The sequence below is a fragment of the Nitrosomonas sp. genome (genome assembly GCF_019752095.1).
Lineage (GTDB): Bacteria > Pseudomonadota > Gammaproteobacteria > Burkholderiales > Nitrosomonadaceae > Nitrosomonas.
Genome location: NZ_JAIEMO010000013.1, coordinates 1 through 91,399, shown reverse-complemented (window position 1 = coordinate 91,399; position 91,399 = coordinate 1). Strand labels below are relative to the sequence as shown.

Here is a 91,399-nt window from a genome sequence, read left to right as displayed (position 1 = left end):
TTACCTTTTATGGACGACCACCTTTTGAAGCTGCTGTTCCAAGATAGCGATTGACGGGAATTTTTCAGGGTCGACTACTTATATTTCTCTAGTGAGGCACTGACTTCCCGGAAGGTTTCAGGGCTATCTTTAATTTTTTTGTTTGAGGTATCTATAAGAGATGTTATTTTTTGTTGCTCATGCTTCAAGCGAGTGAAATATCTTACAATAATGATGATATAGTTTTGTAATCTCACATCTTCAAGAGATTGTGACTTCATTATCGAAAATACTTGGCTCAGGGTCTTTTCGTTCAAAGAGCCATCATTGAATCGTAGTGACAACCTATCCAGATAGATCGAAAAAAGCAGCGATATCAGTTGATTATCTGATTCTTCTAATATCGAGTACCTAAAGTAACTATCCGTTAACAAGGAGAAGTCAAATTTCTCCTCATATAGTGAACTTACTGCATAAATAAAGGATGGCAAAGTGCTTTTAATTTCTGATAATTCTACATCATTCATTGCTATTACGGTTTTAGCATATCTTTTCGCCGTCTTATAATCATTCGAAAAAAAATATAATAATGGCAATTGTATGTCGTCAAAGCAATTTGGACGGATGACTGCCTGAATTAAGAGACGGTTTAGCTCACCAGGTTTGAATTATTTAATGGGTTAGCGTAATACATTTGTCGTCGTGTGGCTAATGATCACCGTTTTATTTTCTCTCGTTCATCCAAAATAGATTGACCGCGGCCGTAAAAAACATCGGCGGGTGTCAGATTATTCAGAGATTCATGATAACGCTCATGATTGTAATAATCGACAAACTGTCGAATACGGTATTCCAATTCACCGGGAAGATAATAGTTTTCCAGCAAGATCTGGTTTTTCAATGAACGATGCCAGCGCTCGATTTTACCCTGAGTCTGCGGATGATAAGGTTTGCCGCGTGTATGGCTCATATTCTGATCTTCAAGGTAATGTGCTAACTCACTTGAAATATAACACGGGCTATTGTCACTCAATAATCGGGGTTTATGTTTGACTTTGACTTGGTCGAATCCTGTAAAAAGCAGCGCATCATCCAGCGTGTCTGACACATCATGGTGGCACAAAGCCGCCAGACGATAATGAATCGCGAGAAATCATCCAATACAGTCGATAAGTAATACCAGCCCCAGCCGGTTATTTTGAAATAGGTAAAATCGGTCTGCCACATTTCATTGACCCGCATCGCTGGATGCTGGAATTTGTCTTTTTCCTGTATGAGAATATAGGCTGGACTGGTGATCAGATCATGGGCTTTCAGTAGCCGATAGACTGTTGATTCCGACACAAAGCTGGATTGTTCAACTAGGCGGATGATCTCGAGTTTCTCGGATGCAGAATACCTCATATACCGTTCTCCCCATCCCCGATCATACTTTTTTTAAGCAGGCGGTTTTCCATTAACAGTTCCGCCAAGGTTTCTTTCAATGCGCGGGCCTCAGTACGCAGATTTCTGACTTCATCCGTGGTCGCTTGACGAACAATATCTCCCGCTAACCGTTTCTTCCTGGCTTCCAGAAATTCCTTCGACCAGCGGTAATATATATTCGTATTGACACCTTCCCGGCGACATAACTCCCCTATGCTGTCCTCGCCACGAAGACCTTCCAGCACTATGCGTACCTTTTCTTCAGCTGAATAATTACGGCGGGTTGCACGACGAATATCTCGTACAGTTTTCTCAGTACTGCGGTTCTGATTATCCTTCTTTGTCATCGTCGTTCCTCTTTCTTTAGGGTAACGATGAACTAAAAATGTCTCTTAAGCAATCACGCTATTTTGTCCAACTTGGGTTGACGGTATACAATTCCAGCTTATAAGCAGTTTGTGGCTTTAGCAGGATAACTGTGCCCGCAGATAAGTGTGACTTTGCACTTTTGCGACAAAATCTTACACAATCCATCTGCACAGTTTCTTAATGGCAATGCAACTTGGCAAAGGCCTCACGCCTTACGAATACATCTGCAAAATATGGACAAATGAACCGGAACGATTTATCGTTAACCCATTCCAGCACACCGTGGGACTAAACACCTAATTATTGTGAAATTTGTGATAAAAACCACAGCGAAGTAAATGGACATCATGTAATCTAACGCAGAGTATCCTAAATGATTAAAATCTTCATCTATGATGATGATTATTATTTAAAGTTTCTTCGGTAGGTATTGGATTGGCAAAATCTCAATGAATTAGCGATGTAAATTTGTTTGGTTGAATATGAAAAGCCCAAATTGCAAATTGCCAAACCCTGCTACTCTTTATGAGTACATCACTGATGGACGAATTCCTGAGTACATTCAGAAGGCGGGTGATCTGCTGGTAGCAGGAGAAGCCAAATCATGTATTGATCACCTCAATAAGACTAATGTGAAGAATGTTGAATCACCCTGGGGCTGGATTATCGCAGCAACGGCACATTGCCAACTTGGAAATTTTAAAACGGCAATTGAAGTTTCGACGCGAGGTTTGCAACATACCGGAGAGAATTCATATTTGTTAGATTGTCTGGGTGTGGCCCATGCCGGTCTTGGCGGTTCAAGCAATGCAAAGATTCTTTTTCAGAAAGCCGGAAAGAAAAATCCCAAGAATGTTAACAGTATAGTTAATCTTGTTAATATCCATCTACTTCACCATGAAATTGATCTGGCATTTGCTGTACTAGCTCATGGTCTGGAAGACAATCCAGATGCTATTGAAATCAGGCATTTATATATTCAGTTGCATCCTATATGGGTACTCTCTATTGAGAATGAAAGAATTCGATTGAGAGTTCGCACACCGCTTGATCATCAATTTGTGAAGGATTGTTATGCCAATGAATCTTTCATGAATAACTATAATCGCTATCTATCAAATTCATTCCGGCAATCCAAATCGCAACAGAAAGCTCGCCATCCCGACCGTTTAATTGTATATAAAAATAAAAGTATTCAATGGATCATTGAAAAAATTGATCCTTTGAATACCGGGGAAATCCAATATACTCCAATAGGTCTTGCTTCATTAACAGAAATTCATTGGGTGCATCGCCGCGCAGAAATTTTGATTGGTTTTCCCAATGCAACAAAATTCAACGGCACCCGCATACCCCTAACGGCAATGCTCATGATATTAGATTTTGCATTTAATAAGATTGGATTCAATAAACTAACAAGTGTGGTTTATGCTGAAAATTCTTATGCGCAAAGATCTACATTAGCGCTCGGCTTCAAGCAGGAAGGTTTTCTAAAAAATCATCTTTTTGACCAGAAACTAAATCGCTGGATAAGTATTTATCATAATTCGATGTTGATTGAGGAATTTGGAGAAAATACCCAGCTTGTGAACTTCTCCAAACGACTGTTGGGATACGAACTGCATCTCAATCAGTCGAGTCTTTTTCACAAGCTTAAAAATTTTTAAAAGGACTGTCTTATGTTGATCAATGGCACATCAGTGAATGATAAATTATTCGGTACTTCTAGAGATGATTCCCTATATGGCTTCTTAGGGAATGATGAACTTCACGGAGGTGAAGGTAATGATTTTTTGGAAGGGGGAGAAGGTAATGATGCGCTCGATGGTGGAGACAATAGTAGTGGTAAAGGGGGAGATACTGCCAATTTTTCAAAAGCGACAGATGCTGTCATTGTGAACCTCGCCCTTGGCACCGCAACCGGAGGTGCCGGAGAGGATACCCTCACCAATGTTGAGAATATCATAGGAAGTGCATTTTCAGATACATTAATAGGTGATGATAACTTTAATGTAAATGAACTGTACGGCGGTAAAGGTGATGACACTTTGCTAAGTGGTGGTGGCGACGACATATTGACTGGAGGGCCAGGTAATGATTTTCTGGATGGCGGTAAAGGTGCTGATACCGCCAGTTATTCGGATGCAGCAGGGGCGGTAACTGTAAATCTTGTAACCGGATTGGCAACAGGTGGTGCTGGAAGGGATACCTTGTTTGATCTTGAAAATATATTTGGTAGTTCATATGCGGATACGTTAACGGGTAACGCAAATGATAACCAGCTAGATGGTGGTGCAGGTAATGATTTACTCAGTGGCGGCAGAGGTTTTGATTGGCTTAATGGAGGAATAGGTAACGATACGCTCAATGGTGGTGGAGATATTGGTTTTGACTTTGATACTGCTGATTATTCGAGTGCAACCAGTAGCGTTAGTGTGAATCTTTTAACCGGAATCGCAGCAGGTGGCTTAGGAAATGATACGTTGCTGAACATTGAAAATGTTCAAGGCAGCTTTAGTGCAAGCAATACGCTAACAGGCCACACAGGCTCAAATCAGCTGTGGGGGGGGATAAACAACGATACACTATCAGGCGGTGATGGAGATGATACGCTCCGTGGTGATGCTGGCAATGATAGTCTAAGTGGCGGAGATGGTATTGATTGGCTGGATGGGGGAGATGGCAACGATATGCTCAATGGTGGAGCAGGCGCCTTTGATACCGCTGATTATTCAAATGAGTTCATTAGTGACGTTACTATAAATCTTTTAACCGGTATCGCAGCGGTTGGGTCTGGTAAGGATACTTTGCTTAGCATTGAAAATGTTCAGGGTAGTTTTAATGTAAGTAATACACTAACAGGCAACGCAAGCTCAAATCAGCTGATGGGTGGTTTCAGGAATGATATATTATCAGGCGGTGCGGGAGATGATACGCTGCGGGGGGATAGTGGCAACGATATCCTCAATGGAGGCGCAGGGGCCGATAATATGCACGGTGGATTTGGTAATGACAGCTATATTGTTGATAGTATAGATGATATTGTTCTTGAGTCTTCACTGGAAGGGCTTGATAAGATCAGCAGCAGCGTAACTTATACGTTACCCACCGAGGTGGAAAATCTTACATTGACCGGTGCATCGGCGATTAACGGCACAGGCAATGGCAAGGCTAACGTTATCACTGGAAATGCTGCCAACAATCATTTAAATAGCAGGGCGGGTAACGATACGCTTGATGGTGGAGCGGGTAATAATGTATTGACCGGTGGATCAGGTAATGATGTCTTTAAATTTACCACAGCTGGACATATAGACAAAATTACTGACTATAACGTCGCCAATGACACAATTCAGCTAGAAAATAGCGTGTTCAGCTTGTTAACTGCAACCGGTACATTAGATTCTGGTCAATTTGTGATTGGTGCGAAGGCGATGGATAGCAATGACTTTGTTATTTACAACGATGCAACGGGTTCATTGTTGTACGATGCGGATGGTAATGGCGCCGGGGTAGCAATAGAAATTGCCGGTGTTGGTGTTGGGTTAGCAATGACAAATGCCGATATTGTGGTGATATAAAAGTCAGAATTAAACTTAATGCTTGCTAGGTCATTGAATCTGAATTAATATCTATGGCAAGAGTTAAGGATACTAATGTCAACCGGCGAGAAACTTGTACTGAAGACAATAACTAGTTTTCTCGCCGGTCTTGAGGTGAAAAATCAGCCCAATTTGACTTAATTTGGGATTGCCTATTCGTGTGGCCTGCGTTTGCCACGTACTTAAGCCCCTTTGCGTCGGCGAATAACCGCGAGAGTAGCCAAGCCGAAGCCGAAGAGAGGGAGAGATTTCGGTTCTGGTATTGGAGAGGCAAGAAAGCCATGGGCTGTGGTGGAGTCCTGGAAGTTTCCCACGATCTGGCCGGTGTTATTGATTCCTTGGGCTGATGTATAGGAAGCGCCAGGGACGTCCAAGCTAGTGTGCTAGTGTAGGTGTAAGTGGTTGTAGCCCAAGCGCTAGATATTGCCACGAAAGCCGACACGGAAGCCAGAAGAAACTGTGTTCCTACGAAGGACACTAAAGTGAATGAAAATCTCAAATTGCCTCCTTATTAATAAAAGAATTTTAGCTCAGACTGTAGCATATAATGCAGAAGTAAGTGTATGAAAGAAGCCAATATTATATCGTAATATATAGAGTGAGCCGGATTTGGTAACACTAAGGTAATTTCTAGAGTATGGTGCTGCCAAGTTAACTTTATCTGACCAATAATGGTGGAATGATGAATTTAGTGACCCTATATGCCATCACTACTGTCCCGTTAACTTTTACACCAAGTACATCTGATAATTGTTAGTATTTTTATCGACGAGTGGATCCCCACGCAATAAAGCCATTAGGTCACGTTTTTCAAACAAATTGAGCTGCAATAATCGCAGAATTTGTTGCATGCTTTTGCTCATTTTTGACTGAAATTTGATGAATGCTAATAGCAAATATACGCATACAGCGATCCAAACCTGAGTCATGACTGCATTTTTACTTGTCCCAACAAAAGTCTTGATTTTCAGATTCTGTTTAATCCATTTGAAGAGCAACTCTACCTGCCAGCGTGCCTTATAGATATCAGCAATGGTTTTGGCTGATAGCTTGAAATTATTGGTTAGAAACACATAATGTTTGCCGGTTTCTTTGTCTCGGTAACCGATACGCCGCAGCTGAGCTGGGCATTCTTTTGCTGACTTCAAACCAGTGAACTTGATGATTTGATCACTGCTCAATCCTTTGTACTTCAAGACCGGCTCACGACTGACAACCTTGAATTTAGTGTTGGATTTGAGGCGAGTAATAAAGAATATCTTTTTCTCTGTCAATTGGTTGTACCAACCGTAATCGCAGTACCCCCTGTCAACAGCTACAATGCTACCTTGGGGAAATTGCAGTGTACGGCCAATTTCAATATCACTGGTCTTGCCTTCCGTAATGGCGACAAACTCAGGAAGATAGCCGCTATGATTCAATCCGACATGAAGCTTAATGGCGCTTTTTGTCGTGCGAAAATTTGCCCACGGAAAGACCGACAAACAAAGGTCTATGGTAGAAGCATCCAATGAATAGAGTGGGTTCTTGAAACGAAAATTGTGGCCTGGTGTCATTGCCTGGCAACGACTTAATAACTTCCCTGCCAGGGATTCATGCAACGTATAAGGTTTATCTTCGTTGATGCGAGACAAGTTGGAACGCGTCAACTTCATACTACCCAGATGATAGAGACGATGCGCCTGGACTGAGATATTTTCAACAATATCTCGCAAGCTCTTCCGTCCTGCCAATTGTGCCATCGCCAAGGTCACAAACTGCGACCATCTAGATGCAGTGCGGAATGAACGACCTGAATGATGTTCTTTTGCCAAAGTCTCAAACTCATGTCTCGGTACAAATTTTAGTATTTGTGAAAAGATCGTATTATAATGTGACATGGCCTGATTTCCTATTGTATGTCGTCAAACCAATTTGGACAGATGGCAACCTAAATTAAGAGACGCTTTAGCTCATCAGGTTTAAAGATTTTGCTTGGTTATCGTAATACATTTGCCGTCGCATCGCTAATGTTCGACATTTAATTTTCTTTCGCTCATCCAGAATAGATTGCATAAAAGACATCAGCGGGTGTCAGATTATTCAATGACTCATGGTAGCGTTCGTGATTGTAGTAATCGACAAACTGGCGAATGCGATCTTCCAATTCACCGGGGAAGTAATAGTTCTCCAGCAGGATCTGGTTCTTCAGTGAACGATGCCAACGCTCGATTTTACCCTGAGTTTGGGGATGGTAGGGTTTGCCACGTGTGTGAGTCATATTCTGACTCTCAAGATAATGTGCCAGTTCACTTGAAATATAACACGGACCATTGTCACTCAATAATCGTGGCTTATGTTTAATGTTGACCTGGTCAAGTCTTGTAAAACGCAATGCATCATCCAGCGTGTCTGATACATCATGGGTACTCATGGTAGTGCAAAGCCGCCAGGCAATAATAAACCGCGAGAAGTCGTCCAGTACAGTCGATAAGTAATACCAGCCCCAGCCAGTTATTTTGAAATAGGTAAAATCGGTCTGCCACATTTCATTAATTCGCGTCGTTGGGTGCTGAAACTTATCCCTCGCTTGCATCAGGATGTAAGCTGAGCTAGTGATCAGGTCATGGGCTTTCAATAGCCGGTAGACTGTTGATTCCGATACAAAACTGGATTGTTCATCGGTATACATGACTGCCAGTTCCCGCGGTGACAGTTCGGGCTTATCCAGTGCAAGCTCAATAATTGCAGCCTGCTGGTCTTGCGGAAGTTTATTCCATACCCATCGAGGAGAGGGCTTTCGATCTTCCAATCCATCTATACCGCCTTTCTGGTAGCGCTTCAGCCAATCGTAGAAAGTGGATCTGCAGATACAAAGCCGCAACAGTGTCTGCCCAACTGATAAACTGGATTGCTCAACCAGCCGAATGATCTCAAATTTCTCGGATGCGGAATATCTCATATACCGTCCTCCCCATCCCCGATCATATTTCTTTTAAGCAGGCGGTTTTCCATTAACAGATCTGCCAGGGTTTCTTTCAGTGCACGCGCCTCAGTACGCAGGTTTCTGACTTCATCCGTGCTTGCCTGACGAACAATATCTCCCGCTAACCGTTTCTTCCCGGCTTCCAGAAATTCCTTCGACCAGCGGTAATATATATTCGTATTGATACCTTCCCGGCGACATAACTCCGCTATGCTGTCCTCGCCACGAATACCTTCCAGCACTATGCGTACCTTTTCTTCAGCTGAATAATTTCGGCGGGTTGCACGACGAATATCTCGTACAGTTTTCTCAACACTGCGTTCGGGGTGATCTTTCTTTGTCATCATCGTTCCTCTTTCTTTAGGGTAACGATGAACCAAAAATGTCTCTTAAGCAATTAGGCTATTTTGTCCAACTTTTGCTGACGGGATACAGTTCAGGTATGTCAACACGGGATAGAAACACAGTATTAGGAGCAGGCGTCGGTGCTGTCGGAGGTGCGGTCCTTACTAATGGCAGCACTCTTGGAACCGTTGGAGGTGCAGCGGTAGGTGGTGTTATTGGTAACCAGATGGGTAATGGTAAGCACAAAAAATAACGACTTCAATTATTATTTGTAAGTTTGTATGATATGTGCTGTTTGAAATGAAGCCCCTGTTTGCAAGGCAACGATTAGATTAGCGTATATTTCATTCTCTTAACCTTGTCTGATTGTGAGAATGCTCAGCAGCGTGTTTCGTCCCCATATTCTCTGGGACTGATATCTCAATTTTCTGCCATATTACAGACATAGGTCGCCAGTTCGATCCTGGCACGACCTACCAAATATAAAACAAGGGGTTAGTTAACGCTAATCCCTTTTTTATTTTCGAACATAGCAAAATGTTTTTTGTCATGAAGTTATCTATAGACGGCACCTTGATATTTCCCGAAAAATAAGCAAAATAATTCGATTGTCGTCTCTGGATCGAACTTATGCAGAGCTTTAATTCAGAGTTAATTTTATACGTTATAACTAAATATATTCCGATAATTAGTCGAAATTTCCAAACCTGATGACCAACAGCGTCTCTAAATTCTGGCTATCTTTGTCCAAATTCCTTTGACGACATACAACCTGAACAACCACCCAAGATGACTATCATCGTTAAGAATGTCGCACTGACTATTATTTTCATAGAAACCCTAATTGTCAAATCTCAAATATCGGCAGATTGCTAAACTTACTTAAGTAAAACAACAAATCATGTGGAAAAATGCAAAGAAAGTATTGGCAAACATTGAAGTAGGGTGGTAGGACAGGACTTCTAAGAATTTATTCCCTGAGAATCTTGACGCGATTGTTGGCGTAATATCGGCAAAAACTCGAGAAACTAATCGATGATAGAGCCACAGCGGAATGTTGTGTGGTTTTGGATGGAAATTGATGGCATTTTTGTAGAATCGCTGAATTATTCATTATGCCAATATCACGCAGGTACAGTTAATTTATTGGTACCATCATCTGTTCTGCATGTAAATATGAGCGGTTCTTTTCTATGGCTGAAATGCATGAATTCTTTAAGTTAGTCCTTGATGCAATTACAGAACATATCGCTGTAATTGATCGCGAAGGTAATATTGTTTTCGTAAATCGAGCATGGAAAATATTTTCTCACGATAATAACGGTTTAATTAATAATGATTGGAAAGGAGTTAACTATCTTAAGATATGCAACAACTCTGCAGTCACGGGAGATGAATCCGGACTAAAGGCTGCAGCCGGTATAAAAAAAGTAATAAACAGTGAGCAATCATCATTTTATTTTGAATATCCTTGCCACAGCTCAGATGAAAAACGCTGGTTTATAATGCAGGTTACGCCATTTGTATTTAATGCCACCTCTTATTTTGTTGTATCACATAAAAATATAACTGAGAGAAAACTTGCTGAGGAAGAGGTGTTATACCTGTCACGTACGGATTGGCTTACTAATATTCCAAATCGTAGATGTTTAGATGAATTCTTAAAAAATGAACATCGGCGTTGCAAACGATTCAATTTGCCAATCTCTCTTGCAATTATCGATATTGATCATTTCAAGCTATTAAATGATACCTATGGACACCAGGCAGGCGATGAATGTCTAATTCAAATTGGTGCGGTTCTTATTGCCTATACCAAAAGGCCAAGCGATATCTGCGGCCGATATGGCGGTGAAGAATTTTTGATAGTACTCGGCAATACTACTATTGAGCAATCCTTAGATGTCGTGAATAAACTTCTCAAAGCTATACGTGAACTAAAAATACCAAATAAAAATTCACCAACCATGGCAACTGTTTCTGCCAGTATCGGCTTGGTGTCAACTAATCTCGTTAGGGATATTAACGAAAAAGAATTGATAAAATTTGCCGATGCTTTACTCTACTCAGCAAAAGAAATGGGTAGAAATCAGATCGTCTATAAATACGTCAAATAGGTACTGCCTAGTTAACTTCAGCCGAGCGATAGTTCAAGATACCGAAATGAACCTAGGAAAACCGTCACTAATAAGTTAAAAAATTATGGCGTCGCCTACCGAGATCTTGTCTCCACTACGATTCACGACAATTCTCGATATGCCCACAATCGTACCGAACTTTTACACAAGCCAATTCGTTTGACAGAACGAGGCATGCGCTGGTTCAAGTCTATGGTGCAGGCACAACGATTCTGGAATGTCTAAGCTGCGTGTGCAATCTATTTAATCTTGACCGTCATTAGCCATTGCCGAAATCAGAGACAAGGTGCTTTTGCGTATTGGAATAAGATAACGGTAGCTTAAGGCCAGTAAATTTAGTGTTTTGGCAGACCTGCGAGAGTTAGCTTGGCAATACCCACCGTGGCGAGTCAATGCTTTCATGATACGCTTGATGGTCTGGTCAAGCAGGTTCCGCAGTTGCTCTGTCGCCGGTGTGCGTACACTGCAGAAATCCGGCGTGCCATTCTGGATATGATAGACCCTATCGATTATCAGGCAATAATGGTTGCAACGTCTTTTTCTACTTACGAACAATTAGTGTTAAACGCCTTAGATAAAAACGCCTCTAAAGTTGGCGCAGCTTCAGGCCATGATATTCGCTTGGCTTTGCAGGCTGAGGGTTTAGGTAAGCGTGAGATTGGCGTCATTATGGGCGCATTGGTAGAAAAAGGCGTGTTAGAACGGTTAAAAGTGATTGACGCCGATGGCTTATTTTATATGGCTTGTCGGCGGGTAACGCTTGGCAAATAACCTATTGTTTAGTTAGTAATGGTATTAGAAAAGCCCGTGCATGGCGAATTACTAATTCTCGCCAAAAATTAATCCCGTTACCAGTCTTGTAATTATCTCGGACACATGTAATATCGAAGTTGATAAGAATTTTCCTTTATTTGACATGCATATTCTTACCACACTCGCGAAAATGGTGAGGCCGGGTGGTGCACGGGCCATCGTAGCAGACAGCCTACTCATTAAGCATCAACCAATCCCGGCAAAGGGCTCTAACCTAACTGTTCTCGATCGATTCCTGTTTACCTTTCGTCAATGGCATGCCAATCTGAGAATACTGGAGATCGACGAAATCAAGACGGTCCCGCAAGTTCCAATTCGTCGAAAGGCTAATCGGAACTCTCAGGCGCGAGTATCTTGATCAGGTTCTGCTTTGGAATGCACACGATTTAAAAAAGAAACTCGATGCCTTCAAAGACTATTATAACGGTTACCGCGTTCACGCTGTATTGGATGGTAAGCCTCAGCGGAAATGATGTACTGGGCAAGGCGAATATCAACGAGTGCCGGTGGAAATCACATTGCCGAGATTTATTTCATACACCGATGGCAGTGTGAATTGTAATTCGCCACCTATAGGCATGCCAGTTATCTGTTTCAAGCCGCTTGTTTTGAGTAAAATGTTAGGAAAGGTCCAAATGTTACGTTGGTAATTTTCTCTTCCTGATCTTTACCCAAAGTTATTTTGGATTAGTTGATTACTTCTGAATTAATTCAAGAATTTGATTATTTTAATAAATATGGAGAAATAAATTATGGGTATTGAAGTAAGTGGCCTTTCTGGTCTTATTTTATTAGTCCTTAATGTATGGGCGATTGTTAAGGTTGTACAAAGTTCAGCGGGCACAGGAAACAAAGTGCTATGGATAGTACTAATATTGCTTCTGCCTATAGTTGGTCTGATCCTGTGGTATTTTTTAGGTCCTAGATAGAGAAGTGGCCTCGCAAATTCGGACAGTCCGTTAAGTGGTATTCATGCTCAACCCAAACCGTGTAATAGACGGCAAAAAAGAGCGAGAGTATGAGAAGGACGAGGAGGAATCACGCAGCGGGATTCAAGGCCAAGGTGGCCATAGCTGCGATCAAGGGTGACAAGACACTTGCTGAGTTAGCTGAACAATTTGATGTGCATCCGAATCAGATTTCGGAATGGAAGCTGCAGTTACAGGAATCTGCAATCGATGTGTTCGGGAGTAATTCAAGGGTAAAGGCCGCCGAGCCTGATTTCAAGATCTTCCACTGGGCAATTCACGCTGGAGATTGATATTTTTAGAAGGAGTGCGCTACTTGAGGCGGGATTGAGCAGCGCATGAAAATACGGGTGTTCACGGATTTTCGTACGTATACGCAAGGTGATCGTTCTGCTGATCGGGGTGGATGTGACGACGAATTTTGTTTAATGGCGCGCCCGGCAGGATTCGAACCCACGACCACTTGGTTCGAAGCCAAGTACTCTATCCAACTGAGCTACGGGCGCTCTAACTATATCTTACATAGTTATACTGACATGTGCTGTCAAATATCAGTTTGTCGATTACTATAATCATGAACGTTATCATGAATCACTGAATAATTTGACACCCGCCGATGTTTATTACGGCCGCGGTCAATCTATTTTGGATGAACGAGAGAAAATAAAATGGCGATCATTAGCTACACGACGCCAAATGTATTACGCGAACCAATTAAATAATTCAAACTTGATGAGCTAAACCGTCTCTTAATTCAGGCAATCATCCGTCTAAATTGGTTTGGCGACATACACTTGCTATCTTTCAATCATTATTCCGAAAAGGGTAAGCCAAAACATTATCTTCTTTGAATTCGAATGTTCCACTATGAGTGTTATTGACACTATAAGTGTAAATTCCTGCTTTTAAACCAAACACCTTTAATGGATAAGCTATTAATACAGTTGTGCCTTCCTTACATTCAATAGTAGGATCAATTTGAATTATGTTTCTGTAAGGTGCGTCAAAAACTATTTCAAAATTATTAAGCATTTGCTTTTGATAAACGGTGGTTACATCGTTACTAAGAGACGCATATGCGCAACTATCAGAATTTGTTTCTATATTAGTTTTAATAATTAGAAAAACTTGTATAGGTAAATTTTCAGTAACAATTACTTTAACTTCATTCACTAAGTCAGTATCTAATAATGAGGTATCGACCCTAACTAACTTCCAAGCGTCCAAATTTTCATCATAGTTTAGTACTGCACTTCTGTACTTACCTACCTCGTCATTAGTGTCGACTCGTGGAATTTGTAGATTGTGAGAATCAAATAGAATCGCACTATCATATAAGGAATCGCTTTTCGAAATACTTATTATATTCGAATCATCATTTTCCGTTGCTTTATCAATTGCATGAGATTGATCATTAAACAGAAATATTATGATTGCAAATATATAACCTATCATATGATTTGTTCTATTATTCATTGATTTATTCCCATTATTTAAAAGTTTAGTCTTATAGATTAAATCCTATTTTTGTTAATTTCACCTTACTAATAGACGGGTAAATATTCCCTTTATACCTTTAGATCATATATTAACTATTTTTGAAAAAATAATTTTTTAGATTCTATGTTTTCAAAACTAAATAAATTTTATTGGCATATCCGCTACACGCGAATCAAAGCCGCTAAGCGTAAATACTATCGGCATATTGCTAAAGAAAAAAACGCCTGATTGATTCTGGCGTGGTTCTGTCGCAAATATTCGTAAAGTGCAAATGCCACACTTATTTGCGAGCACAGTTATCCTGATAAAGCCATAAACTGCTTATAAGCGGGTATATTTTCAAGGGACAGTTGTCCCTTTCGGATCATGTGTGCGGTTTCAATGCCATCGATGGTTGCCTGCGCTGAATGAAAGGCTTTGAATCCCATCATGGGGTTCGGATTTTCTTGATAAAACGGTGGTCCTGCACGATGATATTGTTCAAATACTTCACCTGGCATATTTCAATAGAACTCAACAAACCTGCCAACATTAGCAACCTATTAATGCTCTCCAAACCAGCATAGTTGGCACCGCTTTTATCCATGACAACTTTGTTAGGAAATCCGCTAGTATCGATTGCTTGTTTAAAGAAGGCGCTGGCCGCTGCTTTATTACGGTGCTTGGAGAGCATAAAATCAATAGTATCGCCAAATTTATCAACAACGCGATATAAATAAATCCATTTACCCTTAACTTTGATATAGGTTTCATCCATTCGCCAGGACGTGGCAACAGCGCGTTTAATTTTTTTAGCCGTCAAAGCCAAGGAAGATGAGTAATTGATAACCCATCGATTGAGCGTGGAATGATCAACTTTAACGCCTCTTTCTTCCATAATTGCTTCAATGTCACGGTAAGAAACACTATACCTGACATAGAAAAAAACAGCGTAGAGAATGACATCTTTTGGAAAGTGAGCGCCTTTAAAACTGATCATTGGATTCTTCAATTACTAAAATTAGCCAAGTATCACCCAAACTGACAAACTTTGCGACAGAACCCCTTGCTTATTATTCTCAAGCAAGAAGAAATAGCGCTGGCTGTTGATGTAGAAAAAGAATTTAAAGTGGGCATGCAAAATTTTGCACAAGCTAATTTTTTTGGAGAAACCAGAGAGACCCTAACGAGTCCCCCCTAGTGCCTTTCATAAAGCGGGATAATATGCACTTGTTATATCGGCAGGTTAAAGAATAACTTTAGTGAAAATAGAAATATTTTTATAACTGGTTGCTTTGTAGTGTTTTTTTTGGTTAATTAGTCGACCCTGAAAAATTCCCGTCAATCGCTATCTTGGAACAGCAGCTTCAAAAGGTGGTCGTCCATAAAAGGTAAATTGGGGTAATTTGATTTTTTCCATCAAAGAATTCGCGAAACCTGCAGTTTTCTCCACAGGAAAAAGAGCCAAAAAATGGCCAATAGCCATTGTTTCAAATTCCAGGCAACAGCGGCCAGTAGCAGATTGATGTGGTCACCGAGTGCGCCTTTCAAATAGTTTCTCGCCATGCGGTAATCCGACTTCAGGTGGCCAATAATGGGTTCAATGGCCGCGCGCCTTCTGCATTGTTTTCGCTTTTTGTCTTTCTGGTACCGGCTGTCCTTCTTTAATGCCTTTCCAGGAAGAATGATCTGGGTTCCATTGACTTCGCGCTTACCACGGTAGCCGCGATCACACACAGCTTGCTTGGCCGGTTTGCCGCGTGAGGCTTCAACATGACGCAGAATCTCGGGTAATGTGTTGCTGTCATGCAGGTTTTGTTCGTGACTGACAACTCCGACAATTAGATTGCCTTTCGCTGTACTGGCGATCGATGCCTTGCTGCCATATTCAAATTGTTTATGGTCTTTCCCCTTGGCTATACAGTACACCTGTGGTTCATGTAGAGAATAGATTTTAGGCGTGTCTTTGGTTTTTTGCTTCAGAACACGTTCATACAGTAGAAAATCCTGTTGGTAGCACTCAAACAGACAATGTTGCGGTAATTCTCTCCTTAGCTCTCGTATCAAAATCCCCGCAATTGTTCTGAGTCGCTTTAGCGCTCGTTTGGCCTTGGCTCTTTTCTTCACGTGCCGGTAGTGTCGAATATCCAGACGCAGCGATTTTACTTGCCTAACGAAAGTCCGTCGTTGCAAAATGCCATGGGCTTTGGCAATCTTATAAATACAAAGTATTTATACCTAACATCAATTGCTTGCGGTTATTTCAGGATCGACTAAGTACCTTTTAAGCGATTTGAGTTTGGTAATTATAAAAATCATTAGGCTAGATCTAGATACCGATAGCAAAATTCAAGTAGAAAAGTTTCTTGATCTCTTAAAAAAATATTCAAATGATAGAAAAAGGCTTACGTCGCTTATTGATGAATTTAAAAATTATCAAGAATTCTTGCAGCATGATATTTCCTTAGATAAGGAAAATAATATTGAATCCAAGAGTAGCAATTCAAATATCAATATCATCCTTTTAATGTTGTTACTCATATTTATGGGTATCTTTTTTTTAAAAAACGCCCCAGATAAATGTCTCTGCCGGCGGCCAGAGGTGGCTTCACTGGATCTGTCGCATTAGCTGTAAAAATACATATTTCAGGTGAGCAGAGAAGTCGGCTTCTGTCGCTAGACGGTTTTATTCTGCCAGCGCATAAAATTGCTCAGCAAAAGACATTTTGTCAACTCCCTCCATCATTTCTTCCAGGTGTCGACAACTTAATGGATACGCCGCGTACCAGCGGATACAGACCAGAATCACTTCAATCGGAAACCGCATTCCTTTTGCAGCCAGCATGTAGCCTCACCATTTCTTCAATGTCAGCAGTCTACACAAGATTGAATCAATGACCTCGCTAATGCGACAGAACCAGATTAAGCTCGTATCTCATTTCTTGATTTTAAGATTAGCTAGATCATTAGCCATAAATTCTTGATGATATTGCTCTTCCAATGAGTGCAATAATTCTATTCTTTTTTCAGGTGACATTCTTTTGATTGCATCATTTCCTTCAGTTTCTTCGGCATCTCTCATCGCAAGCCCTGACACTAATTCCGCCCAGAATGTTGCATTATCATAGTTCTCAATGATTTCGTTAACTTCACTGGTGTCCTCATACTCTCTTGTTTCATAATATTTATTTGATTCTTTATCAGCTTCTATCAAATTTCCATAACCCATTTCTTCAGCATATGAGTAAAATTTCTGGACTACATCTTGATACTTCTCCTTTTCTGGCAATTCCTCCTGGTCATGTGCAGATAACATCCAGTCTCCAAGATAGAGAACATCAAGTAACAATCTATATTCTTTTTTGGTAATGTTTATTTTCATATTCAATCTTTCCTAAAAAAACCTCTGTGGACAATTGAAACCAAGCAATAACCTAAGAATGGTTCACAACTAGTAAATAACTTTTGATACTGTCAGGGTAACCAACAAGAAATATGCGCTAAGTAATTGAAGTGAAAAATACCCTCTCATCAGAGTTTTATTAGAATTCGAAGCATCAATCAGATATTTCAAAAGGGAATCAGCGTATGCATCACCAAGGAGTGCTTCACTCTGCCAGCCGTGCGAGGAGCAAAAAGTTCTGGATAGCTTGATGACTTTGTACGAGGAGCAGCTTTTACTGCCATGATTACCACGCGTAACTGGTTTTTAGTCATAAACATTTTTTGTTGTGGTGGGTGCTAAAATAATAAATAATAACTCCTAACGTCATTGATGTGCATGTAATGAGCGATAAAGTTTCCTTGCTTCTTCTTCCTTCAGTGTGTCATTGATTTCACGCAAGACACCTTGAATGCTAACGGGTTTCTCAATACACTCGAAGTAGCCGGTCAAAACACTTTTTGGATGCAGTTGTCCGCTTTGGTAGAGTGACCATATCTCCATACCATAATTGGTTGCTAACAATTCAGGCGCAAATTGACCGAAGTAAATAGCCAGGTTCTCGACATCACGTAGCAGCATTATACAGGCTTGGTTATTGGCAGCCGCATCAATAGCTTGCGGCAAGTCAATGATAACTGGCCCTGTGCTATCGACTAGCACGTTATATTCAGACAAATCACCGTGAATAATCCCGGCACAAAGCATGCGCACCACCTGCGAAACAAGCATGCGGTGGTATTCACGAGATAATTCTACCGTCAGAGCCAGATCGTTGAGTCGCGGAGCCGCGTTGCCATGGTCGTCAGTCACCAGATCCATCAGCAGTACACCTTCATGGAAATTATACGGTTTGGGAACACGCACGCCAGCAGCAGCAAGTCGATACAAGGCATCTACCTCAGCATTCTGCCAGGATTCTTCCTGCGCTTTGCGTCCATATCGAGAGCCTTTTGCCATGGCACGTGCTCGACGGCTATTTTTTTCTTTACGGCCTTCGGTGTAATCCGTACTTTGGCGAAAACTACGCTTGTTGGCTTCTTTATATACTTTAGCGCAGCGAATATCTTCTCCACATCGAACTACATAAACCGAAGCTTCCTTGCCACTCATTAATTGACGGATAACTTCATCGATAAAACCATCTTGGATCAGTGGTTCAAGTCTTTTTGGTGTTTTCATCAACGAAATCCATAATTTATATCATGATGCTCATAACTTAGAAACAATTTGTAACACCTATATGCGGAAATAAAGCGGAAAACAGGATTTGAATTAAGCCATCCAAAGTGTTTTAGATTATTGGGTAACGATTTGCCATTAATTCAAAAGTGATTTTTATATTCTAGCAGTTGTGTTGTCGCACTCGAAGGGGAGTCAATAGCGATGAGAGGCCATTGTGATCCAATTCATGCATCAATGCCAATAGCTTCCCGATTTCGCCAGGCGGGAATCCTTTTCGAGCAAGCCAGTTAAGATAATTTCCTGGTAAATCAGCGATCAATCGTCCTTTGTACTTACCATAAGGCATGGCTTGGGTCACTAATAGCTGCAAGTGTTTTGAATTCATCGCAACTGATTTTTAAGTTTTAGAGATAATGTTTTTGTGACCAGAGTTTTCCACAATACACGTCAATGCCTATGTGGACAGGCTGTGGGTAAGTGGATAATTATACATTGTGACAGCTAGATAAAATGTTTGCTAAATAGTTAATCACTTCTAACTGGATAGAGAACGATCGCTCTCCTGTATTGATTTCATCAATAAACGCATGTAGAGCAGCCGTGCTGTGCATATCTGCATCTATATTTCGTCGTCGACCCACAAGTTGGACAGAAGACAGCCTGAATTAAGAGATGATTTAGCTCAGTAGATTAAAAAAACCTTTTGATTTTTTGCCGCAATACATTTAGTTACAACGCAGAAGCTTAATCATCCAGCTGAAGTTCCAAATAAATTCGATGCAGCACCGACAATGGAATTATTTTGCTTAATTTGCGGGAAATATCGAAGTGCTGTCTTTAGATAACAGCATGATTTATTAGACTTGCTGTGTTCGAAAATAAAAAAGGGACTGGCGTTTAATGGCACCTCTAAAAATTACATATTTTGCAAGAAAATCACCTGTAACTATCTAATTCCTTTTGGTTGTTATTGACAAAAACTGTATTTCTAGAGGTGTCCTTATGAAAGTTTGCATTAACCGGGGACGGGTAAAATCTTTGCAGCTTTTGCTGTCAAGTATCGCGCTTAGCTCAAATTATTGCATTTGCACAATTCAGGAAAATCAGTTTCTTATGACGGCAAGGCCAAGCTGCGAATGAAATTCGATTAACTCGACTCCCAAAAATGGGAACCAATGAGGCAAAACCACCCCTAATAAATTATAAATCGACTCTCCTTTAGTTTGGTTTAGCCGCATCAACCAGTGCAGATAAAAAGTTTGCATAGTCGGATGGTTGTACTTATTCATTCGCCTGTGCTTTTTGGGTACTGGTTTTTTATTATCAGGGTCTCGAAATCCTGAATCCACTCAGATCATTCGGTAAAAACCTTGAATGTTTCTCCTGATTAAATCCGCGCCGCCAATAAAGAAATTGAGAGTGCCCTGCTGAGCGTATTTTTTAGATAAAGAACTGAGCCGGAAATGTCGTAAAAGCCTTATTCAAGTAAGGAACTGTAATGATTAATAACATTGTAAATATAGACGCATTTATCACAGAGAAAGAAATGATTCTCCAAGCGGAAGAAAGATCTTTGGCAGAGAAGATCGCGTTAATGAAAGAGCTAGTAGTTCGCGAAATTGAAATAATGATTAAGAGTATTAATGCGAAATAAAAAATAAATCGTCACAAGTAATTCAATTTAAGATTAAGTAACAAGATTGATTTGTAACAACAAACTAAATCTTCCCGACTTTTCCGGAGATTTTTTAGTTTGAGTCAGGCTGCATCAGCTGGCTCTTCTAATTGGCGATAAGATGCCATTTCTGTATGTAGTCAAAGCAATTTGGACGAATGATTGCCTGAATTACAAGATGCTATTTCCCATAAGGTTTAATTTTTTGATTGTTTATCGTAATGCATTTGCCGTCGCCGTCGCTAAGAAAATATACGCAGCTTTATTGATTATTTAACCTGCATACCTGCGAAGTTTATGATTTTTATAATCTTGCAAGCATATTACCGAACCTTTATTGCCTCCAGTTTTATCGTATTCTGTAATGAGCGTTTTGCCATCAGTTACATGTAAATCAATTATATGATTCCTTTGATTAAAAAGTTGAATGAAATAATCACAGCGGTCGCCTAACATTTCATTTTCTAGCGCATTTTCCCAAATATAGTCAAAAATACCTGTTGGAGAAAGATTTGATTCCTTTATATTTTCTAGATCAATTTTGGAGCTATAGACTTGCAAATTCGTTTTACGATCAATAATCGAAATAATTGTTTGCATTATTATTCTCACTCCAAGATAAGATTCCGTTGCCTAGCAAATTATCATGAAATGTATACATTGAAAGTGAATGAAACGAGTCACTTTACCTTGTTATTAAAAGATTCTATTTAATGTGAATAAGCCGAATATTATATTGAGCCAACAATCGAATTATTTTGCTTAATCCTTGGGAAATATCGAAGGCTGTCTTCAGATAAAACTATGTTCTAAGACATATGCTGTGTTCGAAAATAAAAAAGGGATTAGCGTTAAAGCTAACCCCTATTTAGCCACTAGGATGAATCCTAAGCGTTTAATCTATCAGCCAGCTTACGCAATCTTTATTCGTTGCGTGTAAGGTGGCATAGAATCGTTAGAAGAAATGAAATAAAAATGTATGTCTCGCATAAAATCACAAACTCTAGCAAATCACGAAGATTAAGTTTTTCAAATCTCATTATTTTATGTGTGGACTAAATAAAATATTTCACGTGGATATGTATACTACCGCACAGATAAAGTCGAAACTACCAGGCATTATTAATATGTACCATTAGGTATGACTTAAAGAAAAATTAAGAATTATGGAGATATAATAAAATGAAATTATTTAATGTGGCATTGATGGTAGTTGTATGTATGTTTTTTTCTTCAACGACAATATCTGCTTCTGAGCCAGACTCAGACTTTCAACTTGAAAAAAATCGTGAAATTGGAAATGTAAAAGAAAGATTATAAATAATAGAAGGGCGGCTAAATTGTATGCAAAAAACAAATAATTTTGAATCTTTGAAAACATGCAATCAAGCAGCAGATAAAAAAATGGATGCTTTAGAAGCTAAAATTAATTCACAAGAGCGCAATAAAAAACAAGCTGATACCAAGACTAAACAACTTAATAACAAACAACCCGATAAAGCACATCCAGATAACAAACATCCAGATACTAAAAACAAGACCAATTAATTAGATTGAAAATATAAAGGATAAGGCCAGCATCATTTTGATGTTGGCTTTTTTATTTTAAGCATGTCGAAATCCGAAAGCCTTTAAGATTGGATAATTTAGATTTATAACAGACTGTTTAAAATGTAAGAAACCAGAGAGACTCTAACGAGTCCCCCTAGTGCCTCTCATAAAGCGGGATAATATGCACTTGTTATATCGGCAGGTTAAAAAATAACTTTAGTGAAAATAAAAATATTTTTATAACTGTCCGTTTTATAGTGGTTTTTTATTGATTTGTATTGAAGGAATGCGGTTACAAAACGGTTACATTTCTTTGGTAAATAAAAAGCACTTAGGATTTTATTCTCTAAGTGCTTGTTTTATTTGGTAGGTCGTGCCAGGATCGAACTGGCGACCAACGGATTAAAAGGTCTTTTAACTGACTGTATTTTATATGTATTTAACTCGTCAGTGCTCGCCAATACACGCGAATAATCGGCAAATTTGTCACGTTTCCTATTTGAAAAACGTTTTTCACTTACTAACCGTCATAACAGTCTGGCATAGCCAGTCTGTCCTAATGACATATACAAGAGCGAAGCTGTTGTATCTAATTCCTAGTTAGGAATCAAAAATTCCTGCCGTATTAATCATTTAATTTAACTCTTAATGCCACTAAAAGTAGAAACTTTTACACATTAATTTTTAACCGTAATTGAAGTGCCTCACTTTAAAAAAAATCTGTATCTAATTATGAATTAACACAAATTTATGAAATTTACATTACTGTTTCTACTGTTAATTTCAACGGCATCATTTGCTGAAAATTTTTTAACTAATAGCAATAAGTTATTCAACTTCGCCGAACAATCTTTTCCTGAGTTTTTTAGTCCTACTGGAGTGGCAACGAGTCACTTAGATAATTATTTAGTGCGCTACTATCCAGAAACCAATAACTATATTGGAACCAAGGGCGAAGACGTCTATGTTTATGGGGACGTTTTTAATGGATTGTTAAGAGTAGGGGTGCTTACAGATTATATTGAATTAGAACTTAATGGAGATGACTTATTGGCTCAATTGTTTGCTGATGCCCAAAGTAATGTGCAGGTTTATGGAACCGGAATTGTGATTTCCATTCTATCGGATGATCTTAATGGGAGTCGCCATCAGAGATTTATCATTGAATTAAAATCAAAACAAACACTACTCATTGCCCACAATATCGATTTAGCACCAAGAATTGATAAACTGGTTTTAAACGATCAGATTGAATTTTTTGGTGAATACGAGTGGAATGATAAGGGCGGTGTGGTTCATTGGACACATCATGATCCTGAAGAGATTCATTTGAACGGTTGGATCTTGCATAATAATGTTATCTATCAGTAACTATAAACCAGAAGTATCTCTTAAGCAATCAAGCTATTTTGTCCAACTTTCGCTGACGTGATACAATTACAGAAGAATTTATACAATTGCAAATAATTCTCATTGTTGTTCTCAATTATGGTCTTAACAAATTCATCCTTCGGGTCACAGAGCTTAATTTTGGTACCGACAAGTTAATTTTCATAGTGCACCCAACGTCGAAATTCTCGCCTTATGCCAACGTAACTTCAAAAGCCCATTGTCTCAGATTCCGTTGAAACCAAATCCCGCTAAGATTTAATTTGAAGAAAAATTACCACGAATTGGTTAATGCGACAGAACCCAATATGCGATTGATTATCGTAATCTATGAAAATGACCGGAATTATGACCATGACTCACTCCTCTTCTTCCGGCTGACGCTGGCAGCAATATAACAATAGCAGCCACTACTGCCACAGTCACAATAGTCATTATTACTTTGTGCCAATCAATTTCTGTTTTGTAGAATTGGTGATTTTCCTTCCAGCTAGCATGCTGCCAAATTTCGCTTGGCGCTACTTGGCGAGGGTGATTGATAGCATCATGGGTAATAATAATTTTTTGTTCTTCTTTGACGTCAATGGATTGCATTTCATTTTTTCGCAGCATCACCTTTATCATGCCACTAATTACTATGATTTTTGTTTGATGTTCAGAAACATGAATATGAAGAATAGCGTTTTGGGCTTTTATAGCCGAATGAGTTGTTTCAATATAATGTTTGCAATCGGATGTGTCAGTGTAGGCATTGCCGAAATTAAATTCATCGACGCGTATTAAACAAGTTGAGTCAGATGCTTTGAACTCTATGCGGGCACTGCTGTAAGGACCAGTATCCACGAATGAATTATTCTTCATCTTCGAAGAATTTTCTACTTGAGTGCCATTGAGTAAAATATCCTTACCCGATACGTATAATAACCCAATGGTTTTATCATCAGCGATGGAATTATGTTGAAAGCGAGCACTTGTATTTTTGTCTTGTTCCCAGAAACCTATTTCGTCAGAAAAACTTCTGTCTTGGATGGGGACTGTCTTACAGCCACCGAGTATAAAAAAGGCTACTAGAATCGGCATCAGCAATGCTTTATTGTTAGGCAAATTTAAAGCAGAAGATACTAGCAATTTATATATTTTTGGAAAAACTTCACTTGTCCTCCAGAGGGTTAATTTAGTTGTTACAGTGTCCATTCTGTTTTTCCTTTCAGTTCTTCGTTCCGAAGTGGAGCATTGATGGCATCAATGTATACCGGCCGACATGAATAAGGGCTGAATGCAGAAATGAGTAATCGATTTGTTGTTCGGAGTGTGAACTGGACAAGTAGTTAAGCCGCTGCTGATATTGGGTATGTGGCGAATTACGGGTAGGATTGATCTTAATTGGAATCAAAGCCGGTTCTTTTGAGGTTACCTGGCAGCAGAAATCCAGAGGATGGCCTCGACATTTTTGCCTAAAATCAGACAATGACGAATTAATATCAGGAAAAAAGAACCCAGTACATTAAAAAGGAGGAGAAGAAAATGTACTGGGTGAGGATGCGTGAGGGCTTATTTTCACGCAAGGAAGAACAAAAATGAAATTTGCAATCATCTGGCTACGATAGTAAATGCGCTGACTGCTACGGTATGACAATAGTCAATTGATGACAGTTAATATATTACAGAAGAATTTATACGATTGCAAATAATTCTCATTATCGTTCTCAATTATAGTCTTAACAAACTCATCCTTCGGGTCACTGAGCTTAATTTTGGTACCGACAAGTTAACTTTCATAGTGCACCCAACGTCGAAATTCTCGCCTTATGCCAACGTAACTTCAATGACCCCTTTTCACTGATTCCGGCAGATACCAGATGAATGCCAAGATTGAATAGAGCAGTGATACCCGAGAATCGCTGAGATTGTTTCATCGAATTGTCACTGCGCAGACTTCGTTACATTTCCCGAGTTGGCCGGTGTGAAAGCTCGGCGCGAGTTGTTGGCGTATTTTAGGCAAAAACTCAAAAAACTAATCGCTGATAAAGCCACAGCGAAATGTTGTATGATTTCGGATGGAAATCGATGGAGTTTTTGTGGGGTCGCTGAAATTATTCATTATGCCAATATCGATAAGGTACTATTTAGCGGGCAATACCTATTCAAAGCATGCAAAACTTAAGAATCAAACCCCTGCGGATTTCGCTAAAACTTGCATGGAAAAACCAGTGAGAAATGTTGCATTATCGCAATACTTACCCATCCACTAAATCGGATCTAGCTCAGTAATATCGTTCAGCTCTCTTTGGGTCAGTTACCTCAACTAAGAAAATAATAAAAGGTAGTCAATGGATTGGAATGAATACACGCGGATGTTTGTCGGTTTGTTTGCCATCGTTAGTCCGATAAGCGTAGTACCGCTTTACCTTAGTTTCACGGAAAATATTAAACATCGGCGCCAAGCAGTAGCACGCACCACTGCGTTTTCGGTTGCCTGTATTTTCATCGTAACTATGTTGTTAGGCCAATCAATTTTGGCCTTCTTCAGTATCAGTGTCGATGCTTTCAGAGTAGCAGGGGGCATACTGCTTATGTCTATTGCCTTTGGAATGCTGCAGGTGAAAAACAATCGAACGGGACATACTCCTGAAGAAGACCAAGAGGCTGTCGATAGCGCATCGGTTGCGGTTGTTCCACTTGCGATGCCTTTACTCGCAGGGCCCGGTTCGATGAGTACCGTTATCTTATTTAGCAATCAGACAGAAGGAACAATTGACCAACTGGCTTTTTTTATTATCTGTCTGCTAGTGGCGCTTATTATTTGGGGTATATTGCATTTCGCTCCGCAAATTGGGGATCGTATGAGCCAAACCGCAATGAATGTAACAACGCGTGTCATGGGACTGATGCTGGCAGCCATGTCCGTAGAATTTATTGTGGGTGGGTTACGCAATCTTTTGCCGGGGTTAGCTTGACAAAAACCTCATTTCCTAATTTTATAAGTTACTTTCTTTGACTTTCTTATTGAGTTTGATCGACTGAATGACACTGTAAGCCTTCAAACCGATTTTGTACAGCAACACAGTCTAAATTAAGAGATGATATAGCTCGGTACTCCCAGATACTTTTATAAGAAACCCAACGCTGGAAATCTCTCCTATATGCTAACGTGAAATCAAAAGACTCCTTGTCTGAGATTCCGTTGATTCATGAGACAGCCAAGATTGAATAAAGCAGTGACACCCGAAAATCGCTGATAGAGCCACCCCGAACATTGTATGATTTCGGAAGGAAATCGATGGCGATTATATAGGGTTATATCTATTTCTTTTTTTGAGGCATTGTCATGGCAATCCGCTTTGCTTCCTAAAGCGCAGAAGCTTAATCATCAATCAAAATTCAGAATAAATTAAATTCAGAGCTGACAATCGAATTATTTCGCTTAATTTCCGGGAAATATCGAAGTACTACAGTATGATTTATCACATATGCTGAGTTCTAAAATAAGAAAGGGATTAGCGTTTAAGCTAACCCCTATTCTATTTGGTAGGTCGTGCCAGGATCGAACTGGCGACCAACGGATTAAAAGTCCGCTGCTCTACCGGCTGAGCTAACGACCCAAAGGGCAGCATTATACCTGATTAGACTGCCGATATAAATGGCTTTGTCGGGTTGAAAACAGATTTAGTGATTGTTTGCATCTCTTACTAATTGATATAACGATAAATTATATTTTTTTAATCTCTTCCGGGTTTAATTCCTCGCCCCTTGGGGCGAAGGCTGGTTGAAAACCAGCAGTCTGAAGAGCGCTTTTAGTACCTCGCTGCTTGCGGCGGGGTGCTTTATTCTTGGTTTTCATGATTTTGTCACAGAAGCATTTTCCACCAAGTGCACGCTGTGGTGATAATTTTCTTCTAGGATATTTCCCCCTTGCCACCAGCAAATTGCATCGTCAGTGCAATTCGCTTTCGTTTCTCATCAATATCTAATACTCTGACTGTAACAACCTGACCCACCTTTACAACTGTATGCGGATTCTTGACAAATTTGTCTGACAGCGCCGAGATGTGTACTAAACCGTCCTGATGTACACCGATATCGACAAATGCACCGAACGCAGCAACATTGGTAACAACGCCTTCGAGCACCATGCCGGTTTGTAAGTCTCTCATCGACTCAATGCCTTCCTTAAAAGTGGCGGTTTTGAAAGTGGAGCGCGGGTCTCGGCCGGGCTTTTCGAGTTCTTGCAGGATGTCTTTGACGGTCAGTAGACCAAATTGTGCGTTGGAGTATTTCTCCACACGGATAGCTTTCAAAACAGTTTGATTGCCGATCAGTGCGGAAACATTCAGCTTTACGTCATTGAGTATTTGCTCGACCAGCGGGTATGATTCCGGGTGAACAGCGGAAGCATCAAGCGGATTTGTACCAGTGGGAATGCGCAAGAATCCGGCGGCTTGTTCAAAAGTTTTTGTGCCTAAGCCCGTGACTTTCATTAAATCGGTACGTATGGCAAACATGCCCTTGGCGTTGCGGTATGCGGTGATGTTGTGTGCAATTTTACTGTTGAGTCCGGCAACGTAACGCAGCAGGGCAGGAGAGGCGGTATTGACATCAACGCCGACAGCATTGACGCTGTCTTCCACTACGGCATCGAGTGTGTGCGCTAATTGGCTTTGATTGACGTCATGCTGGTATTGGCCGACACCAATAGATTTTGGGTCGATCTTGACCAACTCGGCCAAAGGATCTTGCAATCGCCGTGCAATTGAGACTGCCCCGCGCAGCGATACATCAAGATTAGGCAATTCTTCCGAGGCAAGCTCAGATGCGGAATACACCGAAGCTCCGGCTTCGGACACCATGATTGATGTAAGTTTGAGTTGTGGATACTGTTTGATTAAATCTTTGGCCAGATGATCGGTTTCCCGTGATGCGGTACCGTTGCCAATCGCGACCAGAGAAGCGTGATGCTTTTGTGCCAATTGCTTTAAAGTCTGGATTGCACCATCCCAATCATTTTTAGGCGGATGCGGATAAATCGTTGCCGTGTCGAGTACTTTTCCGGTGGTATCGACGATTGCAACTTTCACTCCAGTGCGTAATCCGGGATCCAGTCCGATGGTGACGCGCGCACCGGCAGGTGGGGCGAGCAACAGGGCTTTGAGGTTTTGTGCGAATACCCGGATGGCTTCAGTTTCGGCGCGTTCTTGCAAGTTGCTCATCAGCTCGGTTTCCAGATGTACGAAGATTTTGTTGCGCCAAGCTGAACGCACGGTATCAATCAACCAACTATCTGCTGCGTGTTTTTGGTCACGTATGTTAAATTGTTGCGCGATTCGTTGTTCGCATGAGTTGGGTGCCAAATTTCGACTCTTTTCTTCCAGTTCGGAATCCAATCGCAGTTTTAGTTTCAAGAATCCTTCGCGCTCGCCGCGCAGCAGCGCCAATGCACGATGCGAAGGAATTTTACTGATCGCTTCATGGTAATCATGATAATCGGTAAATTTAATGTCGCTGTCTTGTTTGTCCTTGACGGCCTTGGCAGTCAGAATGCCATGCAAGCGTAAGTATTCGCGTAGTGTTTGCAGCAGCGGTGCATGTTCGGTGAAACGCTCCATTAGGATGTGTTGTGCGCCTTCCAATGCTTGTTCGACATCCGCCACCCCTGGATTATCGCCTTCCTCGGTGGTGAACGGGTCTTTCAGGTATTTCGTCGCTTCAATTTTCGGATCAAGCCGTGAATCATTTAACAGCGCATCTGCCAGCGCTTGCAAGCTAGCTTCCAAGGCGATTTGCGCTTTGGTGCGGCGTTTCTTGCGGTAGGGCAGGTACAAATCCTCCAGATGTGTCTTGTCTTGCGCATGGGTGATCGCATCCAGCAGTGTCGGGGTCATCTTATTCTGCCTTTCAATTGCATTGATGATTGTCGCGCGTCGTTTCTCCAGCTCACGCAAGTTGTGCAAGCGTTCTGCTAATTGGCGCAATTGCACATCATCCAATCCTCCAGTGGCTTCCTTGCGGTAGCGGGCAATAAAGGGAACAGTGGAGCCGTCATCCAGTAACTGGATAGTGGCTTGGATCTGTGCCAGTTTAACCGCGAGTTCTGCGGCAAGGCGTTGTTCAATCGATGGCAACATAAGCATTATCTGATTTAATGTTGGAGAAAGCATGAAGTGATGGATAAGTATTCATCACTTTTTGATGTTATTGTTTATTCGGTAATCTTGGTTTGGTACAGGATAATCTCTAAGCCAGAACCGCATTTCCAACAGAGCTGGAAATTAGCTGGATTTTCTTCATTACAAGCAGGACAGCGTATGATGCCGGTTGCTGTCGGTGTTTTCTCGTAGGTTTCAACGACACGCTTGCCGCGCTCGAAATCTTCTTCGCGTATGATCCATACTTCCGGATATGCGTGTGTGAAAGGAATTTCTCCGACGCAGCCTTGCGCATGCTGATTAAAAATTCTCGCCGGGATATAGGCGTGTTCGAGCAGATCAAGTACTATCTGCGCTTCCAACAAATTGCCAGCAGAGTAAATTTTTTTCATGCAGTGATGATGGCAAAGACAATCAACAAGTTAATAGAGTAAAACTATGTGGTTCAGAAATTTACAAGCTTATCGTATTAGTAGTGGAAATATAACATTGAATAGCCTTGAAGAGGCGCTTTCTCAACATGCCTTGCAAGTATGCATGCAAATGGAGATGCAAAGCCGTGGCTGGGTACCGCCGCGCGATGAGCAGGAGAATTTTATCCATGCTTATGGCCAACAATGGCTGATTGCCTTGGGTGTGGAGAAGAAATTATTGCCAGCTGGCGTGATTAATCAGCATGCCAAGAACCGTATTACGCAAATTGAGAAAATGCAAGGCTATAAGCCAGGTAAGAAACAAGTTAGAGATATCAAGGAAGCCACGATAATTGAGTTATTGCCGCGTGCTTTTACACAACGTCACAAAACTTATGCCTGGATTGATGCGGTTAAAAGTCGTTTGATAATTGATACGACGAGCACCCAGAAAGCTGATGAATTGGTTGAAGTATTGGTTAAATCGATGCACGGTTTGACGCTAGCGCCGCTGGAAACGCAGGTTTCGCCTTCTTCAGCGATGACACGTTGGTTGTCCGGCGATGATTTGCCTTCTATATTTAGCATCGATCGTGACTGTGAGCTGCAAGGCATGAGCGATGAGAGAGCAACTGTCAAATATACCCACCATGCGCTGGAGACCGAAGAGACTGTGCGTCATATCCGTGCAGGGAAAAAAGTGATCAGGCTGGCAATGACGTGGGATAGTAAAATTTCATTTGTATTGCATGATAATTTGCAGCTGCGGCGGATTGCGCCACAGGATATTCTGAAAGAGTCGACTGAGAGTGCTGAAGAATTGTTTGTCAGCGATTTTGCTATTATGACCGGCGAACTTAGTCAACTGATTACCGCAATGGTTGATGCGTTAGGCGGCGAAGATTTAAGTTAGGATATCGTTAGCCCTACCTTTTAAGTTACGTGGAGCTAACGACTCGTTTAATCGATCGAATTCAACAATAGTTTTATTTGGATTTATCTTTGATTCCCGATAGCACGCCTTGAGTGATTTTACCAACAAATTCGGCTGTTTTTTGCGCGAGGGTGGCGCCGGTTTCTAGCTGAGATTGTCCGACTGATGCAATTTGTTGCGCGAGAATGGCCAAAGTTTCTTGTAACTGCGAACCTACTGTGGTTCCGGTATTTTTTGCATGATGACTCAAGTCGAGCAGAATCTCTGAAATCACGCCTTGCGCTGCTGTACCGGTACGATGCAGGGTGTCGACGAATAAACTTTCCAGGCTTTCCAGATCAGAGCGAGTGCGCTTTAATTCGGTCTCAGAGAATTTCCTGGCCTGACTGGTTGCTTCTTGAACGGCTAGTTTGGAGGCTTCGGCAAATCCAGCCAATGCAGAATCGAGTCCTGTAACAGCTTCAGTAATTTGTGATTTTGCTGCTTGCGTTTGATTGGCTGCATGTTGTAGCTGGTGCGTTGCGCCGTCGTGCACGCCATCCATCACCGCGGTGATAATTCGCTGTAAGGATTCCAGATCGATATGTTTTGCATTCATGGCTTCCAGAGTTAGCCGGCGCACGGTTTCCTGGATATGCGTGCCGCTGGCAATCGCTTCGCGCACCTCAGCTTCGAGTGTTTTGAGCTTGCTGTCGTTGTCAGATGTATGGTTGGGTTGATCGGTGTGTTCATTCTGCATGATGAGGCTTCCTATAAGAAGAGTGAATCGTTGTGTTTGGTTTTCATTTTGCGCCGCTACTCTCGAGTTGGTCAAGGCCATTCATATAGGAGCGCAAAACTTCGGGTATCGTGATGCTGCCATCCGCATTCTGGTAGTTTTCCAACACGGCCACTAGCGTTCGCCCGACGGCCAGACCAGAGCCGTTTAATGTGTGTAGTAACGCCGGTTTGCCATTTTCGCTACGAAAGCGTGCTTGCATGCGGCGGGCTTGGAACGCTTCGCAATTGCTGCAGGAGGAAATCTCCCGATAGGTGTTTTGCGCGGGCAACCAAACCTCAATATCATAAGTTTTTGCTGCCGAAAAACCCATATCGCCGGTGCATAAAGCCATGACTCGGTATGGCAGCGCTAGTTTCTGCAAAATCTTTTCCGCATGTCCGACCAGCTGTTCCAGTGCTTCGTAGGATTGATCCGGGTGAACGATATGTACCAGCTCTACTTTATCAAATTGGTGTTGACGAATCAGCCCGCGCGTATCCCGGCCATAACTACCGGCCTCAGAACGGAAGCAGGGCGTATGTGAGACATATTTGAGCGGCAGCGATTGCAGCGGCACGATTTCATCGCGCACCATGTTGGTAATGGGTACTTCCGCAGTGGGGATGAGATGATATTCAGGCGTATTTTCTGTAGAGGAAGATTCCACGCCACCGGCGGTCACGGCAAATAAATCTTGTTCGAATTTGGGAAGTTGTCCCGTGCCGCGTAGGCTATCCCGACTTACCAGATAGGGTACATAGGTTTCGATGTAACCATGTTCCAGCGTATGTATATCCAGCATAAATTGAGCCAGCGCCCGATGCAGACGAGCAAGGCCGCCTTTCATCAAGCTGAAGCGTGCCCCACTGAGTTTGGCAGCGGTTTCAAAATCCAACAATCCGAGGCCTTCTCCGATGCTGACATGGTCTTTGATATCAAAATCAAATTGTCGTGGTTCGCCCCACTGTCGAATTCGCACATTGCTTGTTTCATCTTTGCCTTCGGGTACGCTGATATGCGGAAGGTTGGGAACCTCGAGCAGAATTTTTTGCAAATGATGTTGAATGTGCTCCAGCTGATTTTCCGTTTGTTTCAATGCATCGCCTAGATGCGCTACTTCAGCCATAATCGCCGAAGTATCCTCTCCCTTGCTTTTAGATTGGCCGATTTTCTTCGATGCTGTGTTGCGTTGTGCCTGAAGTTCTTGTGTTTGGGTTTGGATTATTTTGCGTTCTGCTTCCAAAGCATTAAATGCTTCGGCAGGAAAAGTGTAGCCTCTTTTGGCGAGTTGCTGGGTAATGTTGTTCAGATCAGTGCGTAGTTGTTGAATTTCTAACATGCAAAAACTCCAAAATAACTGGTATTAATTGAATTTTATAGTTTACGTTTTGCTTGTTTATCTAAATTTCGTAAATGAGCCAATTTTTCTTGAATTTTTTGTTCCAGTCCGAAAGCAGTTGGTTGATAAAAATTCACTTCAGGCATTTCATCCGGAAAATAATTTTCATCCGCTGCGTAGGCCTCCGGGCAATCATGCGCGTAGCGGTAAGTGTTTCCATAGCCGATATCTTGCATCAGTTTGGTGGGTGCATTTCGCAGGTGCAATGGGACGCGGCGTGATTTATCCTGGGCAACTAAGGAGCGTGCTTTCTTGTAAGCTAGATAGGCGGCGTTACTTTTCGGCGCGCAGGCCAGATACAAGGTAGCTTGTGCCAACGCCAATTCGCCTTCCGGACTGCCTAGTCGCTCATAAGTCTCACAGGCATCCAATGTTAAGCGTAGAGCACGTGGATCTGCCAGGCCGATGTCTTCAGCTGCCATCCGAATCAATCTTCGTCCGATATACAGCGCATCGGCGCCGCCATCCAACATGCGACACAGCCAATAGAGCGCTGCATCAGGTGAAGATCCGCGAACAGATTTATGTAGTGCGGATATCTGATCATAAAATTCATCGCCGCCTTTATCAAAGCTGCGTGCATTGCGTGATAACGTGTTGAGGACAATATCTTTACTGATTTGCGTGATGGATTCAGTTCTGACTGCAGTATGAATTTGTTCTAGCAGATTTAGTAAACGTCTGGCATCACCGTCAGCGAATTCGATTAGTAAATTCCTTGCCTCATCAGAAAATTGCATTTTATCCAGAATTAAATTTTGAGCACGCTCAAATAATCTGGATAATTCCTGTTCTGATAAGGCGTTGAGTATATACACTTGAACGCGCGATAACAGTGCGTTGTTAATTTCAAATGATGGGTTTTCCGTGGTGGCACCGATGAAAGTGATTAAGCCCTGTTCTACGTACGGTAAAAAAGCATCTTGCTGTGATTTGTTAAAGCGATGCACTTCGTCAACAAAAAGAATGGTATGCCGACCGGATTGTTGCAGGACTAACTGAGCCTGCTCAATCGCATTGCGAATGTCTTTGACGCCCGACAGCACGGCAGATAGGGCAATGAACTCGCAATCAAATTCAGTTGACATGAGACGAGCTAGTGTAGTTTTCCCGGTTCCTGGCGGGCCCCATAAAATCATCGAATGCGGTTTGCCTGACTCAAATGCCAACCGCAGTGGTTTTCCTGCGCCAAGCAGATGATTTTGTCCAATGACGTCGCTTGGTTGTCTGGGGCGCAGTAGTTCTGCCAATGGTGCTTTGGGTGCATTAATCGAAAAAAGGTCCAAATCACTCACTGATGACGTCTGCATTGTCCGGAGGAATAAATGTGAATAAATCAGCAGGTAGGGTGGGGTTTTTATCCAGTTCAGAGAACGACAATAATGTTGTTTGTCCGAAATTATCCCGCAATGCCATAACCTTGAGCGTACCGTCCGGAGAAAACCCCATCTGGATGAACTCAAAGTTGCTTTCTTTGTTTTTGGGAATTGCTTCGAGCCATTCCATTTCGTTTTGTACACCTAGCTCAACCAATTCAAAATTGTCTTCAATCGTGCTGCTGCCGGCGAGTAATGCGGCTGGACTACTGCCGATAGCGAGGTTGAATTGGCGCACAGTTACTTGGTTGAGGTCATGATCATAAAACCAGACTTGCGTGCCGTTGCCAACAATCAGTTGCTCGTATGGTTTTTCATAAGCCCAGCGGAATTTTTCAGGACGCTCGAACTGCATGGTGCCGGTTGATTCTTGGATGGCACGGGAATTTTTATCGTACAGTGTTTGTGAGAAGTTTGCTCGAACTGTGCGGGTTTCCTGAATGAAGGTTTTAAGACTGTTGATAGCAGTTGCTTCAGCCAGGGCTGGTATCAGACTGAGCAGCAGCAAGCAGAAAGTGGAACAGCTTAAACGGACCATAGGTTCCTTTAATGAAATGGGTGTGTAGAGCAAAGTATAGCAGCTGGAAATTGGATTATTCGTTACGTGCCGGAGCTAGTACTTCCCGATTACCGTTACTTTGCATTGAAGAAACCAAGCCGGCTCGTTCCATATCTTCTACAAGACGGGCGGCACGATTATAGCCGATTCGCAAATTTCTTTGCACGAGAGAGATAGAGGCCCGGCGAGTTTTGATTACGATGGCAACGGCTTCGTCATAGAGCGGGTCGGTCTCACCTTCGGATGGCTTTTTAAAATCGAGTGAATTGCCGGCATCACTGTCTTCTTCATCGATCTTAAGAATTTCTTCGATGTAGTTGGGTTCTCCATGTTCTTTAAGATATTCAACCACCTTATGCACTTCATGATCGGCGACAAAAGCACCATGAATACGTTGCGGATAGCCGCTGCCGGGCGGTAAGTACAGCATGTCACCTTGACCCAGTAAGGCTTCGGCTCCCATTTGATCGAGGATGGTACGTGAATCAATCTTGCTCGATACTTGAAAAGCAATTCGGGTTGGAATATTTGCTTTAATCAGACCGGTTATCACATCAACGGATGGGCGTTGGGTTGCCAATAACAGATGAATGCCAGATGCACGTGCTTTTTGCGCAAGCCGAGCAATTAATTGTTCAACTTTCTTGCCGGCGACCATCATCAAATCGGCTAACTCATCAATGACCACGACAATCAGTGGCAATTCTTCTAGATATTCTTGTTCTTCCTCAGGTAGCGTCAGCGGATCAACTACGGGTTCTTCATTTTTAATCGCTTCTTGTATTTTCTGATTGTAACCACCGAGATTGCGCACACCTAATGCAGACATCAGCTTATAACGACGCTCCATTTCGGCGACACACCAGCGTAATGCACTAGCAGCTTCGCGCATATCGGTGACAACCGGCGTCAGTAAATGCGGAATGCCTTCATATACCGATAGTTCCAGCATTTTTGGATCAATCAGGATCAAGCGGGTTTGATCGGGTGTGGTTTTATAAATAAGGCTTAGAATCACTGCATTGATCGCAACCGATTTGCCTGAACCGGTGGTTCCAGCTACCAGCGCATGAGGCATTTTAGCTAAATCCGATACAATCGGACGCCCGCTGATATCTTTACCTAATGCAATGGTCAATGGTGAAACGGAATCGGCATACACCTGAGAACTGAGAATCTCCTGGAGTCGGACAATTTGGCGCTTAGGATTGGGAATTTCCAGTCCCATGGTGGTTTTTCCTGGAATAGTTTCGACTACCCGGATACTGGCAACCGATAATGCGCGTGCCAGATCTTTTACCAGATTAATGACTTGATTGCCCTTGACGCCAATAGCCGGCTCAATTTCATAGCGGGTGATGACAGGCCCGGGGAAGGCTGCAACAACTTTAACATCGACACCAAATTCCTTGAGTTTCCGTTCAATCAGGCGAGAGGTGAATTCAAGGGTTTCTTTGGATAATATTTCAAAATCTTTATCCGGTTCATCTAGAAGACGCAATGGCGGTAGTGGTGAGTCAGGCAAATCCGAAAATAAGGAAGGCTGTTTCTCTTTGATAATGCGCTGAGATTTAATAATACTGGTTGTCGGTGGTTCGATATGCAGAATCGGATTATTTTCTATGCGTTTTTTCTCGCTCTCAACGGCTTTTCCTCGGACATGAGATGCAACGATACCTGCAAATTTGTCTTGTCTTGTTTCCCATGCATTTTTGAGTAGTAATAATAGATTTTCAACACTTTCACCAAGCATTTCTACAAATCGAACCCATGACAAGCCGGTAAATTGACTAAAGCCGACAGCGATAAGTATTAATAATGTCAGAGTTGCGCCCGTAAATCCCAGTATTTGCGAGAGATAATGACTAATTGTGTTGCCTAGCATTCCGCCCGGTAGTAAAGGGAGTGAAATGTTGATGGAGTAAAATCTGAGCGATTCCAGACCGCTGCTGGCTGATAACAACAGTAAAAAACCGCCAAGAGAAAGTAACGCGGAATGCCGATCAAAGATACCGACTGTATCTATTCGGCGATAGCTCCACGCAATTGCAGACAGAAAGAAAGGAACCCACCACCATGCAGATGCACCAAATAAATACAGCAATAAGTCAGCTAGCCATGCGCCGGCATGTCCCCCTGCATTTTGGATCTGATTAAAGTCACCGCTATGCGACCAGCCGGCATCACTACGGTCATAGCTAGTAAAAATCAATATTAGATAAAGTGCGGCACCCATCAATATCAATAGCCCGGATTCACGTAATAATCGGGCTACTCTGGGTGAGAAGGAATGGCCGCTTGATTTTTTGGCCATCGGCTTGTTCAATAAACTCATGGGTGTCTCAGAAACGTAAGGTTTTGTCTGATGGATACCCTGGATTATATAAGAGAATTTGAAGTAATTTCTTCAATGCATCGATAAATGCATTTTTTCTGTAGCTAAAAAGAATTGATGTATTTGTGCAGAGGATGCTTGATTTGTGTCAATAAAATGGAATCAATCAGATCTCGAGCGTGACAAAATGGCGGCGACAGTGGTTTTTTCTTTGTTGGCGATCGTAGGCAAGGTGGAAACCTGATGTCCTCCATTTTGTTTTGAAATAAAGAGTGCATTTTCTGCGCGTTTGCAGAGATTGATTTTGTTATCTGTTTCTTCAAGCATCGCGATACCGATGCTTATCATGATTTTGTTATCAGCGTTCTTATCTATGACGGAAGAGATTTTCTTGCGTATAGCTTCACATACTTTTTTAGTTTCGATCAAATCTGTCTCAGAAAATACTATGGCAAATACATTGATATCAATACGATAAAGAAAATCGGTTATTCTGATGTTAGTTTTAATTTCTTGGGAAATTCTTTTAATGGAATCGTTTTTGCTTTTATAGTCATAGTTGTCACTGAATAATTTCAAAAGATCAATATCGATAATCGCGATGGATAAACTCCGTTGATATCGTTTGCTACGCACTATTTCTGTATCGAGTTCGGTTTCAAAAGCTTGGCGGTTTTTGTATCCCGTGACAGGATCGATCAATATCTGATTCATTAACGTAGTGATATCCACATTTGCTCTTTTGATTTTAATCACCATGTATGCGGAGCAAATGATCAGTAATAAAGTGATCCCCCGATTAAACAATACAATATCTAACGGGACAACCATGTACGATGATAGAAAGTATCCCGCAATGGTTAGAGTAAATCCGAGCGTGGTAATTAGATAGGTAAATTGAACTCCACTGACCCATAGACTAGCGAATATTACCAGTGCATAAGGGACGCCAGCGGCAACACCCAAGGGGAGACTTAAATCAGTGACGAAAATGGCTATTGTTGCGGCAAAGATAACAAAGCAGTTAGCTTGGATGGGGAGTTCTCTAAGATGGAGTTTCAAGCTAGTGATTGCTGAGAAAATTTGGCTACGCATTATTTAAATGATCGCTAATGTAGATGTGAGGTTGTTATATTAACGGATTATTGAAACCATTCTTTAAATTCTTAATTATTTACGTAGTGGAAATCATAACAATCCGTTTAGTATACACTTTTTTATAACTTAGTCTAAAAATGCGCATGTAAGTTTTTATAAAAGAAACAAAGTAATGAGTCGACTATCGTAAAAGGATTAGTTGATTTTTATTGAGCCTTAGCCTGCCAATAAAATGATACGAGTCCCTGCTATACGATCATGGAGAAATTGGTGATCACGGTCAAAAAACGCCCAGATGATTCCGCACCCAAAAAGAAAAATACCTGTTATTGCGAGCAGGTAACGAATGATGGCTTGTTTCTTTGTTAAACTGTCGCCATCTGCAGTCACAACACGCATCTTCCAAGTTTGCATGGCCAAAGTCTGTCCGCCATGTGTCCAAAACCAGGTGAAGTAATATCCCATAACTAAGAGTAGATAAAATTGAAATAATGGCCGGAAATAAAAAGCTTGCGTGTCTTTAAAGATAAGATGAAAAATAAATCCCGCAAATAGCAAAACGGCCAATAGAAGCAGAAACTCATAAATCAGACAAATAATGCGACGCCAGAAACCGGGTGTGGTGTAAGTCATGTTTGAATTAGATCGGATGTGATCGCACTATATTACTATCTGTCAGCCTATGCAGTGGAAAAGAATTTTTGTGCATGAAAAGACTTTCTGTATCGTTTTGACAAATTATCACCACATTAAGCTTAATCTACTGATTGATAATTATTATCGTTTGCGTTATCATGAAATGCTGGCCAGCTTAGTTTCTGGTCAGTATATTTAGAGCAGTGCATTGGTTGGTGTAGCGTTCATATACATACATGTTATTTGTCAAATCAGCGCATTAGCTTGCAGTATTTTCAAGTCAATAATAAGTATATTTTTCTGGATTTGTTATTCTGTAATGCAATCATTCTCTTGGAGAAATAGTGAATATCTTGAGCAGCAACAACGCCTTATCTCGTTGCCGGGGTTGTTGTTTGTACTGGTAGTGCACGCTGCATTATTTTATGTGTTATGGAATCAGCGCTTAATTACAGCTCCTGATCAGATGGTTACATTGTTTGCTGAGCTAATTACTCCGTCAATACCGCGTGCCGCTCCTGAAGCATTGCCGAAACCTGTGCCTGTTAGGCTTCAGCCAGCCAAAAAGCCTGTGTTCAAGCCCAAACAAGAGCGTCTTGTTGCTAGAGCTCCCGCAATTCCTAAACAAGAGAATGTCGAGCCTGTGCCAGAGCCATTGCCGGCACTGGTTCGGGAGCAAACGAGGGAATCCATATCTTTACCGGATGCTGCACCAGCACAAATGCCAACGGGACCTATGACGTTGGCTTCGGAATTATCCGTTTCTTGCCCAAAATTATCTCCGCCAGCGTATCCTGCCATTTCGCGACGCATGGGTGAAGAGGGTAAATTGGTGTTGCGTGTAGAGCTGGATGAGAGTGGGCGTATTGATGATGCAAAAGTTCTTAATAGCAGTGGCTATGATCGTCTTGATACTGCGGCATTGGCTGCAGTGAAGAGCTGGCACTGTAATCCGTCGTTGCGTAACGGCCAGCCCGTTCGAGCGATAGCCTTACAGCCTTTTAATTTTGTACTGCAAGGAAATTAATTCATGGAACAAGGACTCGGCTTTTCTCATTTTCTCGATCAGATTGATGGAGTGGGCATCAGTGTACTTGTATTACTATCATCACTATCGATTGCGAGCTGGTATCTGATTATCACAAAAAGTATTGCAAATATAATTGCTAAACGCCGTGCTGAGGCTTTTTTGAAGCATTTTTGGAGTTTTGATTCACTACAAACGGCCCATATTGAGTTAAGAAACGCTGTACCAAATAATGCATTCTCAGAGCTTGCTAAGCTGGGTATTGATGCGGCAGCTGATTCTAAATTACACAGCATGCATAAATTAGCTGCTGCAGGGGGGACAAGTGAGTTTCTAACGCGTACTTTACGCAATGGTATTGATCAGGAAGCTACTCGAGTTGAGAATGGCCTGACGTTAATCGCAACAGCAGGTTCGGCAGCACCCTATATTGGTTTATTTGGCACGGTGTGGGGTATTTATCATGCGCTGATACAAATTGGACTTTCGGGGCAGGGCACTCTAGATAAGGTCGCTGGCCCTGTTGGCGAAGCATTAATCATGACAGCGTTAGGGCTGGCGGTAGCCATTCCAGCAGTGCTTGCCTATAACGCTTTTGTACGTCGTAATCGTATCTGGCTTGCGCGTTTGGAAGCTTTTGCACATGATCTGTTTATACTGATAACGGTTGGAGATAACAATGATACTCCATTCTCTGCGCCACATTTGCAGCGCGAAATAAGCACAAGCGCAATTGATGTTGCGATGGAAAGGGGGCAATAATGGCGTTTGGAAGTATGCAAGATAGCGGGCGCCAGGCCCCTATGTCAGAAATTAATGTGGTGCCGCTGGTTGATGTGATGCTGGTATTGTTAATCATTTTTATTATTACAGCACCACTTCTTACTCATTCCGTCAAGATTGATCTGCCAAAAGCAGAGAATGTTCCAAATATCACACAAACTGAGCATGTTGAATTGGCTATACGTGCGGATGGTAGCCTATTCTGGAATGGAGAGCCCGAAGTATTGGAGCAATTAGCATCGCGTTTTGCTGCAAAAATAAGCCAGGAACCTGAAGCTGAATTACATCTTCATGCAGATAAATTGGCGCACTATGAACATATTGCACGGGTAATGAGCATTGCGGCTAAAGCAGGCATGACAAGAATCGGCTTTATTACAGATCCTTCGGAAAGATGAGTGTAAAACTTGTAGGATTTCTGCGGTGAATAGTTAACTCTGCGCTTATCTGTTCACTTAACAATTGAACGAGTTGTAGACCTAGTGTAGGCGTATTTTCAATGTCAAAATCATCTGATATACCAATTCCATTATCACTAATACGTATCAACAACTGGTTTGAATTATGATGTTTTAGGTTAATCTGAATCGTTCCCGAACGATTTCCTGGAAAAGCATACTTTATTGCGTTTGTGCATAATTCGTTTAGAAGGAGACCTAAAGGGATACTGATATTGATTGGGATGAGAATTTCATCTGTTTCAATTTTGGTTTTTATCTTAGAAGTTTCTGGTGTGTAAGAAACTAAAAGATTATTTACTAAAGAATCGATAAAGCTGGAAAAATCTACTCGTGAGAAATCTTGCGACTGATATAAGATTTGATGAATTAATGCCATCGATTTAACTCTATTCTGACTTTCTGTCAAAACGGTGATTGCAGTGCTGTCATATACAGTTTCGGATTGCATTCCTAAAAGGCTGTCGATAATTTGCAGGTTGTTCTTAACTCTGTGATGAATTTCCGATAATAATAAATCTTTTTCTTTCAGAGCGGCCATAAGTTGTTCTTCTTGGTGTTTGCGCGTGGTGATATCGATAATAGAAGCTAACACTAAAGTTCCTTCAGTTGTTTGAATAGGATTCAAGCCAACTTCAACCGGAAATTCTTTGCCGCTCTTATGTAAACCATAAAGATCGCGCCCATGCCCCATGCCGCGTTTGCTGGAGTGTTCCAAGAAACTCCTCCTTAATTCAGGATGTTGAGTTCTATGTGATATTGGTATGAGTATTTCTATGGGTTCTCCTATCATTTCCTGGCGTTGATAGCCGAATAATTCTTCGGTGGTAGAATTGACCATTATGATTTTTCCTTGATGATCAGTCATTACCATGCCGTTGGGTGATGCTTCTACAGCTAGATGAATCATTTTCTCGGCCTGTTTGCGATCAGAAACGTCGACGATAACAGCTAGTACGAAGGTGCCGTCACTTTTAGTTTCAACGGGATTAAGGCCAACTTCAACCGGAAATTTTTTACCATTCCTGTGTAGTCCATATAGGTCCCTGCCATGACCCATTGGACGAGATTTTGATTCCTTAATGTAAGTAAGCCGTAATTCTGGATGATGTATACGAAATTCCTCTGGAATTAGAATTTCTATAGATTTTCCAATGAGCTCTTGTCGAGAGTAACCGAAAAGTTTCTCCGAAGCTGAATTAACCATGACAATTTCACCATCACTATTAGTCATCACCATGCCATTGGGAGAAGCCTCAACAGCAAGATATACCATTTCTTCAGGGTTGCTGAATTTCTTATACCGATTAGATGTCATGTTTTACTTTTATTTAGTCATGAGTCAAAGTAGCTAGGAAAATAACAATTAAAATTCTAAGTTAGTTAATTTTTCTGGGAATTCTCGTATTAGACTGGGTATTTGGCTGGGAGAAACGGGTTTGCTGAAAAAATAACCCTGTAATTCAAAGCAACCATGACTGATTAAAAAAGTAGCCTGGTCCCGTGTTTCGATACCTTCAGCTGTTACCTGAAGATTAAGCTTCTGTGAGAGTGCCAGAATCGCTGCTGCAATCGCACAATCATTTTTATCCAACGGGATTCCTTTAATAAAGCTTTGGTCGATTTTTAAACGATGTATGGGGAGATTTTTTAACGAACTCAAGCAAGAATAACCTGTGCCAAAATCATCTATGGAGATGAGTATTCCAAGCTTCTTTAATTGCTCCAAACAGGTGATATAAATTAATTCGTTTTGTAGACAGGATTCTGTGATTTCCAGTTCGAGTAAATGTGCTGGAAGAGAGTACTGGTGCAATAAACTGGCAATATATTTTTGCAGGTCTTTATCTGCGAGCTGACGTATTGAAACATTTACAGACATACGCAAATTATCTAAGCCCTCAATTCGCCATTGATGTAATTGCCTGCATGCTTCCATCAGAACCCAATTGCCAATATCGATGATGAGTCGACTTGATTCGGCAATAGGAATAATTTCTGCGGGAGATAACAATCCTTGCTTGGGGTGCATCCAACGAATTAACGCTTCGACTCCGGTTATTTTTCTATTATCTAAAGAAAATTGTGGTTGAAAATGAAGTAAAAATTCATTGTTGATTAGCGCTTGACGTAATTCTCTTTCTCGCGTGAGTTGATGAATGGCTATTTGTGTCAAACCAGGATGATAGAAAGCGTAATTATTGCGCCCGTTATTTTTGGCCTCATACATGGCAGTGTCTGCCATTTGAATTAAATGATCTGAATGATCGGAATGGCTTGGATATACGCTGATGCCAATACTGCACGACGGAATTATTTCCATACTATCGATGTATACCGGTTCCGAGACGCAATCCAGAATTTTCTTGGCGATTTTTATCAGGGCATCATGGGATTCAATATTTGTAGCAATAGCAATAAATTCGTCACCACTCAACCTTCCTAACGTATCACTTTGGCGTAATACGGATAGCATTTTTTTCGAAAGAAGGCATAGCAGAGAGTCACCTTGTTTATGTCCAAAAGTATCGTTGATACGTTTGAAGTTATCCAGATCAATGAATAATACGCCTAACATGAATGAGTCTCGAGTTGCTAACGCTATTGCCTGATTAAGTCGATCTTTGGTTAACATACGATTAGGCAAGTTTGTAAGGTTATCGTAGTATGCAAAATGTGATAATTGCTTCTGCGTTTCACGAATTTTTGTGATATCCGATATCATCACGACAAATTGTCTTCCCCTATTTGCCTCGACGGGAATGAGTCCGATTGTAAGCCAGATATACATGGCCTCTTTGTTTTTTTTATATACTTTGATTTCACCACGCCAATGGCCGTGCTTCTCAACACTTTGCCACAACTCTTCATAGATGACTGCGCCCAGAGATTGATGGGTAAGAAAAGGTAATTCTTTGTTCTTTATATTTTGTTCCCGGTACTTGGTTATGGAATGAAAGGCATCATTGGCGCAATCAACTAGCCTATTCTTGTTAAGAATAATAATGCCTTCTGTGGAGCATCTAAATACGGTGGCTGCCTGCGCCAAACGGTCTCTGGCCAGCCGATTTTCAGTGGTCTCCTGTAAGATGCCGACGACTTGGTGCTTGCCAGCATCACCATTCGTAAATGATTTGCCGTATAACTTGTACCATATGCTTTTTTCTGTATGAGTATTTACACTAAATTCTATTTCTGCTGAAAATCCTTCTTTACTGCATAATTTGTCAATAAAATTGAGAATTCTCTGTTTGTCGTTTTCATTAATTGTAAGAAAGAAGCTTTCCCAATCAGTTATGGGTTCAAGAGTACCTTTGGGACTTTTGCCCATAAATATGTTATGTGAAGCCCTTGCCACCTCCCAAGTACCCATGTGTGCTGCCTCTAACGCAAGGCGTAAGTGCTGCTCACTTTTTTTTAATAAAGTATCGCTTTCATAGCGTTCTATACTGACTTGGATAATAATGTTTAATTCTCTGTCTGAGAATGGTTTTAATAAATATCCGTATGGCTTGGTAGCTTTTGCACGAATTAGGGTTTGTTCTTCGGAATAAGCAGTGAGATAGATAATTGGAATACTATGCGTTTTCTGCAATATACTGGCTACTTCAATGCCATCCATGTTTCCTTGAATATGGATATCCATCAAAATAATATTGGGGGGAGCTTGGCTTATTAACGCCAGCGCTTTTTGACCGTTGGCAGCCATACCTGTTATTTCGTAGCCTAATTTGGACAGGCGTCTTTTTAGATCTAGCGCAACTATTTTCTCGTCTTCGATAATCAGTATTTTTAAGCGCTCATTCATATTCCGTAACCACGTATGAAATAATCAATATTGAGTCTATTTATAATTCGAGGAAAGACTTGTTGACTGTGGTTCAAGTAATTGAAGAGTGTAATGAATACCTTTCTGCAAGTCTTGGCGTAATTCAATATCATAGGTATTCTAAATTTTTTACACTTAAAAATTAAAAGCTAAAGAACAGCTCCGCCAAACTTACTGTAAAGGTAACATAAAGAATGAATTAATTAATATCAGAAATATCCTACGGAGCGTAAGTGATAGGTATTAGATGGTTAAAGAATAATTGCTTGGTTAGGTATATTTTTCGGAACCGAACTCATTTGTCGTTCTGTTTTCATTTTGCATCGCGAATTTACCCGTAAATCTGATATCGTTGTCCGCTGGCGAGTTGCTAGTAGCACCTCATTTTTTAATTTGATATAAATGTTCAGAGAGTTATCTACTAAAGCGGCGCGCTACTGCGTGATATTATATAAATCTTGAATTTAACCTTCTGAATCCATTCTGAATTTTGATTTAACTCGTTATAAAATATAACGAACAGTCTCATTGCCATTAACAGGAGAAATAGTGTTATGACAGAGCCAACGATAACCTGTCCAAATTGTAAAACTGAAATTAAACTTACCGAATCATTGGCAGCTCCCCTGATTGAATCAACGCGCAAACAGTTTGAACAACAGTTGGCGAAAAAAAACAATGAAATTATTCAACGCGAACAGGCGATGCGCGATAGAGAAAAGCAATTAATTGAGGACAAACGTAAGCTAGAAGATCTAGTGGCTAGTCAAGTGGCAGAGCAATTGAAAACAGAGCGTACGCGCGTGATTGCAGAAGAATCTCGCAAGGCTAAATTGGCCAGTGCCGCCGAACTGGAAAGCAAGGCGCGAGAATTAATCGAATTACAAGAAGTGTTGAAGATCCGCGATGAAAAACTCGCGCAAGCACAACAGGTGCAAGCCGAACTGATCAAGAAACAGCGTGAACTCGATGACGCTAAGCGCGAACTGGAGCTCACGGTTGCCAAAAGAGTGCAGGATGGATTGATCGAAGTTCGTTCACTCGCCAAGAAAGAAGCCGAAGAAGAACAGAAATTCAAGGTGATGGAGAAGAAACAAACCATTGCCGCGATGCAAAAACAGATCGAAGATCTCAAACGCAGGGCTGAGCAGGGCTCGCAACAACTGCAAGGAGAAGTGCAGGAACTCGAACTGGAAAACCTGTTACGCATAAAATTTCCTTATGATGCGATTGAACCGGTTCCCAAAGGTGAATATGGCGGGGATGTGTTGCATCGTGTTGTCGGCGCAGGCGGTCAACCATGCGGCGTCATTTTATGGGAATTCAAACGGACCAAGAATTGGAGCGATGCTTGGTTGGTGAAGCTACGCGATGATCAACGCGCTGCGAAAGCAGAAATTGCTATTATTGTGAGCCATAGTCTGCCAAAAGGCATTGAAACGTTTGAATTGATTGAAGGTGTCTGGGTTGCTCACCCGCGTGCTGCACTGCCGGTAGCGATGATTTTACGTCAATCCTTGTTGGAAGTTGCGCTCGCGCGCCAGTCGTCAGAAGGTCAGCAAACCAAAACCGAGATGGTTTACCAATACCTTACCGGTCCGCGTTTCCGTCAGCGCGTGGAAGCGATTGTCGAGGGGTTTTCTACCCTGCAGGAAGACCTGGAAAGGGAGCGCAAAGTGATTATGAAACAATGGGCTAAACGTGAGGAACAGATTGAGCGCGTGATGACGGCAACAGTGGGCATGTATGGCGATTTGCAGGGGATTGCGGGCAAATCATTGCAAGAAATTGAGGGACTGGAACTGACTGCACTTGAAGTCAGAGACACTGACTGACGATGCCAAGCAGCAAAATCCCCTAAGATTAAGTTGAGATCAGATTCTAAGACGCTCAACAATATTTCCTTTAAGCAAGTGTTCATCAATAATTTCATCAATGTCTTCTTGATCGATATAAGTGTACCAAGTTTCCTCGGGATAAACCACAATAACCGGACCTTCACTGCAGCGATCAAGGCACCCAGCATTATTCACACGGATTTTTTTCTTACCATCGAGTTTTAATGATTTGATGCGCTGTTTGGCATAATCGCGCAATTCCTGGGCGCAGAAATTATTGCAACATTTGGCACCACCTTCACGTTGATTGGTGCAGAAAAAGACATGGTATTGATAATAGCTCATGAAGATGATATTGAAGTTAGCAAAAATGAATTGTTAGTTTAACGTAATTTTCTTGTTCAAATTTGATTGGTGATGCGATGTGTAGTATTTCTAATATTAATCAAGAATTGCTTTCACGAGAAGAATATTTTTTCTGTGGAAAAATTCATGATTGAAGCGAGTCAGTGGAGTATTTGCCAAGCCAGTAATCCAGCCAGCAAGACTGCAATAAGTAACAGCAGTCGATTTTGTCGTTTCTCTTCGATGACCAAGTCGGTCATTCTTTTTTCTAAATCATGATTGCGGTTTTCCGCAAAAGCTTGGTGTATCAGGCGAGGAAATTCCGGCAGGATAATTGCCCAATTCGGGGCTTCTTTTTGTATACGGCTGGCAAGTCCGCGCAGGCCAATTTGCTCAGCCATCCAATGTTCTAAGAACGGTTTGGCGGTTTTCCAGAGATCCAAATTTGGATCCAGATCACGGCCAAGGCCTTCGATATTGAGTAGTGTTTTTTGCAGTAATACTAATTGAGGCTGGATTTCGACATTAAATTGCCGAGAGGCCTGAAACAGTTGGAACAGAACTCGCCCAAATGATATTTCTTTTAGCGGTTTGTCGAATATGGGTTCGCAAACTGCGCGTATGGCAGATTCAAAATCATCTATGCGAGTATTTTTTGGCGCCCAGCCGGCTTCAACGTGAGCTTGCGCAACGCGCCCGTAGTCGCGACGAAAGAAAGCCAGAAAGTTTTGTGCCAAATAGTTTTTATCTTGATCACTGAGTGTTCCCATAATGCCGAAATCAACCGCAATATATCGACTATCCTGACCGACAAAGATGTTTCCCGGATGCATATCGGCGTGAAAATAGCCGTCGCGAAATACCTGGGTAAAAAATATTTCCACTCCAACACGCGCCAATTGGGGGATATCTACCCCTTGTGTCGTTAATTCTTCAACATGACTGATAGGGGTGCCTTTGACGCGTTCCATCACCATTACGCCGTTGCGACAATAGTCCCAGTAGACTTCTGGCACCAGCAGCAATGGAGAATTCAGAAAATTTCTGCGTAATTGGCTGCAGTTAGCTGCTTCGCGCATCAGATCAAGCTCATCATCCAAATGGCGAGCGAACTCCGAGACCACTTGCCTCAGTTTTAGGCGTTTGCCATCTGACCAGAGTGTCTCTGCCAGCCAAGCGCCTGTATCCATCAATGCAACATCATGTGTGATAATAGGTTCTAGATTAGGACGTAATATTTTTACCGCCACTTCGGTTCCATCGTGCAAGACCGCAAAATGAACTTGCGCAACGGAGGCGCTAGCTATTGGTGTTTCATTAAATTTGAAAAATACTTCATTGATTTTCCGACCATATTCTTTTTCTAACGTTGATAATACGAGTTGCAAAGAAAATGGGGGAACCTGATCCTGCAATTTCGCCAGTTCATCAGCGATATCGTGAGGTAAGAGATCGCGGCGAGTGGATAGCATCTGGCCAAATTTGACAAAAATAGGGCCTAATTTTTCTAAAGCCAACCGTAATCTCTCTCCGCGCGGTTTATCCAGTTTCCGCCAGAAAGTTAATGTTCTCACAATGATTCGTAACACCCGCAAACGACTATGGTTTAAGACAAATTCATCCAATCCGAATTGGAAGGCGACGTATTGTATTTTTAGAAGTCGGAATAGGCGCATGAGTGAATCAATATTTGATAAGTAAGAATGGTGCTAAAAAAATTAATTAGAATGCCTCAGGTATTTGGTATTCGGGTTTGATTTTACAGTCATCTGCGCATTGCCATTCGATAAGAAGTACCTGCTTCATGGAACTGTCTATTCATTTGCTAAAGTACTCTGTTTCGCCAATTTATTTATCCGCTGTTCTAGTTGTTCAATATTGAGTTTTATGTTATTGATTTCTTGTGAAAATAGATAGATTGCGTCGGGTTTGACTAAAAAAACATTTTCTTCAGTCAAATATTCGATCAATGTTTGAACGAAGCGATCAATATTTTTTATCTGCCATTGCATCAGATGCTCGCCCGTTTGGACGATTCGGTGCGCTGGTATGTCCCCGATCGCATTACTAAGATCGTGTTCAAAGATTCCTTTGAAGTCGATTTGCTTACCGATATTAATCAATTCTTCAACCAAAGCTGGATTGCCAGCGGTTTTTATTTGCGCGAATGCATTTAATTCCCGGGCCAGTAATCTTGGCAGTATTAGCGGGGATAATGTCAGTGTTGCATCTGCATTCATAGATTCATCAATTTTCTGTAATTCACCCGCTGTGTCGATAAGCATTTTAAGATTAATTAATGGAGAAATCTGGACGCAGATTGTTTTACCAGAAAAAGATTGCAATCGCTTCGATGCCCAACTTGCGCTACGTAAAACATGATTAATCGGAGTGGTTACAACGGTTGTCAGCATTCTATGTAATTTTGTAAATTGTAATAGCAGGAACAGAAGAAATAGCTGTAATTTTTTTGCTTAGTTTTTTCATGCAAAATTTAACCATATTTTAGAAATTGATCAGCTTTCTCCTCAAGCTTACAATGGCTTTGCGAGTATAGCATTTTAATTTGAATTGATTATAGGTTCTCAATATGCCTTAATGTTTTACTCTGACTGTTGGATCGACTAGCTTATCAATGGTATCGTCATTGCAGGATTGAAGCTTGGAATTATAATTTCAGCGAAAGGTTAGCTTTAAGATAATTTTATTGCTGCTAGGGAGCATGCAGGATGCTGAATGATTTAACAAATCGTTTAATAATAATTGGTTGTTAATATGCAAGAAAAATCAAATACACGCAATATATTCATTGTCTTGTGCGCGCTTGTGAATGGTTTTTTATTGTCGTTCCTTGGTTTTGGATTACTTTGGAGTGGCATTTCCTGGTATATGCAATTAGTTATGGCATTACCATTTCTGTTGCTATCCTACGCAGTGTATCGTTGGAGCAAAGGAGCGCTGGGAATCTGTGCTTTTATATTGTTGGGTGCAGCACCACTTGGGATATTAATAACTCGATTCCGCGATACCAACGATTCACATCTAATGCCCACACTTGTTGTTCTCAGTTGGATTTTAGGAATGCTGGCAGGTTGTTATTTAGGCTATTTACGGAGTACGCAAATGGAGTCAACTAAGCGTGTTACTGTTTCCAAGTAAAGAAGTAAGGCGTTAGATTTTATTTTTGCTAGCGGCAAAAACTATTTTCCATTTTTTCTATGAGATCGCTTTTATCTCAATTCAATCCACACCGGTTGATGATCCGAAGCTTTTGTTTCAGCATCAATGCCGTGCGTTTTCAGGTGTTTTACTAATCCACTGGTAATCAACACAAAATCATAGCATTCCGGACGGTCGACAAAATCTACCGGGTGGATGCCGACAGTTGGTGCATGTGGCATGCCGGGATTCAATATCGACCAGGCATCGTGAAAGCTCGATGTGCCATCATTGAAAGGCGCGAGAATTTGCGCGTGTTCGGGCGCTGTGGCTGGGAAGTTGAGATCGCCGCACAAGATTGCTTCTGCCGGTCTGGGAAAGACTTCGAAAGTTTTGCCTCGTTCCTCAGCTAGAAATTTTCGTTGCGACATTGCGCAAGCCTCTTGATGCAAGTGCCGAATGACGTCGATCTGGATTTCGCGCTGGTGCTGTGAATAGTATTCGAGGTGTGTGGTCATGATGCGCAGCGGACCAATATCTGTTGTCACGACGGCCTCCACCAGTACGCGCTGCATACTGGGTGTGGCTAATTCCGCTTGCCATGGCAGTAAGTGCCGCCATACCTGGCCGACGGGAAGGCGGGTAAAAATGGCGTTGCCGAACAGACTGCGACCGCCATGGCGGTTTGGGATATCGGTGGCTGCGCCGTAGATTACAGTGTAACCAGGCAATTGTGCTGAAAGCTCGGCAACCTGATTCTCGCCTCGGCTACCAGGTAAGTCGGGAAAATTGACTGCGACTTCCTGCAGGCAGATGACATCAAATTCACCCAGTTGGTGGATCGTTCGAATGATACGCGCAGGATCGACTTGTCCGTCCATTCCGCGTCCCCATTGAATGTTCCAGCTCAATAGCTGCATGATTTTCATCCTAAACTTGCTGGTGCCCTCGGGTTCTCAAAAATCAAAGCGATTTATAGGTTCTGATAAAATTCGCGCTTAACTCGATTAACGTAGTCGCTCAAATTCTTTCTTGCTAATCCATAATCTTTAAGCGGCGACTCGATCGGGCAACCGATGATATTGATGAGGAGTCCGAATGCAGATGTATCGAGCGCTGTTGGTTGATCACCCAGGAAGTATCTTTTGCTCTCTAGCGTTGCAGATAGCGCATCGAGATCTTGCTTGCCCAGTGCAAAGATTTCTTCCGCTTGGTGTCTGCCGGTGCCATGACCATAAATTTGCTGTTGGATTTTGCGGCGTGTTCGATTGGCAACGATATCCCTGATAACGGGCGGTAATCTTCCAAAAATCGCTTTCTTGTTTATTTTCCAGTTTTCGTCCGTGTATTGCCATCGCGAATAGAGTACGGTCCAAAACAAATGTTCTTCGAGTAAGCGCTGCATGGCAATCGATATTGCCAGTTCAGCATCGTTCAGATCTTTATCCAAATCCTTATACGAAGACTTTAAATAAGTCACAATGAAACGCGAATCCCCGATAATTCTACCGTTATCTTCAATGTAGGGTAGTTTTCCTTTGGGGGCACCGATAGGTAATACAGGCACAATTTCATAGTCAATGCCAGCCATTCGCAAGTAAGTTTCTATTTTGCAGCAGAAAGGACTTAAGTTTGGAATATTCCAGGTACGTTCAAATTGATAAAGCTTTAGCATGTCTGCAATCCTGACAGTGATTAATTGAGCGCATACTTGTATAATGCAAGTCACTGTATCGCATAAGCTTGCCAATGGCAAGTGACAGTAGCGATATTACAGGGGATTCACTTTTTAGATATAGAGATTAATGGATAATGGTTGATTATGACGAACGAAACCACGAGCGATCTTGCTGCCCGATAGCTTGTGCGTTGGATCATTTGGGAGATAAATGGACTTTGTTGATTATCCGGGATTTGTTGTTGGGTAAAAAACGCTATCAAGAATTCCTGGAATCACCGGAACAAATTGCTACTAATATATTGGCGAACCGGCTTAAAAAGCTAGAGGCTGTCGGTATCTTAACGCAGCAGATTTATCAGAAAAAACCGATACGATACGAATATGTGTTAACAGCAAAAGGGGAAGATCTGCGGCTAGTATTGCAGACTCTAGCGGAATGGGGAAAGACCTATTATCCAGGCACAAAAGTTTTTATGACGCATGTGTGAAATTGTAGTCACCCATTCTGTATCCAAAAGCACCCCGTAACAAACTCCGGGGTGCTATACAGGATAATTATGCAGTGGGATTCGGTTTCTCACCAGCGTCACGGTTTTGCGTTGCAGCAATATTGTTTTCTAACGTCATAACTCGAGATTCCAATCTTGCAATCAATGCCTTGGTTTCAGGAGATTCCATTGGAAATTGCGGTTTAGCTGCAGAGGAGTGAATTTCCAGAGCTTCGACACGTGTTTGTAGTTGTTCGGGAAGTTTCTCTGTCTCGGGGCCTGCAAGGTGCGTAAACTCTACGCTATCTTCATAGGGTTCACGTGTGGTGCCCGTTGCCTTGATAATGGCACCTGCGATTAAGCCGCCAACAATTGCGATGATAAGCGTTATCATTATGCCATTAAACTGTGCAATTGCGATCCCGGGAACTATCAGGAAAGCACTGAGACCGCCTAGTAACCCGGGCATTCCGTGTAAATTATGCACGCCACAGGTATCCACGATTTTAAATTTTGACTCCAGTAACGGTTGCAAAAATACATATCCTAAGACGGAAAGTGCGCCAGCGAGCAAGCCGATACCGAAAGCTCCGGTAGGAGACACTACATCGCAGACGGAACCGATGGCTACACCACCGGCCAATGCAGCATTGGCCATATCCACCATGGATGTTTTGCCGTTATGCAGTTTAGAACTTAGGAAATAAGTGGCGATAGTTGCACCTGATAATGCTAACAAGGTGTTGACTACGGTTTGTGGCATGTTCTCTAGTGGCACGAGTGCAGTGGCAAAACTGGGCCAGAACAACCACAGCACCATGGATCCCAACATGGCAAAACGATCCGACGTATGATCTGATTCAATCAGTTTGCTGCGTTGGTACTCGGTCGTTAAAACAATTGACATACTCAACCCAAAATAGGCGCCGAAAGCATGGATGACAACCGAGCCGGCGGTATCTTGGAACCCTGTGGTATAGCCGAATGCATCATCAAGCACAATCCATTCGTTCAATAGATAAAGCGGAACAACTAACAATGCCAGCAAAGCATACTGAAACACGCGTAAACGGCCCAATACTGCACCCATGGCGATAAGGGCTGTGGCAACGGATAGCTCGGCGAATAACAGAGAATCAAGCGTATGAGGTGATAATTGATGTCCAAAAATACCGTTTGCACGTAACAGAATGTAGAGAGGAAGTCCTACCGCAACAACCAGATAGGTGCCGGTTACCGCACCAAAGCCATAGCGGCGTACAAATACCATTAGAAAACCAAAGCCGATCAACAGCATGGCTAAGATATGAATAATATAATTATACTGCGCGACAACACGCGCTTCACTTAAAACGGGCGTTTCTGCACTGACTAAGCCGCTGAAACTCAGGAGAAGCATGCCGATTGCTCCTGATAGTATCGGATTAAAGCTTTTATTCATGTGATTTTCCTTATTTTAGTGATTTCTCGGGTTAATCCTCGACGAAATTCAGAGGAAGGGGCGTAGGATATTAAAATTATAAAAACCCCATCGGGAGTGTGAACTTTAATTACCTTAAAGACAATAGGGATTAGAGAAATAATTATGAAGCGGATAGACTCCTGGAGGGGGTTGTCATCGTATTTTTCAGGATGACAGCCAGAGAACCATGGATTATTGTTAATTCATAGCACTTAATAAAAACGGGAACCTAAGCCCCCGTTCTTAATTAAGTCTAAATTACACCGCTGAATCTTTTCTCCTACGTGCCATGAATCCGATCAACCCTAGACCAGCTAATAACATGACATAGGTTTCGGGTTCCGGGACAGCCGTAACGTTGACGTAATCATAGCGAGTCGTTGATTCCCAGATCGAACCCAGCGCTATTCCGCCGGTGAGAATAGGATTGTCATCATGGAAATGTGCGGCAGTTGTTCCATTGATTGTGATATCGAAGTTGCTACCCACCGCGAGAATATCGACCGTGTTATCGGTGCTGTTCAGAATCCCTTGATCTAAGATACGAGTGACATTAAATATAGTAATGTCATCTACTATCTTGCTGAATACTATGGAGTCTGATGGAAATCCGGGGTTTGCATTTGGCGTATATATTTGCAGTCTATAATACGTCCCTTCCGTCCATGCATGCATATCTTGTACCCGAAATTGTATTTGACCGTTGTACCAATCATCGCCGCCACCCAACGGGTTGAAACGAGTCGTTAACTGATAATTCGACCAAGTGGAATCTCCTTCATGCGTCATAATAAAAGCATCTCAGCTTCCGGGTGTAGAACCCTGCGTTCTGACCCACCCATCATCCATGGTGGCATAGCCTCTTTGAACATCCCATGTAGGCCCCAGACTGGTGCCGCTAAAATCATCGCTGAATAGCGTAACTGCATGAGCGGAATTAACGCTCACAAAAATCAAACCACCAAATATGATATTGATAATATTGGCTTTATAAGTCTTCATAATTCTTCTCCTAAAAACAAACTAACTTCATAACTAAATAAACAAAGCAATCATGTTGTGTGAATTCTTGATTTGGAAATAACCTAAGGGTAATCCAAGGGTAATTTTGGTTCTTCTAGATTATCTTCTATGCTCTTTTATACTTGGCGGATTCAACTTTTCTCTGTATTACAATAGTTCATTATCTTATGGTCACTGTAAACCAATTTGATGTAAATCAACATAAGGTGGATTGGCAATTAGACAAATGATTAATCGCTGGGTTGATAAAATTGAAAGTGTCGAGTAATGGCTTTTTAGTTTTTTGTTGATACTTGCTATTTCAAGATCACGCGAGGGGTGATAGATCGCGAATTTAGAATATTATTGATGAATCATATTGTTGCTTTGTTGTCACTGTTCGTGATTCTATGGAAGAATTTAATTCGAGCCGAGCATAGCGATATATGTATAGCTCTGCTTATTAGCGGTAAATAGTACGATGTATCCCGGCTTTTAAAGCTTGAATAGCATCTTCCGTGCTGGTTACGATTTGACGATGCGGACAAAAGATATTTTTAGCCAGTTCACGTTGCGCGTTAAATTGCTGCACCAATTCAATTTTTTGCCATTCCGGTGTACGAGGTTGTATCCAGGTTTTATCATCTCTTCCGAGTGCATACAGTTTTCGTTCGCTGGTAGCGCAACGGATGCCCTCGTAGCTGACATTGAGAGCGCCTGTCGATGATTTGACGACTAAAGTAAAGCGGATTACGCCATCTTCACCAATATTAATGGAAGTTGTATCAATCAAATAATGATTACTGGAGACAACACCCGCATCGAATTCCATCAAGTTTGTGGTATCTGGATAAGCGGGAAGTTGTGTTAATTGCTCAATCCATGGCTTGTCGCTTTCGAATTGATCCTTGAAAGGTGGTTTGGCGCAGGCAAACAACAAAATACAGAGTAAAACGCAAATTCGTTTCATGCGCCGGATAAGTCTTGCAACAATGAGGTGCGGATATTGCTGTCGACGGCATCAATCGTTGCTTGATAAGCGGGATGATCAACACCGATACTTAATGCTGCACCTTCCTGAAGTTCTTGAATCATATCAAGGGTGAGCTCAAAGCGAAGAAAATGAACCGCTGAAGTTTTTTCGCTATTTTCCCGTTCCAGATCTTCGTCAGCAATAGCATATACGGGTGTATGCCCTGCGATTCTGACCCATACTTTATCTTCAATGCCGATCAAACCGGCCAGTTTAACGGCGCGTATCGCAGGATCCGGGTATTCAATCAACATCGTAGCCTTCCAGTTATGTCCATCGGGAATCAACGGTGTATATGTTTCCAGTTCGTGCATGATTTCATCTTCGTGAAAGATGCGCTCGACGTACAACATTTCCTGAATTTGATAACGAACGGTGACAGCGTCTTCGAAGATAAGCGTGATATTTTGTCCCAGGGGGATTTTGCGCGTTTTCTTATGTGCCATCACTTGGGTGCGAAAATCCTTGCGGATTTTGGCATAGGCTTCCAGTGTTAACAAATCATCACGAGTAATTTTAACCATGTGTTTCTCATTATAAATGGACTTAGGTAATTGGTTTAACGTCGTCAATCGGTTGATGCTCGGCGTCAAAATCGTACGCCATGCGCAATAGAGTAAGTGGATGCAGCTTTTGCGCCTTACTTGCACCGATACCTTGCTCAATATGCCGCGCAGCAATGGCGCAGTCTGAGCTGATGTAATCCGGGTCAGAAGCGGCCATTTGTTTGAAAACGGGACGACCTATTTTCATGGAATCCGCAAAGTGTTCGCTTTTCACGCCCCAGGTTCCGTCATGACCTGAGCAGCGCTCGACAGTATTGATGGTTGTTTCTGGAATAAGCTGCAGTATATCGCGTGTTTTTTTTCCAATGTTTTGTACACGTTGATGACAAGGTATATGATAAGCCACAGTGCCAAGGGGTTTCTTGAAATCTGTTTTAAGTAATTTATCCTGATTTCTTAATACCAAGTATTCAAATGGATCAAACATCGCAGCAGCGACGGCTTGAACTGCTTTATCCTGTGGAAATAATAGTGGCAATTCCTTCTTGTACATTAACGTACAAGAAGGCACCGCGGTGAGAATGGCATATCCCTCTTGGGCTAATTTTAGTAAATGCGGGATATTCTCGTTTTTAAGTTTTTCTACCGCCTCCAAATCACCCAATTCCAGTTTGGGCATTCCGCAACAAGCTTCTTTTTCTGCCAGGCAAGTCGGGATTTCATTATGCTGCAAGATTTTTAATAAATCGTGTCCAATGCCAGGCTCATTATAGTTGATGTAACAAGTTGCGTAGATAGCAACTTGTCCAGGCGTACGCGCACCGTTAATAACGGGGAAAGCGTTGCTGGGTTCAGCATTTGAGCGGAATGTCTGGGTTGCATATTCGGGCAATTTTCTATCAGCATGAATGCCCAACATGCCATCCATTAACTTGCGAGTAATGGGTGTCTTGTTTACTGCATTAACGGTTTGAACCACGACAGGAATGGTGGCCAACTTACCTATCAAATCGGTATTTGAGAGCAATTTGTCACGAAATCCTGCACCTTTGTATTTATATTTGACTGTTTTTGCACGCAGCATTAAATGAGGGAAATCAATGTTCCATTCATGTGGCGGCACATAAGGACATTTGGTCATAAAACACATGTCGCAAAGATAACAGCGCTCAACCACTTCCCAGAACTGGTTTTTATTGACGCTATCCAATTCGCCTGTGGTGCTTTCATCAATTAGATCAAACAGGCGTGGAAAGGCTGTGCATAAATTAACGCAGCGCCGACATCCGTGGCAAATATCGAAAACCCGCTCCAATTCCTGGTTCAAGCTGGCTTCATTATAAAAATCGGGATTCTTCCAATCGATTGGATGACGCTTGGGTGCTTCGAGACTTCCTTCGCTGATGGTCATGATGAATTTTACGTATCAAAAAATTCGAATAAAGCAATACAGGGGCTTATCCAGATAGACTTTGATTAAACCCCTGTTGATTCAAACTAAAGCACCGAATTAGTCAGCTAAACTATCTAATGCGCGTTGAAAGCGATTCGCATGAGAACGCTCGGCCTTGGCTAGTGTTTCAAACCAGTCGGCGACTTCATCAAATCCTTCATCGCGTGCTGTTTTGGCCATGCCGGGATACATGTCCGTGTATTCATGTGTTTCACCTGCAATGGCCGTTTTCAGATTGTCACGAGAAGCGCCGAATGGCATGCCAGTAGCTGGATCACCGCAATTTTCCAGATATTCCAAATGACCATGGGCATGGCCGGTTTCACCTTCCGCAGTAGAACGAAATACAGCAGCCACATCATTTTGCCCTTCTACATCCGCTTTAGCTGCGAAATATAAGTAGCGGCGATTGGCTTGAGATTCTCCGGCAAAAGCGGCTTTCAGATTGCCTTCAGTTTTAGATCCTTTAAGTTCCATCATTTTCTCCTTTTTAAATTAACATGTAGTTATATTTGATCTCGATGAAAAGAATGTATTTATGTAATGCACAAAACCGAGACTAGTTGATAAAGGAAGGTATGAGGTAATAATTGTGGCACCCTGTCAACACTTCTTTCAATTTATTCAGAACATGGTGAGTGTGCATAAATACAAAATCCGATCCGTTCACGGAGACTATCGAAGGGTTTGTGGATTGTCAACTATCTACCAATAGATCGGTTGCAAACAAATAAATTATCCAGCTGACTCTTGATTCAAATTTATGTTACGCATAATTTACGTTTTTTTGAGTAAAGCGTTGCAACAAATTTTGCTGAAATTTTTTGCAGGTCTGCATTGTTGTGGGATCATTTAAAATTAATTGCAGCATCTTATTTAGCTGCTATCCTTTGGTTCAGTGAGTTTCATATTTTCACTTTTGCCGACAATCCCTTGTTTAATCATTGCATCAATTAATCTAAAGTATGCCATCACTTCCTTATTGGCGCCTTTCCGGCTTTTATTTTTTCTATTTTGCTTTTATTGGTGCTTTTGCGCCGTATTGGAGTTTGTATCTCCAGTCACTGTCATTTAGCGCATTGCAAATTGGTATTTTGATGTCCTTATTGTTAGTTACGCGTATTTTTTCTCCAACTGTCTGGGGGTGGTTGGCGGATCATACCGGTAAGCGAGTTTGGGTTGTGCAGATCGCAGCAATAAGCGGTTTTGTGAGTTTCTGCGGTTTTTTTGCTGGAGAATCATTTGCTTGGATTTTTGTTGTCATGCTGATGATGAGTTTCTTTTGGAGTGCTTCATTGCCGTTGATGGAAGCGATTACATTGTCTCATTTGGGAGATTATACCGATAAGTATGGACGGATTCGTTCCTGGGGATCGGTTGGGTTCGTTGTGGCGGTGATTGGCATTGGTTATCTATTGGAAGTAATGGAAATTATCTGGCTACTTTGGATTCTGTTGGGACTTAAACTGGGCATTGTGATTTTTTCTTATCAAATTCCTGAAAAAGAAATTATGCATTATGCTACAGGGTTGCTTTCGATACGGCAGATATGTCTGCGCCCGGAGGTTATGGCATTTTTGTTATCCAGTTTATTGATGCTGTTTGCGCATGGCGCTTACTATACGTTTTTCTCCATTTATCTCGTCGAGCATGGCTATGACAAAGGATTTGTCGGATGGTTATGGGCGATTGGCGTGATTTGTGAAATTGGAATTTTTTTTATCATGCCGTGGTTGATGCAACGGTTTCGATTGAAGCATATCCTGATTTTCAGTTTTGCTTGTGCCATCCTGCGTTTTGTATTGATAGGTCAATATGTCGAATGGCCAGTGATTATTGTCATAGCGCAGATTTTACATGCAGCGACCTATGGAACGCATCATGTTGCAGCCATGATGGTGATCCATCAATTTTTTCGGGGGCGTCATCAAGCGAAAGGTCAAGCGATTTATACCAGTGTCGCCTACGGAGTGGGTGGGGCTTTGGGGGCGGTATTTAGCGGTTATACCTGGGATTGGTTGGGTGCGGGTAACACTTTCTTTATGAGTGCAGCAGCAGCGCTTGCGGGCTTGATGCTAATTGCATGGAAAATGAAGTCATTTAATCATTAATAAGCGATAGTGTGGTTAGTTTGTTGAATTGGTAAACTTTATGGGATAATTGCACGTTACGTTCGATTTTATTTTTTACTGATGCAAACATTATACGACAAGCTTTGGAATCAACATCTGGTGCATACTGAATCTGATGATCCGGGTAGTATGGCATTGATTTATATTGATCGTCATTTAGTGCATGAAGTGACTAGCCCGCAAGCGTTTGAAAGTCTGAAACTGGCTGGGCGGAAGCCTTGGCGCCTTAATTCTATACTCGCGGTTGCAGATCACAATGTTCCGACTACCGACCGCAGTCAAGGTATTCAAGATCCCATTTCTCGCTTACAAGTCGATACACTAGATCAGAATTGCGATGAACTGGGAATTACTGAGTTCAAGATGAATGACTTGCGTCAGGGCATTGTGCATGTGATTGGTCCTGAGCAAGGCGCTACGTTGCCTGGTATGACAGTAGTATGTGGCGACTCGCATACCAGTACGCACGGCGCATTTGGATGCTTGGCTTTTGGGATTGGTACCTCGGAGGTTGAGCATGTATTAGCCACGCAATGTCTATTGATGAAGAAGTCTAAAACCATGCGCATCTCGGTGGAAGGCAATTTGGGGCTAGGGATTACTGCCAAAGATATTGCTTTAGCGATTATCGGTGAGATTGGCACTGCGGGTGGAACTGGTTATGCAATTGAATTTACTGGCAGTGCTATCCGTGCGTTATCAATGGAAGGGAGGATGACGCTGTGCAATATGGCGATTGAAGCCGGTGCGCGTGCGGGGATGGTGGCTGTGGATGATACCACCATTGATTATATTAAAGGGCGGCCGTTTGCTCCCAAAAACGAATTATGGAATAGCGCTGTTGCATTCTGGCGCACACTGCGTAGTGATGCCGATGCTGTATTTGATCGAACAGTGACATTAGACGCGACGCAGATCAAACCTCAGGTAACTTGGGGCACATCTCCCGAAATGGTGACAACAATAGATGGAATCGTGCCTGATCCTGCGTGTGTTCCTGATGAAGTAAAGCGCCATGATATGCAACAAGCGTTGAACTACATGGGGCTAAGCGCCAATACTCCGATCCAGAAAATTAACCTGGATAAGATTTTCATCGGTTCCTGCACCAATTCACGTATTGAAGATCTGCGCGCGGCGGCACAGATTGTCAAAGGGAAGCATATTGCGGCTAATATCAAACTGGCGCTGGTGGTTCCAGGTTCAGGTTTAGTCAAGAAACAGGCGGAACAAGAGGGGCTGGATCAAATTTTTCGCTCAGCCGGGTTTGAATGGCGTGAACCGGGTTGTTCTATGTGTTTAGCAATGAATGACGATCGATTGACCGCAGGTGAACGCTGTGCTTCAACCTCAAATCGAAATTTCGAAGGCCGTCAGGGCCCTGGTGGCAGGACGCATTTGGTTAGCCCTGCAATGGCTGCTGCTGCTGCAATTGCAGGACATTTTGTTGATGTGCGTAAACTGAGTAACTAATAGTGAAAAATATTTTTTTGCTGTGCATGAACAGCAAGTATACTTGGCCAAATACGATATAAATTAATGGAAAAATTTGAAACAATTACAGCGTTGGTGGCACCTATGGATCGAGCTAATATTGATACCGATGCCATCATCCCGAAGCAGTTTCTCAAATCAATTAAACGCACCGGTTTTGGTCAAAACCTATTTGATGAATGGCGATATCTGGATCATGGCGAACCAGGCATGGATTCATCGCAACGTAAACTGAATCCAGCTTTTATATTAAACCAGCCACGTTACCAAGGTGTGGAAATACTGCTGGCGCGTGCAAATTTTGGCTGCGGATCAAGTCGTGAACACGCTCCTTGGTCGCTCCAAGATTACGGTTTTCGCGTCATTATCGCCCCTAGTTTTGCGGATATCTTTTTTAATAATTGTTATAAGATTGGTTTGTTGCCAGTTGTTCTGGACGCGGCGATATTGGACTACTTATTTGAGGAAGTAAAATCAATAGAAGGGTACCGATTGACGGTAGACCTTCAGAATCAAAAGATTATCTCTCCAAAAAGAGAAGAATTTACATTCGAGATTGATATTTTCCGTAAACAGTGCTTGCTCAATGGCTTGGATGATATTGGTCTAACCCTGCAGCACGCTGAAAAAATAAATCAATTTGAGCAGAAACGACGCAATGAACAGCCTTGGTTGTTTATGTAAGTGACCGTGTGAAAGTGGGATAAAATGAAAATTGCTGTATTAGGAGGCGATGGTATCGGGCCGGAAATTGTTGCTCAGGCCGTGCGTGTATTAGATGCTTTGAGAACTGATGGTCTGGGTATTGAATTGGAATGCGGATTGATCGGGGGCTGTGCAGTTGATGCCACTGGAGAACCGTACCCTGATGCGACCCATCGATTAGCCAGTCAGGCGGATGCAGTTCTCTTGGGTGCTGTTGGAGGCCCGCAATATGATGCTTTGCCGCGCGAGCAGCGTCCTGAGCGTGGTTTGCTTGCGATTCGCAAGAAGCTTAATTTATTCGCTAATTTGCGTCCCGCAATGCTTTATCCGGAACTCGCCAATGCCTCTAGTTTAAAATACGACGTGGTTGCCGGTCTCGATATCATGATCGTGCGTGAATTGACCGGCGATATTTATTTTGGCGAGCCGCGCGGGATTGAGATTCGTCATGGAGAGCGTGTTGGATTTAATACCATGATCTACAGTGAGGCCGAGATACGCCGCATCGCACATGTTGCGTTTCAAACGGCTGCTAAGCGTCAAGGTAAATTGTGTTCCGTAGATAAAATGAATGTGTTGGAATGTACACAATTATGGCGTGACGTTGTCGCTGAGGTTGCTAAGGAATACCCGCAAGTGGCTTTGTCGCATATGTTGGTTGATAATGCTGCTATGCAATTGGTTCGTAATCCAAAACAATTTGACGTCATGGTCACCGGAAATATGTTTGGTGACATATTGTCTGACGAAGCCTCCATGTTAACAGGTTCCATTGGCATGTTGCCTTCAGCCTCCTTAGATGAGAATAATAAAGGATTATATGAACCTATTCACGGTTCAGCGCCTGACATCGCTGGAAAAGATATAGCTAACCCGCTTGCGACAATACTGTCAGTAGCTATGATGCTGCGTCACACATTCAATCAGGAAGTGGCGGCAAAGCGCATAGAAAATGCGGTTAAAAAAGTTTTAGCGGCGAGCTACAGGACAAAAGATATTGATGAAGCCGGCATGAAATCTGTAGGCACAAAAGCCATGGGGGATGTGGTTTTGGCAATGCTGTAATTATACTTAATGACAAATTAATGCATTTTTAGGAAATAAAGGTGTAATTAATGCATTAATCATTTTGTATCATTTTATAAAGTAAGTTAATATTTATGCAGTTTTTTATTTGATTAACGAATTGAATTGTTAATTTAGAAAAAGAGATAAGCAATGAAGCAAGTTGGTTTTGTAGGTTGGCGTGGGATGGTTGGATCTGTGCTAATGCAGAGAATGCGGGAAGAAGAAGACTTTTCTCTGATTGATCCTGTTTTTTTTACAACCTCACAAAAAGGTGGCGTAAGCCCTGAAATTGGCAAGGAGACGCCACCGTTAAAAGATGCCTTTGATATTGATCAACTGAGCGCGATGGATATCATCATTTCCTGTCAAGGCGGGGATTATACGCATCAGATTTTTAAACTGTTGCGTCAATCGGGTTGGCAAGGATATTGGGTTGATGCCGCTTCAGCATTGCGCATGGAAAAAGATGCCGTGATCATATTGGATCCGGTCAATAAACCTGTGATTGAGCAGGCCCTTCATAATGGAGTAAAAAATTATATTGGTGGCAATTGTACAGTTAGCTTGATGTTAATGGCGGTTGGCAGTCTTTTTGAAAAAGGTATGGTGGACTGGATGAGCGCCATGACTTATCAAGCCGCATCGGGCGCCGGGGCCAAAAATATGCGTGAACTGTTGCAGCAAATGGGTGAGGCACATCGAGTGGCGAAGGATTTGTTGGATAATCCTGCTTCCAGTATTCTGGATATTGATCGTGAAGTTGCTGGCACATTACGTGATAAAAGATTTCCAACTGAAAATTTCGGTGTTCCGTTAGCGGGCAGTTTAATTCCCTGGATTGACAAAGAAGTTGCTAATGGACAAAGTCGAGAAGAATGGAAGGGACAAGCCGAAACCAATAAAATTCTTGGAACAAGCGACCGGGAAATTCCTGTTGATGGTATTTGTGTGCGTGTTGGTGCAATGAGGTGCCATAGCCAAGCGTTAACCATCAAGCTAAAACAAGATGTACCATTAGATGAAATTGAAGAAATTATTGCAAATTCAAATGATTGGGTTAAAGTGGTTCCCAATGAGAGAGAAGCCACTACCTCACAATTAACGCCAACGGCAGTAACGGGTACTTTATCAATACCAGTAGGGCGATTACGCAAACTGACAATGGGCGGTGAATACTTATCTGTTTTTACCGTAGGCGATCAATTACTTTGGGGTGCCGCAGAGCCATTGCGTAGAATGTTGCGCATACTGATTGCACACTAAATATCTTTCGATATCCTGAATACAATAGTCGAATGTAGTATTTTATTATTTCGAGTTTAATCTTTCGTTACATTAACGAATATTGGTAGATAGAAAACCAGCAACTTGAAGAGCATATATTTCACACCTTACTTGTGAGGTGCTTTAACTGATTATAGGTTTGTTTGATTAGCCTGTAATTTGAGGCGTAATCGCAACTAGTGTGATTATGTTGCAATACTAGCCTTTCGATATTTATTTCCAAAAAACTAGAGAGGGTACTTCGGTGTATAAAACATCTTTTAAAGTAAGCTTGTTTGCAATTATTCTGATGCTGCCATGGGTTGCTGTTCCAGCAGCTGGACTCGGTAAATTGACACTTAACTCTGCGCTAGGGCAACCTTTTAGCGCTGAAATCGATATTGTATCGACCGATACTGATGAAATATCATCTCTAAATGCTAGTGTGGCTACTCGTGAAGCATTCGCACAAGCCGGTATAAACTATGAATCTGTTTTGTCAGCTTTCAAGGTCTTAATCGAAACGAGAGCAAATGGTAACCCTTATATTAAATTGACTTCGCCGCAAGCAGTTAATGACCCGTTTTTAATGTTACTGATGGAGTTAAATTGGTCTTCAGGGCGCATTTTGCGGGAATATACCGTTCTACTTGATCCTGTTGAATCACCAGCACAAAATCTGGTGGCAGCCAATACAAGCCCTCCACCCATAGTTGGTGCATCAGGTTTTGATGCAGAAAGATCACCGCGCATCAAAAATGATAATTCAATTACAAATTCGGTTCAATCAACTGCCGATACATCCAGTCGATCCAATAAGACCTATGGTCCAGTTAACCGAGGTGATACCTTATCATCGATTGCGAGTCAGGTTTTACCCGCCGGTGTCGATCTTAATCAAATGCTGGTGGCGCTTTATCGTGCTAATCGTGAGGCTTTTATCGCTAACAACATGAATTTACTTAGGACAGGCGTGATTTTGAAAGTGCCTGAGATGAATGAAATAACAGCAATTGATTCATCAGTTGCAAGAACCGAAATAAAAACACAAATAGCAGATTGGCGTAATTACAGGGAGCGGTTGGCAGCAATTAGCCAGGAATCCTCAGCACCTCATACAATCAGTCAATCAGATCAAGGTCAGATTACAACCAGCATTGATAAGAAATCGACATCTGCTCCCGATGCACCCAAAGAGGTTCTGAAACTATCCAGCGGAGCACAGTTACTTGACACAGATGGTCAGATTGCTGAATCTACACTGGTTGATCGTCTCCGTATGATGGAAGAGGATGCGATTGCGCGAAATCTTGCATTAAAGGAAGCGAATGAACGTGTAGCTATGCTGGAAAAGAGTGTTGAGAACTTGAAACAATTACTAGAGCTTAAGGATTCGGTATTAGCGCAGGCACAAACTAAGGCGGAATCAGTTCCAACATCAATTAGTAAACCGGAATCACAAGTTCTGGCAGACGAGGCTTCGGTTACTGAGAACGTAGCTTTGGATTCTGTGTCTGTGCAAGAAGAGACACCGATAATTCAACCAGCTGCAGAAGCAACGGTAGTCAATGCGCCTGCTGCAGTATCTGATGAAGAACCCGGTCAATCACTGCTTGATCAGGCATATGATTATATCGAATACATCGGTGCTGCTTTAATTGTGCTGTTGTTACTTATTTTATTGATTCTTAGAAGACGCAAAAATCAATCACACGACGATGAAGAAGTAGAAGAAAATAATGAAGAAGATTATTCTTCAGCAATGCGTTCTCGAATAGCCTCAATGGCTGCTGCCAAAGCTGCGTCTGTTACTGAGGAAGATCGATCGTCATCTGAAAATTTGGATCATGACCAATCTTTTCAAGATGCAGACCCTTATTCTCAAGCCGAAGAGTCGGAAGAATTTAATAGAGATCCTGATTTGTCTTACGAAGACAGCGCCGAACATACTTTGCAATCTGAGTCTGAAACTGAGTCGATTACGGAGTCGCAGGTTGGCGATGAGACATTTCCGGAAGATTCACAGATTATCGATAGAAACTTAAAAGAAGATTCTGAAGAAGAGTTTGGTCAATCGATTGATTCTACTGAAGATAATGGTTCTTCTGGATTTGCAAATCAAATTGATTTTGATTTGAGTGACGAAATTGATGAAATTGCAGCGAAAGGAAAAACTGAATTAAAGGATGCCAAGCAAATAAAAGAAGCTGAAAAAATTTCTGATTCTGATTATGCGGTAGAGATTGAATTTGATGAGCCAGAACAACCGCCTGCTGTTGTCAGCTCAAGTGATGAAACTACAGAGAAGAATAAGGACGATTTTGAGTTTTCTCCTTCAGAAATTGATTTGACAGATAAGCAAAACCTAAACGAAATTGAGATTCCCGCACTCAGTGATGATAGCAGCACTGATTCAGGAAAGCCTACACTTGATAATGATCCTCTGGAGTTCGACCAATCTCCAGATATTACACAAAATGATAAAGAATCAAATTCGTCAGCGATAGTTCCTGAAATTGATTTGGCCGCTATTAATTTGGATCTAGAGGATTCTGGCGCAAGCGATGACAAAGTTAAAAAGGAAGATTTAAGCACTCAAAGTGAAGCATGGCAAGAAGTTGAGACAAAATTAGATTTGGCTAAAGCATATCAAGAGATGGATGATAAGGAAGGCGCCAAAGAAATGCTTGAAGAAGTCATCCGAGACGGTGACGCAAAGCAAAAGAAAGCTGCGAAGAAAATGTTAAAAGATCTGTAATGATTATTATCTAGTTTGTTACAGCTTATTTGGAAAGGCAGTTTCTATTTGTGCGAATAATTTTGATTCTAGAATATGACGGTAGTCGTTATTGTGGATGGCAAAGTCAACCGGAAAATTGTTCAATACAGGATGCACTGGAAACTGCCTTATCTCAAATAGCTCATGAAAAAATACGCGTAATCACTGCTGGGAGAACTGATGCAGGTGTCCACGCACTCTATCAGGTCGTGCATTTTGATACTTCCGTGCAACGTCCTATCACTGCATGGGTGCGCGGTGTAAATGCGTTTCTGCCTGACGATATTGCCGTTTTGTGGGCATCAGAAACATCCGACAAGTTTCATGCGAGATATAGTGCACTTGAGCGGCGTTATTTATATTTGTTACTGAATCAGCCTGTGCGTCCAGGAATTAATCATAAAAAGGTCGGATGGTTTCATCAACCGCTGCAATTGGACATAATGCAGCGCGCCGCCAATATCTTGATTGGAGAACATGATTTTTCTGCATTTCGAGCAGCTGGGTGTCAGGCAAATTCTCCCATACGCACAATGACACAGTTGAAGATTGTTCGTCATGGGAATTTGTTTATTTTTGATTTACGCGCCAATGCATTCTTGCAGCACATGGTAAGAAATATCGTTGGTTGCCTGGTTTATGTTGGTAAAGGCAAATATTCTTCCGAATGGATGCTTGAGTTGCTAGCAGGTTGCAATCGCGCATACGCCGCGCCCACTTTTTCTGCTGCGGGCTTATACTTAGCGGGTGTGAAATATGATTCCAGCTGGTATATGCTAGGATTAGATGAAATGCCTCTTATCCCTAATATGTTCTTATATAATTAAGTATTTAGAGTTTATTATTCAATATGTCAGTGCGCGTAAAAGTGTGTGGAATTACTCGATGCGAAGATGCTGCGGTAGCAATCCGCTCAGGCGCTGATGCGATTGGTTTTGTTTTCTGGCCCCAGAGCGCACGTTATATTGATCCAAATGTTGCGTGCCTCATTTCCGCCAATATCCCACCTTTCATTTGCACGGTAGGCGTTTATGTCGATCCAGACATTGCTTGGGTTGAAGAAACTGCTCGAGTCGCTAAGTTAAATCTGCTTCAATTTCATGGTGATGAGACACCTGAATTCTGTAATCAATTTTCCCAGCCTTATATCAAAGCAATTAGAGTCAAACAAGACACAGATTTGCTACAATATGCTGAGCGATATAGCACCGCAAAAGGCTTATTGCTTGATACTTATGTGGCCGATATGCCAGGAGGTACTGGGCATGCGTTTGAGTGGGATCTCATACCCAAACATTTGTCGCTGCCACTTATTCTATCTGGTGGCCTAAATCCAGCCAATGTGTCTATGGCAATTCAACGAACTCAGCCATGGGCAGTCGATGTTTCGAGTGGAGTAGAAGCTTCGAAAGGAATTAAAGATGAAAAAAAGATTTTTGCTTTCATGCAAGGAGTAAAACAATTGTGAGTGCCTATGATCTTCCAAATAAAAACGGTCACTTTGGACCGTACGGAGGTATTTTTGTTGCTGAAACATTAATTTCGGCGCTGGAGGATTTGCGAAAGCAATATGAATTTTATCGTCACGATGCGAATTTTCAGTCAGAATTTGCTGAAGAATTAAAACATTATGTAGGACGCCCTAGCCCCATCTACCATGCTAAAAGATGGTCTGAACATTTAGGGGGCGCACAGATACTGTTAAAACGTGAGGATCTGAATCATACCGGCGCACATAAAATAAACAATACGATTGGACAAGCTTTATTGGCCCGGCGTATGGGAAAGAAACGCGTTATCGCTGAAACCGGTGCTGGTCAGCATGGTGTGGCGAGTGCTACGGTTGCAGCACGTTATGGCATGGAGTGTATTGTTTATATGGGGTCTGAAGATATTAAACGTCAGGCAACCAATGTTTATCGTATGAAGCTCCTGGGAGCAACGGTGGTGCCGGTCGAGTCGGGGTCGCGAACATTGAAAGATGCATTAAACGAGGCGATGCGTGACTGGGTTACTAATGTCGAAAATACTTTTTATATTATTGGTACAGTAGCCGGGCCTCATCCGTATCCGATGATGGTGAGGGATTTTCAAGCAGTAATAGGGAATGAAGCTAAAATACAAATGCAAGAGGATTTTACGCGGCAACCGGATGCGCTAATTGCATGCGTTGGCGGAGGATCAAATGCCATTGGTTTATTTTATCCTTATATTGATGATGTCAATGTTCAACTGATAGGTGTTGAGGCTGCAGGGAAAGGTATTGATACCGATCAACACGCGGCGACTTTATCGATGGGCAGGCCTGGGGTGCTGCATGGCAATCGCACTTATCTGATTCAAGATGGAAATGGTCAAATTGTTGAAACACACTCAATTTCTGCCGGTCTCGATTATCCTGGTGTAGGTCCCGAGCATGCTTGGCTTAAAGATTGCGGACGTGCTGAATATGTCGCGATTACCGACGATGAAGCGCTGGAAGCGTTTCATACACTGTGCCGATACGAAGGTATTATGCCGGCACTGGAATCAAGCCATGCACTGGCCTACGCGGCCAAATATGCGCCTACCTTGCCTAAAGACAAACTGTTGCTGGTTAATTTATCGGGTCGAGGTGATAAGGATATGGCAACAGTTGCGCAAATGTCCGGTTTAACACTGTAGTAAACTTACAATCAGTGCTGTTTTGTTGAATTTCTGATAAGAATTGAGAGCGGATTGAGCCGATGAACCTAGATAGCATTAAAAATTTACTCAGCTTTTTTAGCGAGCAAAGTGATACTAAAAGAACCCATCGCATTGCTAAAACATTTGCCGGATTAAAAGAACAAAATCGCAAAGCCTTGATTCCCTTTATTACGGCCGGTGATCCTCATCCTAAGTATACCATTCAATTGATGCACCAATTGGTTCAGTCAGGCGCTGATATTATTGAACTAGGTGTTCCTTTTTCCGATCCCATGGCGGATGGGCCTACCATCCAAAGATCCTCAGAACGTGCGTTAAAACATCATGTCAGCCTAGATGATGTATTGAAGTTAGTGGCTGAATTCAGAAAAACAAATATAAATACGCCGATTGTTTTGATGGGGTATGCAAATCCTGTTGAAGCCTTGGGTCAGGTGTCATTTGCTGCCAAAGCAAGAGAGTGCGGAGTTGATGGTGTTCTTATTGTTGATTATCCTCCGGAAGAATCAAGTGAATGGGTACAGTGCCTGGAGCAGCATCAAATTGATGCAATTTTTCTATTATCCCCCACTACGCATCAACAGCGCATTGAGCAAGTGGCAAAGATGGCGAAAGGCTATATTTATTATGTTTCTCTTAAAGGAGTTACCGGTGCATCGCACCTGGATCTGCAAGATGTCAGTACTAAGCTGAATCAATTGCGTCAGTATATTTCGCTGCCGATCGGTGTTGGATTTGGCATACGCGATGGCGTAACAGCTAAGGCGGTAGCAGAACTATCAGATGCTGTGGTTGTAGGTAGCAGGATAATCGAGGAAATAGAGAAGTCTTCTGAGTCAGACTTATTAAGTAATGTCGGAAGTCTGATAAAAGCATTACGTGATGCTATTGATAAGAATTAGAGTAATGCTGACAATACATTCTAGGGAACAGTTTTCATGAGTTGGTTTCAGAATATAATTCCACCTAAAATTAAACGCAAAGAAGCCGGCGAAAAGAAAATAGTGCCAGAAGGCTTGTGGAGTAAATGCATCACTTGCGAAGCGGTCTTGTATTACACCGATCTAGCCAGAAATCTAAGCGTTTGCCCAAAATGTGATTTTCATAACCGCATTTCTGCCAGAGACCGCATTGATCAATTGTTGGATCCCGAAGGTCGATTTGAAATTGGTGTCGAAGTGGTTGCGACCGATGCATTGAAATTCAAAGATAGTAAACGTTATACTGATCGACTGGCGCAGGCCAAGGAAAATACTGACGAAGATGACTCTCTAGTGGTCATGCAAGGGACTATCAAAACGATACCTGTTGTTGTTGCTGTGTTTGAGTTTGGTTTTATGGGCGGGTCGATGGGCTCTGTGGTGGGCGAACGATTTGTTCGTGGTGTGAAAACTTGTATTGATAACCATGTTCCGTTTATTTGCTTCAGTGCGAGTGGAGGGGCACGCATGCAAGAAGGTTTATTTTCTCTAATGCAAATGGCTAAAACTACAGCCGCATTAACGCGGCTGAGTCGTAATAAACTCCCCTATATTTCTGTTTTGACAGACCCTACCATGGGCGGTGTATCTGCAAGCTTTGCTTTTATTGGAGATGTTGTAATTGCGGAACCAGGAGCACTTATTGGCTTTGCTGGTCCACGAGTAATTGAGCAAACTGTGCGCCAGACACTGCCAGAAGGTTTTCAGCGCGCTGAATTCTTATTGCAACATGGTGCGATTGATATGATTATCGATCGAAGGCAAATGCGTGACAAAATTGTCAACATTTGTACACAATTGATGCGTGTTTCTATGCCGATAGCTTAAATTCTGGATTGATCAAGGGCGATGAATGTGCCGGATAGGCTTCCTGTTTCAGTTGCAGGTTGGTTAAGTTATCTCGAGGTGTTTCATCCTCAAACGGTTGAACTAGGACTGGAGCGAGTCAATCGTATTCGAGTAGAGCTTGCGTTGCAGCCTCAGTTCCCTATCATCATTGTTGGTGGAACCAACGGTAAAGGATCTGTCTGCGCAATGCTTGAATCCATATTGCATTGTGCGGGCTATGCAGTGGGCTGTTACACTTCTCCTCATTTGCTGCACTATAATGAGCGGATCCGCATCGGTAAAAAGGACATTGATGATAAGAGTCTGTGCAACGCCTTTACGCAAATATATTCAGCCTGCAGGATTCGAGGCATTTCATTAACTTATTTTGAATTTGGCACATTGGCCGCAATGTATTGTTTTGTCCAGGCAGGTGTCAATACAGCGATTCTGGAAGTTGGCCTAGGAGGGCGTCTTGACGCAGTTAATATCTTTGATGCTGATTGTTCAATTCTAACCAGTATCGATCTTGATCATGTCGAATATCTTGGCGATACGCGAGAAAAAATAGGTTTTGAAAAAGCCGCTATTTTTAGAAAAAACAAACCGGCAATTTGTGCGGAAATTGATGTACCACAATCAGTTATCCAGCAAGCTGAAAAGAACGACGCAATCTTATATCAGATTAATGAACAATTCGGTTTTTCAAAACAAGATATGCATTGGGATTTTTGGGGTCCGGAGAGTAGACGCTATTCTCTTCCATTTCCAGCTTTAAGAGGAGAAAAACAGCTACAAAATGCAAGTACCTGTCTGGCTGCATTGGATACGCTGAGAGAAGTGCTGCCCGTCAGTATGAATAATGTACGTCAGGGCTTAATGGAAGCGATTATTCCAGGACGATTTCAAGTGATTTCAACACAGCCGCTGATTATTCTGGATGTCGCGCATAATCCCAGTGCCGCGATGGTGCTGTCACAAAATCTACGTGCAACAAGGTCGACTGGACAAACCTATGCAATTGTAGCTATGTTACAAGATAAGGATATCTGTGGCGTTATTCAAGCATTAAAGAATGATATTGATTATTGGCTCGTATCTTCTGTTGATTCTTCCCGTGCTGCGACTGCGGATTATTTGATTAATGAAATCCATAAAGCCGAAGCCTCCGATGATAATCATATTCGCAAATTTTCCGACACTGGTTCTGCTTTTGTTTTTGCCTGTGAACAAGCAAGTAAAAATGATAGAATCTGCGTATTTGGATCTTTCTATACGGTGAGTGACGTGTTGCAATACTTAAACACACATCGGAGCAAGTAATCATTGGGTTTGCTTATGAGTAAAAATATCACTGAAGAAGAATTATTACTTCGGAAACGTGCCAGGAGGCGTTTGGTCGGTGCGATAATTCTGGTCCTTGTTTCCATCATTGTGTTGCCAGCTATATTCGATGAGCCTAAGCCAGATGATGAAACGCATGAAATTGCTATTAATTTACCAGGAATTGATAAAAGTACTATTGTTTCAAGCACAGAGCAAATGACTCCAGTACCTTTCAGTGAAATGGATGCAACCACTGAATTACAGAATGAACCTGAAATTTACACTCAAAATATAGAGGAGATCATTGAAGCGCACACGTATAAACTAAACGGTATTCCGATTCCCGGTATTAAACCGAAGTTTGAAAAGCGATCCACTGAAATATTAAGTGCAAACAATGCAAATTCTACGTATACCGCTACAAATGCACCTGCTGCAGCGATTAGCGCGACTGGAGCAACCAAAACTCCCCAAACCTCATCCGATGTAACAAAAGGATTTGTTATACAGTTAGGAGCATTCTCAGATCAATCAAAAGCCAAGCAACAACATGCAAATTTAGAATCAAGTGGTTTTAATGCGTATACCGAAACACTTAGAGTTGGTAATAACGAAGTGACGCGTGTGCGAATTGGGCCTTTTATGACGCGAAGCGCAGCTGAAAATGAATTAAAGAAATTAAAAAATGTTGGATTGGACGGAGTGATAATTCCCAGGTAGCACAGTAGTCTTATCAAATAAAATGATTCAGGCAAATTGTAATAATTTTGATCAATGACCGTTTTTGACTATGTTGTTCTCAGCATTTTTCTTGTATCTATAGTTTTAAGTGTTTTTCGTGGATTTGTTCGAGAATCATTAGCTATTGCGGGTTGGGTGGTTGCGTTTATAGTAGCGGGTGCGTATACATCCTTCTTTGAGCAATTTTTACCGGTTGAAATAACTGGAGAAACGTTAAGATTTTTCATTACATTTGTTTTGACTTTTCTGACCGTTTTGCTAGTTACGGCATTGATAACCATGTTATTGTCCGCTTTTATTAAAGGTATTGGGCTAGGGTTTATTGACCGATTTTTGGGTTCACTATTTGGCTTTTTGCGTGCTTTAATTATTGTTATGCTTTTGGTTCTGATCGCCGGATTAACGACGATTCCTAACCAGGTTTTTTGGCAGCAGGCTATTTTGAGTAAGCCACTGGAAGCGATAGCATTACAAATATTGCCTTGGTTACCCAATGACGTATCGAAGCATATCAATTATGAAAGGCAGGAAAATTCTTAAAATGATCCTGCATCAGTAAAATTTTATATGCTTTAATTGATTGCTTTATTGAGCAAATTTTTATCTATTTTTAAGCCGATTAAAGCAAAATTTACGGAGTGTTTCTATGTGCGGAATTCTCGGCATTGTTGCAAAATCACCAGCTAATCAATTGCTTTATGATGGCCTGTTGATGCTGCAGCATCGCGGACAAGATGCGAGCGGTATTGTAACAGCGCAGGGTAATACCTTTCACATGCATAAAGGGCTTGGTCTGGTAAGGGATGTGTTTCGCACCAGAAACATGAGAGCACTAACTGGGAATATGGGCATCGGCCATGCGCGTTATCCTACTGCAGGGTCTGCACGTTCTCCGGCCGAAGCTCAACCTTTTTATGTGAATTCACCGTTTGGTATTGTGCTGAGTCATAACGGGAATCTGACAAATGCTGATCAGCTTAATCAGGAGTTGTTTAGAGCTGATCTAAGACATGTCAATACTAATTCCGATTCGGAAGTGCTTTTGAATGTTCTTGCACACGAATTGCAGGAAAGTACGCGCAATTGTCAACTTGATCCCGCAGCCATTTTTGCTGCAGTAGCTGGCGTACATAAACGTTGTAAAGGCGCGTATGCGGTCGTGGCTATGATTGCCGGGTATGGGTTGCTCGCTTTTCGTGATCCTTGCGGAATACGTCCTTTGGTATTTGGAACTGCAGAAAATGAAATGGGAGTTGAATATCTAGTTGCTTCCGAAAGTGTTGCTTTGGATACCCTCGGATTTAAGCTGATACGTGATATAGAGCCTGGAGAGGCTATTTTTATTGACGAAGATGGCAACTTTTATAATAAACAATATGCTGCCAGTTCTTCATTAAATCCTTGTATTTTCGAGTATGTGTATTTAGCTAGACCTGATTCTGTAATCGATGGAATCTCTGTTTATGAAACACGGTTAAATATGGGAGAGTATTTGGCTGAAAAGATTAAAAGATCAATGTCTCACTTAAATATTGACGTGGTTATTCCAATACCAGATTCAGGTCGTCCTTGTGCTCTACAGTTGGCTAATTGCCTGGGGGTTAATTTTCGTGAAGGCTTTGTTAAAAATAGGTATGTTGGCCGGACTTTTATTATGCCAGGACAACAACAACGACGTAAATCGGTGCGGCAAAAATTAAATGCAATGGGTATAGAGTTTCGTGGTAAAAATGTTTTATTGGTCGATGATTCCATTGTGCGTGGCACTACAAGTCGTGAGATTGTACAGATGGCGCGCGAAGCTGGCGCAAACAAGATATATTTTGCTTCAGCAGCACCTCCGGTAAGACATCCCAATGTGTATGGTATCGATATGCCAACGCGCCAAGAATTAATCGCAACGGATCGTGATACGGACGAGATTTGTACTGAAATTGGTGCTGACTATCTGATTTTCCAGGAACTGGATGCGCTCAATCATGCCGTTTCAGTAGTCTCACCTGCTGTCAAAAAATTTGAGACTTCGTGTTTTGATGGAATCTATATTACGGGTGATATAACGCCAGATTATTTAAATTCCCTCGAATTTCAAAGAAATTCCAGTCAACTATCACATCACACTAGATACAAGACTCAATTGGACTTGAGTTTGGTCTTCTCTGAATAGTTTCTTGAGAAAACAAATCGAGTTATCTAACCGACTGATCCAAAAGCGATCAGCGTTGAATCGCTATAAATTTTGAACAATATAATTATTGCTTGAGGTTCCAATTATATGTCTGATCACTTACAACCAGAAACACTGGCACTGCATACTGGCATTCATCGTAGCCAGTTTAATGAGCATTCTGAAGCGATGTATTTAACTTCAAGCTTTGTATTTGATAGTGCCGCGCAAGCTGCTGCTCGTTTTTCCGGGGATGAGCCGGGGAATATATATTCCCGATTTACTAATCCTACCGTAACCGCATTTGAAGAACGGCTTGCGGCGTTGGAAAGTGCCGAGACATGTATTGCAACATCTTCCGGAATGTCAGCCATACTTGCATGCGTCATGGGGTTGCTATCTGCCGGCGATCATATCGTCGCATCACGAAGTTTATTTGGTGCAACAGTCAATTTATTCAATAACATACTTAAGAGATTTAATATTGAAACGACTTTCGTATCGGCGACTGATGCACATTCATGGCAAGCTGCCATACAAACAAACACTAAGCTATTCTTTCTGGAAACGCCCTCCAATCCATTAACAGAAGTATCGGATATCCCTGCTTTAGCTGAGATTGCGAAGAAGTCGGGTATTTGGCTTGTGGTCGATAACTGCTTCTGTACCCCTGTCTTGCAGAAACCGCTTGAGCTTGGCGCAGATATTGTGATTCACTCTGCTACCAAATATTTGGATGGACAAGGAAGAGTGTTAGGAGGGGCTGTCTTAGGTAAGCGCGACGTGCTTATGGATGGCGGTATCTATGGATTCTTACGTACGGCCGGGCCGACGCTAAGTGCATTCAATGCGTGGGTTATCCTCAAAGGTTTGGAAACACTTAAAATTCGTGTGGAAACGCATTCGAGAAATGCCCTGCAACTGGCCCAGTGGCTTGAATCCCATCCCAATGTGACGCGTATATTTTATCCCGGTTTAATGTCGCATCCGCAATATGAATTGGCAAAACGACAACAAAGATCTGGCGGAGGTATTGTTACTTTTGAAGTTAGAGGGGGTAAAGAGGCCGCTTGGCGCGTTATTGATTCGACGCGTTTAATATCAATTACTGCAAATTTAGGCGATACGAAGAGTACACTGACACATCCTGCAACGACAACCCATGCACGAATCAGTCAAGAGGCGCGAGACGCTGCAGGGATAACCGACGGGTTGTTGCGTATTGCAGTGGGATTAGAGTCAGTGCAAGATCTTCAGACCGATTTAGCTCGAGGCTTAGCGCTATAGCTAATGAATTTAGCAGATCGATGAGTTAAAATTACTGAACCCAATTCGCAATTAAATGACATCAGCTTTTTGGATAATGACATCCTCAATGGGAACATTCTGGTGCCCAGCATGATTCCCGGTTTTAACTTTTTTTATCGTATCGACCACATCCTGCCCCTCGACCACTTTACCAAACACGCAGTATCCAAAGCCATGCGGTGATGGATCCTTATAATTCAAAAATCCATTATTGGCTACATTGATAAAAAATTGCGCTGTTGCAGAGTGTACATCAGCCGTACGTGCCATCGCTATGGTATAAGTATCATTTTTGAGTTCGTTAGCGGCTTCATTTTGGATGGGTGCACGAGGTGTTTTTTGTTTCATTCCAGGTTCAAATCCACCCCCTTGAATCATGAAATCATCGATAACACGATGAAACAGTGTATTGTCATAGAATCCACTGGTTACATAGTCTAGAAAATTCCGTACAGTTTCAGGCGCCTTTTCGCTATCCAGTTCAATTGTTATTTCACCTAAATTGGTTTGTAATCTAACCATTATTTATCCTTTGTTAATTTGTGATTCTTGTTATTGAATATTAACGGGTAGTTTAATAATCTTTTCTATAATAACATTGCTCTTCGGTACATCACTTGGAAAAGGGCCTTTGGAGCCGGTTGGTATTGATGCAATTTTATTGACAATATCCATGCCGGAAATTACCTTGCCAAACACCGCATAACCATAGCCACTTTGATTAGGCGCCTTAAAATTTAGAAATTTGTTATCAGCAACGTTAATAAAAAATTGGGCTGATGCAGAATGAGGATCCGATGTTCGTGCCATTGCGATCGTTCCGGTCTCATTCTTCAAATCATTAGCAGCTTCATTTCGAATAGGCGCTCGTGTCGGTTTTTGGTTGAGTGCGGTATCGAATCCGCCGCCTTGAATCATAAAGCCGTCTATAACTCGGTGGAATACCGTATTTGTGAAAAAACCATCGTCAACATATTGCAGAAAATTCTCAACGGTTTTAGGCGCCTTGCCAGGATAAAGCTCAAGGACAATGCTTCCAACATTCGTTTTCATTTCAACCTTAATATTTTCTGCGTTAGCATACAGAGGAAATGAAAATAAAAAAAGGAAAAACAAAATTTGGCGAAAATACATAGTCAGGGTCCTCATCGTTAGTGGTAAACAGAGATTCAAATCTACATTATGCTATACTCATCGTCCATTCCAGTTGTATCCAAGAAGGTTCTGGATTCTATCAAAAAGACAAGTAATTCCACAATTTTATCCATTGGCTTTATGCTCAAAATATATAACTCAATCGCCCGTGAAAAACAAGGTTTTGTTCCGATTACGCCTGGTAAAGTTAAATTATATGTGTGCGGGATGACCGTTTATGATTACTGTCATTTGGGTCATGCGAGGGTGCTGGTTGTATTTGACATGGTTGTTCGCTGGTTTGAAACGAATGATTTTGCTGTCAATTACGTACGAAATATTACCGATATCGACGATAAAATCATTAAACGTGCGCAAGAAAGTAATGAATCAATTGAAACACTAACGCAGCGTTTTATTCAAGCCATGAATGAAGATGCTGCAGCATTAGGCGTTTCATCACCGACTCATGAGCCATGTGCAACACACCATATTGAAAGTATGATTCGGATGATTAGCACACTGGTAGAAAAGAATCTCGCCTACCAAGCTCATAATGGCGATGTCTATTACTCTGTACATAACTTTCCTGGTTATGGCAAGCTTTCCGGTAAATCTCTGAGCGATCTACGCGCCGGTGAGCGTGTTGATATTGATTCAAGCAAAAAGGATCCATTAGATTTTGTGTTGTGGAAATCTGCAAAACCTGGCGAACCATTCTGGGAATCTCCCTGGGGGCAAGGACGGCCGGGCTGGCACATCGAGTGCTCAGCTATGTGTGAGCAATTTCTTGGCGAGCATTTTGATATTCATGGGGGAGGGCAAGATCTACAGTTTCCGCATCATGAAAATGAGATTGCGCAAAGTGAAGGAGCACACGATTATCCATTCGTTAACTACTGGATGCACAATGGATTTGTTCGAGTTGACAATGAAAAAATGTCAAAGTCTCTAGGTAATTTCTTTACTGTCCGTGAGATATTAAAATTGTATCAACCTGAAGTGGTACGCTTTTTTATTTTGCGTGCGCACTATCGCAGCCCACTCAATTATTCTGATCAACATCTTAGAGACACAAAACTGGCACTCGATCGGCTCTATATTGCATTAAAAGAAGTTGAGTCCATTCAGGTCGCAACGATAGATTCGAATAACGCTTATGCGCAAAAATTTAAACAGGCAATGGATGATGACTTTAATACACCGGATGCAATTGCTATATTGTTTGATCTTGCCAGCGATATCAATAAAACAGGATCAAAAGAACACGCTGGGCTACTTAAGGCACTAGGTAGCTTGCTAGGGATCTTGCAGCAAAATCCCCAGGAATATTTGCAAAATAAGGCAGCTAACAGTGAATCAAACGCTTCAATCCATGATGAAATCGAGCAATTGATTCAGGAACGTATAAACGCACGGAAAGAAGGGCGCTATTCCGATGCTGATGTAATCCGGAAACAGCTGCAAGAACAAGGCATCATTCTTGAAGATGGCTCGCAAGGGACTACTTGGCGTCGTACATAGGCTATTGCAATCTGGATGTTATATTTTCCAGAGATATATCGTAGAGTTTGAGAAGTCATCAAGCTTGATACTTTTATCAGGCGGTATATCAGGAATAATAAAAGTATTGCTGATTAGAAAACTACCCGGGCGCATTTCTTGATTCACCTTCTGCCAGAGTGAAGCCATCGGAACCGGAGATAAATATGCATAAACAACATCATAGCTTGAAAAGTCATGTTTCCAGAAATCGCCCCATACTATTTTGCTGGTTGGAGTAGAAAACATGCTTCTTAATTTACTGATCAGAAAAGGTAAGGGCGCATATTCGATGCCATAAAACAAACCGTTCTTATGAGTATTTGCCAGATTACTTACTAACCCCCCGCATCCGCTTCCAATATCAATAAAGGAAAACTGATTCTGTTTGGGTAGTAATGTTGCCAGTGCCTGGTTGACGCTTTTGCTTGAAAGGTATAATGGTACCTGGGTTTTATAAGTTTTACCGTAGGTGAGTAGTAAGCAAAGAAAAAGCACTAAGAACCATGTTGATGAGATATTCAGGGCTAATACAGCAATGGCTAGAGGCATAAAAGCCAAATGGATCGGAATCCACCACTTCGGCATTCTAAGGTAATAGCTCACAAACCCGGCCAGCAATCCCTGTATCATAGCCCACGCGAAAATATTTAAAACTATTACCGATTGGAACCCAATAAAGGAACCAACACCTATTAAGGAAATGACCTGAGTGAGTAGGGCGATGATAACTGGGTGTCGAAATTTCAACATAATGAATAATGACTATAAGTTTATAAAGAGCTTGCTCCTGGATTTTGCAACAATTCTTTAGTGGGTTCTTCCTGTATATCAATATCAACGGAAGGATTATCCATAGTGATCGCTTTTTCAGCTTTCTCATTCATAACAACGATGCTGATCCGACGATTAATTGGGTTAAGCGGTTCGTTCTTATCGAATAATACTGCCGAAGACAATCCAACAACTTGCAGCATTTTGCTCGCATCCATGCCACCTACAATCAATTCTCGTCGTGAAGCATTGGCGCGGTCAGCCGAAAGCTCCCAATTACTGTAACCTTTGTCACCGGTCGGAAAAGGCTTCGCATCCGTATGCCCGGAAAGACTGATTTTGTTAGTTACTTCGTTAAGCATCTTGCCAATTTCACGCAGAATAGTTCGGGTATAGGGTTGTAATTCCGCTCTTCCAAGGGCAAACATAGGCCGGTTTTGCTCATCAACGATCTGGATTCTCAATCCATCTGTTGTAATGTCGAGTAACAGTTGGTTTGCAAACCTTTGCAGTTGGGGGTTGGCTTCAATGGCTTCCTCGATTTTCTTTTTTAACCCTTCGAGTTTCTCCAATTCAATCCGCTCCTTGATAATCTTTACGGCTTGCTTATTGGCGGGGTCATCTATAACAATTTCTCCTTTCTTTACTTGGCCGTGCTGACGTGTGAGATCAGTGCCGCCTCCTTTAATTACACTATTACTCTCTCCAATGCTGGAGCCGCCCATAAAGGCAATTCTTAATGGTGTTTGAAAATAATCCGAGATGCCCTCTAATTGACTCTGGTCTGATGATCCCAGTAGCCACATCAGTAAAAAAAAGGCCATCATGGCAGTCACGAAATCTGCATAGGCAATTTTCCAGGCACCACCATGGTGACCACCGGCCACCTTCTTAATCCGTTTGATAACTATTGGGCGCTGTGAAAGATCATCAGCCATAAATATTCTCGCAAATTAAGTTGGGTGTCATGTCGGAAAAATTATGCATTACTTAGATTTACTTTGTTTAACATGCTCTTCCAATTCTATGAAAGAGGGCCTTTCGGTGGTAAATAAAACTTTCCGGCCGAATTCGACCGCTAGCACCGGTGAATAACCGTTCAAATTGGCTAATAACGTAATTTTGATACATTCAAACATTTTGCTGGATTCATGGAGATTGTGCTCGAGTTTGCCAGCCAAGGGGCTGACAAATCCGTAAGCCAGCAAAATTCCCAAGAATGTGCCCACTAGGGCTGCAGCGATCAAAACGCCTAATTCCGAGGGCGGAAGATGAACGGATTCCATCGTATGCACTACGCCCATAACCGCTGCCACAATACCAAAAGCTGGCAACCCATCACCCAGTTTTGCGACTGTATGGACGGGCACTTCTCCTTCCTGATGATGCGTTTCCAATTCGCTGTCCATGAGACTCTCGATTTCCAGAGAATTAAGATTTCCGCCGACCATTAACCGTAAATAGTCGGTAATAAATTCAGTAATATGGTGATCAGCTAAAATATCCGGGTATTTGGTGAAAATGGGGCTATTCGACGGATCATCCACATCCCCTTCAATGGACATCAGCCCTTCTTTGCGAATTTTCCCCAGTACCTCATAGAGTAATGTCATCAGATCCATATAAAGCGTTTTGGTATATTTAGAACCTTTGAAGACGGTAGGCAAAGCCTTCATAGTGGCCTTAATCGCTTTATTTGAATTGCCGACTACAAACGCCCCAATAGCGCCACCACCGATCATAAGAATTTCCACAGGTTGCCATAAAGAAGCTAAGTGACCTCCTGCTAACGCAAAACCGCCAAATACAGAAATAATAATAATGATATAACCAACGGATACGAGCATTGCGATGACTCCCTAGAATGTAATTGCGCAATTGTTTGATGGCAAATTCTGAAGTGAGAAGTTAGCACATCGCTACCTTAATCATTCTTGAAGAAAAGGTTGATTTTCCCCGTATTTTCCGGTTTTTTATTTTTTTTACAGTGGTAACGAGAAAACGAGTGATACACTGTTTAGTGAAATGTGATCTGCAAGTGATTGATGCAGATTGATTTATCAGGGATGGCCGCTGGAGCAGTTAACTAACCGTTAAATTTGGTTGAGAGTTTTGATCAATTTCTTGTTGTCGTTGTAATTCCCACATGCGCGCATATTGATCGTTCATTGCCAGCAACTGTTGATGTGTGCCACGCTCAATGATGCGTCCATGATCCATTACCAGGATTTGATCAGCATCAGCAATGGTGGATAATCGATGGGCGATGGTCAATGTTGTTCGGTTCTTTGCAATGCGTTTTAACTCGACCTGAATACGTTTTTCTGAATTTGAATCCAGAGCTGATGTGGCTTCGTCAAAAATCAGCATGACTGGATTCTTTAAAATAGTACGAGCAATGGCTACGCGTTGTTTCTCGCCGCCAGATAGTTTTAAGCCGCGTTCACCGACGATGGTTTCATATTTCTCAGGAAGGCTCTCAATAAAATCATGGATATGCGCTGATCTTGCGGCTGCGTAGACTTCATCCGCAGTGGCATCCGGACGCCCATAAGCAATGTTGTAATAAATACTATCGTTAAATAACACCGTGTCTTGCGGTACGATGCCCATGGCAGTACGCAGGCTTTGCTGGGTGACGTCACGGATGTCCTGATCGTTGATCAGAATGCAGCCCGACTGCACGTCATAAAAACGGAACAACAAGCGGGCCAGTGTGGATTTCCCTGAGCCACTGTGACCTACAACGGCGATATTTTGTCCGGCGGGGATATCAAAGCTGACATCAAACAAAATTTGACGATTGGGTTCATAGCTGAAATTGACGTGCTCAAAATGGATCGTTGCATTGCTGGCATCGAGTATTTGTGCTTCGGGTTTGTCCTGAATTTCCTTGTTTTCCTCCAGTAAGGTAAACATGCGCTCCATGTCTGCGAGTGAGTGCTTGATTTCGCGGTACACAAAACCGAGGAAATGTAGCGGCATATAAAGCTGTAGCATAAAAGCATTGATCAGCACCAAATCGCCTAGCGTCATATGACCGTCAATGACCTGATCAGCTGCCAACAGCATGAGCAGCGTGACGCCTACAGCAATAATTGCGCTTTGTCCTGCATTAAGCGTTGCCAGCGAAGTTTGATTGCGTACGGCGGCTTTTTCCCATGATTGTAAGTGCTCATCGTAACGCCGGGCTTCCCAGGATTCATTGCCAAAATATTTGACCGTTTCGTAATTCAGCAAACTATCGATGGCTTGCGTGTTGGCTTTTGAATCCATGTTATTCATGGTGCGGCGGAAAATCATGCGCCATTCGGTGACGATCAGTGTCAGTGAGATATAAGCCAGTAAGGTCGAGACAATGATGATGGCAAACCAGATGTCGTACTTGCTGATGAGTATGGCCAATACCAGCCCGATTTCCAGCAGTGTCGGCAGAATATTGAACAGCATAAAATTCAACAGGAATGAAATGCCACGCGTGCCGCGTTCGATATCTCGCGAAACGCCGCCAGTTTGCCGTTCCAAATGAAAACGCAGTGACAATGAATGCAGATGACTAAATACTTTGTTGGCTACGCGCCGGATTGCGCGTTGTGTCACTTTGGCGAAGATGGCATCGCGCAATTCACCAAATAGAGTACTGCACAGGCGTAACACCCCATAACTCATCAGCAAAAAAACGGGTAATACCAGCTCAGCACGCGTTTGATCCAGAGCATCGACAATTTCCTTCAGAACCAGAGGGACGGAAACATTGGCTAATTTGGCCAATACCAGCAGACCGAGCGCTAAAACAACCCTGACTTTGAATTCCCATAAATAGGGTAATAGTGAAGCAATTGTTTTGAAATTGCTGCGGGTGGCTGCTGGCTTCTCAAGGCGAGTAGGGCGCATCAAATGTTATTTTGCGGGCAAATTAAAGTAATAATAAATAGCTAATCGAACATCCGGATAAAGTGACAACGCCGAGCCAGCACCAAATCCACATTAATTTTCCCGGACGATGCTGATCGGGCATATTTTTACTAAATACGGCCTGCATGTTTAATACGGCGAAAATGGGAGCTGCTACAAAAGATACGACGGTGGCAATTTTAACCAGGTCGCGCATTGATGCGAGATAAAAGAACAGGATGAATAACGTTCCTGTAATAATGATCAATAGCCAGACCAGATAGGTTTTCTCATTATTCAGCGGTGATCTTTGGGGAAATATCAGTGCTGATGCGGCGCTGATTGAGCGCGGGAAAGCGTCGAGTACGGTTAATGTGGTGCTGAACATAGTTGCCAATGCTGCGATGGCAACAACTGGATATGCCCACTGACCTAACGCCTGTTGGTACATATCAATCAATTGTCCTGCAAAGGCCGCGCCTCCAGCCGCGAAAGGGATATTGCTGCCATACATCACCAGCGCACCCAATAATAAAAAGCAGATCGCCAAAAAAGCTGTTCCAATATAACCCACTCTAAAATCAAATAGGGTATCTTGCATGCTGGTTAACTTACCCTCACTTTCATTTTTGCTTTTAGCCCAAATGGAATGCCATACAGAAAGATCAAGAGGTGCGGGCATCCAACCAAGAAATGTCGCCAGAAAAATTAAATGCACGGTATCAGAAAATGAGAAAAATACAGTTGCAGATTTGTGGTGACCGGGATTGTCAAATAACAACATAATCACAGCAGCAATCGAAGTGACCGCAAGCACCAGGATAATAACTTTCATTAATTTATCCAGAAGCTTATAGCGACCACTGACCAGCAAGATCAAAGCAAACAACAGCAAGATACTACTGATAATGAAAGCGACTATTTGCGGATCATGTCCACCCAGTCCTTCGAGACCGAAAATATTCGTTATTAAACCAGCAGTTACTACAGTTATTGCGGCTTGAACGATAAACATGGTTGATATTGACAGGAGTAAATAGAGCCAGATAGCCCATTTTCCCAGTTTCAAATATCCGTGCAAAATATGCTGCCCTGTTGCTGCGGTATAGCGCGGACCAAACTCAAAGAAAGGATACTTGATTAAATGAATAATAATAATCGCAATAATTAATTCGAATCCAAACATGCCACCGGCTTGAGTGGATTGAACCAAATGAGAAACACCTACAGCTGCGCCTGCATAGAGTAATCCAGGCCCTAGGCGTGAAATAAAATGACTAAAAAGTTTGTGCAGTAACATCGCTCGTTATTTTGTAGGCAATAGGGATCACTCGCTCGGTCAACAAAATTTGCTTCCCGGTTTAGCTGATGAATAAAAATTATTGCTGATCATCTTGAGTTCCTGAATTATCGGCGGTAAGGTAACACATGTATGGATATTTTGCTTCTCAACCGCGCAGTTGAAAGCATCCATGTCTATAACAATCTAAACCTAAAATACTTAGCTGGGGCAATTATGGAGATTACCTGTTATCGTGATCCTGAGATCCATCGGGAGACTCGCAAATTACCGGCAAATACATATAATCTGGCCATCACTTTATTAACGCGCTGCTCGACCCGGCATTTGTTTGTGCCTATCCGCGCGATGCAATATATGGCCATTGTTGATAACGATGAGTTTGTGTTTATAGATGGGGAGCGTAAATGCTGGATTGATATCGCTTGGTGCAATTTCAGGCGGGAAGATCGTGATGCGTTGAATCAGCCGGTCGTTTATGATGCAATCTATTATCGTGAGGACATGTCAGAAATTATGACCCGATTGCAAATGGAATTGCCCCTTGCATTGCAGACCTTGGTCAGCAAAGCTAAGTTGGACGGCCCGGCGCGAATCTTGCATTTTCCGGCAAAGCGCTAATCATCTTCATCCAGTTCGGTATCCCAGCCTTTCTCTTTCGCGTTTGCAATGGCTTGTGCGTATAGTTGCGCATGCCGTTCACGTAACTCCTCGGGTAAACGGCTTGGCAGGTGTGCATAGGGTTCCCAGGCAGCATAGACTTTTTCATATATAGATTGCATTTGCGCGCCGCTCCAGCCGGTGCAAGTTTCGGATTCAGGCAAAATGCCGAACACCCAGGCATCTCGTACGATGCGACCCAGATGGGTGAGACCCCCATTTTTGTCTTGATCAATACCTACATATATTTGTTCTATCATCGTGTTAATCTCATTATTGTCGGTGTTATATGCAACTTTTACTTAGCGTTTGATTGTGTCAGTCTTGGGTTTCGTATCAAAGCGTTGCAGTATATGATGCGTCATGTTTTTAGCAAGCTCTTCTTCGCTAAAAAATACGGTGCCAACATTATCCTTGCGTAGCAATGCCGTTTCATCCTCATTGCGAGTGCGTAATACAATTTCGATTGCAGGGTTTAAGGTGCATGCAGTATCAATCATTTGACGAATATTTAATGGATCGGGAACTGCAATGACTAGCATCGCCGCATCGGTAATATGCGCCTGGATTAATACCGAAGGTTCTGTTGCATCACCGGATACTGCATTAATGCTTTGTTTTCGCAAATCCTGTACCAGTTCGCGATTTTGCTCGGCAACGACAAATGGAATATCCTGGTCTTTAAGTGCTTGTCCAATGCGCTCACCTACGTGACCATAGCCGACGAGAACAACCTGACCCTGCAGGTATTTGCGTTCGGTACTCATGGGTAATTCAGCATACGGATCATCGCGACTTTCATATTTTCGCGCCACGGCAGAATGTTTCAAGATCCAGTTGCGGATAGGCACAATAACCGCGAAAGCGATCGGATTAAAAGCGATAGAAATCAACGCGCCAGCGAGTACCAGGCTCATTCCTTCGGCAGGCATCAATTCAAGCGACAGCCCCAATCCTGCCAGTATAAATGAAAATTCTCCGATTTGTCCGAGGCTGGCCGCTACGGTTAATGAAGTACTGAGCGGATAACGCAGAATCAGTACCAGCAACATGGCTGCTATTGATTTGCCCACAATAATAATCGCGACGACTGCTAAAACCCGCATAGGCTCATCGATCAATACGGCAGGATCAAACAACATGCCTACTGAGACAAAAAACAACACTGCAAAAGCATCGCGTAGCGGCAATGATTCTTCCGCAGCGCGATGACTGAATTTTGATTCGCGCATCACCATGCCTGCAAAGAAGGCGCCCAATGCAAACGACACATTGAATAATGCTGCGGCGCCATAGGCAATACAAATAGCAGCGGCGACAACCGCCAGCGTAAACAATTCGCGCGAACCCGTGCGGGCAACCTGCCATAACAGCCAAGGCAGCAAACGCAGTCCAACAATAAACATGAAAGCGATAAAAGCTGAAACCAGTAGCAAAGTGATTCCAATCGTTTGCCACAAAGGATCTGCCGCAGTTTCAGTGCCGTTTGATCCGCCCAACATGGTAGCAAATGAAGGTAGCAATACCAGAATCAGAACCGTGACTAAATCTTCAACAATCAACCAGCCGATCGCAATGCGGCCGGTCATGGTTTCCAGCAATCCCCGCGACTCAATTGCTTTTAGGAGTACGACTGTACTGGCACAGGATAGTGATAAGCCCAGTACTAATGCTGCACCGAAATCCCAACCCCACCAGTCGGCCAGGGCGATACCCAGTAGAGTTGCAACAGTCATTTGCACTATCGCGCCCGGCAAAGCGATACGCTTGACAGCTAATAGATCATTCAAAGAGAAATGTAATCCGACACCAAACATCAGTAACATCACGCCGATTTCCGCTAATTGCGCAGCAATGCCGATATCTGCGACAAACCCAGGTGTTGCAGGGCCGATTGCAATTCCGGCCAATAAATAGCCAACCAGGGCAGGGGTTTTTAATTTTTCTGCAATAAAGCCAAAAATCAAAGCCAAACCAAAACCTGCTGCAATCGTAGTAATCAGGGTAATGTTATGTTCCATACAGATTCAAGCTCAAGGTTAGATAAACAAGCGTATTGGGATTCAGAAAAAATTCAAGGTGCTTCAACTTCAATCATGTCATTGGGGATTTCATCCAATAAAGCGGGAGTGTTTAGGAATTTTTCAAATTCGATGCGCTCTTCGTCGATGGCTTCAAGGATCTGCTGCTTAAATTCTTCGCGCGAGAATGCTTCTTCTAGCATCAAGAGCAATTTCTCGACGGTTAATCCAATAGTGATCCCGCCAATGATACCACCGATGGCTGCACCAATGGCTGTGCCAATGCCGGGAATGAATGAACCTAACGCCATTCCGGTTGCGGCGCCAGCTGCGGCTCCGCCTAAAGCGCTGACTGCTTTACCGGCGGTCACTTTGATCAAAGCTTGTGCGCCTAATTTGATGATGCCTTTCCCGGCGACTTTCGCTGTGATCTTGCCGGCAATCGCACCGGTGATCGCACCCGCGGTGCCTATGCCACCGGAAATCAGCATGCGGTTTTCCAAATTAACAATCACGCTGTGCGTAGGCGGTTCTTTCAGCGCACTAAGCGAGGCCTGAAGGACAATATCAAGCTGTGAATTGTCGATGCGATCAATGCGATTATCAGTGAGTATTCGCTCAACTTTCTGTAAATGCTCAGCGCGCAATTGCAGATTATTGTGCAGCACGTCTTCAATGGATTGTTGTACAGGCCCAAATGCATTGCCTTGCATTAGATAACTCTGCAGCTTTTCAGCCATCCAGTTTTCCAATACGCCGGTAGCAAGCGCCACAATACGTTCATACTCACCTGGCAGGCTATAATACCAATCGAGATAATCATCAACATTGTCAATCATTTGCTTAAATCCGAGATCGGTAGTTTTGCGCAATTGATCCAGTGAAGTTTCCAGATTGAGCAAACTTTCGAGATAAGCTTGTTCAATCTGTTGCGCAGTTCCAGGTCTGTAGTAATCATCTCCTATCTTTTCCACCGTTTGCACGACAATTTTCTGGGAGGTGCGAATTTCTTCCACAGTTTTCGGATTAGATCGCATCCAGGCATCGACATAGACAGTTGACGGTACGTAAATGAAGAAAACAAAAAAAGTAGCAAACGCCGATGTGATTCCCCAGGCCCAAGGTGAAACTGCAGGTGGATCATCGCTATCCTGTATCGGAGCGAATACACGGCGATATTCGTATAAAGGAACCATGAAGCTGGAAACGCCCAAGGCTACATTGAAGAAAAACACTAAGCTGCCCAGAAAAACTGCGCCTAAATAAAGCATATTGCTGAATGAGTGCAAACTACTGAGCGCATAGCGCTTTACGCCTTCTATAAAACCCAGTAACCGGTTGGTTTCAAGAATTAAAATGCTATTTGTGGCTCCATCCAATTTCTGGCTTTCCGTTGCGACCGCTTCAGCCAGTGATGCATATTGACGATTTACATTGCTGTGGTTGATGGAAACTACAAAAAATATCGACATAACCAATGAAGTTACCCAGCGTGACCAGGATAAAGATTTATGTACGGCAATGTATGGTTTGTATTCACGTGCAGCCAAAGGGAAGAAAACAGCATAAATAGCCGCGAATACGGGGATTACAGCAAAAAATGCGATCCATTCCCGTTTATCAGCTGAGCCGAGATAAAACAATAATAAAAATGCAAAAATAACTGACCACAGCAGCCACCCGATATACGATAAAATTCGCCGGGTGAATAACCAATGCAAGATGCCAAGCTTCTTGAACTGACTGGAAAGATAAATTCTTTGTATTGTCACCGCATAAATAGCGGCAAAGTAAATAGGTAAGCCAAATAGGAGCGTTACCAGCAAGGCAAACCATAATTGTTGATCCGGAATCAATCTCCCGAGGAAGTAAGCAAATGCAAGCCAGCTTGCGGAAAATGCCAGATAACCAAGCGCTGTTATAAAGCTGAAATTTTTAAACGCTGAGAACACCGCAATGATTCCTTCATGATCGACAACCGGAGATGAATTTGAGCTGTAACAGGATGGTATAGAACCTGATAGCCTGCTGATAGTAGACTTTATTGGCTACTGACTGTCAAGATATTGATGAAGCAAGGGCACTGTTCCGTTAATGCCAAAGCAAGGTGGGCTGATTCAACCAGGATTAGTATAATAATATTTCACATAACCAATTGAATGAATATATGAAACATTGGTAATGTCACATTGTAATGCGATTTTCTCACAAATAGTAATAGTAAACCCAGATTTCCCCTTAGGATAATTCCCTGATCCAGGGAATGACACATATAAGATCGATCAGTATTGAAGATATCCGGCTTGCCCAGTCGATCATGGCGAACAAATAAACGAATCCACGCTTCATTGGGATATACGTGATATCTGCTGCCCAGACATGGTTTGAGCGGGTGATGAACAAGTTCCGCAACAGATACGGATAGACTGGATGCGCCTGATACTGCGTGCTGGTGTTGGGCTTGCGGTAGATTACATGGATTCCCATTCGCTTCATCAGCGTAGATACACGACGCCGACCGAATAGGCCTCCTTCACGCTTGAGCATTTTGGA

Annotated in this window: 82 protein-coding genes, 2 tRNA genes and 8 pseudogenes; 42 read left to right on the top strand and 50 right to left on the bottom strand. The window is 42.2% G+C overall.

Features of this window, described 5'->3' with window-relative positions:
- Window positions 1–74: 74 nt before the first annotated feature.
- Window positions 75–506, bottom strand: a complete 432-nt coding sequence (locus K2Q13_RS05730) for a hypothetical protein (RefSeq protein WP_292919854.1) — start codon at window positions 504–506, stop codon at window positions 75–77.
- A 188-nt stretch (window positions 507–694) separates the two neighbouring features.
- Window positions 695–1,751: pseudogene (locus K2Q13_RS05725) on the bottom strand (DDE-type integrase/transposase/recombinase).
- Window positions 1,752–1,971: 220 nt separating this feature from the next.
- On the opposite strand from K2Q13_RS05725, the pseudogene K2Q13_RS05720 reads away from it, so the two are divergent.
- The 3 genes and pseudogenes from K2Q13_RS05720 to K2Q13_RS05710 all read left to right on the top strand — a co-directional run.
- Window positions 1,972–2,073: pseudogene (locus K2Q13_RS05720) on the top strand (IS481 family transposase); the annotation flags it as partial.
- A 182-nt stretch (window positions 2,074–2,255) separates the two neighbouring features.
- Window positions 2,256–3,440 carry a GNAT family N-acetyltransferase gene (locus tag K2Q13_RS05715; RefSeq protein WP_292919852.1) on the top strand — a complete coding sequence of 395 codons (1,185 nt, stop codon included), beginning with the start codon at window positions 2,256–2,258 and terminating at the stop codon, window positions 3,438–3,440.
- Between the two features lie 12 nt (window positions 3,441–3,452).
- Window positions 3,453–5,354, top strand: a complete 1,902-nt coding sequence (locus K2Q13_RS05710; RefSeq protein WP_292919850.1) for a calcium-binding protein — start codon at window positions 3,453–3,455, stop codon at window positions 5,352–5,354.
- A 203-nt stretch (window positions 5,355–5,557) separates the two neighbouring features.
- Here the strand turns inward: K2Q13_RS05710 and K2Q13_RS13310 are convergent, their stop codons facing one another.
- The 3 genes and pseudogenes from K2Q13_RS13310 to K2Q13_RS05700 all read right to left on the bottom strand — a co-directional run bounded on the left by K2Q13_RS13310 (window position 5,558) and on the right by K2Q13_RS05700 (window position 8,684).
- On the bottom strand, window positions 5,558–5,689 hold the full coding sequence (locus tag K2Q13_RS13310) for a PEP-CTERM sorting domain-containing protein (protein WP_365725353.1): 132 nt from the start codon (window positions 5,687–5,689) through the stop codon (window positions 5,558–5,560).
- Window positions 5,690–6,103: 414 nt separating this feature from the next.
- Window positions 6,104–7,255: an IS4 family transposase gene (locus K2Q13_RS05705; RefSeq protein WP_292919849.1), complete on the bottom strand. Its 1,152-nt coding sequence runs from the start codon at window positions 7,253–7,255 to the stop codon at window positions 6,104–6,106.
- A gap of 67 nt (window positions 7,256–7,322) precedes the next feature.
- Window positions 7,323–8,684: pseudogene (locus tag K2Q13_RS05700) on the bottom strand (IS3 family transposase).
- Window positions 8,685–8,722: 38 nt separating this feature from the next.
- Between K2Q13_RS05700 and K2Q13_RS05695 the strand changes: the two are divergent.
- The 8 genes and pseudogenes from K2Q13_RS05695 to K2Q13_RS05670 all read left to right on the top strand — a co-directional run.
- On the top strand, window positions 8,723–8,938 hold the full coding sequence (locus K2Q13_RS05695) for a glycine zipper 2TM domain-containing protein (protein ID WP_292919847.1): 216 nt from the start codon (window positions 8,723–8,725) through the stop codon (window positions 8,936–8,938).
- A gap of 940 nt (window positions 8,939–9,878) precedes the next feature.
- Entirely contained in the window at window positions 9,879–10,802 is a 924-nt protein-coding gene (locus K2Q13_RS05690; RefSeq protein ID WP_292919845.1) for a sensor domain-containing diguanylate cyclase, read from the top strand.
- A gap of 48 nt (window positions 10,803–10,850) precedes the next feature.
- Window positions 10,851–11,048: pseudogene (locus K2Q13_RS13305) on the top strand (IS6 family transposase); the annotation flags it as partial.
- 141 nt (window positions 11,049–11,189) lie between these two features.
- Window positions 11,190–11,594, top strand: a complete 405-nt coding sequence (locus K2Q13_RS05685) for a hypothetical protein (RefSeq protein WP_292919843.1) — start codon at window positions 11,190–11,192, stop codon at window positions 11,592–11,594.
- 145 nt (window positions 11,595–11,739) lie between these two features.
- Window positions 11,740–11,994 (top strand): hypothetical protein, encoded by a 255-nt coding sequence (locus K2Q13_RS05680; protein WP_292919841.1) that lies wholly within the window; start codon window positions 11,740–11,742, stop codon window positions 11,992–11,994.
- Window positions 11,966–12,109 carry a hypothetical protein gene (locus tag K2Q13_RS13300; RefSeq protein ID WP_365725351.1) on the top strand — a complete coding sequence of 48 codons (144 nt, stop codon included), beginning with the start codon at window positions 11,966–11,968 and terminating at the stop codon, window positions 12,107–12,109. Before K2Q13_RS05680 ends, K2Q13_RS13300 begins: the two co-directional genes overlap by 29 nt.
- Before the next feature lie 279 nt (window positions 12,110–12,388).
- The gene (locus K2Q13_RS05675) at window positions 12,389–12,565 is read left to right on the top strand and encodes a PLDc N-terminal domain-containing protein (RefSeq protein ID WP_292919839.1); all 177 of its coding nucleotides are present in this window, start codon (window positions 12,389–12,391) and stop codon (window positions 12,563–12,565) included.
- An 89-nt stretch (window positions 12,566–12,654) separates the two neighbouring features.
- Window positions 12,655–12,822: pseudogene (locus K2Q13_RS05670) on the top strand (transposase); the annotation flags it as partial.
- 211 nt (window positions 12,823–13,033) lie between these two features.
- Here K2Q13_RS05670 and K2Q13_RS05665 read toward each other — a convergent pair.
- A tRNA-Arg gene (locus tag K2Q13_RS05665) sits at window positions 13,034–13,110 on the bottom strand.
- A 49-nt stretch (window positions 13,111–13,159) separates the two neighbouring features.
- Here K2Q13_RS05665 and K2Q13_RS05660 point away from each other — a divergent pair.
- Window positions 13,160–13,345 (top strand): annotated as a pseudogene (locus tag K2Q13_RS05660) (hypothetical protein); the annotation flags it as partial.
- Between the two features lie 63 nt (window positions 13,346–13,408).
- Here the strand turns inward: K2Q13_RS05660 and K2Q13_RS05655 are convergent.
- The 7 genes and pseudogenes from K2Q13_RS05655 to K2Q13_RS05625 all read right to left on the bottom strand — a co-directional run bounded on the left by K2Q13_RS05655 (window position 13,409) and on the right by K2Q13_RS05625 (window position 19,095).
- Window positions 13,409–14,080, bottom strand: coding sequence for a hypothetical protein (locus K2Q13_RS05655; protein ID WP_292919837.1), 672 nt, complete (start codon window positions 14,078–14,080; stop codon window positions 13,409–13,411).
- A 320-nt stretch (window positions 14,081–14,400) separates the two neighbouring features.
- Window positions 14,401–15,083: pseudogene (locus K2Q13_RS05650) on the bottom strand (IS6 family transposase).
- 419 nt (window positions 15,084–15,502) lie between these two features.
- Entirely contained in the window at window positions 15,503–16,276 is a 774-nt protein-coding gene (locus K2Q13_RS05645; RefSeq protein ID WP_292919835.1) for a transposase, read from the bottom strand.
- A gap of 493 nt (window positions 16,277–16,769) precedes the next feature.
- Window positions 16,770–16,928: a hypothetical protein gene (locus K2Q13_RS05640; protein WP_292919834.1), complete on the bottom strand. Its 159-nt coding sequence runs from the start codon at window positions 16,926–16,928 to the stop codon at window positions 16,770–16,772.
- A gap of 90 nt (window positions 16,929–17,018) precedes the next feature.
- Window positions 17,019–17,465, bottom strand: coding sequence for a hypothetical protein (locus tag K2Q13_RS05635; RefSeq protein ID WP_292919832.1), 447 nt, complete (start codon window positions 17,463–17,465; stop codon window positions 17,019–17,021).
- A 387-nt stretch (window positions 17,466–17,852) separates the two neighbouring features.
- Window positions 17,853–18,707 (bottom strand): PA4780 family RIO1-like protein kinase, encoded by an 855-nt coding sequence (locus tag K2Q13_RS05630; protein WP_292919830.1) that lies wholly within the window; start codon window positions 18,705–18,707, stop codon window positions 17,853–17,855.
- Between the two features lie 163 nt (window positions 18,708–18,870).
- Complete coding sequence (locus K2Q13_RS05625) at window positions 18,871–19,095, bottom strand: DUF3820 family protein (RefSeq protein ID WP_292919828.1); 225 nt, start codon at window positions 19,093–19,095, stop codon at window positions 18,871–18,873.
- A gap of 1,113 nt (window positions 19,096–20,208) precedes the next feature.
- On the opposite strand from K2Q13_RS05625, the gene K2Q13_RS05620 reads away from it, so the two are divergent.
- Window positions 20,209–20,364, top strand: coding sequence for a hypothetical protein (locus tag K2Q13_RS05620; protein ID WP_292919826.1), 156 nt, complete (start codon window positions 20,209–20,211; stop codon window positions 20,362–20,364).
- 294 nt (window positions 20,365–20,658) lie between these two features.
- On the opposite strand, the gene K2Q13_RS05615 is transcribed toward K2Q13_RS05620, so the two are convergent.
- Window positions 20,659–20,985, bottom strand: coding sequence for a hypothetical protein (locus tag K2Q13_RS05615; RefSeq protein ID WP_292919824.1), 327 nt, complete (start codon window positions 20,983–20,985; stop codon window positions 20,659–20,661).
- Between the two features lie 582 nt (window positions 20,986–21,567).
- Between K2Q13_RS05615 and K2Q13_RS05610 the strand changes: the two genes are divergently transcribed.
- The 3 genes from K2Q13_RS05610 (at window position 21,568) to K2Q13_RS05600 (ending at window position 23,307) form a co-directional block, all read left to right on the top strand.
- Window positions 21,568–21,705: a hypothetical protein gene (locus K2Q13_RS05610; protein WP_292919822.1), complete on the top strand. Its 138-nt coding sequence runs from the start codon at window positions 21,568–21,570 to the stop codon at window positions 21,703–21,705.
- Window positions 21,706–21,729: 24 nt separating this feature from the next.
- On the top strand, window positions 21,730–21,933 hold the full coding sequence (locus K2Q13_RS05605; protein WP_292919820.1) for a hypothetical protein: 204 nt from the start codon (window positions 21,730–21,732) through the stop codon (window positions 21,931–21,933).
- A 753-nt stretch (window positions 21,934–22,686) separates the two neighbouring features.
- Window positions 22,687–23,307: a DUF3465 domain-containing protein gene (locus K2Q13_RS05600; protein ID WP_292919818.1), complete on the top strand. Its 621-nt coding sequence runs from the start codon at window positions 22,687–22,689 to the stop codon at window positions 23,305–23,307.
- A 336-nt stretch (window positions 23,308–23,643) separates the two neighbouring features.
- Here K2Q13_RS05600 and K2Q13_RS05595 read toward each other — a convergent pair whose 3' ends face one another.
- Window positions 23,644–24,519, bottom strand: a complete 876-nt coding sequence (locus K2Q13_RS05595) for a hypothetical protein (RefSeq protein WP_292919816.1) — start codon at window positions 24,517–24,519, stop codon at window positions 23,644–23,646.
- A gap of 1,136 nt (window positions 24,520–25,655) precedes the next feature.
- Between K2Q13_RS05595 and K2Q13_RS05590 the strand changes: the two genes are divergently transcribed.
- Window positions 25,656–26,282, top strand: coding sequence for an NAAT family transporter (locus K2Q13_RS05590; RefSeq protein WP_292919814.1), 627 nt, complete (start codon window positions 25,656–25,658; stop codon window positions 26,280–26,282).
- 569 nt (window positions 26,283–26,851) lie between these two features.
- Here K2Q13_RS05590 and K2Q13_RS05585 read toward each other — a convergent pair.
- The 3 genes from K2Q13_RS05585 to K2Q13_RS05575 form a co-directional block, all read right to left on the bottom strand.
- Window positions 26,852–26,927, bottom strand: a tRNA-Lys gene (locus K2Q13_RS05585).
- A 294-nt stretch (window positions 26,928–27,221) separates the two neighbouring features.
- Complete coding sequence (locus K2Q13_RS05580) at window positions 27,222–29,447, bottom strand: Tex family protein (protein ID WP_292919812.1); 2,226 nt, start codon at window positions 29,445–29,447, stop codon at window positions 27,222–27,224.
- 74 nt (window positions 29,448–29,521) lie between these two features.
- Complete coding sequence (locus K2Q13_RS05575) at window positions 29,522–29,860, bottom strand: DUF2007 domain-containing protein (RefSeq protein WP_292919810.1); 339 nt, start codon at window positions 29,858–29,860, stop codon at window positions 29,522–29,524.
- A gap of 46 nt (window positions 29,861–29,906) precedes the next feature.
- On the opposite strand from K2Q13_RS05575, the gene K2Q13_RS05570 reads away from it, so the two are divergent.
- A complete protein-coding gene (locus K2Q13_RS05570) occupies window positions 29,907–30,794 on the top strand; it encodes a recombination-associated protein RdgC (RefSeq protein WP_292919808.1) in 888 nt (295 codons plus the stop codon).
- 73 nt (window positions 30,795–30,867) lie between these two features.
- Here the strand turns inward: K2Q13_RS05570 and K2Q13_RS05565 are convergent, their stop codons facing one another.
- From K2Q13_RS05565 to K2Q13_RS05535, 7 genes are all read right to left on the bottom strand, one after another.
- Window positions 30,868–31,554 carry a DUF6781 family protein gene (locus tag K2Q13_RS05565; RefSeq protein WP_292919806.1) on the bottom strand — a complete coding sequence of 229 codons (687 nt, stop codon included), beginning with the start codon at window positions 31,552–31,554 and terminating at the stop codon, window positions 30,868–30,870.
- Window positions 31,555–31,597: 43 nt separating this feature from the next.
- Window positions 31,598–32,914, bottom strand: a complete 1,317-nt coding sequence (serS, locus tag K2Q13_RS05560) for a serine--tRNA ligase (protein ID WP_292919804.1) — start codon at window positions 32,912–32,914, stop codon at window positions 31,598–31,600.
- A gap of 35 nt (window positions 32,915–32,949) precedes the next feature.
- Window positions 32,950–34,284 (bottom strand): replication-associated recombination protein A, encoded by a 1,335-nt coding sequence (locus K2Q13_RS05555; RefSeq protein WP_292919802.1) that lies wholly within the window; start codon window positions 34,282–34,284, stop codon window positions 32,950–32,952.
- Complete coding sequence (gene lolA, locus K2Q13_RS05550) at window positions 34,262–34,888, bottom strand: outer membrane lipoprotein chaperone LolA (RefSeq protein ID WP_292919800.1); 627 nt, start codon at window positions 34,886–34,888, stop codon at window positions 34,262–34,264. The genes K2Q13_RS05555 and lolA overlap by 23 nt, the downstream gene beginning before the upstream one ends.
- Window positions 34,889–34,943: 55 nt before the next feature.
- Window positions 34,944–37,244, bottom strand: a complete 2,301-nt coding sequence (locus K2Q13_RS05545) for a DNA translocase FtsK (protein ID WP_292919798.1) — start codon at window positions 37,242–37,244, stop codon at window positions 34,944–34,946.
- Window positions 37,245–37,406: 162 nt separating this feature from the next.
- Window positions 37,407–38,339, bottom strand: a complete 933-nt coding sequence (locus K2Q13_RS05540) for a GGDEF domain-containing protein (protein ID WP_292919796.1) — start codon at window positions 38,337–38,339, stop codon at window positions 37,407–37,409.
- 219 nt (window positions 38,340–38,558) lie between these two features.
- Entirely contained in the window at window positions 38,559–38,975 is a 417-nt protein-coding gene (locus K2Q13_RS05535) for an RDD family protein (protein ID WP_292919794.1), read from the bottom strand.
- Window positions 38,976–39,297: 322 nt separating this feature from the next.
- On the opposite strand from K2Q13_RS05535, the gene K2Q13_RS05530 reads away from it, so the two are divergent.
- From K2Q13_RS05530 to K2Q13_RS05520, 3 genes are read left to right on the top strand one after another with little or no spacing between them, the layout of a single operon-like run.
- Complete coding sequence (locus K2Q13_RS05530) at window positions 39,298–40,005, top strand: energy transducer TonB (RefSeq protein WP_292919792.1); 708 nt, start codon at window positions 39,298–39,300, stop codon at window positions 40,003–40,005.
- A 3-nt stretch (window positions 40,006–40,008) separates the two neighbouring features.
- On the top strand, window positions 40,009–40,767 hold the full coding sequence (locus tag K2Q13_RS05525) for a MotA/TolQ/ExbB proton channel family protein (RefSeq protein ID WP_292919790.1): 759 nt from the start codon (window positions 40,009–40,011) through the stop codon (window positions 40,765–40,767).
- Window positions 40,767–41,186: a biopolymer transporter ExbD gene (locus tag K2Q13_RS05520; RefSeq protein ID WP_292919788.1), complete on the top strand. Its 420-nt coding sequence runs from the start codon at window positions 40,767–40,769 to the stop codon at window positions 41,184–41,186. The genes K2Q13_RS05525 and K2Q13_RS05520 overlap by 1 nt, the downstream gene beginning before the upstream one ends.
- Here the strand turns inward: K2Q13_RS05520 and K2Q13_RS05515 are convergent.
- The gene (locus K2Q13_RS05515; protein WP_292919786.1) at window positions 41,164–42,564 is read right to left on the bottom strand and encodes a PAS domain S-box protein; all 1,401 of its coding nucleotides are present in this window, start codon (window positions 42,562–42,564) and stop codon (window positions 41,164–41,166) included. The genes K2Q13_RS05520 and K2Q13_RS05515 overlap by 23 nt on opposite strands.
- Window positions 42,565–42,612: 48 nt before the next feature.
- Window positions 42,613–45,054 carry an EAL domain-containing protein gene (locus K2Q13_RS05510; protein ID WP_292919785.1) on the bottom strand — a complete coding sequence of 814 codons (2,442 nt, stop codon included), beginning with the start codon at window positions 45,052–45,054 and terminating at the stop codon, window positions 42,613–42,615.
- A gap of 575 nt (window positions 45,055–45,629) precedes the next feature.
- On the opposite strand from K2Q13_RS05510, the gene K2Q13_RS05505 reads away from it, so the two are divergent.
- Window positions 45,630–46,910 carry a DUF2130 domain-containing protein gene (locus tag K2Q13_RS05505; RefSeq protein ID WP_292919783.1) on the top strand — a complete coding sequence of 427 codons (1,281 nt, stop codon included), beginning with the start codon at window positions 45,630–45,632 and terminating at the stop codon, window positions 46,908–46,910.
- A gap of 39 nt (window positions 46,911–46,949) precedes the next feature.
- On the opposite strand, the gene K2Q13_RS05500 is transcribed toward K2Q13_RS05505, so the two are convergent.
- The 3 genes from K2Q13_RS05500 to K2Q13_RS05490 all read right to left on the bottom strand — a co-directional run bounded on the left by K2Q13_RS05500 (window position 46,950) and on the right by K2Q13_RS05490 (window position 49,672).
- A complete protein-coding gene (locus K2Q13_RS05500; protein ID WP_292919781.1) occupies window positions 46,950–47,258 on the bottom strand; it encodes an NAD(P)H-dependent oxidoreductase subunit E in 309 nt (102 codons plus the stop codon).
- A 161-nt stretch (window positions 47,259–47,419) separates the two neighbouring features.
- Window positions 47,420–48,934 carry a ubiquinone biosynthesis regulatory protein kinase UbiB gene (gene ubiB / locus K2Q13_RS05495; protein ID WP_292919779.1) on the bottom strand — a complete coding sequence of 505 codons (1,515 nt, stop codon included), beginning with the start codon at window positions 48,932–48,934 and terminating at the stop codon, window positions 47,420–47,422.
- A 138-nt stretch (window positions 48,935–49,072) separates the two neighbouring features.
- Window positions 49,073–49,672, bottom strand: a complete 600-nt coding sequence (locus tag K2Q13_RS05490) for an SCP2 sterol-binding domain-containing protein (protein ID WP_292919777.1) — start codon at window positions 49,670–49,672, stop codon at window positions 49,073–49,075.
- 361 nt (window positions 49,673–50,033) lie between these two features.
- Here K2Q13_RS05490 and K2Q13_RS05485 point away from each other — a divergent pair, with 361 nt between their 5' ends.
- On the top strand, window positions 50,034–50,417 hold the full coding sequence (locus tag K2Q13_RS05485) for a lysophosphatidic acid receptor (RefSeq protein WP_292919776.1): 384 nt from the start codon (window positions 50,034–50,036) through the stop codon (window positions 50,415–50,417).
- 71 nt (window positions 50,418–50,488) lie between these two features.
- Here K2Q13_RS05485 and K2Q13_RS05480 read toward each other — a convergent pair whose 3' ends face one another.
- Together K2Q13_RS05480 and K2Q13_RS05475 are read right to left on the bottom strand one after the other, a co-directional pair.
- Window positions 50,489–51,337, bottom strand: a complete 849-nt coding sequence (locus tag K2Q13_RS05480; RefSeq protein ID WP_292919774.1) for an endonuclease/exonuclease/phosphatase family protein — start codon at window positions 51,335–51,337, stop codon at window positions 50,489–50,491.
- A 53-nt stretch (window positions 51,338–51,390) separates the two neighbouring features.
- The gene (locus K2Q13_RS05475; RefSeq protein ID WP_292919772.1) at window positions 51,391–52,092 is read right to left on the bottom strand and encodes a glutathione S-transferase family protein; all 702 of its coding nucleotides are present in this window, start codon (window positions 52,090–52,092) and stop codon (window positions 51,391–51,393) included.
- Between the two features lie 137 nt (window positions 52,093–52,229).
- Here K2Q13_RS05475 and K2Q13_RS05470 point away from each other — a divergent pair, with 137 nt between their 5' ends.
- Window positions 52,230–52,586, top strand: coding sequence for a helix-turn-helix domain-containing protein (locus K2Q13_RS05470; RefSeq protein ID WP_292919770.1), 357 nt, complete (start codon window positions 52,230–52,232; stop codon window positions 52,584–52,586).
- 67 nt (window positions 52,587–52,653) lie between these two features.
- Here K2Q13_RS05470 and K2Q13_RS05465 read toward each other — a convergent pair whose 3' ends face one another.
- The 7 genes from K2Q13_RS05465 to K2Q13_RS05435 all read right to left on the bottom strand — a co-directional run bounded on the left by K2Q13_RS05465 (window position 52,654) and on the right by K2Q13_RS05435 (window position 58,519).
- The gene (locus K2Q13_RS05465; protein ID WP_292919768.1) at window positions 52,654–54,027 is read right to left on the bottom strand and encodes an ammonium transporter; all 1,374 of its coding nucleotides are present in this window, start codon (window positions 54,025–54,027) and stop codon (window positions 52,654–52,656) included.
- Between the two features lie 279 nt (window positions 54,028–54,306).
- Window positions 54,307–54,837, bottom strand: a complete 531-nt coding sequence (locus K2Q13_RS05460) for an FxDxF family PEP-CTERM protein (protein WP_292919766.1) — start codon at window positions 54,835–54,837, stop codon at window positions 54,307–54,309.
- Window positions 54,838–54,849: 12 nt separating this feature from the next.
- Entirely contained in the window at window positions 54,850–55,050 is a 201-nt protein-coding gene (locus K2Q13_RS05455) for a hypothetical protein (protein WP_292919764.1), read from the bottom strand.
- A 463-nt stretch (window positions 55,051–55,513) separates the two neighbouring features.
- On the bottom strand, window positions 55,514–56,020 hold the full coding sequence (locus tag K2Q13_RS05450; RefSeq protein ID WP_292919762.1) for a CNP1-like family protein: 507 nt from the start codon (window positions 56,018–56,020) through the stop codon (window positions 55,514–55,516).
- Window positions 56,017–56,607: a DUF3501 family protein gene (locus tag K2Q13_RS05445; protein ID WP_292919760.1), complete on the bottom strand. Its 591-nt coding sequence runs from the start codon at window positions 56,605–56,607 to the stop codon at window positions 56,017–56,019. Before K2Q13_RS05445 ends, K2Q13_RS05450 begins: the two co-directional genes overlap by 4 nt.
- A gap of 22 nt (window positions 56,608–56,629) precedes the next feature.
- Entirely contained in the window at window positions 56,630–58,000 is a 1,371-nt protein-coding gene (locus tag K2Q13_RS05440; RefSeq protein ID WP_292919758.1) for a heterodisulfide reductase-related iron-sulfur binding cluster, read from the bottom strand.
- A 99-nt stretch (window positions 58,001–58,099) separates the two neighbouring features.
- Window positions 58,100–58,519, bottom strand: a complete 420-nt coding sequence (locus tag K2Q13_RS05435) for a rubrerythrin family protein (protein WP_292919862.1) — start codon at window positions 58,517–58,519, stop codon at window positions 58,100–58,102.
- A 488-nt stretch (window positions 58,520–59,007) separates the two neighbouring features.
- Between K2Q13_RS05435 and K2Q13_RS05430 the strand changes: the two genes are divergently transcribed.
- From K2Q13_RS05430 to K2Q13_RS05355, 16 genes are all read left to right on the top strand, one after another.
- Complete coding sequence (locus K2Q13_RS05430; RefSeq protein ID WP_292919757.1) at window positions 59,008–60,153, top strand: MFS transporter; 1,146 nt, start codon at window positions 59,008–59,010, stop codon at window positions 60,151–60,153.
- A gap of 81 nt (window positions 60,154–60,234) precedes the next feature.
- Entirely contained in the window at window positions 60,235–61,647 is a 1,413-nt protein-coding gene (gene leuC / locus K2Q13_RS05425) for a 3-isopropylmalate dehydratase large subunit (protein WP_292919755.1), read from the top strand.
- Between the two features lie 66 nt (window positions 61,648–61,713).
- Entirely contained in the window at window positions 61,714–62,352 is a 639-nt protein-coding gene (gene leuD / locus K2Q13_RS05420; RefSeq protein ID WP_292919753.1) for a 3-isopropylmalate dehydratase small subunit, read from the top strand.
- Between the two features lie 24 nt (window positions 62,353–62,376).
- Complete coding sequence (gene leuB, locus K2Q13_RS05415; protein WP_292919751.1) at window positions 62,377–63,438, top strand: 3-isopropylmalate dehydrogenase; 1,062 nt, start codon at window positions 62,377–62,379, stop codon at window positions 63,436–63,438.
- A gap of 153 nt (window positions 63,439–63,591) precedes the next feature.
- Window positions 63,592–64,704 carry an aspartate-semialdehyde dehydrogenase gene (asd, locus tag K2Q13_RS05410; protein WP_292919749.1) on the top strand — a complete coding sequence of 371 codons (1,113 nt, stop codon included), beginning with the start codon at window positions 63,592–63,594 and terminating at the stop codon, window positions 64,702–64,704.
- Between the two features lie 310 nt (window positions 64,705–65,014).
- Window positions 65,015–67,462, top strand: a complete 2,448-nt coding sequence (locus tag K2Q13_RS05405; protein WP_365725348.1) for a FimV/HubP family polar landmark protein — start codon at window positions 65,015–65,017, stop codon at window positions 67,460–67,462.
- A 50-nt stretch (window positions 67,463–67,512) separates the two neighbouring features.
- Window positions 67,513–68,310, top strand: coding sequence for a tRNA pseudouridine(38-40) synthase TruA (gene truA / locus K2Q13_RS05400; RefSeq protein WP_292919747.1), 798 nt, complete (start codon window positions 67,513–67,515; stop codon window positions 68,308–68,310).
- 23 nt (window positions 68,311–68,333) lie between these two features.
- The gene (locus K2Q13_RS05395; protein WP_292919745.1) at window positions 68,334–68,951 is read left to right on the top strand and encodes a phosphoribosylanthranilate isomerase; all 618 of its coding nucleotides are present in this window, start codon (window positions 68,334–68,336) and stop codon (window positions 68,949–68,951) included.
- On the top strand, window positions 68,948–70,147 hold the full coding sequence (trpB, locus tag K2Q13_RS05390) for a tryptophan synthase subunit beta (RefSeq protein ID WP_292919743.1): 1,200 nt from the start codon (window positions 68,948–68,950) through the stop codon (window positions 70,145–70,147). The genes K2Q13_RS05395 and trpB overlap by 4 nt, the downstream gene beginning before the upstream one ends.
- A gap of 62 nt (window positions 70,148–70,209) precedes the next feature.
- Window positions 70,210–71,073 (top strand): tryptophan synthase subunit alpha, encoded by an 864-nt coding sequence (gene trpA, locus K2Q13_RS05385; protein WP_292919741.1) that lies wholly within the window; start codon window positions 70,210–70,212, stop codon window positions 71,071–71,073.
- A gap of 36 nt (window positions 71,074–71,109) precedes the next feature.
- Window positions 71,110–71,979 (top strand): acetyl-CoA carboxylase, carboxyltransferase subunit beta, encoded by an 870-nt coding sequence (gene accD / locus K2Q13_RS05380; RefSeq protein ID WP_292919739.1) that lies wholly within the window; start codon window positions 71,110–71,112, stop codon window positions 71,977–71,979.
- 21 nt (window positions 71,980–72,000) lie between these two features.
- Window positions 72,001–73,302 (top strand): bifunctional tetrahydrofolate synthase/dihydrofolate synthase, encoded by a 1,302-nt coding sequence (gene folC / locus K2Q13_RS05375; RefSeq protein ID WP_292919737.1) that lies wholly within the window; start codon window positions 72,001–72,003, stop codon window positions 73,300–73,302.
- Between the two features lie 15 nt (window positions 73,303–73,317).
- Window positions 73,318–74,025 (top strand): SPOR domain-containing protein, encoded by a 708-nt coding sequence (locus tag K2Q13_RS05370; protein ID WP_292919735.1) that lies wholly within the window; start codon window positions 73,318–73,320, stop codon window positions 74,023–74,025.
- Window positions 74,026–74,079: 54 nt separating this feature from the next.
- Window positions 74,080–74,586, top strand: coding sequence for a CvpA family protein (locus tag K2Q13_RS05365; protein WP_292919733.1), 507 nt, complete (start codon window positions 74,080–74,082; stop codon window positions 74,584–74,586).
- A gap of 106 nt (window positions 74,587–74,692) precedes the next feature.
- A complete protein-coding gene (purF, locus tag K2Q13_RS05360; RefSeq protein ID WP_292919731.1) occupies window positions 74,693–76,213 on the top strand; it encodes an amidophosphoribosyltransferase in 1,521 nt (506 codons plus the stop codon).
- Window positions 76,214–76,321: 108 nt separating this feature from the next.
- Window positions 76,322–77,500, top strand: coding sequence for an O-succinylhomoserine sulfhydrylase (locus K2Q13_RS05355; protein WP_292919729.1), 1,179 nt, complete (start codon window positions 76,322–76,324; stop codon window positions 77,498–77,500).
- Between the two features lie 51 nt (window positions 77,501–77,551).
- Here K2Q13_RS05355 and K2Q13_RS05350 read toward each other — a convergent pair whose 3' ends face one another.
- Together K2Q13_RS05350 and K2Q13_RS05345 are read right to left on the bottom strand one after the other, a co-directional pair.
- Complete coding sequence (locus K2Q13_RS05350; protein WP_292919727.1) at window positions 77,552–78,043, bottom strand: peptidylprolyl isomerase; 492 nt, start codon at window positions 78,041–78,043, stop codon at window positions 77,552–77,554.
- A gap of 30 nt (window positions 78,044–78,073) precedes the next feature.
- The gene (locus K2Q13_RS05345) at window positions 78,074–78,655 is read right to left on the bottom strand and encodes a peptidylprolyl isomerase (RefSeq protein ID WP_292919725.1); all 582 of its coding nucleotides are present in this window, start codon (window positions 78,653–78,655) and stop codon (window positions 78,074–78,076) included.
- A gap of 141 nt (window positions 78,656–78,796) precedes the next feature.
- On the opposite strand from K2Q13_RS05345, the gene cysS reads away from it, so the two are divergent.
- Entirely contained in the window at window positions 78,797–80,179 is a 1,383-nt protein-coding gene (gene cysS, locus K2Q13_RS05340; RefSeq protein ID WP_292919858.1) for a cysteine--tRNA ligase, read from the top strand.
- An 18-nt stretch (window positions 80,180–80,197) separates the two neighbouring features.
- Here cysS and K2Q13_RS05335 read toward each other — a convergent pair whose 3' ends face one another.
- The 5 genes from K2Q13_RS05335 to K2Q13_RS05315 form a co-directional block, all read right to left on the bottom strand.
- Window positions 80,198–80,830, bottom strand: coding sequence for a hypothetical protein (locus K2Q13_RS05335; protein ID WP_292919723.1), 633 nt, complete (start codon window positions 80,828–80,830; stop codon window positions 80,198–80,200).
- 140 nt (window positions 80,831–80,970) lie between these two features.
- Window positions 80,971–81,909 (bottom strand): flagellar motor protein MotB, encoded by a 939-nt coding sequence (gene motB, locus K2Q13_RS05330; RefSeq protein ID WP_292919721.1) that lies wholly within the window; start codon window positions 81,907–81,909, stop codon window positions 80,971–80,973.
- Between the two features lie 48 nt (window positions 81,910–81,957).
- On the bottom strand, window positions 81,958–82,818 hold the full coding sequence (gene motA, locus K2Q13_RS05325) for a flagellar motor stator protein MotA (protein WP_292919719.1): 861 nt from the start codon (window positions 82,816–82,818) through the stop codon (window positions 81,958–81,960).
- A gap of 235 nt (window positions 82,819–83,053) precedes the next feature.
- Window positions 83,054–84,865 (bottom strand): ABC transporter ATP-binding protein/permease, encoded by a 1,812-nt coding sequence (locus tag K2Q13_RS05320; protein ID WP_292919717.1) that lies wholly within the window; start codon window positions 84,863–84,865, stop codon window positions 83,054–83,056.
- A 22-nt stretch (window positions 84,866–84,887) separates the two neighbouring features.
- Window positions 84,888–86,165, bottom strand: a complete 1,278-nt coding sequence (locus K2Q13_RS05315) for a divalent metal cation transporter (protein WP_292919715.1) — start codon at window positions 86,163–86,165, stop codon at window positions 84,888–84,890.
- Between the two features lie 132 nt (window positions 86,166–86,297).
- Here K2Q13_RS05315 and K2Q13_RS05310 point away from each other — a divergent pair, with 132 nt between their 5' ends.
- Window positions 86,298–86,786, top strand: coding sequence for a hypothetical protein (locus K2Q13_RS05310; RefSeq protein WP_365725313.1), 489 nt, complete (start codon window positions 86,298–86,300; stop codon window positions 86,784–86,786).
- On the opposite strand, the gene K2Q13_RS05305 is transcribed toward K2Q13_RS05310, so the two are convergent.
- From K2Q13_RS05305 to K2Q13_RS05290, 4 genes and pseudogenes are all read right to left on the bottom strand, one after another.
- A complete protein-coding gene (locus K2Q13_RS05305; protein ID WP_292919713.1) occupies window positions 86,783–87,085 on the bottom strand; it encodes a hypothetical protein in 303 nt (100 codons plus the stop codon). The genes K2Q13_RS05310 and K2Q13_RS05305 overlap by 4 nt on opposite strands.
- A gap of 42 nt (window positions 87,086–87,127) precedes the next feature.
- Window positions 87,128–88,846: a YbaL family putative K(+) efflux transporter gene (gene ybaL / locus K2Q13_RS05300; protein WP_292919711.1), complete on the bottom strand. Its 1,719-nt coding sequence runs from the start codon at window positions 88,844–88,846 to the stop codon at window positions 87,128–87,130.
- 53 nt (window positions 88,847–88,899) lie between these two features.
- The gene (locus K2Q13_RS05295; protein ID WP_292919709.1) at window positions 88,900–90,798 is read right to left on the bottom strand and encodes a hypothetical protein; all 1,899 of its coding nucleotides are present in this window, start codon (window positions 90,796–90,798) and stop codon (window positions 88,900–88,902) included.
- Between the two features lie 349 nt (window positions 90,799–91,147).
- Window positions 91,148–91,399, bottom strand: a pseudogene (locus K2Q13_RS05290) (IS3 family transposase); the annotation flags it as partial.

Excerpts from the sequence above, each read along its gene's own strand:
- K2Q13_RS05730 (WP_292919854.1), bottom strand. The coding sequence starts at position 506 with ATGAATGATGTAGAATTATCAGAAATTAAAAGCACTTTGCCATCCTTT.
- K2Q13_RS05715 (WP_292919852.1), top strand. The coding sequence starts at position 2,256 with ATGAAAAGCCCAAATTGCAAATTGCCAAACCCTGCTACTCTTTATGAG.
- K2Q13_RS05710 (WP_292919850.1), top strand. The coding sequence starts at position 3,453 with ATGTTGATCAATGGCACATCAGTGAATGATAAATTATTCGGTACTTCT.
- K2Q13_RS05705 (WP_292919849.1), bottom strand. The coding sequence starts at position 7,255 with ATGTCACATTATAATACGATCTTTTCACAAATACTAAAATTTGTACCG.
- K2Q13_RS05695 (WP_292919847.1), top strand. The coding sequence starts at position 8,723 with ATGTCTCTTAAGCAATTAGGCTATTTTGTCCAACTTTTGCTGACGGGA.
- K2Q13_RS05690 (WP_292919845.1), top strand. The coding sequence starts at position 9,879 with ATGGCTGAAATGCATGAATTCTTTAAGTTAGTCCTTGATGCAATTACA.
- K2Q13_RS05680 (WP_292919841.1), top strand. The coding sequence starts at position 11,740 with ATGCATATTCTTACCACACTCGCGAAAATGGTGAGGCCGGGTGGTGCA.
- K2Q13_RS05675 (WP_292919839.1), top strand. The coding sequence starts at position 12,389 with ATGGGTATTGAAGTAAGTGGCCTTTCTGGTCTTATTTTATTAGTCCTT.
- K2Q13_RS05655 (WP_292919837.1), bottom strand. The coding sequence starts at position 14,080 with ATGAATAATAGAACAAATCATATGATAGGTTATATATTTGCAATCATA.
- K2Q13_RS05640 (WP_292919834.1), bottom strand. The coding sequence starts at position 16,928 with ATGCTGGCTGCAAAAGGAATGCGGTTTCCGATTGAAGTGATTCTGGTC.
- K2Q13_RS05635 (WP_292919832.1), bottom strand. The coding sequence starts at position 17,465 with ATGAAAATAAACATTACCAAAAAAGAATATAGATTGTTACTTGATGTT.
- K2Q13_RS05630 (WP_292919830.1), bottom strand. The coding sequence starts at position 18,707 with ATGAAAACACCAAAAAGACTTGAACCACTGATCCAAGATGGTTTTATC.
- K2Q13_RS05625 (WP_292919828.1), bottom strand. The coding sequence starts at position 19,095 with ATGAATTCAAAACACTTGCAGCTATTAGTGACCCAAGCCATGCCTTAT.
- K2Q13_RS05620 (WP_292919826.1), top strand. The coding sequence starts at position 20,209 with ATGATTAATAACATTGTAAATATAGACGCATTTATCACAGAGAAAGAA.
- K2Q13_RS05615 (WP_292919824.1), bottom strand. The coding sequence starts at position 20,985 with ATGCAAACAATTATTTCGATTATTGATCGTAAAACGAATTTGCAAGTC.
- K2Q13_RS05610 (WP_292919822.1), top strand. The coding sequence starts at position 21,568 with ATGAAATTATTTAATGTGGCATTGATGGTAGTTGTATGTATGTTTTTT.
- K2Q13_RS05605 (WP_292919820.1), top strand. The coding sequence starts at position 21,730 with ATGCAAAAAACAAATAATTTTGAATCTTTGAAAACATGCAATCAAGCA.
- K2Q13_RS05600 (WP_292919818.1), top strand. The coding sequence starts at position 22,687 with ATGAAATTTACATTACTGTTTCTACTGTTAATTTCAACGGCATCATTT.
- K2Q13_RS05595 (WP_292919816.1), bottom strand. The coding sequence starts at position 24,519 with ATGGACACTGTAACAACTAAATTAACCCTCTGGAGGACAAGTGAAGTT.
- K2Q13_RS05590 (WP_292919814.1), top strand. The coding sequence starts at position 25,656 with ATGGATTGGAATGAATACACGCGGATGTTTGTCGGTTTGTTTGCCATC.
- K2Q13_RS05580 (WP_292919812.1), bottom strand. The coding sequence starts at position 29,447 with ATGTTGCCATCGATTGAACAACGCCTTGCCGCAGAACTCGCGGTTAAA.
- K2Q13_RS05575 (WP_292919810.1), bottom strand. The coding sequence starts at position 29,860 with ATGAAAAAAATTTACTCTGCTGGCAATTTGTTGGAAGCGCAGATAGTA.
- K2Q13_RS05570 (WP_292919808.1), top strand. The coding sequence starts at position 29,907 with ATGTGGTTCAGAAATTTACAAGCTTATCGTATTAGTAGTGGAAATATA.
- K2Q13_RS05565 (WP_292919806.1), bottom strand. The coding sequence starts at position 31,554 with ATGCAGAATGAACACACCGATCAACCCAACCATACATCTGACAACGAC.
- serS (WP_292919804.1), bottom strand. The coding sequence starts at position 32,914 with ATGTTAGAAATTCAACAACTACGCACTGATCTGAACAACATTACCCAG.
- K2Q13_RS05555 (WP_292919802.1), bottom strand. The coding sequence starts at position 34,284 with ATGCAGACGTCATCAGTGAGTGATTTGGACCTTTTTTCGATTAATGCA.
- lolA (WP_292919800.1), bottom strand. The coding sequence starts at position 34,888 with ATGGTCCGTTTAAGCTGTTCCACTTTCTGCTTGCTGCTGCTCAGTCTG.
- K2Q13_RS05545 (WP_292919798.1), bottom strand. The coding sequence starts at position 37,244 with ATGAGTTTATTGAACAAGCCGATGGCCAAAAAATCAAGCGGCCATTCC.
- K2Q13_RS05540 (WP_292919796.1), bottom strand. The coding sequence starts at position 38,339 with ATGCGTAGCCAAATTTTCTCAGCAATCACTAGCTTGAAACTCCATCTT.
- K2Q13_RS05535 (WP_292919794.1), bottom strand. The coding sequence starts at position 38,975 with ATGACTTACACCACACCCGGTTTCTGGCGTCGCATTATTTGTCTGATT.
- K2Q13_RS05530 (WP_292919792.1), top strand. The coding sequence starts at position 39,298 with ATGCAATCATTCTCTTGGAGAAATAGTGAATATCTTGAGCAGCAACAA.
- K2Q13_RS05525 (WP_292919790.1), top strand. The coding sequence starts at position 40,009 with ATGGAACAAGGACTCGGCTTTTCTCATTTTCTCGATCAGATTGATGGA.
- K2Q13_RS05520 (WP_292919788.1), top strand. The coding sequence starts at position 40,767 with ATGGCGTTTGGAAGTATGCAAGATAGCGGGCGCCAGGCCCCTATGTCA.
- K2Q13_RS05515 (WP_292919786.1), bottom strand. The coding sequence starts at position 42,564 with ATGACATCTAATCGGTATAAGAAATTCAGCAACCCTGAAGAAATGGTA.
- K2Q13_RS05510 (WP_292919785.1), bottom strand. The coding sequence starts at position 45,054 with ATGAATGAGCGCTTAAAAATACTGATTATCGAAGACGAGAAAATAGTT.
- K2Q13_RS05505 (WP_292919783.1), top strand. The coding sequence starts at position 45,630 with ATGACAGAGCCAACGATAACCTGTCCAAATTGTAAAACTGAAATTAAA.
- K2Q13_RS05500 (WP_292919781.1), bottom strand. The coding sequence starts at position 47,258 with ATGAGCTATTATCAATACCATGTCTTTTTCTGCACCAATCAACGTGAA.
- ubiB (WP_292919779.1), bottom strand. The coding sequence starts at position 48,934 with ATGCGCCTATTCCGACTTCTAAAAATACAATACGTCGCCTTCCAATTC.
- K2Q13_RS05490 (WP_292919777.1), bottom strand. The coding sequence starts at position 49,672 with ATGCTGACAACCGTTGTAACCACTCCGATTAATCATGTTTTACGTAGC.
- K2Q13_RS05485 (WP_292919776.1), top strand. The coding sequence starts at position 50,034 with ATGCAAGAAAAATCAAATACACGCAATATATTCATTGTCTTGTGCGCG.
- K2Q13_RS05480 (WP_292919774.1), bottom strand. The coding sequence starts at position 51,337 with ATGCAGCTATTGAGCTGGAACATTCAATGGGGACGCGGAATGGACGGA.
- K2Q13_RS05475 (WP_292919772.1), bottom strand. The coding sequence starts at position 52,092 with ATGCTAAAGCTTTATCAATTTGAACGTACCTGGAATATTCCAAACTTA.
- K2Q13_RS05470 (WP_292919770.1), top strand. The coding sequence starts at position 52,230 with ATGGTTGATTATGACGAACGAAACCACGAGCGATCTTGCTGCCCGATA.
- K2Q13_RS05465 (WP_292919768.1), bottom strand. The coding sequence starts at position 54,027 with ATGAATAAAAGCTTTAATCCGATACTATCAGGAGCAATCGGCATGCTT.
- K2Q13_RS05460 (WP_292919766.1), bottom strand. The coding sequence starts at position 54,837 with ATGACGCATGAAGGAGATTCCACTTGGTCGAATTATCAGTTAACGACT.
- K2Q13_RS05455 (WP_292919764.1), bottom strand. The coding sequence starts at position 55,050 with ATGAAGACTTATAAAGCCAATATTATCAATATCATATTTGGTGGTTTG.
- K2Q13_RS05450 (WP_292919762.1), bottom strand. The coding sequence starts at position 56,020 with ATGAAACGAATTTGCGTTTTACTCTGTATTTTGTTGTTTGCCTGCGCC.
- K2Q13_RS05445 (WP_292919760.1), bottom strand. The coding sequence starts at position 56,607 with ATGGTTAAAATTACTCGTGATGATTTGTTAACACTGGAAGCCTATGCC.
- K2Q13_RS05440 (WP_292919758.1), bottom strand. The coding sequence starts at position 58,000 with ATGACCATCAGCGAAGGAAGTCTCGAAGCACCCAAGCGTCATCCAATC.
- K2Q13_RS05435 (WP_292919862.1), bottom strand. The coding sequence starts at position 58,519 with ATGGAACTTAAAGGATCTAAAACTGAAGGCAATCTGAAAGCCGCTTTT.
- K2Q13_RS05430 (WP_292919757.1), top strand. The coding sequence starts at position 59,008 with ATGCCATCACTTCCTTATTGGCGCCTTTCCGGCTTTTATTTTTTCTAT.
- leuC (WP_292919755.1), top strand. The coding sequence starts at position 60,235 with ATGCAAACATTATACGACAAGCTTTGGAATCAACATCTGGTGCATACT.
- leuD (WP_292919753.1), top strand. The coding sequence starts at position 61,714 with ATGGAAAAATTTGAAACAATTACAGCGTTGGTGGCACCTATGGATCGA.
- leuB (WP_292919751.1), top strand. The coding sequence starts at position 62,377 with ATGAAAATTGCTGTATTAGGAGGCGATGGTATCGGGCCGGAAATTGTT.
- asd (WP_292919749.1), top strand. The coding sequence starts at position 63,592 with ATGAAGCAAGTTGGTTTTGTAGGTTGGCGTGGGATGGTTGGATCTGTG.
- K2Q13_RS05405 (WP_365725348.1), top strand. The coding sequence starts at position 65,015 with ATGCTGCCATGGGTTGCTGTTCCAGCAGCTGGACTCGGTAAATTGACA.
- K2Q13_RS05395 (WP_292919745.1), top strand. The coding sequence starts at position 68,334 with ATGTCAGTGCGCGTAAAAGTGTGTGGAATTACTCGATGCGAAGATGCT.
- trpA (WP_292919741.1), top strand. The coding sequence starts at position 70,210 with ATGAACCTAGATAGCATTAAAAATTTACTCAGCTTTTTTAGCGAGCAA.
- accD (WP_292919739.1), top strand. The coding sequence starts at position 71,110 with ATGAGTTGGTTTCAGAATATAATTCCACCTAAAATTAAACGCAAAGAA.
- folC (WP_292919737.1), top strand. The coding sequence starts at position 72,001 with ATGAATGTGCCGGATAGGCTTCCTGTTTCAGTTGCAGGTTGGTTAAGT.
- K2Q13_RS05370 (WP_292919735.1), top strand. The coding sequence starts at position 73,318 with ATGAGTAAAAATATCACTGAAGAAGAATTATTACTTCGGAAACGTGCC.
- K2Q13_RS05365 (WP_292919733.1), top strand. The coding sequence starts at position 74,080 with ATGACCGTTTTTGACTATGTTGTTCTCAGCATTTTTCTTGTATCTATA.
- purF (WP_292919731.1), top strand. The coding sequence starts at position 74,693 with ATGTGCGGAATTCTCGGCATTGTTGCAAAATCACCAGCTAATCAATTG.
- K2Q13_RS05355 (WP_292919729.1), top strand. The coding sequence starts at position 76,322 with ATGTCTGATCACTTACAACCAGAAACACTGGCACTGCATACTGGCATT.
- K2Q13_RS05350 (WP_292919727.1), bottom strand. The coding sequence starts at position 78,043 with ATGGTTAGATTACAAACCAATTTAGGTGAAATAACAATTGAACTGGAT.
- K2Q13_RS05345 (WP_292919725.1), bottom strand. The coding sequence starts at position 78,655 with ATGTATTTTCGCCAAATTTTGTTTTTCCTTTTTTTATTTTCATTTCCT.
- cysS (WP_292919858.1), top strand. The coding sequence starts at position 78,797 with ATGCTCAAAATATATAACTCAATCGCCCGTGAAAAACAAGGTTTTGTT.
- K2Q13_RS05335 (WP_292919723.1), bottom strand. The coding sequence starts at position 80,830 with ATGATACAGGGATTGCTGGCCGGGTTTGTGAGCTATTACCTTAGAATG.
- motB (WP_292919721.1), bottom strand. The coding sequence starts at position 81,909 with ATGGCTGATGATCTTTCACAGCGCCCAATAGTTATCAAACGGATTAAG.
- motA (WP_292919719.1), bottom strand. The coding sequence starts at position 82,818 with ATGCTCGTATCCGTTGGTTATATCATTATTATTATTTCTGTATTTGGC.
- K2Q13_RS05320 (WP_292919717.1), bottom strand. The coding sequence starts at position 84,865 with ATGCGCCCTACTCGCCTTGAGAAGCCAGCAGCCACCCGCAGCAATTTC.
- K2Q13_RS05315 (WP_292919715.1), bottom strand. The coding sequence starts at position 86,165 with ATGTTACTGCACAAACTTTTTAGTCATTTTATTTCACGCCTAGGGCCT.
- K2Q13_RS05310 (WP_365725313.1), top strand. The coding sequence starts at position 86,298 with ATGGATATTTTGCTTCTCAACCGCGCAGTTGAAAGCATCCATGTCTAT.
- K2Q13_RS05305 (WP_292919713.1), bottom strand. The coding sequence starts at position 87,085 with ATGATAGAACAAATATATGTAGGTATTGATCAAGACAAAAATGGGGGT.
- ybaL (WP_292919711.1), bottom strand. The coding sequence starts at position 88,846 with ATGGAACATAACATTACCCTGATTACTACGATTGCAGCAGGTTTTGGT.